Source organism: Caballeronia sp. LZ032 (genome assembly GCF_031451315.1).
Lineage (GTDB): Bacteria > Pseudomonadota > Gammaproteobacteria > Burkholderiales > Burkholderiaceae > Caballeronia.
This window is the reverse complement of record NZ_JARUXP010000002.1, coordinates 558,271-671,259: the sequence shown is the minus strand read 5'-3', so window position 1 is coordinate 671,259 and position 112,989 is coordinate 558,271. Positions and strand designations below refer to the sequence as shown.

Here is a 112,989-nt window from a genome sequence, read left to right as displayed (position 1 = left end):
CAACCGTCTCGTCGCGGACAAGGCCGCGAGCCTGCATGGCTACGACGCGATCATGCTCGCGCACTTCTCGACGGCACAGGCCCTCGATGCCGTCACCGCCGTTGCGGCGTGTCCGGTGTTTTCGGCGCCGCGCAGTGCGATCGCGCATCTGAAAAGACGGCTTGGCGTGTCCTGCTGATGAATCAGATCCCCGACTCTTCGTTTTCGCTGATGAGCACGCTGGCTGTGAAACGCGCGCTCGTCGATACGGTGATCCCTTCCTTCGAGGCTGAACACGGAATCGAAGTGCAGCCGCTCTTCGATCCCACCAACGTGCTGCAACAGCGCATCTCGGACGGCACACAGGCGGACGTGCTGATCGCGACACGCGCCTGCGTGCAGCGTCTCGCGGAAGACGGGATCGTTGCAGCGCCAAGCGTGCGTGCGCTGGTCAGGACCGGCGTCGGCGTGGCAGTTGCCGGAGATGTGGCCCTGCCGTTCCTGCACAACGTCGATGCATTGCGCACGCTGCTCCTCGACGCGCGCTCGGTCGCCTACTCGCAAACAGGCGCGAGCGGCGTGTATTTTTCGTCGCTGCTTCGGAGACTGGGCATCGCGGAACAGGTCGATGCGCGCGCAACCATCATCGAGAAAGGCCTGACGGGCGAATGCATCCTGCGCGGCGAGGCGGATGTCGCGATCCAGCAGATGAGCGAACTGGCGATGGTGAACGGCATCGCGCTCGCCGGTCCCTTGCCTGAAGAGGTACAGCACTACACCGATTTCGATGTCGCAATGTTCGACGCCAGCGCCGGCCTGGCCGCGAGCGCCGCGTTCGTCGAAGCCTTGTTCTCTGCCACGGCCCGTCACGCTTATGCGCGCTTCGGCCTCACTGTCTTCTGACTACTCATGGACCCCGACAAGCACACGCCCAGTTCACTCATCACGCCCGTCACCGTGTTCGGCAATCTCGCGTTCGTGAGCGGCCAGTTGCCGCGCCAGAATGGCGTCGTGATGTATTCGGGCAAGGTCGGCGCCGACCTGTCCGTGGACGATGCCCGCCACGCCGCCGCACTGTGCGCGCAGGCTTGTCTCGATGCCCTCGCCCAAGCGCTGAATGACGACGCGCGCGTTGCACGGATCGTGAAGATCACGGGATTCGTCGCCTCCGCGCCGGATTTCACGCAGCAAGGCGCGGTGATCGACGGCGCATCGCGTGTGCTGATCGACGCTCTCGGCGAGCGCGGCCGGCACGCGCGCAGTGCAATCGGCGTGCAGCAGTTGCCGCATGGAGCCGCGGTGGAAGTCGAGATGATCGTGGGGCTGACATGAAGCGCCGCTTCGCCGCGAATCTCAAATGGCTGTTCACCGAACTGCCGTTCATGGAACGCTTCGAAGCGGCTGCGCGGCAAGGCTTCGAAGCAGTCGAGTACGCCTCGCCCTATGAATATGCGCCGCCCGAACTTCGACGCGAACTCGAACGCTGGAACCTGACCCAGGTGCTCATCAACACGCCCGCGGCGCAGCCGGGCACGGCCGGCGCGAACGGCCATGCGTGCCTGCCGGGCCATGTCGATGTGTTCCGCGAAGGCATCGATCAGGCGCTCGATTACGCCGACGCCCTCGGCTGCGGTCTGATCCATCTGCTTGCCGGAAAGCGGCCGGATACGTGCCCACAAGAAGAAGCCGAAGCGCTCTTTCGCGACAACCTTGCATGGGCGGCTGAGCGGGCATCGGGAACGCACGTGACCTTCGTGCTCGAATGCCTGAATCAGCAGGACGTGCCTGGCTACTTTCTTCACAGCCTCGACCACGCGAGCACGTTTCTGCAACGCAATGTCAGGCTGCTGTTCGATTGCTATCACGCTGGCATGAGCGGCGTAGACGTGGCACGCGAGTTCACCACGCATCAGGAAAACATCGCGCATATCCAGATAGCCGATCTGCCGGGCCGCCATGAACCCGGATCAGGCCGTCTGCCGTGGCGCGCGATCCTGTGCGCCATCGACGACAGTGCCTATGCCGGATGGATCGGTTGCGAATACCGTCCGCGTACGACGACGCTCGCAGGCCTCGACTGGCGCAACGACTTCCCGGCTACAGCAAGCTGAGCCGCGCGGCGCTCAGAACATCGTCCGCAGGTGCGCGGTCTCGAGTGCCGCGCGCAACCACTTCTCGAACACGGCGGCCTCGGCCGAGTTGCGCAGGCTCGAAGACCGCAGCAGGTAGTACGAGATATTGTCGACGTGGTACTTCGGGTCCGGGAAGGGCTCGATCAGGCGTCCGTCGCGCAACTCCTCTTCCGCGAGAATCTCGCTCTCCAGCACCACGCCCAATCCCTCGACTGCGGCCTCGATCGCCATGGCCGAACGGTCGAGCCACAAGTCGTGCGCCGGCTTGACGACCAGATTGCCCACACGGCGAAAATAATCCACCCAGTTCAGCGGATTGTTGGAATGGATCAGCGTCGCCCTGGCGAGATCGCGCGGACTTTCCAGCGCGAGTTCGCGGGCCAATTGCGGACTGCACAGCGGTCTCAGCCGTTCGACCAGCAGCGGCTCGGCCAGCTTGAGACCGGGCGTTTGCGGACCGTGCGCGATGGCGATGTCGTAGCGGTTGGAATCGAGTTCGTGGGTATGCAGCGTGGCGAGGCGCACGCGGAACAGCGGATTGGCCTTCAGGAAGGTTTGCAGGCGCGGCTGCAGCCACTTGACCGAAAAGCTGTTGGGCACGGCAATCGCCAGATAGCCGCCCCAGGACTGCGGCGCCAGCGCATTGGTCGCGTTCGCGATCAGGCCGAACGCCTTCTCGAGTTCGCGCGCATACGAACGGCCGGCGACGGTCAGCACCGCGCGGCCCGCATGGCGCTGGAACAGCGGCACGCCGAGGAAGTCTTCGAGTTGCTGGATATGGTGGCTGACGGCGGAGGTCGTGATGCCGATCTCGTCCGCGCCCTGCGTGAAACTGCCATGACGCGCGGCGGCCTCGAAGGCAATCAGGGACTTGAGCGGCGGAAAGCGCACACGGCGCGCATCGGCTGCCGTATCCGCCGGTTCGCCGTTCTTCTTCCTCGACTCAGCCGTCATGAACCTGTCCTTCGTTTTTCGATGACGGCCAGCATAACGCAGTTCCAGTCAGCGACCCAGGCACAGACTGAAGAAGCGCATCAGCTCGTCGGCCAGCTTCTGAGGCTGCTCTTCGGGAATGTAATGACCGCACGCTTCGATCACGCCGCCGTCAAGCCGCTCGCACAACGGTTTCATCAGTTCGTGGATGGTCGGCGCGCTGCCGACGTCGCCGCCGAGCGCCAGCACCGGCGGCCGGATGCGTTTGGCGAACAGATCCCGGTTCTGCCGCATGTCTTCCTCGACGGCGCGGTAATAACCCAGCATGCCGCGCAGCCCGCCGGGCGACGCATAGGCTTTAACGTACTCGTCGACATCGGCGGCTTCGAAGGTCGTCATCGCATTCGCGGTCTTGCGATTGAAGAACCATTCGATCAGGATGCGCTCGCGCCCCGCAATCAACGCCTCGGGCAAGTCTTCCACGGCATTGAACAGGAAATGCCAGCTGCGCCAGTTCGACGGCGCCGTGACCGACACGTCCGGCTTGAGCGTGATGCCCGGAATATTGCCGTCGATGAACACGATGCCGTCGAGATCGTCCGCGTAGTGATGCGCATACGGGTACGCGATCCACGAGCCGATGTCGTGTCCCACATAGAAGTGCCGGCCCACGCCCAGCGTCTTCAGCAGGTCGTGGATGCGGGCCGCGGCGGTTCCGGTGTCGTAGCCGCTCATCGGCTTGTCCGTGTAGCCCTGACCCGGAAGGTCAATGGCGATGGTGCGGAACGAATCGGCCAGCAGCGGCTGGACCCGGCGCCACGCGTACGCCGTCTGCGGGAAGCCCGCGAGGAGCACGACCGTCGGCCCGGTTCCGCCATCCACCATGTGATACCGGATGTCGCCGCTGCGGACGAAGCGGCGCTTGAACGGCTTGCCGCCGAGATCGATCACGCCTTCCATGAGAGTCCTCTTCGAGAGTTGTCGGGGAGCGCCGCATGCCGATTGTATCGGCGCCTTGCCAACGTTTCAGACGATGGCTTCAGGCAAGTTCGCGCGACTGCCGCGGATAATTCGCCGCGACGAACTGCGCGCTGACGAGGCCCGCATCGAGGTCCGCCGCGATGCGCGCAACCGGCCGCCGCGCGGGATCGCCGAAACCGCCGCCGCCCGCATCGCGAATCTCGACGATGCCGCCGTCCGGAATCAGCACGCGCGCCTTCGGATCGGTCTCCACGCCATCCACGATTACCCGCCGGTGCGCGCCCGGCTGCGCGCCTGCAAAACCCTTCGCCGCGATGCGCGTGCGCGACGCCATGAACGACGCTTCCAGCGGCCGTCCGGTGTCGTTGCGGATCGCGAACACCTGGCCGTTGCCGCCCTGATACTCGCCGGGTCCGCCGGTGTCCTCCAGCACTTCCTTGCGCAGGAACGTGCAGCTGATCTGCTGCTCCCAGAACTCCACCGAACCGCCGATGATATTGGCCGGCGCCGGCAGTGCTGCGCGGCCGTCGTAGCCCAGCAGCGCGCCATAGCCGCCCGCCGAAAAGTAGATGGACGAATACGGCTTGCCCGCGCGCGTCTGGCCGCGCAGGTTCATCTGGAACACCATGCCCGAGTCGGCCTGCACGTCGTGCGGAAAAGCATCGGCGAGCGCATTGAAGATCAACGGCCCGACAAAATGCCCGAACACATGGCGCGCGCCGGTCGGGTTCGGACGCAGCGCGTTCAGGATGCAGTTGTCCGGGGCATCGATGGTGACGAAGTCCAGGATCGCCTGGTTGTTCGGGATGTTCGGCGCCACCAGCACCTTGGTGCAGAAGTAGCAGAACGCCCGCGTGTAGCACAGCGGCACATTCACGCCGCGCGCCACCACGGGGTCCGTGCCGGCGAAGTCATAGGCGAAGCCCGCGTCGCTCAGCGTCACCGCGACGGCCAGCGTAATGTCCGGGAAGTCGCTGCCGCCTTCGACCGGGATCGTGGCCGCATAGCGCCCCTTCGGCATCGCTTCGAGCTTCGCGAGGATCGACTTGCGCGTCAGGGCGAAGATGGCGTCGGCGGCCTCCGTCGTCGTGTCGAGCCCGTGCTCCGCGAGAATCCTGACGAGCCCCTGCGCGCCCACGTTGCAGGCCGCGATGTTGCAGTAGATGTCGCCGAGCACGTAATCGACGGTACGCACGTTGTTCCGGATGAACTCGATCACGAAGCGGTTCTCCACGCCCGCCTCGTACAACTTGACCGGCGGGAGCGAGAAGCCTTCCTCGTATACATCGCGTGCGACCGAACCCATCCCCACGCCGCCGACATCCGCCAGATGCGACACGGTCAGGCAATAGCCGACCAGCGCGCCCTCATGAAACACCGGCTTCATCACGTTGATGTCGAAGGTATGCCCGGTGCCGATCCACGGATCATTGGTTACGATGATGTCGCCGTCGCGCAGCGTGGCTGCATCGAACGCGTCGAGCATGTGGCCCAGCGTGCTCGGACCCGTGCCGGTGAACGACGGCACGCTGGTCGCGCCCTGCGCGATCAGACGGCCGCGTGCATCGAACAGCATGCAGGAGAAATCGCCGCTGGCCCGCACCATCGTCGAGAAGGCGGTGCGCTCCATGGCCGAGACCATTTCGTCGGCGACGGAAACGAAGCGCGACCAGATGATGCCGGCATCCACCGGGTCCATGTTGATTGGGGTTGTCACTGCATGATCTCCGCGATGAGGTCCAGCGTCGGCGCCACACGAGCGTGCGCGTAAGCGGGAATGTAGAGGGTCGTGTCGTTCTCCTCGATCAGCGCCGGACCCGTCCGCGCCCAGCCGACCGGCAATGCATAGCGGTTGAACACGGGCACGTCGGTCCAGGTGTCGCGTTCGCCGTCGCTGATGTAGCAGGCGCGCGGCGCCTTCTCCTGCTGCGCGGCGGGCGTCAGCGCGTCGTAGGTGAAGCGGCGCACGGACTTGAGCTGCTCCGGCATCGACACCTCGACCTCCCAGGTGCTGATCTCGATACCGTAGTCGGCGAAGTTCAGGCCGAAGATGTCCTTGTACGCGGCAAGAAAGCGCGTGCGGATCGCGGCCGCATCGAGATAACGTCCTTCAGCGGATATCTCGACCGTCACCTCGGAATCCTGCCCCTCGTAGCGCATGCCGAGCTTCACGCTGGTCTGCGCGCCGCCCGACACGAGTTGCCGCGCATACGGCTCGGCGGCGATGAGCGCATCGACGGCGCGGCGAATCACGTCATCGTCCACATCCGCGAGGTTCATCTTGCGCGTCTGTTGCAGCACGATGCCTTCGCTGCTCGCGAACTGACCCATCGCCGATGCCACGCCCGCGGCGAACGGAAAGATCACCCGGCGGATCGACAGCAGACGGGCAATGGGCAGCGCGTGTACCGGCGATGAACCGCCGGTGCAGACCAGCGTGGCCCGCCGGTAATCGACACCCCGTTCCGCCGCATGCACGCGAAACGCACGAGCCACGTTCTCGTTGATCGTGCGGTGGATGCCGAGCGCCGCGCGTTCCACGGCGATCCCGAGCGGCCGCGCAATCCGCTCTTCGATGACCCGCTGCGCTTCCATGCGCGTCGCCTCGATGCCGCTGTTGCGAAAGTTGGCTTCGCCCAGAAAGCCGAGTAACAGGTTCGCGTCCGTGACGGTGGCTTCGGTGCCGCCGCGCGCATAGCACGCCGGTCCCGGCGCCGCACCCGCGCTGCGTGGTCCGACCGAGAGCGCGCCGCGTTCGTCGATCTCCGCGATGCTGCCGCCGCCCGCGCCGATCTCGATCAGATCCAGCGCCGGGATCATCAGCGGGAAGCCGCTGCCCGCTTCGAACGCGCCTTCACGCGCCACTTCGAGCCCGGCCTGCACGTCCACCTTCCCGCCGATCAGGAACGCGCCCTTGGCGGTCGTGCCGCCCATGTCGTAGGCGAGCACGGTGTGCGCGTCCGGCGCGGCATCGTCGGGCGCGTTGCGCGCGGCGATCTCGCGCGCCGCCAGCACACCCGCCGCCGGCCCGGATTCGATCAGCCGCACCGGCGCGCGCACGCAGTGATCGATCGGCAAGGGCAGGCCCGAGGACGTCATCATCAGCAGACGGCCTTCGAAACCCTTCTCGCGCGCGCCGGCATCCAGACGCGTCACGTATTGCGCCAGCAACGGCTTGGTGAACGCGTTCACCGCGCAGGTCATCCAGCGTTCGTATTCGCCGGAGCGCGGCGCGAGCGCGCTGGACACCGAGACCACCGCATCCGGAAAAGTTTCGAGCAGCCAGGCTTCGACCAGCCGTTCGTTGGCGGGATTTTGAAACGCATGCAGGAAACAGATGGCGAAGTTGCGGATGCCGGTGTCCTGGGTCAGCCGCCGCACGTCCGCCAGCAACGCGTGCTTGTCCGGCTGCTGCACGACGTCGCCGTCATAGGCCACGCGCTCCCGCACCGGCACCTTCAGCCGATGCTTCGTCAACGGCTTCGGAAACGCGAGCCGCAGGTTGGACACGTTGTAGCGATGCTCACGGCCGGTCTCCAGCGTCGTGCCGAAGCCTTCGGTATGCAGCAGGATGAAGTCGTGACCGCGCCGCTCGATCACGGCATTGGTAATGACCGTGGTGGCGTGCAGGAACACGTCGCAAGCGGCGAGATCGAGGTGCGCGTCGTCGCGCAGATGATCGAAACCCGCGAAGATGGCCTCTTCCGGACGCGGCGGCGTGCTCAGCACCTTCGCGGTGGTCACGCGGTGTGTCTCGTGGTCGAGCACGACGAAGTCGGTGAAGGTGCCACCGATATCCACTGAAACAGCAAACCTGGACGTCATGGTGTTTTTCATTTGACGATGCAATGGGCGAAGGGTCGTGGCGTTCATTTCATGCCGAGGTGTTCGGGCAGCCACAGCGCGATCTGCGGAAACGCAATCAACGCGATGCCGAACAGGATGAGCAGCGCGAGGTACGGCAGCGTGGCTTTCGTGATGACGGACAGCTTCTCGCCGGTGATGCCCTGGATCACGAACAGGTTGAAGCCGATGGGCGGATGCACCTGCACGATCTCGACGGCGATCACGAGAAAGATGCCGAACCAGATCGCGTTGAAGCCGGCGGCGAGCACCATCGGCAGGACGATGGGCAAGGTGATGACGATGATGGAAAAGCCTTCCAGGAAGGAGCCGAGCAGGATGTAGCCGATGAACAGCACGAACAGCAGCGCGAACGGCGACAGATGCAGCTGGTGCACGAACGACGCCGCCGCCTGCCCGACGCCGAGGAACGCCGAGGCGCTGCCGAGGATCGACGCGCCCAGGATGATCAGCGCGATCATCGAGCAGGTCTTCACCGCGCCGAGGCCCACTTCCTTGAGCTTGGCGACGCTCAGGTCGCGCTGGAATCCGGCAATCGCCAGCGCGCCCACCACTCCGGCCGCCGCGGCCTCGGACGGCGTGACCAGCCCGCCGTACATGCTGCCGAGCACCGCCCCGATGAGCAGCGAGACCGGCGCGAGATGCCTGAGCGAAGCCCAGCGTTCGCTCCACGGCAATGTCGCCATGCTCTCTTCCTCGGGGATCAGTTTCTTGTTCCACGTCGTGTGAATCATGATCCACGCCATGAAGCAGGACGCCAGCAGGATCGCGGGCACGAGTCCGGCCGCGAACAGCTTCAGCACCGACACCTGCGCGAGCACGCCGTACACGATCATGATGTTCGAGGGCGGCACCAGGAAACCCAGCGTGCCTGCGCCCGCGAGACTGCCCATCGAGATGCGGCGGTCATAGTGACGGCGGTCGAGTTCGGCGAGCGTCACGCGTCCGACGATCTGCGTCGTCGCGGCCGAGGACCCGGAGATCGCCGCGAACAGGGAGCAGCCGATCACGTTCGAATGCAGCAGCTTGCCGGGCAACAGGCTGGCCCATGGCGCGAGTCCCTTGAACAGGGACGTGGAAATGCGCGTGCGGAACAGGATCTCGCCCATCACGATGAAGAGCGGTAGCGCCAGCAGTTCCTGCGTGGTCATCACGTTCCACGCATATTGCGCGACGAGGCGGTCGACCGGAATCGACTTGAAGATGAAGAGCGCGAGCGAGCCGGTGATCGCCAGCGTCAGTCCGACCCAGATACCGATGGACAGCCCGCCGAACAGCAGCACGCCCATCGTGGCCAGTACGGTTCCCATATGCGTTACCTCCGTGTGATCGACGCTGCGCTCAGCGGATCAGGTTCTTGTCTTCGACCGGCTCGCCAAGCAACAGCTGGCCGAGACGCGCGAGCAGTTGCAACGCGAGCAGCATCGCGCCGAAAGCGACCAGCGCTTCCGGTATCCACAGCGGCGTATTGCTGGCGAGCGAGCGTTCGTCGAGCGTGTAGGCCTGATACGAAAAGTGCGTCATCGCGATGGAGAAGAACGTGGCAAAGGCAAGGCCCGCCGCGCTCGAGATGCATTCGAGCGCCGTCACCACGGCGGGCGACGCGTTCGACAGCAACACCCGCACGCGAATGTGGCCGCCAGCCCGCAAGGTGAGCGCCGCGCCGAACGTGAAGGTCACGGCCATCAGGTACGAGCTGTATTCCCATGCAATCGGGATGTCCTTCGGCAGCCAGCTGACCACGCTCGACAGCGTCCGCACGACGATGCCCGCGATCATCAGCAGGCACAGCAGAAACAGGCACAGCGCGCCGAGCCAGCCGTCGAGCCGCGCGAGCGTGTCGATCGCGAGCAGCGCCTTCTGCGCGAACGCACGGCCCCGGGAGCCCGTGACGGGGGCGCCTGATTCGATGTTTTCCATGATTGATTCGCTCCGCTTCGGTCCGTGGCCGGTGCGAGAAACAAGATGCGGCGGCTTACTTGCCGGCCGCCTTCAGGTATTGATCCAGCAGCGGCCGGGCAGCGGGCACGGCTTGCTCGAAGGCGGTCCAGCTCGCCTTCCCCTTCGCCGCCATGGCATTGCGCACATCGGCGGGCGGCGTATAAATCGCCATGCCCTTGGCCTTGAGCATCGTGAAGTTGCGCGTGTCTTCTTCCCGCGCCGCTTCCCAGAACTCAGGCTCGAGCTTCGCGGCGACCTCTTCGATCGCTTTCTGGTCTTTCGGACTGAGCTTGTTCCATGCGTCGAGATTGACCGTGACGCCTTCGAAGTTCGATTGCCAGTTGACGACGTTGCAGAACTTCTGGAAGTCCCAGAACTGACCATCCACCGCCGACGAAGTGGACGTCGACACACTGTTGATCACGCCCGTCGACAGCGCCGGCACCACTTCGCCCCACGGAATCTGCGCGGGCGACGCCCCCAGGCTGCGGAAGAAGTCGCTGCCGTTGCGGTCGGTGGTGCGGATCTTCATCGAGCGGAAGGTGTCCGCATTCGCCAGTTCGGCCTTCGAGAAAATGTTCTGGCCGGGCCACGGAATCGTGAACAGCAGCTTCTGGTTGAACTTCTTGAATTCGGCGTCGTAGTAGGGCTTCGAGACGGTGCGGAAGGTCTTCATCTCGTCGAAGCCGGACACCAGATACGGCACGGAGGACGCGCCGAGAACGGGCGAGACGCCCACTTGCTGCGCGAACTGGAACGAGCCGATCGGCACGAGTCCGTCGCGGATCACGCCAAGCATTTCAGGGCCCTTGAAGCCCAGTTGTCCGCCGGCGTGAACGGAAATCTGCACGTCGTTCTGCGTGGCCGCGGCCACAGCAGCCGCAAATTTTTCGTCCAGTTTCGTCTGGTAATTGCCGGGCGCATTGGCGGTCGCGAAGTCCCAGTTCACGGCATGCGCGGGCATCGCCGCAAGCGATGCAACGACGCACGCGCATGCCGCGCCCAGCCTTTTCATTCCGTTCATGTCTCACCTGTTCGAAGGGGTTCATCGGCGAGATCGGGCTTCGCCTGACTCGACTTCGATCAGGTTAATCAGCCGGGTTGGGACCGGCCAGTTCAAAAAAGAAATGACTTGTTGAATGAAATTCAACGGCGCGGAGGGCGTGCTTCAAGCGGCTTCTGCCGCCCTCCATCAGGGCGGCTGGCGCTCAGGCCTTGCTCACCCGCACGCCGCGCGCACCCGGCGTACGCGCCGGCGCGGTCTTGTAGTGCGTGCTATAGAGCGTCGCGCCGACGAACGTCAAACCGCCGACCAGATTCCCGAGCACCGTGGGAATCTCGTTCCACAAGAGGTAGTCCATCAGCGTGAAGTGACCGCCGAGCATCAGGCCCGACGGAAACAGGAACATGTTGACGACCGAGTGCTCGAAGCCCATGTAGAAGAACACGAGAATGGGCATCCACATCGCGACGACCTTGCCGGTGACCGAAGTCGACAGCATCGCCGCCACCACGCCGGTGGACACCATCCAGTTGCACATCACGCCGCGAATGAAGAGCGTCAGCATGCCCGCCGCGCCGTGCGCCGCATAACCCAGCGTGCGGGCCTCGCCGATCCCGCCGATCTTGTGCCCGATGGCGTTCGGCGCTTCCGAGAAGCCGAACGTGAAGATGATGGCCATGAACAGGGCCACGGTGAGCGCGCCCGCGAAGTTGCCGATGAACACCAGCGACCAGTTGCGCATCACGCCGCCCCATGTCGCGCCGGGACGGCCATCGAGTACGGCGAGCGGCGCGAGCGTGAACACGCCGGTGAGCAGGTCGAAGCCCAGCAGATACAGCATGCAGAAGCCCACGGGAAACAGCAGCGAGCCGACCAGCGCATTGCCCGTGTTGATGGTGATGCTCACCGCGAACGCCGCCGCCAGCGCGAGAATGGCGCCGGCCATGTAGGCGCGGATCAGCGTGTCGCGGGTGGACATCAGGAGCTTCGACTCGCCGGCATCGATCATCTTCGGAACGAACTCGGCGGGAGACAGGTAGGCCATGGTTGTACTCGCTTTGAAAAGCCAAAAAAAAACCGCGCACGGGCAACGCATTCACATGCGTGACCTTGTGCGCGGACTTCGTTATCCACGGGTTGACGCGCAGCGTGTTGCCTGCGCGACGATCAAACCACCGTTAGCTTGATGGCCTCTAAAAGCACCTTCCATACCAGGCGACGTTCATGACGGTATGACAGGGCTTGCTTGCGGTGCGTGTGTTCGCGGTTGCACTGACGAAGTGCTTTGAGGCATCGCGCGGGACCAATCTAGTGCAGGCGTGCTCAGGAAGAGCGCTTGTCCGGCCGTGCATGACGCGGCGAGAAGCTCACCGTCTCCGGCGCGATCAGGAACTCTTCGGCAAGCTCCACGAGCGAACGGTTGCGGTCCATCGAGGTCTTCTGCAACAGCCTGAAGGCGACGTCCTCGCTGAGACCATGACGCACCATCAACGCATGCTTCGCCCGCTGCACGAGCTTGCGTTCATGCAGTGCGCGGCGTGCTTCGTCGAGTTCGACTTCCATGCGCGCCAGCCGTGCCGACTGCGCCTCCAGCACCGACTTCAGACTGCTGACCGTCGCGCGGTCCGCGCCGGTCAGCGTGTCCGACGAGACTGGCGCGCCGTCGCCGGCGAAGAAATGATCGAGCGCCTGCGCGTGCGTGGGCGGCGTGTCGCGCAACGCCTGCAACAGCGCTTCGGAGTCGCGCAGCGCCTGTTGTGCGAGCGCGATGGAGGCATCGCACGCCGCGCGGCCGAGCGCCGTCAGCGCGAGTTGCAGATGCCACAGGTCGGTGATGCGCGCACTGCTGGCATCGAACCAGGATTCGGTCAGCGATGCATCGAGCGTCTCGCCCGCCTGCGCGCCGCACAGGATGCGCCGCAACCGCATCAGCGCGCCGGCATGCGGCGTGAGTGCACGGCTTGTCCACCAGTCGGCCTGGGCGGCAGCGGCGAAATTCTCGAAGACTTCGAGACTGCGGTCCTGTGCGTGGATCAGATGAAGCAAGCGTTGCTGCTGGTCGGCCGGGAAGCCGCCCGACGCGAACATGTGCGCGCCCACCGCGCGTTCCTGCCCGGCTTCTTCCTTGCCCTGCACCACATGCACCAGCGCGACGAGCAGCCGCGAGATGGCCGGCTCGGGCGCGCCGTCGGCGAGCTGGAACACGAGCTCCATCAGGCCGCCGATGACCTTGCTGAAGGCCAGCACGGATGACGGCGCGGACAGGCTGCGACGATCGATCCGTCCGCGTAATGCATCGAGCGAGTCGAGATCGAGCAGCACCCACGCGATCAGCGCGAGCATGCGCGACGACGCAGCGCGCTCCGGCGCGAGCTGGAGTTCGAGATGCGTCTGCAATTGCGCGATGAGCGGCCCAAGCTCGCCGCGCGCCGTCATGCGTTCTTCGCTGAAGCGCTTGCCGCTGGACGCGAGAAAAATGCTCGTGATGCCGCGCTCGCGTTGCAGGACGTGAATGGTGCGGCCGATGAGATCGACGAGTTCGATACGGTCGGCCAGCAGCTGCAACGCGGCGATCTCTCGTTGCTTGGCGCGCAGCGCGAACTGCGAGGCGGGTGCGAACATCGTTCCGGAAAAAAACTGAATGCGGGTTGCACGGATTGTAAGCCGGACAATATTCGCCGCGGTTCAGCGTGGCTTCGAAACACGGACGCACGGATTTTTGAAGTGTTCAACTGTGCATCCCGCTGTTTGAATCGACCGGAGGAAACCTCATGCAATCGCAGATCTCGCAGTTGTCGCGCGCCACGCTGAGCGAGGCGCTCGTCGCGGCCAAGGCGCGTCTTGGCCTGACCTATGCCGAACTCGCGGAAGGCACCGGACTGAGCGTGCCCTACGTCACGGCGGCGATACTCGGCCAGCATCCGCTGCCGGAACAGGCCGCGCAGAGCGTCGCCGAAACGCTCGGCATGGACGGCGACGCCGCCGCGCTGCTGCAAACCATTCCCCTGCGCGGCAGCATTCCCGGCAACGTGCCGACCGACCCGACCATCTACCGTTTCTACGAAATGGTGCAGGTCTACGGCACGACGCTGAAGGCGCTCGTGCATGAACAGTTCGGCGACGGCATCATCAGCGCGATCAACTTCCGTATCGACGTCAAGAAGGTGGAGGATCCGGAAGGCGGATCACGCGCGGTGATCACGCTGGACGGCAAGTTCCTGCCGTACAAGCCGTTCTGAGCAGCCGCGCGCTGGCGGGACGGACGGGTCAGTCACGTGCGACGTGCGGCCCGTGGCATGATGTTCGTTCAGCTTCCACGCCACCTACGCGTCATGGTTCGTCCCACTTCATCTTCGCGGTCATCGTCATCGTCCAAGGACACGCCTCATTCCAGTCCGGGCAACCGCAAACGCAGCGGCTTGCTGCGCGGCTTCTTCGCGCTGCGCCATTCGCGTGACGGCATCGTCGCGACGTGGCGCGAGGAAAGCGCGTTCCGCCAGGAGGTATGCATCGCGGTGATCCTGCTGCCGATCGCGTTTCTCGTGCCGGTCACGAGCGCCGAGCGCATCTTGCTGGCTGCCTCGGTGCTGCTCGTGCTGCTGGTCGAGTTGATCAATTCGAGCATCGAGGCGGCCATCGACCGCATCTCGCTGGAGCGCCATGAACTGTCCGGCCGCGCGAAGGACTGCGGCAGCGCGGCGGTGACCGTGGCGCTTTTGATCGGCGTCATGACCTGGGGCGTGATCTGCGGACCGCTCGCGTGGCAGTGGCTGCGGGCGCATCTGTGACGCTGTGCCGTTTCATCGACTCGTGGAGCTTCCATGCCTGTTCGACTTCTCACCGCCGCCGACGCCTCCTCGTTCCAGGCACTGCGGCTCGCCGGACTCAGTGAATGTCCGGCATCGTTTGCATCCAGTCATGAGGAAGAAGCGGACCGCTCTGCTACGCAGGTCGAGCGCATGCTCACGACGAACGACGACCAGGGCGTGTTCGGCTGCTTTGAAGGAGCGCGTCTGATCGGCATTGCAGGCGTGAAGCGCGAGACTCTGCGGAAGTTGAGCCACAAGGCCTTCGTCTGGGGCGTATATGTCGCACAGGACATGCGAGGCAAAGGCGTCAGCCGAAGCCTGCTCCGCGAAGCCATCGCCTTTGCGCAACGCACGCCGGGCGTTACCCAGTTGAACCTGACCGTGAATGCGGACAATGCGGCTGCGATACGGCTCTATGCATCGCTCGGCTTCGAGCAGTTCGGCCTCGAACGCAATGCGATCTTCGCCGAGGGATGCTTGCACGACGAGATGCTGATGCAACTCCTCCTCGACTTGCAAAGCCGCTGAAGACACGAGCGCCCGGACGCAGTCGCGACTGCGCCCGCGAACTTTGGTGCGACCGCTTCATGAGCGGTCAAGTAAGCGCACGTTCCAATCTTTTCTATTCCGCAGTTCTTCCCTTCCCCAACGTTTCATTTTTCGAAACGCATTCCGCTATTTATCGGCGAAGAATATTCCGTTACACGAAAGCCCCGACGGACGCGACGGATCGCAAAGCACAGCCACGTTAAAGAGCCATTGCCGACGGAATTCCTGTCCGAGGTAATAAGCACGATTGGCTGATGTCATGTTTGCGCGCGGTTTTTTTAAGCGACTCACCACCGCTCCAGAAAACGCGTCGCCCGGAAATGTGATTGCGCAAATCAAGTCGAAGACGTCCTACGAGGTTCAACCGATCATGAAAGCCACCCTCACCCTTCTTGCGCTTGCAGGCGCTTTTTATTTTTCAAATGCCCAGGCGCAGGTCATCGTGGCGCCGCCGCCGGCTGTCGTGGTCGCGCCGCCACTTCCGGTAGTGGTCGCCCCGCCGCCGGCGGTCGCGCCGGCGGGCGTGGCCTATCTCGCGCCCGTGGGCGTGGCGCCGGCCCCCGGCTATCTGTGGCGCTATCACGTCGGTGCTGGCTGGGGATGGTGGCATCCGCATTACGGATGGCATGCGCCGGTCGTTTATCACCACTGGGGCTATCGCCGGTGGTAAGCGGGATCACGGTGCATCAACGGATCACATCATGGTTTGGGCCATTGGAACTCTAATGAACAAGCAATTCACCTTACTCGTCGTCTCGACTTTATTGGCTGGAATGCTCGGCGGATGTGTAGTGGAGCCCGTGCCTGCCGCGCAATGGGTGCCGGCGCATTACGGTCCTCACGGCGGCTGGATCCCGGGACACTGGAGATGATCCGGCCTGCCCGTTGCATTACGCGCGTGCATCCCGCGGGAGCGCTCGCGGCGCGTGGCTCGACTGTTTATCGCTGGACTGGCGAAATCTTGAAAACGCTTGTTGTAAACACCGCGCTGGGTCTGGGCGCGACACTGGGCGGGTGCGCCGTGTATGACACGCCCGGTGGCCAGCTGGTCGGCCCCATAACGGCGGCACCCGTGGCGGCATCCGCCGTTGTTGATACAACGGTGACGCCCGCGCAGACAGCACCTGTAGTGGCGCCGGCCACCGTCGTGACGGCGGCTCCGCCCGCGCCGGTCATGGTCGCTCCGCCCGCGCCCGTGGTTGTCGCACCGCCCGCGCCTGTGGTGGTTGCGCCAGCGGTCGTGGCGCGGCCCCCTTATGTATGGGTGCCTGCGCACTATGGGCCTTATGGCCGCTGGATACCAGGACACTGGCGTTACTACTGACGGGCATCATGCCGGAGGCGGTTCGCGTTCGCGCAAGACGATGCACCCGCGAACCGCCCCCCACCCGCAAAGCATCACACTCAGTCCGAATACTTCTTGATGAGCCGGTGCAGCTCGTGCATCGCCTGCGCGCCCTTCAACGCGCTTTGCCATAGCGTTCCAGTCAGATGATCGTGCTTGGCCAGCGCCTCCGGATCTTCCGTGATGGTGCCGACGCCATAGCGCAGGTTGGTCGGCTGGCCGATCCGGAACGGGCTGTTCACGAGATACCGCCGCCCTTCCGCATGAATGATCTGATAGCCGGAGGTAGGCAAGGGCTGCGTCGTCAGGCCGATCTGCACATGCATCGGCGGCGAAGCGATCAGGTCCGCCATGTGCCCGATCTCGCGCGCGGCCTCGCGTCGGAGTTCGGCGCGCTCGGCGTACGGCTTGTCGGCCGTCACCGCGAGTCCGTTGGCAAGATAGCGTTCGATGCTGCTCAACGGAACGATGTTGACCATCGCCGGCTGGCGAAAACGAAAGATCGCCTTGCGCCGCTCCAGGACCTGCAACAGCCGCTTGCCTTCGGCCGGCGTGAGCGGATCCAGGTCCTGTGGATCATGCAGGCTGCGCGCGAGCGAGCGGTCGTAACCCGCCGAACTCAGCACGTAGATCAGCGGCCCGAACACCACTGACACCCGGTCTGCCTTCTCTTCCAGGCTCGCGACGCGCTCAAAAAAGCGGAACCCGTCGGTCAGGTATTCGGCGCCGAGCCCGAGCAGCGTGCTCGGCGACATGCCATATACCCGCGCGAGCCTTTCGAGCGTCTCCAGCTTGACGATATTGCCCGCTTCATACCGGTGCAACAGCGCGCGCGAGACGCCGATGGCCTCGGCGACTTCATCGGCGGTCATTTTCATTTGCTGGCGATGCAGCTTCAGGCGCTCCCCGATAGCGCGAAAACTCTCCATGCGTTCCGTTTTTTAATGGTGGCCCGTGACTCAAAAAAGTTACATGCGCCATAAATATGCGTCAAATCATAAAAATGAGCGTTGGCCCGCTGGTTTTGCCGCCCGATACTCGCTCCATCCAACCAGGAGCACATCATGCCCATCATCCGACTCGACGGCGCCCGCGTTCACTACACCGACAGCGGTGGCGAAGGCCGCCCGGTCATCTTCCTGCACGGCGGTTTCGGCAGTTCGTCCGAACTCTGGCAACGCACCATCGACGCGCTGCCGCCCGGCTATCGCGGTCTCGCCATCGACAACTTCCTGCGCTCCGACGCACCGCCCGACGGCTTCACCATCGAAGCGCTCGCGCGCCGCGTGGCGGCATTCATCGACCGGCTCGAACTGGAGCGGCCGGTGGTAGTCGGTCATTCGATGGGCGGCGTCGTCACGCAGATGACGGCCGTGCGCTATCAGGAAAAGCTCGGCGGCATCGTGCTGGTCTGCACGGGTCCGTCGATGACCAATCACGCTTTGGGCCGCGCGCTGCTTGCGCAACTGGAGAACGACGGCATCGAAACGATGCGCGAGATCAGCGCGCACTGGTTCCGCGAATTGCCGCAGCCGTTCTTCGACGGCTACGTGGAGCGCGCCAAGGCCGCGCCGCTGACGGCGATGATCGACATCCAGTCTTCGCTGATCGAGACCGACATGCGCCCGCATCTGCCGGGCGTGCAGCTTCCCGCGCTGGTGGTCTGGGGTGCGCACGACAGCGGCCGCACGATGGAGCATGCGCAGCGCCTGCTGGATGGCCTGCCGAACAGCACGCTCACCGCCATGACCGACAGCGGCCATTCGCCGATGCTGGAAACCCCCGCTGTATTCGACGAAGCCTTCCACGCCTTCCTGAAGTCCATTCCGGAGTCTGCACAATGAGTTTCACCGCTACGTTCAAGCGCCGCCTGGGTGCGGCCATGTTGTCGGTTGCCGGCGCGATGGCGCTGCTGAGTCACGCCCCAGCCGCGCATGCCGACACGCTCGACACCGTGAAGAAGACCGGTTTGATCCGCGTCGCGGTGCCGCAGGATTACGCGCCGTTCGGCTCGGTGGGCAGCGACATGGAGCTGCACGGCTACGATGTCGAAGTGGCGAAGCTGACTGCCGCCGCGCTGCATGTGAAGCTGCAGATCGTGCCGGTGACGATGGCCAACAAGATTCCGTTCCTCGTGACCAACAAGGTCGATCTCGTACTCAATCTCGGCAAGAATCCGCAGCGCGCGGAAGTGATCGACTTCACCTCGCCGTACGCGCCGTACTACACGGCGGTGTTCGGTCCGCAAGCCGATGCTCTGACGGACGTCGCTGGCCTGAAGGACAAGAAGATCGGCGTGGTGACGGGCTCGCAGGAAGACCTCTTCATCACGAAGAACGCGCCCGCCGGCACGCTGTTCTCGCGCTATCAGGACAACAGTTCGGCAGTGGCCGCCTTCCTGTCCGGGCAGACGGAATATCTCGCGACGGGCAACATCGTCGGCGCGAAGCTGCTCGCCGACAATCCGCAGAAGCATTTCGCACAGAAGCTCCTGCTGATCGATTCGCCGGTGTGCGCCGCCGTGCGCAAGGGCGACAGCGCCATGCTAGCCGCCGTCAACAGCGTCTTCGCGGCACAGAAGGCCAGCGGCCAGCTCGACGCGTTGTCGCGTCAATGGCTCAAGCAGCCGCTCGACGCAAAACCCTGACGCACTCCGCTGCCTCATCCGCTTCCTTCGCGTGGCATGAGGCAGTGAAGCGCCCTTCCGCCGCATCCCGCTCCGGATAGCTTCAGACCATGTCCTATCAATTCGACTTCGGCGCCATTGCGCCGTATCTGCCCCTGCTCGTCCAGGGCGTGGCGATGACGCTCGCAGTCAGCATCGCCGGCGGCCTGGGCGGCTTTGCGCTGAGCATCGCCGGTGCGTGGATTCATGCGGAAGGCAAGCCGTGGGCGCGCGCCATCACGCTTGCCTATGTGGAAGTGTTCCGCAACACGCCGTTCCTGATTCAACTGTTCTTCATTTTCTTCGGCTTGCCGCAACTGCATGTCAGGCTCGATGCCGTCGAGGCCGCGCTGTTGGCCGTGACGATCAACTTCGGCGCATATGGAACGGAGATCCTGCGCAGCGCGATTGCAGCGACGCCGCGCGGCCAGCATGAAGCAGCCGCGAGTCTCGCGCTGACGCGCCTGCAAACCTTCCGTCACGTGCTGCTGCGGCCCGCATTGCAGAAGGTATGGCCCGCGCTCACGAGCCAGTTCATCATCATGATGCTGACGACTTCCGTCTGCTCGCAGATCGCGCTGATGGACCTCTCGCATGTGGCGGACTTCATCCAGGGCCGCACGTTCCGTTCTTTTGAAACCTACGCCGCCGCGACGTTCACGTATCTGCTGCTCGCCCTCGTGCTGCGCCATGCGCTGCGCACGCTCGGCAAGCGCTTCGTGACCGCGCGCCCCGCGAGATAAGCCACCATGGACTTCACCCTGTGGGACATCCTGCGCGTATTGCTCGCCTCGCTGCGCTGGACCGTGGCGCTCTCATTGGTCGCCTTCGTCTGCGGCGGCGCGCTGGCCTTCGCGATCATGTGGCTGCGCCTGACGCCCGCACGCCTGCCGCGCGGCGCGGCGGCCGCCTTCATCGAACTGTTCCAGGGCACGCCGCTGCTGATGCAGTTGTTCATCGTGTTCTTCGGCATCGCGCTGTTCGGCTTTGACGTGCCCGCGTGGCTCGCGGCAGGCTTGGCGGTGTCGCTGTGGTCGGCGGCGTTCCTCGCTGAAATCTGGCGCGGCTGCATTGAAGCGGTGCCGCGCGGACAGTGGGAGTCATCCGCTTCGCTGGCGATGACACGCATGCAGCAGTACCGCCATATCGTGCTGCCGCAGGCCTGCCGCCTCGCCGTGGCGCCGACGGTCGGCTTCTGCGTGCAGATCGTCAAGAACACCTCGGTCACGTCGATCATCGGCTTCGTCGAGCTCACGAAGGCGGGCACGATGATCAGCAACACGACCTTCCGGCCGCTCGAAACCTTCGGGCTCGTCGCGCTGATGTACTTCCTGCTGTGCTCGGCGCTGTCCGCGCTGAGCCGTCATCTGGAGAAGCATTTCAATGCCCCTTATCGCAATTGACCAGGTCACCAAGCGCTTCGGCGGTAACGAAGTGCTCAAGGGCATCGACCTGAACATCGGCGCCGGCGAAGTCATTTCGCTGATCGGCAGGAGCGGCTCGGGCAAGAGCACGCTTCTGCGCTGCATCAATGGACTGGAGGGCATCGACAGCGGCCGCATCGATGTGGCGGGCACGCGCCTGTCCGACGACGACGCCGCGCTCAAGCAGTTGCGGCTTCAGGTCGGCATGATCTTCCAGCAGTTCAACCTGTTTCCGCATCTGAGCATTGGCCGCAACGTGATGCTCGCACCGATGATCGTGCTCGGCATGAAGCCCGCCGAAGCACGCAGGCAAGCGGGCCTGCAACTGGAGCGCGTCGGCCTCAGCGACAAGTTCGACGCCTATCCCGACCAACTGTCCGGCGGACAGCAGCAGCGTGTGGCGATCGCGCGTGCGCTGTGCATGTCGCCCAAGGCGTTGCTGTGCGACGAGATCACGTCCGCGCTCGATCCGGAACTCGTGCAGGAAGTGCTCGCGGTGATGAAGGAACTCGCGGCGGGCGGCATGACGCTCGTGATGGTCACGCACGAGATGCGCTTCGCGCGCGAGGTCTGCGACCGCGTGGTGTTCCTGCATCAGGGGCGCATTCATGAAAGCGGCACGCCCGATGTGCTCTTCAACCAGCCGCGCACCGACGAACTGCGCCAGTTCCTTGCAGCGGCCCATGATGCATGAGCGCACTCGCATGACGGCATCGACTGATTACGCGCACATTGCACAGCAGCTCTTCGACACAGTGCGCGAGGCCACCGCTGAAGGTCGTGGCGTGACGCGCGCATCGTACGGCGCGGGCGAGAGCCGTGCGCTCGACTTGCTGACGGCGTTCGCACAGAAGCAAGGCTTCGCTGCACATGTCGATCGCGCGGGCAACGTCACCTTCTCGCATCCCGATGACGCACGCACACGCCCCATCCTGTGCGGCTCGCACATGGATTCCGTGCCGGAAGGCGGCAACTTCGACGGCCTCGCCGGCGTGATCGCGGGCCTGCTGTGTCTCATGCGGCAACGCGATGAAGGACAGCGAGGTATGCATCCGCTGCGCGTGCTGGCGCTGCGCGGCGAGGAGAGCGCGTGGTTCGGCAAGGCATATATCGGCTCCAGCGCGCTCTTCGGGCGCTTGCCGCCCACGACGCTGGACGCGCAGCAGCGCTCGACAGGCGAGACGCTCGCGGCCTGCATGCGCGAAGCAGGCGCCGATGTGGAGGCGATCGCGGCGGGCGAAGTGCTGCTCGACGCGAACGGCGTCGCGGGCTACATCGAGTTGCATATCGAACAGGGTGCGCTGCTCGATGATGCACAACGCGCGGTCGCCATCGTGCCGTCGATACGCGGCAACGTGCGTTACCGCAACGTGCGCTGTATCGGAGAGCCAGGTCATTCGGGTGCGGTGCCGCGTGAACGCCGTCACGATGCGGTGTTTGCGGCGGCCCACGTGGTCAGCGCGCTCGATACGTACTGGAAACGCGCGCTCGCCGAGGGCGCGGACCTCGTGATCACCTGCGGCGTGTTCGGCACGCGCGCGGAACAGCACGCGATCTCGCGCATTCCAGGCGAAGTCGATTTCAGTTTCGAGGCACGCAGCGCGGACCCCAACGTGCTGGCGCAGGTGCTCGACGTGTTCGAACACACGCTCGCGGACACGGCGGCATCCCATGGCGTGCGCTTCGAAACGGGCGCGCTGTTGCAGACCGCGCCCGCGCACATGGACGCGGGCTGGATCGGCTTGCTCGAACAGCATGCGCAGACACTGAACCTGCCCGCTCCGCACGTGCCGAGCGGAGCGGGTCACGACGCCGCCATGTTCGCCGCAGCCGGCATTCGCAGCGCGATGATTTTCGTGCGCAACCAGAACGGTTCGCACAATCCCGACGAGGCCATGCGTCTCGTCGATTTCATGGACGGCGTGGCGCTGCTGTATGAAACCATCAACGCCTTCGCCTGACTGGTCGCATAACGCGACGCCTCATCTTTGGAGAAGCAACTATGAATCTGGAACTGGCAGCGGCATCGCTTTCGCGACGAGGTCTGGGCCTGACCGATATCCGCGAGTTCGCGCTGCAATGCCGTGACAGCGCCCGTCAGCCCGGCGGCGAGGCGGCCGCGTTGATCCTGCTCGCGGAGAAGGCATCGGCGTTCTTCGAGCGGCACGAAGGCATCGCGATGAACAACGACGCGCTGCACGGCTTCGTCGAGTCCCTTGGTGCCGATGTCACGCGTCTGCGCGCGGCCGCCATGGCAGGCGATGCCGCGCTGATTGAAGCGTTGAATGCGTTCGCCTCGGCCTTCTCGAACGACGTGGTGATCTGAGCACGACCTTCAGCGCATCAGGACGATGTGAGTGGCGCGTTCGGTCGGAACATGTTCGACGGTCCTGTATCCCAATGCATGGAGATCCAGCCCGTCGAAGAGCGGTTCTCCGGCGCCCAGCACGACCGGCGCCATCGCGAGATGAATCTCGTCCACATGGCCCGCCTGAATGTACTGCTTCACCGTAGAAGCCCCGCCGCCGATCTTGACGTCCCGCGCACCCGCCGCTTCGCGGGCCCGCTGCAGCGCTTCGTCGATCCCGCCGGTGATGAAATGAAACGTGGTGCCGCCGCGCATCTCGATGGAAGGCCGCGCGTAATGCGTCAGCACGAACGTGGGCGCGTGATACGGCGGATCTTCGCCCCACCATCCTTTCCATTGATCGTCGGGCCATTCGCCACGCACCGGTCCGAACATGTTGCGGCCGAGAATGAAGGCGCCGAAGTTATCCATGGCGCGGTGGGCGAAGCTGTCGTCGGGGCCGGTTTCGCCATCGTCCTTGCCTTGCATCGCGCGGAAGGTGCGCGTCGGGAAGAACCACTGGAAGATTTCGTGGCCTCGCACGCCAAGCGGATGTTCCAGGCTCTGCGCGGGGCCCGCAGCATAGCCATCGATTGAAACGCCGAAGCCGGCAACTTTTACTTTGCTCATTCACGTCTCCGTGTCAGGTCGTGCATGTCGGTCACGAGAGCATGAGCACGAATCGACGCGGACGCAATAGAGGTTTGTCTCTTCAAGGCTGCCCTTCGAAAGCCTCTGCCGTGCCGAGATCCGGGAGCCAGCCGAAGCGCCGCCGGGTCCACGACTGCCGCTTCGGCACGCCGAGTTCGTAACGCTGCTTCAGCGCGCCTACTCGCAACGAATAAGAAGAAGGGTTCTCTTGCGCCGACGAATACACCGGCCCGCCGCATTCCGCACAGAACGCGTGGATGCGGCGCGCGCCGCTGTCGGCGGTCTTCAGATAGCGCTTGGGCTCGCCTCTGAGGATGCGAAAGCTCTCCGCCGGTGCGGCGATATTCACGCGAAACGCCGAGCCCGTCAGCGTCTGGCAGTCCGTGCAATGACAGATGGCGACGGTGCCAGGCGTGACGTCAGCTTCATAGGCGATCGCGCCGCAATGACATTGCCCTTCGACTTTCATGGACACCCCTTCGATCAGATCTTGAAGCTCTCCAGCGTCGCCGGATGAAACAGTTCTTCCGGTTGCAGCAGCCGGCTCGACAGCCCTTCATCATGATGCCGCTTCAGGAAGCGCGACAACACATGCCGGTTGGGCGCGAACCCATACGACCAGAAATCGTGGCCCATCAAGCGGCGCGCATTGCTCAACTGTTCCTCGACGAAAGGCAGCGTCACTTTCGTGGCCGACGTGTCGCTCAATTTTGCAAGTGCCACTGCCTTGCTCTTCTCGAACGCCTTGGCCACCGCGCCCGGCAGCCACGGATGCCGCTCGGCGAGGGTGCGCCGCACGCCCAGCAGGTGCATCACCGGGAACAGCTTCGTGCGCGTGTACCAGTCGGCGGCCGCTTTCTGCGGATCGTCGTAAAGATACTTCACGTTCGGATGACCGTTCGTGAAACATGACGGCGCACGCGGACCGATGACTGCATCGATTTCACCGGATGCCAGCATACCCGTGATGGTCGCGTTCGACGGTGCATTCTCCAGCCGTACATCGGCGGGAAGATTCAGCGTGATCTTTTCTTCACGGCCGGTCTCTTCATAACCGCCGCGCACCCACGTCACATCCGATGCCTTGACGCCATGATCCTCTTCGAGAAACAGACGCGCCCATACGTTGGCGGTCAACTGATACTCGGGCACGCCGATGCGCTTGCCCTTCAGATCCGCAGGCGTGTCGATGCCGCGATCGTTGCGCACGTAGATGGACGTATGACGGAACGCACGCGACGGAAACACCGGCACGCCGATATACGGACTCGTGCCCGCCGCCGTCTTCACGCTGTAACTGGAGAGCGACAGTTCGCAGATGTCGTAATCCGCGTGACGGAAGGCGCGAAAGAAGATTTCTTCCGGGTCTTGCAGCATGAACACCGGATCGACGCCGTCGATCTGTACTTCGCCATCCACCAGCGGTCGCATGCGGTCGTAGTTGCCCACTGCAACCGACAGATTCAGCTTGCTCATGTTCAATGTTCCTGTGTTGTAAGCGTCTCGCCGCCGATGAGTACGTCGCGCTGCTCAGCGCTCGAACGCAGCATCGCGAGGCAGATTTCCAGCGTGCCGCGTGCCCATACGCCGTCGTGCAGCGGTGCGATATCGCGCTGTACCGCGGCGATCAGTTCGTCGATGACTTCGGCGCGCGGGACCTGCGGCGCATCGAGCGCGACTCGTTCACACCGCTCGTCGCCATACACGACGATGGCGTCCGGCAAAGGTCTCAAGTCGCCCCGTTCGCACGAGACGATGAGCGGCCCGAAGTGCTGATGCCAGCGTGCTTCGGATCGAGTTGGGGAATAAGCCGCGCCCCCGTAAGTGCCCGCAGCCTTCAGGCGCGCCTCTTCATCCCGCGACTGCACACGAGCCAGCTTGCGCCGCGCGGCGCCATAGTCGGCGGCGTGCTTCGTCTGCCCCATCTCGCCGATCCATCCGGTCCATTCATCGGAATCGAAGTGCGCATAGCCGTTGTAGGAGAGCGTCGCGAACGCCCCGTTCTCGAACCACAAGGTCGCCGTGTATGCGCCTTCGGTCGGACGCGCGGCGTCCCAACGGCCCACAGCTGCACGGATGCGCGTCACGCGGCTTCCGGCCAGCATTCGCACGATATCGACCTGATGCGCCGCCTGACTGAACACCGCGCCGCCGCCCTCTTCCGTCTGCAATTCCTCGGGCCTGCGCGGCCGGTACAAATAATCCGTGAAGTTGAGCGCCTGGATCATCTTCACGTCACCGAATGCGCCCGACGCAACCAGCTCGCGCGTACGCAGATACGGCGTGTCGAAGCTATGGCAATGACCGACGATCAGATGCACGTGCGCATCACGGCATGCGTCGATCATCGCGTCGCATTCGGCGAGCGAGAGCGCCATCGGCTTCTCGACCAGCACGTGCTTGCCATGCCGCGCCGCCACCCGCGCATGCGCTGCATGAAACTGATGCGGACTCGCGATGTACAGCGCATCGATGTCCGGCTGGCTCGCGAGCGCTTCGATATCGGCGAAGGTGGGCGCATCGAAGTCGGCGGTGAACTGCGCACGCGCCGTCTCGCGCGGGTCGCATGCCGCGACCAGCCGCACGCGCGGGTCCGCGAGAAAGGTCGGCAGCATCAGCGAGAACGCGCGCCCGAGGCCCACGATGCCAAGCCGCAGCGGCTCCATCAGACCTGCACCTGATAGTTCGTCTCGAGCTCCGGCGCCGCTTCCGCAGCCGGTTCGACCCACACCGGATGCGCGGCATACTGCTTCCAGTCGGTGTCCTTCGGCACCATCGCCTGGAACGAGCAGACGTGGCGCGGAATCGCCTGCTCACCCGTACCGATACCAGCCTCGCCCGCCTGAAATTCCCGCAGCGCATCGAGCATGCGGCGGCGGAACTCGACCACGGCAACATCGCTGGCGCCGAGCCTTTCTTCGGTGCGATCGGCGATCGGACCCATCGTCACCCACATCGCGATGTCCTGATTCGGGAAGCCCTTGATGCCGGTGAAGTTGCCGTTCTTCATCGCCTCGCGATCCTGCCAGAAGCGATTGTCGTGATTGCGCAGCGGCCGATACGTCGCATCCAGATCGACGCCTACCTGCTGCCCGAGAAACTTGCGCCACGTCTCGGTTTCCGGCGTCTTGTCCGGGTGCCCCCACGCCATGAAATAAAAAGCAGTGCTGGTGTCGTCGCAGGGCACGTTGATGTTCGCGACGTTGTAGAGATTGTTCGGCGGAATCAGCGCGGTGGCCGGCGCGACGAACACCGTGGAGCGCACATAGTCATGCGTCGCGGCGTTCTGGATGGGACGGCGCAGCGCGGCATAGCGGAAGCCATAGCTCGTGCGATGCACTTGCAGGCGCGGCGCCTTGTCCGTCGACGGACGCAGCCAGTTCTTCGCCGTGGCTTCCGCGCCGCCGACGCGCGCGGGCACGAAATCCGACGAATGCAGACTCGAACTGTGCGCCGAATCGATCGCGCCTTCGAGAATCTGCGCCCAGTTGCACGGCACGATGACCTTGGCGATGCTCACGCGCGTGTCCTCGGTCGGCGCCCACGCGGGCGGCGCGAACGCGGGAATCGCGTCCTGCGGGCCCATGTAGGCCCAGACGAAGCCGCCCCATTCCTTCGTTTCATAAGCCTTGTGGCGGACCTTCTTCGTCATGTCGCTGCAGGAAGGCTCCGAGACCATTTCGATGACGTTGCCCTTCACGTCCATCTTCCAGCCGTGATAGAGGCAGCGCAGGCCGCAGTCCTCGTTGCGTCCGTATACGAGCGACACGCGGCGGTGCGGACAGTATTCATCCATCACGCCGACGTTGCCATCGGTATCGCGGAACACGACGAGATCTTCGCCGAACACACGCGCCTTCACCGGCGCGCCGTCCGGCTCGCTCACTTCCTCGATGAGACAGACCGGCGTCCAGTGACGACGCATCAACTGGCCCATGGGCGCGTCGCCTTCGACGCGGCACAGCAATTCGTTTTCTTCATGCGTAAGCATTTGCGCTTCTCCTGACCTGCTTATCTGAAATCAATGCAATGGGGATGAATTCAAAATTCAAAGATCCAGCACGAGTTCTTCGCTCCGGGCGCGCGACACGCAAATCATGATCTGATCGTGCTGCTCGTCTTCGCCGAGCACCATGTCGCGATGTTCCGCCACGCCCGCACACAGCTTCGTGCGGCACGATCCGCACGTGCCGCTCTCGCAGGAACTCGGCGCGCGGATGCCGTTGTCGCGCAGGATTTCGAGAATCGAGCGGTCGGCGGGGATGGCGAAACTGCGACCGGTCCGTTCCAGTTTTATGTTGAACGGCGTGTTCTCCGCCGCGCGCGACTGGTCCACGCCGAAGCTTTCGAAATGCACGCTGCCGGTCGGCCAGTGACCCGTCATGTCGCGCACGCCATCCATCAGCGCGCGCGGGCCGCAGCAGTAGACGTGTGCGCCGCTGCCGGGCTTTTCGAAGACCGGCCAGAAGTCGAAGGCCCGGGCGAGGTCGCCGTGATCGTGATGAACCACCACATGCGGCTGCCATTCCTCACTCGAGAGTTCATCGAGAAATGCCGTGGTTTCAGGGCTGCGCGACACGTAATACAGCTTGAAGCGCGGGCCGCCCGTGGCCTTGAGATGACGCATCATCGAGAGAATCGGCGTAATGCCGATGCCGCCCGCGACAAACACGAAGCTCCGCGCGCGCTCGCTCAGTCCGAACTCGTTGCGCGGCTCCGAGACCTCGATGCGTGCGCCTTCCTCCACCTCGTCCGCCATGCTCACCGAGCCGCCGCGGCCGGCTGCTTCGCGCTTCACGGCGATCACATAGCGGTCCGTTTCAGCAGGATCGCTGCACAGCGAATAGTTGCGGTTCGCTCCGCTCGGCACCCGCACGGTGAGGTGCGCGCCCGCCGTAAACGGCGCCAGCTCGCGCCCTGCTTCATCACGCAATTCGAAACGGAAGATGCCTTGCGCCACGCATTCCTTCTTCGTCACCACGAGCGTCCTGAATGACATTTCGTGGCTCGCCGACTCGTTCATTGCACCTGCTCCCTTGCTGATCTCCATGGGCTTTATGTTAGATATCTAATCATTTGTAGGCAAGGGGGTTTTCCCTGAACGCGTTGTTTTTTACTGTTGCGCCGTTGCAAAAAAAACGGCGCCTTCGATACGAAGGCGCCGTGCTGCCGCAAAAAACCGGAACGTCAGGAGAGCTTTTCCGCGTGCTCGCGCAGCGTGTTCGCCGGCACGCCGATCAGCACCGCCAGGCCGCCGAGCATCACGATCGCCGCGATGGCCGCAAGCCCGATCGCCAGGCTGCCCGTCATGGTCTTGATCCAGCCGAGCGCGATAGGTCCGCAGAACGCGCCGACCTGGCCCAGACAACTGATCGCGCCGATGCCCGCGGCGGCGCCTTCGTCGGAGAGATAGGCGGGCGGAATCGACCAGATGATGGCCGCCGCGCCGAAGTAGGAAATGGAGATCATGCCGAGACAGATGATCGCGGCCGCCGTGTTGCCCGACAGCACCGGCAACAGGAAGCCGCCCAATGCGCCGATGGCCGTGCAGGCAAAGAAGTGCCAGCGGCGTTCGAGCGTGACATCGGAACTGCGCGCCACCGCAAACATGCCGAGCGCGCCGATGATGTACGGCAACGCGGACAGCAGGCCCACGTTGAGCACGTCGGACACGCCGGCCTGACGAATGATGGTCGGCGTCCAGTAGTTGAGGATCGTGCCGCACAGCGGGACCGTGCCCCAGCCCGCCGCGAGGATGTACACGCGCGGATCCTTCAATGCGACCAGCAACTGGTGGCGCGTGTGTTTTTCCGTTTTTTTCTCGGCACGGTCGGCGGCGAGCGCATCGAGGATGATCCGTTTCTGTTCGTCGTCGAGCCAGCGCGCGTCCTGCGGACGATCGACAAGATAGAAGAACGCCACCACGCCCATCAGCAACGCCGGCAGGCCTTCGAGGAAGAACAGCCATTGCCAGTTGCGGAAGCCGAGCACGTCGACGAAGTTATGCAGGATCCAGCCCGACAGCGGCCCGCCGATGACGCCCGCCGCCGCAATCGCCAGCAGGAAGCGTGAGGTGATGCGTGCGCGCCGCGCGCCCGGATACCAGTAGGTCAGGTACAGGATGATGCCGGGCCAGAAACCCGCTTCCGCTGCACCGAGCAGAATGCGCGCGATGTAGAACTGCATCGGCGTGGTCATGAAGGCCATCGCGGTGGAGATGCCGCCCCACAGGATCATGATGCGTGAGATCGTCAGCCGCGCGCCGATCCGCTTGAGCCACAGCGTGCTCGGCACTTCCAGCAGGATATAGCCGATGAAGAACAGGCTGACGCCGAGGCCGTAGGCGGCATCGGACAGGCCGAGATCCTGCTTGAGATGCAGTTGCGCGAAGCTCACGTTCACGCGGTCCAGGTAGTTCAACACCCAGCAGACGAAGATGAACGACATCAGCCGCCAGGTGACCTTGTGATAAGTCGCCTCGACGCGTGCCGCTGCTGCGTCCGATTCCGACATGAATTGCGTGACTGTGGATTTGGCCACCAGACTCTCCGTTTCCCGCATCGATGAGGATGATGCGCGAACCGGCTCGATCGTCCGGCTCACGCTTTGGTTTTTATTCGATATCTAATCATAATGGTAAGGAGGCAGCGGTTCGCGAACAAGTTCGGGTTTGCACGGAGAGCGCCGCGCGCGCGGCCGGACGGCTGATTGAAGGGGCCAGCTGAGGGGGCCAGCGGCTATCATGTCGGGAGATACCCGCTTTCATGAAAGAAGACATCGCCATGACACGAAAGAAGACCGTTGAAGGCGCGCCGCGCGAAACCGTGGAAATGCTGCGCCACTGGCACGAGTCCGTGCCGAACGACCGTCTCGCGCACCTCGTCAAGGACGCCGCGCGCTCGATGGTCCGCGCGTTGCAGATGCGGCTCGCGGAACACGCGGTATCGTTCGGGCACTGGACCTTCCTGCGCATCCTGTGGGAGACGGACGGTCTCACGCAGCGCGAGCTGAGCGAACAGGCCGGCGTGATGGCGCCTACGACGTTCGCCGCCGTGACGGCGATGGAGAAGCTCGGACTGGTCGAGCGTCAGCAGCGTCCCGAGAACAAGAAGAACACGCATGTGTATCTCACGGCCGAGGGCCGTGCGCTGAAGGACAAGCTCGTGCCGCTCGCGGAGGAGGTGAACGACATCAGCGTGACCGGACTGAGCGAGCGCGAGATCAAGGTCGCGCGCAAGGTGCTGTTGACGATCATCGAGAATCTCGCGGATGACGAGTCGGGTTCCACCGATCCGCGACGGCGTGTGCTGTCCACGCGCGAACTCGGCAAGCTGATTGCCGAGCGCGGCGAGAGTCTGGAAGACGCCTGATTCGGCATATGCACAACTGGATCACCACGCCCATCGATGCCGCGCTGCTGCGTGGCGCCATCGAACTCGAACACACGCCGTATGGCGTGCGACCGCATCGCCTGCCGGCCTGGGCTCGCAAGCAGTGCCCCGATCCGCAACTGATGCTCGCGGAGGCCAAGCCTTCCGGCGTGCGGCTCGTGTTCGATACCGCCGCGACCGACATCGAACTCGACGTCCTGCCCACGCGCTATGTCCATGCCGGTGCGCCGGTGCGTCCTTCGGGCCTCTACGATCTCATCGTCGATGGCCAGCTCACGCAGCAACACCGCGCCAAAGGCGGCGACACCGTAACGGTCGATGCCGCGACCAACACCACCTCCGTGCAATCGGACGGCCCTGTCACGCTCGCGTTCCCGGGCCTGCTGGAAGGCCGCAAGCGTATCGAGATCTGGCTGCCGCACGACGAACTCAGCGTGCTCGCCGCGTTGCGCACGAACGGCCGCATCGAAGCAGTCGGCACGGAGGGCAGGAAGACGTGGATGCACCATGGCAGTTCGATCAGCCAGGGCTCGAATGGCGACAGCCCCACGTCGATATGGACCGCGCTCGCGGCCCGTCTCGCGGATGTCGAGCTGACGAACCTGGGCTTCAGCGGCAGCGCGTTGCTCGACCCGTTCACGGCGCGCGTCATGCGCGACACGCCGGCTGACTTCATCAGCGTCAAGATGGGCATCAACGTGGTCAACTTCGATCTGATGCGCATGCGCGCCTTCGGTCCGGCGATGCATGGGTTTATCGATACGATCCGCGACGGTCATCCGCACACGCCGCTGCTGATCGTTTCACCGCTCTATTGTCCGATCCACGAAGCCACGCCCGGTCCGGGTGCCTTCGATTTCGCCGCGCTGGCCGAAGGCAGGATAGCGTTTCGAGCGACCGGCAACCCGGACGATGTTCAGGCCGGCAAGCTGACCCTGCAGGTGATTCGCGAGGAACTGCGCCGCATTGTCGAACAGCGCGCCGCCGATGATCCGAACCTGCATTATCTCGACGGCACCCGTCTGTATGGTCCTGAAGATCAGGCCGCGTATCCGCTACCTGATGAACTGCATCCGGATGGAGCGACGCATCGTTTCATCGGCTTGCGGTTCGCGCAATTCGCTTTCGCTGACAATGGTCCCTTCGCGCGGCGTGACGCGCGCTGACGGTCACGCGCTACGCCCCTATTCCGGCATCTGCGCCCCGCGCCATATCCGGCACTGCTGACGCACGACCTCATGCAACGAATCATGCGCGTCATACACGCGGCGCAGCCACGCGGCGTCGCTAGCGCCTTGCGTCACGGCGCGCCGGATGTCCGCCAGTCCTTCTTCCGCGCCCAATGCCTGCGCATGGGGCGCCAGGACGTCCAGCGTGGCGAGGATGCGTTCGCGGATCGGCGCGCTTTGCCCGGTTTCGGGATCGACGCAAGCGCCGTCCAGACCGAAGCGGCAGGCCATGAACCGGTTGGTCCGATACACCTCGTAGTCGCGCTCGCTGAGACGTAACGGCCGGTCAACCAGCAGATAGCGCGAGAGCGCCTGGATATACGCGGCGATGCTGGCGGCCCATTCGACGCGCAACGGCGTATCCATCACACGCACCTCGACGGTGCCATAGCCCGGACTCGGGCGAATGTCCCAGTAGAAATCCTTGAGGCTATGCACCAACCCGGTATTCGTCATGCGTTCGAAGTAGGCTTCGAAGTCGGACCAGTTCGTCACGAACGGCGCCTGGCCCGACAGCGGAAACGGCGCAACCGAGTTCAGCCGTGCGCACTGGAACTGCGTGTCGCTGCCCTGCACGAAGGGTGAAGCGGCGGCCAGCGCGATGAAATGCGGCACATAGCGCGACAGCGAATGCAGCAGGACGAGCGCCGAATCCGCATCGGGACAGCCCACATGCACGTGCTGGCCGAAGATCGTGAATTGCTGATAAAGCGCGCCGTACAGACCCATCAAATATTCGGAACGCTCGCGGCCGTCAGAACGCTGGTCGTACCAGTTCTGGAAAAAATTGGTGCCGCCGCCGCACACGCCGACGTTCAGGAAATCCGCCGCGCGCACCAGCGTGTCGCGCAGCGTCTGCAACTCGCTGCGTGCCTGACCGAAGTTCCGGCAGACGCCGGTCGACAACTCGATCATGCCTTCGGTCGTCTCGGGATTGATTGCGCCCGCAAAGCGCTCTTCCCGCACGCGGGTCAGGAGCTCGGTGGTGGCCTTGGTCAGGTTGTAGTCGTGTGTGTTGACGACCTGGATTTCGAGTTCAACGCCGATCGTGAACGGATCTGATGACGCAAAGGCTTGCAGCATGGGAGGTCCTGTGCGGTCGGAGAGCGCGTGTTTTCATTCTACGCGCGCCGTCTCGACGCCATGGATATCCACGACGCACGTCCGTGCCATTCCGGTTTCTTGTGATGGTCAGGTTTGAAGCCAGGCATCCGCAAGCGTCGAATAGAACAGCATCGGTCCCTTGCGCAATCCCTTGAGCCGGCTCGAATAGAAGCCGAAGAACTTCAGTTCGAGCAGGTTGATCGAGGGCACCTCGGTCTGCACGAGCAACTGCATCTCGTCGATGAGCGCCTTGCGCTTCGCGACATCGCCTTCTTCCTGAATGCCTTCGATGATCCGGTCCATCTGCGGATTCGCATAACTGGATGCATTGCTGGACGGCACGCCCTGCTTGATGTTCTTGCTCCAGAAACGGCGCGTGACGCCGATCTGCGGATCCGGATAAGCGGAATACCACATCGAGGCCGTGTCGAAATCGCGTTCCGTGTACAGCTTGCGAATCACGCCCGGCAGGTCGAGATTGACCAGCGTCATCTCGACGCCCACGTTGCGCAACTGCTGGCGCATCAGCTCCGCCGCACGCAAATACACCTGTCCATACGCCACCTCGGTCACATGATCGATACGCAGGCGCACGCCGTCCGCGCCGCGTTTCAATCCCGCTTCATCGAGCAGACGCTCGGCTTCCTTGGGATTGAACGCGTGTTGCGGCAGTCCCGGTTTGAAGAACTGCTTTTGGTAGCTTGGCACGCAACTCTGCGCGACATCCGCCAGACCGAACCAGACGATGCGCGCCAGCGCGGCCCGGTCGATGGCATGCGCGAACGCCCGCCGCACGCGGATATCGTCGAAGGTCTTGCGGCGGTAGTTGAAGTCGAAGAAGAACATCGGCGCGGGCGCCTGCCAGCCGATCGTATCGAGCACGAGCTTCGGGTTCTTCTGCAAACGCGCGACATCCACTTCCGGCACCGGGTTGTTCGCCGCGAATGTCAGTTCGCCCGTCTCGAGCGCGACAGCACGCGCCGCCGCGTCCGGCACCATCTTGAAGATGATCTGCTCCAGATAGGGCTTGTTTTCCTTGCCCGAGGCGCCTTTGTCCCAATAGTCCGGATTGCGCTGCAAGATCACATGACTGCCGCGCACCCATTCCTTGAACATGAACGCGCCATTACCGATCGGCTTCACGTTCCAGGGATTCGTCAGCGGATCGGTGCCCTCGTAGAGATGCTTCGGGACGATCTGCGTTTCAGTGCCGAACAGCACGGCCCACAGTACCGGCGAAGGACCGCTGAGCCGGAACACGACAGTATGCGGGTCAGGTGTATCCACGCCGATCACCTTCGCCAGATTCGACGCGCCGCGCGGATGCGTCTTCTTGACCACGTTGAGGATCGAGTACTGGACATCGGCGGAAGTGAACGGCACGCCGTCGTGCCATTTGACGTTCTTGCGCAGCCGGAACGTGATTGACTTGCCATCCGGCGCGGTGTCCCACGATTCGGCCAGCTGCGGCTTCGGGCGATAGTCGCTGTCGTAGGTCAGGAGGCCGTCGAAGATGTTCGCCGAGATCACCACCGCCGGACTGGAGATGTTGATGCCCGCCACGAGACCGCCCGGCTCGGGCGTCACGTTCGCGAGCAGCGTTCCGCCTCGCACGACGGCGCCGGGCAGCGACGCGGCGAGCGCCTGCGCCGCGTGAGCGGAGGACACGAGGCCGGCTCCGGAGCTGGCCAGCAACAATTGCAGCATGCGGCGGCGTGTGATGAGGGGCGAATCCGGATTCATGGGCAAATTGGCAGGCAAGGTTATGCGCGGGTGGACGCCGTGCTTTGGAAGGACCGAAAGCGTAGGCCATGCGCGCCATCGCGCGAACCAATCTGATCTGCTATGCAAAGCTCGCGCGCTGGAAACGCGGTTTGCCCGCGTATAAGGTTGTGACGAATGCTTGGTTCGGAAAGCCGCGTGGCATTTCTAGAATGGGGCTCTCCGCGGAATGCGGAATGCGGAATGCATAACGCAACATGCAAAATGCAACCCCTCTCGAACACCGTGACAGGTAGCCCACCCATGCCCTTTGCCATCGACGCTTTCCGCTTCATCGACGCCGCCACCCTGCGCGCCTGGCTCAACGATGGCCGCGAACTCGCGCTGCTCGACGTGCGCGAGGCCGGACAGTTCGGCGAGGGCCACCCATTCTTTGCGATCCCGTTGCCGTTCAGCCGCCTCGAACTCGATGCGCCGCGCCTGCTGCCGCGCACCAGCGTGCGCATCGTGCTGATCGACGACGGCGCGACGGCCAGCGGCGCGGGCATCGACCATGCGCCGGTCGCGCAGCGGGCCGCCGCGCGTCTGCATGCCCTTGGCTACAGTAACGTCGCGGTGCTGGAAGGCGGCGCGCCGGCGTGGCAGCGCGCGGGCCGAACACTGTTTCGCGGCGTGAACGTACCATCCAAGACATTCGGCGAACTCGTCGAACATGCATACGGCACACCGCATGTCAGTGCATCGCAACTGGCGCGCTGGCGCGCCGAGCGCGGCGGATGTCCGCTCGCGCTGATCGACGGACGCACCCGCGAAGAGCATCGCAAGATGGCGGTTCCGGGTGCGGTATGCGTGCCGAACGGCGAACTGCCCGCGTGGGTCGACGCCTTTGCCGGACCGCCGGACACGACCATCGTCGTGCATTGCGCGGGCCGCACGCGCAGCATCATCGGCGCGCAGACGCTGCGCAATCTCGGCGTGCGCCGCGACGTGTTCGCGCTGGAAAACGGCACGCAGGGCTGGGCGCTGGCAGGTCTGACGCTCGAACACGGCAGCACGGGCAGTTACGCCGACCTGCCACCGTTGAGCGAAGCCGAACGTGATACCGCGCGGGAACGGGCCCGGGCGCTGGCGGAGCGCTTCGGCGTCAGCGCGGTGGACGCCGGCACGGTGCGGCAATGGCTCGGCGATCCCGCCCGCACCACGTATCTCTTCGATGTCCGCACCGCCGAAGAGTACCGCCGCGATGGCCTGCCGCTTGCGCGGCACGCGCCCGGCGGCCAGTTGATCCAGGCAACCGACCATAGCGTGGCCGTGCGGAATGCGCGCATCGTGCTGGTGGATCATGACGGCATCCGCGCGCCGGTAGTGGCGCACTGGCTGGTGCAACTGGGCTATGAGACGGCGATCGTGGAAGCGGGATCGCTGGCGTCGACGTCCGCTGAAGCCGAGCCATCTTCGACAGTGGACGAAGACGCGCCGGTCGATCCGGCCGCCCTCATACTCGATCTGCGCGCCAGCGAAGCGCATCAGATATCGCGGCCTGCCGGAAGCATCTGGACGAACCGCGTGCGTGTCTTCGACGCACTCCGCGCCCGCGACGTGCAGCGCGATGCGCCCCTGATCGTATTCGCCGATGCCCGTTCGCGCGACGCCGCGCGTCTCGTCGTACAGGATCTGCGCGATGCGGATTACACAGGCGTCACACTCGCGGCACATGGAATCAACGGATGGTCAAGCGCAGGCTGGCCCGTGGATGACACGCCGCTCCGTCTCGCGCCTGAAGACCGCATCGACTTTTTATATTTTGTACACGATCGGCACGACGGCAATCTCGATGCCGCGCGCGCCTATCTCGAATGGGAAACCGGTCTGATCGCCCAATGCGCGGAGGATGAACTCGCAGTGTTTCGCGTGGGCGAGGCGGCGCTGAGCGGGCGCTGATTCACGCCGCATCCGCCCCACGTTCGTACTGACTGCGCGGACGCGGCAAGCCCAGATGCTCGCGCAAGGTAGTGCCTTCGTACTCGCGTCGAAAGATGCCCTTGCGCTGCAACAGCGGCACGACATGATCGACGAACGCGGCCAGTCCGGACGGAAACACATCCGCGTTCAGATTGAAACCGTCCGCGCCGCGTTCATGAAACCAGCGCGCGATATCGTCGGCGATCTGCTCCGGCGTGCCGACGATCATCCTGTGCGCACCCGGATTGCGATCGAGCAGATCACGCACCGTGAGACCTTCGCTGCGCGCCAGCGCAACCGTCGAATCGATGAAACCGCGCGGCAGGTCCGAGCGCGATACCTTCGCGATCAGGTCATAGGGCAGCGGCGCATCGATGCGCAGATCGTCGGGTGCAAGCCCCAGCGCACCCGCGAGCCGCGCCACCTCACGCTCCGTATCGAGCAGCGCGTCGAGTTCGCCCTTGCGTTGCCGCGCTTCGGCTTCGGTGCCGCCGATCACCGGATACAGCCCCGGCAACAACAGGAAATGATCCGGATTGCGCCCGTGACGCCGCACGCGCTCCTTCATCTCCGTATAAAAAACCTGCGCGGTGGGCAGCGTGGTCTGGGCGGTGAACACGGCATCGGCGAAACGCGCGGCGAGCGCCCGCCCGCCTTCCGACGATCCCGCCTGCACCAGCACCGGCCTTCCCTGCGGACTGCGCGGTACAGTCAGCGGCCCGCGCACCGCGAAGTGAGCGCCGCGATGCGCGATCGCATGCACGCGCGCCGGATCGGTATAACGCCCGCTGTGCTGCTCGGCGATGAAGGCATCGTCTTCCCAGCTGTCCCACAGCTTCGTGACCACCTCCACGAATTCCTGCGCGCGCGCATAGCGTTCTTCGGTGGAGAGCGGCACGTCATGACTGAAGTTCGCCGCAGCGGACGCGTCATACGTGGTCACTGCATTGAAGGCCACGCGCCCGCCGCTCACGTGATCGACGGATGCGAAACGCCGCGCGAGATTGAACGGATCGTTGAACGTGGTCGATGCCGTGCCGATCAGCCCGACATGCGTCGTCGCGCCCGCGAGCGCCGTCAGCAACACGGTCGGCTCCAGCGCCTGCGACGGCCCTTCCGCGTGATTGCGCAGCGCCAGCAGGTCGGACAGGAAGATGGCATCGAGCTTGCCGCGTTCCGCCGTCCGCGCGATCTCCTTGTAGAAGTTCAGATCGACGATCGCGCGCGGATTCTCGAGCGTGCGCCATCCCGCCGGGTGACGTCCGACGCCCGTGACATTGGTGTTCAGGTGAAGCTGACGTGGCTGGCTCATGACGTTGCCTGAAGTGAAGAGCGAAGCGGCGCTGCGGGCACGCGCAAGCCCGCTTGCACGAGCAGCGGCAGCACGGCCTCGCCGAAATACTTGAGGTCCGGCTCGAAGTCGAAGAAGGTGAGCTGAACGCCGTCGCAGCCTGCGTGCTTCAGCGCGATCAGTTGCTCCACGACCTGTTCCGGCGAGCCGATCAGATGCAGGTTTCCGCCCAGCACGCGCTGCTCGCGCTTGTGCTTGGCCCACGCTTTCGCGTCGCTGCGGCCATGCATGCCGATGAAACCATCGAGCGCGCCTTCGTCCGGATGCGCGACGATGGCATCGTGATACGCGCGGGCTTCGCGTTCGGTCGGCCGGCAGACGATGGTCGGATTGATCAGCGTGCGTACGCGCCGCCGGACGCGCGCCGCGCCTTCGCGGATCTTCGCCGTATGCGCGGGCAGCGCGCCGATCGCATCCTTGAAGTCCGCGCCGGCCGGGCTCGTGATGAAGATCAGGTCGGAATGCCGCACGGCATAGTCGATGCCCGCCGCCGAGCCCGTCGCGTTCACCAGCACCGGCCGATGAAAGCACGGACGCGGACTGACGAAGGCATCGTCGAGTTGCCAGTGCGGCGTGCGGATGGTCAGGTTGGCATCGCTGCGCCACAGCGTGTCCAATACGCCGACGAACTCCGCCGCGCGCACATAGCGTTCGTCATGCTCGATCATCGGCTGGCCGAACATCGCCCATTCGCTCGCGACGTGACCCGTCACGAGATTGATGCCCCAGCGCCCGTTCGAGATGTGATCGAGCGTCGCGCCGAACTTCGCCAGATGCAGCGGATGCCACGGCCCATAGAGCGCGTGCACCGTCGAGATGAGCAGGATGCGTTCGGTGATGGCGGCGAGCGCGCTCGTCGCGATGAACGCATCGAGCGACTGCTCGCGATACTTCAGCGTGCCGCCATGTCCGTTCTTGCCGAGCCACTGCGCGAGGCCGAACACGAGATCGAAGCCGAGCGCCTCGGCCTGCTTCGTCAGGCGCGCGTTGTAGTCGAAGCGCCAGTCGGTCCCGCGCGGCAGCGTCGAGATCGACCAGCCGCCGTTCTGGATCGGCAGGAACAGGCCGAGCATCAACGGCTGCGCGAAGGCCGCCGCGAGCGGACTGCCGGGGATGTCGGCGGGGCTCGTGGCGCCGTCGAAGACGGGCGAGACGGCCGCGTTCATGCGGCGCGCGCCTGGTCAGCCTTCAGTTCGTCAAGCCGCGCATGACTGCGCTTCGCCGTTGCCGTGCCGAAATCGAGCACGTCGATGGACGCAATGTCGTCACGCTCCAGTTGCTCGACGAGTTGCAGTTCCCATGCGAGATACGCGTTCATCTGCTCGGCGACACGTTCTGGCGCGGCGTGATAGGGGCTGTACCAGGCGTCGTCGTCGCCGGTGAGATTGCCGGTATCGCCGGAAGCCTGCGGCAGGCCCAGGGACAACCAGCGCCGCGTGCCGCCCGCGAGTGCCGCAACATTCGCGCGCTGTTCCGCCAGTTCAGCCGCGACCAGCGCTGCCAGCGCGCCGTCTTCCGAGGTCAGCACCAGATCACGATCTGACGGGAAATCCGCGAGCTTCGACTGAAGTTCGCTCGCCGCGATGAAGCGCGCGCCCTCGATATGCGCGCGCCTGAACCCCAGACTGCTGTCGATATCGATGACCTGCGCCGTGCCCTGCTTCAGCGCATCGGCCAGCCGGTCCGCCTCGATCCAGCGCGTGCGCAAGCCGTGCGGCCGCACGTTCAGCGGCTCGGGGCCGGCCGCGTAGCGATCGTTGCTCAGCGCAGCGCTGGCCGTGTCATCGAGCACGCGGACATCGAGATAGCCGAGTTGCTTGAGCCACGACGCGGTCATGCGCGCGCGCACGCCATCGTCGTCGCGGAGGATCACGCGTGCATGCAAAGTACCGATGTACTCGTCCGTCGCCTGCAACAGTTGGCCGCCCGGCGCCGAACGCCAGCCTGCCGGATGCCCGGCTTCGTATTCCAGCGGATCGCGCACGTCGAAGCGGTACAGCGTGCGCGTGCCGCTCTCCTGTTCCAACGCGGCGAGCGCGGCGCCGTCGATGACCGCTACATCGGCCTTGCGTGCCGCCGCAGCGGCAAGCTCGCGCGCGGCTGCGAGCGTTGCGCCTTCAGGGCGCGGCGCAGTGCGCACTTCGCCATGTTGCAGTTCGAGGCCCTCAAGCAGCCACGCCATCGAGCCCCCCGTGAGCGCGGCAACCGGATTCGGCACGCCCGCGTTGATGAGCGACTGCGCGCCGAGAATGCTGCGCGTGCGGCCCGCGCAGTTCACCACGATCAGCGTGTCCGGCGAAGGCACCGCCGCCAGCGCGCGATACACCAGTTCCGCGCCCGCGCAGTCGATGCCGCCCGGAATGTTCATCGTGTGATATTCGCCGAAGGGACGCGAATCCAGCACGACCAGATCGTCGCCGGCATCCTGGCGCGCCTTGAGCGTGACAGCGTCGATGTTGGGCGTATGCAGGCGATGTTCGATCAGTTCGCCGAACGCCTTGCCCGGCACGTTGGTGCCGCTGAATACTTCGAAGCCCGCCTGCTCCCAGCCGTCGATGCCGCCCGCAAGCACCGCGACGTCCGTATAGCCCCAGCGCGCGAGCAACGCGGCGGCGCGCGGCGCGTGCTCTCCATGACTGTCGACGAGCACGACCGGCGTGCCGCGGCGCGGCACGAGCCGCTCGATCAGCAAGCCGAGCCGCCCCACCGGCGCAACCGACGAATAGAACAACCGCCTGCGGGCTGACACGCCTTCCTCGCGGACGTCGAGCACCGCGAGTTCGGAGCGTTGGGCGATGAGCGTGCGCAATTGCGCGGGAGACACGGAGCGGGACATGAGCGCGGGATCCTGGGTAATGAATATCAATGAAGGTTGGCCGGACACGGCGCGTCAGCGCGTTGCCACTGCCTGCGCGTCGAACACCGGGTTGAACTCGATGTCGACCTTGATGGGATGCTTGATGTCGCCCGACTTGTGCAGCGTGTCGGCGATCTTCTGCTCGCGTGCGACCAGCGCGCCATCGAGCGGATAGAACACGGAACGGCCGTTCTCCGCCGAGAACTTCGCGCGCGCCGGGCTCTGCTTCATTTTCTCCAGATAGATTTTCTCGACCGCCGGCACGTTCTGCGCCCACCAGGTCCACGAGTTCTTCAGACGGCCGAGAAAGTCGCCGAGCGCGCGGCTCTTTGCGGGATCGCGCAGCACGTCCGTGCGCGCGGCGAACACTGACAACGCGGGGATGTCCAGTTCGTCGCTCTTGATGATGACGCGCGCCTCGCCCTTGTCGACGGCTTCCTTCACCGGCGCATAGCCGCCCGAATACACCGCGACCTGACCGGCATTGAAGGCCGAAGCCGACACGTTGCCGTCGCCGAACTTCACGCCTTCGAAGTCCTTCGGCTTCAGATCGGCCTTGATGTACGAGAGCACGTATTGCAGATAGTTGAAGCCGCCGAAGTTATAGCCCCAGGTCTTGCCGCGCAGGTCCGCAATGGTCTTCACATTGGCGTTGTTGCGCACCACCGTGACGATGGGCGGATAGCTGCTGTCCGGGTTGCGCCATCCCGCGATGATCTGCAACGGCGCGGTGTCCGCGGTCCATGGCGCGCGCGCGTTGCCTTGCTCGATGATGAGCGAGGTATCGCCCATCAGGCCCACGTCGAGGCTCTTCGAATACAGCGCGGAGAGTTGCGCGGCGGGACCCGTGAGCACGGCCCACTTGATCTTGTAGGGCGCGCCATCGAGCACGCGCGACTGCTCGACGATCAGCGGCCACGCCGCATCCTGCGTGCCGATGGTGAGGGTGAGCGGTTCATCGGCGAACGCGGAAGAGGCGCCCGCAAGCAGGCTCGTGAAGAAGACAGCGGCAAGACGTGTTCTGATGCGCATGGTGCTTGAAGAGGAGTTGAGTGAGAGGTTCAGGCAGCGTCGGCATGCGTGACGCCAAGCTCGGCGAGCAGCCGTGCTCTGAGAGCGACGGCGGCGGCATCGCTACGCGAGCGCGGGCGCGGGGTGTCCACTTGCAGGTGCGCGCTGATCTCGCCCTCTGCCAGCACGACGATGCGGTCGGACAGCAGAATGGCTTCGTCGATATCGTGCGTGACGAGCACCACGGCCGGCGTATGTGAACGCCATAACCGCGCGACCAGTTCGTACATGCGGATGCGGGTCAGCGCGTCGAGCGCGGCGAAGGGCTCGTCGAGCAGCAGCAGCTTCGGCTCGCGCACCAGCGCACGCGCCAGCGCGACCCGCTGCGCCTCGCCGCCCGAGAGCGTCTTGGGCCAGCCATCGGCATGACGCGCGAGGCCGACTTCATCGAGCGCGGCGAGCGCCGCCGCCTTCGCGCTGCCCAGCCGCGCATGACCGATCACGACGTTCTCCCACACGCGTCGAGCCGGCACGAGGCGCGGTTCCTGAAACACCACGGAGCGCGCGCCCGCGACGCGCACGCGGCCGCTGTCGGCCTGATCGAGTCCGGCGAGGATGCGCAGCAGCGTGGTCTTGCCCGCCCCCGAGGCGCCGAGCATCGAGACGAACTGGCCGCGCCGCACGTTCAGCGAGACGTCCTTCAGCACGGCGCGGCCGTCGAAGACGCGGCTGACGGCTTCGAGCGCGAGCGCGTCGTGAGCATGGGCATTGGCATGCGTGCGTTCAGGCGAGTTCAAAGCGCGGCCTCCATGGCAAAGCGAGATGTTCGAGCGCACGCATGACGAGGTCCGTCACGATGCCGAGCGTCGCATAGACCAGGATGCCCGCGATGATGATGTCGGCGCGCTGGTTCTGGTTCGCATTGACGAGGATGTAGCCGATGCCGTTCTGCGCGTTGATCTGCTCGGCGACGACGAGCGCCAGCAGCGCCACCGCCGACGCATAGCGCACGCCGACGAGGATCGCGGGCAGCGCGGTCGGCAGGATGATGCGCCACGCGACCTGGCGGCCCGAGAGGCCGAACACGCTGGCCGCTTCGAGCAGTTTCGGATCGACGCCGCGCACGCCGGCATAGGTGTTGAGATACATCGGGAAGATGGTGGCCGCGAGGATCACCGCGACCTTCGCGCCCTCGCCGATGCCGAACCACGTGATGAACAGCGGAATCAGCGCGATGAACGGAATGGTGCGCAGCATCTGCAACGGCGCGTCGATGACTTCTTCGCCGATGCGCCAGAGTCCGGCCAGCAGCCCCGCAATCAAGCCAATGCCGCCGCCAATCGCGAGGCCCGTCGCCGCGCGCACCAGCGACACGCCGATGGCGCTCTGCAACTCCCCATCGGCGATCAGTTCCTTGAGCGCGGCGAAGATGACGGTGGGGGGCGGGAGCGTTTCAGGCGCGACGAGCTGCAAGGAAGAGGCAAGCTGCCACAACACGACGAGCGCCACCGGCACGCCGATGCGCAGCGAGCGCGAGCGCAACGCCGCGCGGCGTTGCGTGCCGCGGCGGGCGGCGGCACGCGTGGGGAGATCAATCAGCGAAGTGTTCGTGCCGCGCGCGCCCGGGCGTTCGAGCGGCGTGCCGGGATCGAGTCCGAGCGCGGCGGAGGGAAAGCGGGGGACGGTCATCGGTGTTCATCGGCGGATGGGTGAACAACCGATGGTACGTCTGCCCTATCCCGTGCCCAACCAACGAATTACCAGATGCTATGCGCATGAATCGTCATTTGGAATCCCGCGTGGGCGCAATGAGCGCGCGCGCCTATTCCACCGTCGATACCGCCTTCTCCGCAAGCGCCGGCTCGAACCCCCGCATGCGCATGCCGCCCAGCGCGAACAGCGCGAGCGCCGCGACGAAAGCCGGCACCGCGAGCAGCATGAACACCGCGCCGAACGGCAGGCCCATGCTCATCATCACGCCGCCGGTCATCGCGCCGGCCACCGCGCCCATGCGGCCGACGCCCAGCATCCATGCAACGCCGGTCGCACGGCCCTGCGTCGGATAGAAGGCGGCAGCGAGCGCCGACATCGACGTGACCGCGCTCGTCACCGCCGTCCCCGTGAGGAAGATCAGCACGGCCAGCCAGACGCGGTCCGATACCCCGCTGCCGATCACCAGCACCAGCGCCGCCGACACCACATAGGCACACGCATTGACCCGCCGCGGATTCGTGCGGTCCATCACCCAGCCGAGGCACAGATTGCCGAGAATGCCGCCAAGCGGAAACAGCGACGTGGTGAGCGCGGCGCCCTGTGCAGTGAAGCCCGCATCCTTGAAGAGCGTCGGCAGCCAGTTGGTCAGGAGGTAATAAATCATCAGGCCCGTGAAGTACGCGAGCCACAGCATCGCCGTGCCGAAGCGATACGGCCTGGACACGATCAGCGATACCGCCGAGGTCTTCTCCGTCGCCGCTTTTGTGTCGGCGGCCACGAAATGGATGCGGGCGCTGTCGTCGAGACGCGGGTCGCTGGAGATGCGCCGCAACACGCGCGCGATCCGCTCGGCGGGACGCTTGCGGACCACCATGAACTGCGCGGACTCGGGCAGCAACGCGACGAGCAGCGCCGCCAGCACGAGCGGCCCGACGCCGCCCGTCACCAGCACGCTTTGCCAGCCGAAATGCGGAATGAGCCACGCGGCGCTCAAGCCACCGATCGACAGTCCCACGGAAAAGCCGCAGAACATCGCATTGACCGCGACGCCGCGAATGCGCGCAGGCGCGTACTCGGACATCAACGTCACTGCGTTCGGCATGGCCGCGCCCAGCCCGAGCCCGGTCAGGAAGCGCCACGCCGTCAACGACTCGATGGAGGTTGCATGCGCCGACGCCAGACTCCACACGCCGAAGAAGAACACCGACAACACCAGCACCGCCTTGCGTCCGATACGGTCTGCCGCCGGCCCGGCCGCCAGCGCGCCGATGCCGAGACCGACGAGCGCCGCGCTCATCACCGGGCCGAGCGCGGCGCGTGTGATGCCCCACTCGCCGAGCAGCGAAGGCGCGATGAAACCGACCGCCGCCGTGTCGAAGCCATCGGCGGCCACGACCAGGAAGCAGAGAATCAGGATCCTCCATTGATACGGCGAGAAGCGTTGACTATCGATGAAACTCTGGACTTCCAGACTGTGCGTCTTCATGGCGGTTCGTCTCCGTTGATCTGCTGTCGTTGTCGTGGTTCATGCAAGCGCGGGTTCAGGCGTCATCGGCCGTCATGCCGAGCCCGACGCATGCCAGCCGCCGTCCACGCTCAGCACTGCGCCGGTGACATAGCTGGCGGCATCGGAGGCGAGGAAGAGAATGGCCTGCGCGATCTCGTCGGGTTGCGCGAGGCGGCCCATCGGCGTGCGGCGTTCGATGCGCGCCAGGTCGATCTGCCCGTTCTTCACGAGTCCCTGCGCGAGCTCGGTCGCGACATAGCCCGGCGCGACCGCATTGACGCGAAGGCCGTCGCGGGCCCATTCGCATGCCATCGAACGGGTCATCGCCGCGATGCCTGCCTTGGCCGCGCCGTAGGCATTGCGTTGCGGAATGCCTGCCAGCCCGGCGATCGAACACAGGTTCACGATGGCGCCCGAGCCTTGCGCGAGCATCGCTTTCGCGGCCTCGCGGCTGGTCAGAAAGGTGCCGCGCAAGTGAATGCCGATCAGCGCATCGAACGCGTCCACGCCTTGCTCGATGGTCGGCTTCGGCTGTTCGCCGATGCCCGCGTTGTTGACCAGCACGTCGAGCCGTCCGCAGGCTTCGAGCGTGCCTTGCAACAAGGCCGCGACCTCGGACTCCGACGACACATCCACGCCGATCGCCACATGCCCTTCGCCGTCGAGTTGCGCGATACGCTGTCGCGCCGCTTCGCGATGCAAGTCGGCGATAACCACGCGATATCCCTGCGAGGCAAACGCGCACACCGTCGCCCAACCAATCCCGTTCGCGCCGCCGGTGACCAGCGCCACGCGTTGCCGTCCTTCGTTCATCGTCTCCTCCTTGATGCTTCAGCGCACGGCCGCCGACAGGCTCCTGAACTCGACGCGCCTGATGATGCGGCTTTCCTGCGCGGTGATCAGATGCGCCGATGCCTGCAAATAAGCGGGCCAAGCGGGATCGTCGTCGCGCGCGGTGCGGCGCTGGTCGTAATCGGCGATGCTGTCGTAGCCCCACAGATGCACGACCTGGTTCAACGCGCCGATATCGCTCATGTAGAAGCCCACCGGCGCGCCGAGATACTTGAGCTGGATGGGCATGGCAAGACGATCAAACACGTCGATGAACTCGGCCATGCCGCGCGGCCTGATGGTGTAGATGCGGTGGTCGATGAAAGGCTTGTGGCTCATGCCGCGCTCCTCAATGGGCTGACGCTGCTGCGCTCGGCGATGCGTCCAGCGAGATGCAAACCGGTGAGATAGCCGAAGGTCATGATCGGTCCGAGCGTGATGCCCGCGCCCGGATAGTTGCCGCCCATGATGCTCGCGCGGTCGTTGCCGACGGCGTAGAGACCGGCAATCGGCTCCGTGCCCTTCAGCACCTGGCCATGCGTGTTGGTGGCGATGCCGTCGAAGGTGCCGAGATCGCCCATCACGAGCTTGAGCGCGTAGTACGGGCCAGCGCCGAGCGGCGCGACACACGGGTTCGGTGCATGAGCGGCATCGCCGAGATAGCGGTTGAAGGACGTCGTGCCGCGCCCGAAAGCCCGGTCCTGTCCCGTCGCCGCATCGCGGTTGTACTCGCGCACCGTGGCTTCGAGCGCGGGGCCGTCGATGCCCGCGCGCTGCGCGAGTTCGGCGAGCGTGCGTCCCTTCACGAGATAGCCGCTCGTCAGATGCGGCTTCAGCGAGAGCGGCGCGGGTTTCGCGAAACCGAGTCCGTAACGGCGGATCGTCGCGTGATCGCAGATGAGCCACATCGCGGTTTCATGCGCGCCGCGGCAGGCTTCGATCATCGCCGCGCCCACGTCGTGATACGAATTCGCTTCGTTGGTGAAACGCACGCCGCCGCGCGTCACGCCGATGACACCCGGCTTGTAGCGGTCGAGCAGATGCGGAAACACGCCGACGCTGCCGTCTTTCTGCGGCACGCGTGACACGGGCATCCATGCGGCGGCCTGCGGATAGCGCAGATCGACGCGTCCGCCCGCGCGTTCGGCCATGCGCGCGCCATCGCCGGTATTGCCCGTGGGCACCGGCGACACGTGTTCTCCGCCCCGTTGCACATGCGGATACGCCGCCGAGAGACGCGCGAGATCGTGCGAGAACCCGCCGCAGGCCAGCACCACGCCGCGCCGCGCCACGATGCGTTGCTCGCTGCCGTTCGCTTCGACTATCGCGCCGGTCACGCGGCCCTTTTCGGTGATGAGTTCCTTCGCGCCGGTGTGAGTGTGGATGGGAATGCCGAGATCGAGCGCGGACTTCGCGAGGCGTGCGGCCAGCGCGTTGCCGCTCGTCACCTGCACGCCGCGCCTGTAGCGCACAAGTTCCGTGATGTGGCTGCTCAACCGCTTCGCGACATACCACGCCGAAGCAAGCGATTTCGTCGCGTTGAAGAAGTGCTTGAGATCCGCGCTCGACGAATTGAACATCATGCCGATGAAGGTGATGGTCTTCAGCGGCGGACGCAGACGCGGCAGGTCCGCGCCGAGCGCACGCGCATCGAAAGGCTTCGCGACGATCGAGCGGCCGACATCCACACCGCCCGGCGCGTCGGGATGGTAGTCGGGATAGAGCGTGGGCAGAAATTCGACCGAGGTTTCGCGCTCGAAGAATTCAACCATGCGCGGACCGTGATCGAGAAACGCATCGATGGCGGCCTGATCGAACATCGGGCCGGTTTCATGACGCAGATACTCAATAGCAGCGGCGCGCGTGTCCTCGATCCCGGCACGTCGCGCATGCGGATTGCCGGGAATCCACAGCACGCCGCCCGAATACGCGGTGGTGCCGCCGAAATAGCCTTCCTTCTCGACGACGATTACGTCGAGCCCCTGTTTCCTGGCGGTGATGGCGGTCGCAAGACCGCCAGCGCCCGAGCCGATCACGAGCACGTCGCAAGCAAGATCGGACGACCGTGTCACGGTAGTCATCATCGTGTCCTTTATGAGTGAAGCGGGCGCGGCGATGCGCGCAAATGAATGCTCTATGCAGCCCGTCTGGCTTCGTAGCCGGGGCGCGGCACGAGGTCCATGAGCATGCATTCGAAGCCGCCGTCCACGGCGATCTCGGCGCCGTTCACATAGGCCGAGCGCGGACTGGCGAGGAAGGCCACGACTTCGGCGATGTCGGCCGGCTCGCCGATGCGCCGGCTCGCGGTCATCGCGCTGCGGCGCGCTTCGACATCGCCCTGTTCATAGAAGGCACGCGAGAGCGGCGTGCGGATCATGCCAGGGCACACGGTGTTGCTGCGGACGCCGCGCGGTCCCCACTCGGCGGCGATCTGCCGCGAAAGCATCGCGATGCCGGCCTTGCTCGCGCTATACGCGCCGCTCCAGGTTTGCGGATGATGCGCCGCCACCGAAGCAATCTGTACGATGCTGCCTCGGCCTTGCGCGAGCATGCCGCGTCCGAAGGCTTGGGCGCACAGCATGGTGCCCGTGAGATTGACGGCGAGCATCGCGTTCCATGCATCCAGCGCGATCTCTTCGATACCGCCCGCACGCAACAGGCCGGCATTGTTCACGAGCACGTCCGCCGTGCCCATTGCGCGTTCCACTTTTTCGCAAGCGCCTTGCACGCTTGCTGCATCGCCGATGTCGCAGGCCACGGCAAGCGCCTGGATGCCCCGTGCCTGCAATGCGCGCGCCGTTTCATGACAGGCTGCTTCGTCGCGGTCCAGCAGCGCGATGCGCGCGCCGGCATCGGCCAGCGTCGCGGCAATGGCGCGGCCGATGCCGCCCGCCGCGCCCGTCACCACGCACAAGCGCGCTTCGAGACCGAGCCAGTGCTGCGGGCCGTCGTTCGTCTCCTTCATCCTTCTCTCCTTTTGCACTTTTCGAGCCTTCAGGGAAGGGCTTTTCCGCGTTGCCGCGTGACGCTTCCCTGTGAGAAAAGTATATTCACGGCCTCGTTCCAGGAATTGGACAAAGGCAGCAGACCACAGGACAATTTGTGCAAAGGAGACGGGACGTGCTCAGGAGAATCCCTAACTACAATTTATACGGCGAATCGGCGCGGCCGCCGTGGTATGACGCGTTCAACTTCGAATGGATCGCCGAGCGCAGCGCGCCGAACGACTGGCATATCGATGCGCATCGGCATGACGCGCTCTTGCAGTTTTTGTACATTCGCGGCGGCGGCGGCGACGGCGACGTGCTCATCGAGAACACGCGCATTCCCATTCAGCCGCCCTGCGTCATCATGCTGCCCGCGCAAACAGTCCACGGCTTCAACTTCGCGCCGGATGTGGACGGGCTCGTGTTGACGGTAGCGCAACGTTCGCTCGAAGCGCTTGCCGCGATGGCGGCGCCGCCGCTCATTCCGCTGTTGCAGCGCGCGGGCGTGACGCGCGTGAATGCCCGCACGCACGCCGGTGCGCTGATGCCGCTGATCGAACTGCTGGAGAAGGAATATCGCGCAACGGACCGCGGACACATGGCGGCAGGGTTGCCGTTGCTGATCGCGCTCTTCGTGCATGTCGGGCGCCTGTGCGAAGCGGCGCCGGCCTCGCGCACGGCGGCCGGCACGAGCCTGTCCGCCACGCAACGGCGCGCCGGGCAGATCAGGCGCTTCAGGGAACTGGTGGTCAAGCATGCGCGCGAACATCGTCCTGTGGATTTCTATGCGCAGACGCTCGGCACGACCGTCGCGCAGCTAGGGCGCATCTGTCGTGAGGAGATTTCGAGTTCGCCGCTTGCGGTGATCAACGAGCATCTCGTGCGCGAGGCGCAACGGGATCTGGTCTACTCGCATATGTCGGTCAAGCAGATTGCGCATGAACTCGGGTTCGACGACATCGCCTATTTCAGCCGCTATTTCCGCAAGCAGACCGGCGTGACGCCGACGCAGTTCCAGAAGGAAGCGATACGCGCGCTGGCGATCGACCGGCGCGGAGCCTGACGCGCCGGTCCTGTTGTCAGCTTACGGAAATGACCGCTCAACGCACGCCCTGACTCATCGCCGCCGGCGGCGTGGCCTTCCGCTCCGACGCTTCACCGTTGACGTCGTTCACCTTCGGCGCCCATTTGCGCCGCATGAGCACGATGGTGCTCGTCGCGCCGACCAGCAGGAACACGAAGATCGCCATCATCGGCAGTGTGTAGCTATGTCCCACATGCAGCAGCCAGCCGGAGAGACTGGCGGACACGCCGCCCGCGAGGCTCGTCGCGACCTGCTGCAAGCCGGTGTTCAAGCCCACAGCCTGCTTCGGAATCAGTGTGAGCTTGACGAGCGCGAGGTTGTTCGTCGTGACGAGACCCACCAGCGTCAACGACAGCACGTTCCAGAACAGCGCCATCTGCACGCTCGGTGCGTAGGCCCCGAACAACACCGTCATGCCGCCGATGAAGCCGACCACCATGAACGACTTGCGCACCACGACGGCATCGTGACCGCGGGCAATCAGCCGGTCCGCCAGCCAGCCGCTGAGCGCGGCCGTGACCGCCACGCCGCAGAAGCTGAAGGCCGTGTACAGACCCGACTGCTGCAATGAGAGTCCACGCTGCTCCACCAGATACGCGGGCATCCACGTCATGCAGTAGAACGCGAAGTAGGCGTAGCAGAAGTTGGTCAGCAGGCCGCCCCACACCACTGGGCTCGCCAGCAGATTGCGCAACGGCACCGAGGCGGCGCGCTGCTTTCTCGATGCGAGTTCGGTCGCATCGGGGAAGTCGTTGCGCACCATCAGCAACCAGGGCAGGAGCCACACCAAACCCGCGAGACCCGTCACGATGAACATCATCTTCCACGACGTGCCCGCGATCAGCCACGCGGCAGCCGGCGCGCCGAGAGCCGGACCCATCTTGCCGCCGACCGAATAGATGCCGAGCGCCGTGCCCTTCTGCGTTTCCTCGAAGCGGTTGGCGATATAGCGATAGGTAGCGGGCACGACCACCGCTTCCGCCGCGCCGATCAGCACCCGCACGATGATGAGCGCCGACAGCGTGGTGACGATGCCGGTGACCGCTGCCGCGACACACCACAGCAGGAAGCAGATCGCGTAAGGCCATTTGACGCCGTAGCGGTCGACGAGCCAGCCCATCGGCAATTGCAGCAGCCCGTAGGCCCAGAACACCGATGAGCCGAGCCAGCCGCGCTGCACCGACGTGAGCGTGAAATGCTGGACGAAATGATGATCCGCGAGCGCGGCCGACATGCTCGTGCGGTCCATGAACGCGATCATCAGGCCAAAGGCGAGCAGGAATACGACGCCCCAACGGCTCTCGAGGCGTGCCGCTCTTCGAATAGTCTCCATCACTTCGTCTCCGTCTGATTTTTTGTTATCACTGCGCGCCCGTGCGCGGGTCTATCCGAGACTGCCGGTTACATCGTCGAACAGTTCGTCCACCGAGAAGCGGCGCGGAATGATCTTCTGGTCGAGCGCCCAGTCGATGGCAAGCTGGATACCCTTGCGGTTCGCTTCCAGACCGAACGGCGGGATCACGGCGGGCACGCCCTCGCCCAGTGCGCGGCTCTCCACGATCATCCGGTACAGCTCGCGCACGATGTCCGGCCGCTCCTTCGACAGCCCGGCATGCACGACGAACATATGGTTGATCGGCACCACGCCCTCGCGCGCGAACCAGTCCTTCGCGGCGGCCTGGGCATCAGGAACCAGCGTTTTCACGCGCGGGTCCTTCGGCATGTCTTCGCCCGCCAGCACCGCCGCGAGTTCGCCGTCCAGCATCATCTGCCCGACCGACGAACCCTTCGGCAGCCGCTGGCAATTGGCCGGGTCCGTGTATTCGGCGAGATGCCCCTCGCCTTGCGTCATCCACGTGACCTTGTCGAGATCGACGCCGTACTCGTGACGCAGGATGCCGCGAATCCACAGGCCAGTGGTCTGTGCATAGGTGCGCACGCCCACCCGCTTGCCCTCGATGTCCTTCGGGTCGAGATGACCCAGCTCACCGTTATAGCCTGCGCAATGATGCTGGAAGCGTCCTGAGATCGGCGCCGGAAGCAGCACATAAGGCTTGCCGTAAGCCTTCGCCTGCAGATACGTGACGATGGCCAGCTCGCCGGCATCGAACGCATTCTCGCGCAGCATCGGCTTGAAGCCGTCGTGCGCGCGTGCCGGGCCGCAGTAGTCGAGATTGACCACGTTCGACGACACGCGGCCGTCTCTCATCGCTTTCGTTGCCGCGTACTCGGCCAGGTTCACCCGCAGCGTCGGCAGGTCGGTTTGAATCGTCGCCATCTGGTTGTTCCTCATGCTTCGTTCACTGGAGATCCGTCGCCACGCCGCTCAGGCCAGCGCCGGATACAACTGTTGCGCCGTCTTGCCGAAGATCCACGCGCGGTCGCCTTCGTTCAGGCAACGAAGGCCCGCTTCGGCTGTCGCGAGAATCTCAGGCAGCGTGCCCTTCGAACTCGGGAAGTTCGAACCCCACGCCAGACGCTGCGCGCCAAACACGTCGATCAGGCGCGGGAAAAAGGTCCCGGCGTTCGCATCGCCCTTTTGCATGTCGTCGAAAATGCGCGGGGTCAGCTTCATGTAGATGTTCGTGAGCGGCGCAAGGTCGAACAGGGTCTGTGCCTTTGCGTAAGGCGCGCCGTCCGTCACATCGGGACGGCCGAGGTGATCGAGAATGATCTTCACGTTCGGAAAGCGCCGCGCCAGATCGGCGACCTGCGGCAGGCCCACCGGACCGGTCTGGATGCACATCGGCAGGTTCAGTTCCGCGCAGGTTTCCCAGGCAGGCCAGGCGCGCGGATCTTCGAGTTCGCCCGGATCGAAATCCTTCGTGCTGCCGCCCGTGAACATGCGCAGGCCCGCGAGGCCGCGCTCCACGCAGGCGCGAATGGTGCGCGGGGCATCGGGCAGCGTCACGTCGACGGAGCCCACCGCGACGAGACGGTCCGGATAAGCCGCGCACGCATCGAGCACGTAGCTGTTGTCGAAGCCATACGTGGTCGACGAATGCACGACGGCGGCCTTCGCCACACCGGCTTGGTCCATTGCGGCGATCAGCGACTCGACGGTGGACGGACGCTCCTTCGACCAGTCGGAACGCTTGCCGCCCAGCGGCGCGACGGGGTAGCGCGCGGTATCGTCGGAGATGATGTGCGGATGAATATCAACGATGGATGCCATGAGTTGCTCTGTGATTCGATTGAATGGTTATGCGGTGGTGGCTATGAACTAAGCAAGCGGATCGACGAACAGCTCGGCCATCGACATCCGGCGCGGCGTGAGCCGCTGCTCGAAGGCGGTGGCTTCCAGTGCCTCGATGGTCTTGCGATTGGCCGCGATCCCGTACGGCAACGGATCATGTCCAACGATCTTGCGCAGCGCGAGATACTTCTTGTCGCTGGCGTTGGTCGGGTCGTTGTGGTCGAGCGTGGCGAGCCATGCCTGCTTCGCCTGCTCTAATGCGTCGTAGAGCGACTTCGCGATCCACGGATGCTCGGCGAGCACCGCATCTTTCACGACGATGGTGCCGTGCATCGGATACACGCCCGTGCGGCGGTAATAGTCGGCTTCGAGTTCGGCCGCGTTCGGCAGCAGGTCGGGATAGTCGGCTTCGACTTCCTGCCAGCCGCCGTTCGGGTTGCCGGTGCGGCCGATGCCGGCATTTGCCGCAAAGCCCGCCGCGAGTTCGCCTGAGGCCATCAGGTCCGCAAGCGACTTGCCTTGCGGCGCGTGCATCACATTCGACGGAAGCTTGAGCTGCGTGACGTGTTCCTCGTCATCGACGACCCATGTGACCTTCGACGAATCGAGACCGAACTCGTCGATCAGCACTTGCCGCGTCCATACGCCGGTCGTGACGGAATACGCGCGCACGCCGACCTTCCTGCCTTCGAGATCCTTGGGTGTGGCAATGCCCGCATCCGGGCGCACGAGCAGGCCGCCATGATGAAAGCGCCGCATGACGAAGATCGGCAGCGCGACGAACGGTGCGCCATAGGCTCGCGCGATGATGTAGGTGGTCGGTGCGAGTTCGCACACGTCGAACTCGACATCGCGGACCATCCGGCGGAACGCGCCGATCTGCGGCTTGACGGTGACGATCTCGGCATCGACGCCTTCGATGAGAATCGAGCCGTTGCGAATGGCCGACGTATGCGGATACTCTGCAATGGCGATCTTGAGCGGGACTTTCCTGGTCAACGGGGTCTCCTGTTGGACTCGAATGATGTTCGGGGACCGTCGGGCGATCCGGTCAGAAGATCATCGGGTAGCGTGTGTTTCCCGTCTATTGAAATAAGCCGTGGGTGCGTTAACCAACTGGTAAATGCTTCGGGATCCGTATAGGTGAGTTTTGGTCAGCGCAACTGCGCCACGTAACGGGCCACGTCCCTCACGTTTTCATCGTTCAGGACGTGTGGATACAGGCGCGGCATGATGCCCGAGGGTTCGCGAATGCGCGCTTCGATGTCGCTCGTTCCATAACGGCTCGCGATGCCGCGCAACGCGGGGCCTGCACCGCCCTCGCCGCCCGCGCCATGACATGCCGCGCAATTCGCTGCGTAAATGGACGAGCCGTGTCCCGGTGACACCGATGCCTGCGCTGTGGGCGCCGCGCCGTCGTTCAGCAACGCGAGGCTCTCCGCGGGAGGATTCGGCGGCAAGGAGGCGAGATAAGCGTGAATGCGGGTGATCTCGTCATCGGAGAGAATCCGCTTGCTGTAGACCGGCATCTCGCTCTTGGGATCGTGCACATACGCTTGCATCGCCGATAGCGGGACCGGATGCGGCGCGAGCGCAGGCCCCGTCGATGCGCTGCCCTGCCCCAGCACGCCATGACATTCGTAGCAGCCCTTCTGCATGAAGAGCGCGCGGCCGGTTTCGATATCGGCGTTCGTGTCGGCATGTGCTCCCAACGACACCGCGAACGCGATGAACGCGATGAACGCCAGCGCCTTCATCGGCAAACGTGAATAGAGAGGCATTGCGGCGTCCGTCATCGAGGTTGGGTCAGCACGTCGAGCAGCGCGGGCTTGCCGCTTCTGACCTGCGCCATCGCGCGCGTCAGGGCCGGGCCGAGATCGGCGGGACTGGAGATCGGGCCTTCCGCCCAGACACCCATGCTCTTCGCCATCGATGCGTAATCGATCGGCGGATCCTGCAACACGGTGCCGATGCGCCCGCGCTCAGGATGACGATCACGCCGTCCCGCCATGCGCTGGATATGCATGGTCTCCTGATGCCACGCGCGGTTGTTGTGCATCACCATCAGCAAGGGCACTTGATGATGCGCCGCCGTCCACAGCACGCCGGGCAGCACCATCAGATCGCCGTCGGTCTGGATGCTGACGGCGATGCGCCCGGCATCGCGATGCGCGATCGCCGCGCCCACGGCGGCGGGCGCCGCATAGCCGACGCCGTATCCTCCGCCCGCGCCGATGAACTGATATGTCTTCGTGAAGTCCCACAGGCGGTTGGGCCACTGGCTGCACGCGCCGGGCGGTGAAACGAGCGCCCAGTCATCGTGGCGGATGACGTTCCATACTTCCTGCGCGAGACGTGCGGTGCTGATCGGCGTGCCGTCCCATCCGCGCGCGGCGGCTTCCCGCGCGGCGTGCTGCATGCTGTCGTGCGAGGCTCGCAGCGTTGCCGCACGCGCTTCAACGACCGTGCGTTGCGCAGCAGTCATCGTCGTGCGGATGGCCTGCGCCAGCGCCGGCATCGACGCCTGGGCATCCGCGCCGATGGGCAAGGTCGCAGCGTAATAACGCTCCGCATCCTGCATGTTCGACTTGCCGTAGAGATAGGACGTCGAGATGCTGATGACGCGCACGTCCGGCTTCGCGCGCCGCTTCGACGCGCGGCCGATCGTATCTGGAACGCTCTGCGTAAGGCCCCAGACATCGCCCACTTCGAGCGCAAGGATCACGTCGGCATCGGCCAGCAGGCGTGCCTGCATCGACGAATGATTGAGGGGGTGCCGCGTGGGGAAGTTCATGCGGCCCAGCAGGTCGATCACCGGCGCGTTGAGCGATTCAGCCAGCGCGACCAGCGACTCCAGGCCCGCCTGCGTGCACACCGCGCGATCCGCGACGATCACCGGCGTCTTCGCCGCGCACAGCATCGTGGCGGCGGCTTGCAAGGCATCGGCGCTTGCGGCGGGCGGCGACACTTCGCGCAGCGGCGGCACCGTGATGCCATGCGGGTCTGCGACCGGCTGTTCCTGCAACTCCGCATCCGCGACGATCAGCACGGGCGCCATCGGCGGCGTGACGGACATCGTGTAGGCGCGCATGAACGATTCGGCGTAATGCTGGAGCGACACCGGATAGTCGTCGTACTTGGTGTAGTCGCGTACCAGCGCGCCGAGGTCCTGCGCCGTGTGATACCACTCGACACCCGGACGGCGCTTGGTCGCGTCGGCGATATTGCCGGCGATGACCGTCATCGGCACGTGATCGCACCATGCGTTGTAGAGCGCCATCGACGCATGCTGCAAGCCCACCGTGCTGTGCACGAGACAGGCCATGGGCTTGCCCGCGACTTTTGCGTATCCGTGCGCAATCGCCGCCGACGCTTCCTCGTGGGTGCAGACGATCATCTGCGGATGCGTGTCGCCCGCATAGTTCACGATCGACTCGTGAAGGCCGCGAAAGGTCGAGCCGGGCATCGTCGCGACATAGTCGATACCCGCGATGCGCAGCAGATCCACCATGAAATCGGAGCTGGGATTGCCGATGTGCGCGGCATCCGTGGCAGGCGCTTCGTCGAGCGACGGCACCAGGGCATCGCTTTGAGATTCCGCTGCCACCAGCGCCGGCGATGGCCTGCTCACTGAAGGCCGCTGCGGCGCGGTGGACGTCGGCGTGGCCACCGCGGGCTTGACGAGCGCCGCCGCTGTGCCGGTGATGAGCGCTTCCTTCAGAAAGGTGCGTCGGCCTGTCATGCAGGATTTCCCCTTTATTTTTTATATCGCCGTTGTGTGTTGGCCGTGCGTGCAGGCGTACGGAGGCCGGCCGCGACTGCGCGCGGCGGAGATCGAACTCTGATTGACTGGAACGGGAAGCGCCTTCGGATAGCGAAGGCTAGCGTCGCGGCTGGCTCAGATCGTCCATGCCGAAGATGGGGATCAACACCGGGAATTGTCCCGGCCAGGCACGCGCGATTGCTTTCGTGGTGCGCGCCGCCGTGCCGCACCATGCGGCCGCGCGACGCCATGCTCTCATGATGTGGATGGCCATCCGTCTGTCTCCTTTACGGTGAACCGCCGGCGCGTCAACGCGCTCTTGATGCGGGTTCGATGAAGACATCATCGCGCCGCCTGCGTTTTCCGTCCATTGAATAAAAGGGCAGATGCCTTAACCTTTCGGTTAAGTCCCTTGACCGGATCCGGCGTGCTCCGCCATCGCGGCGAGGTCGGCTTCATCCTGCACGCCGCTCGGCGGACATTCACGTTCGAGGCATTGCAGAAGCAGCATGGCGCTGGGCGCGAGCGGCTTGTCGGCACGCCAGATCACGCCGAGCGGCCGGGTCGCGAGGTTCATGTCGAGCGGCAGCACATGGAACGGGCTGGCCTCCGAATCCGGATACAGCATGTCCACGGTATGCAGCGCAATGGCGTCGTTGATCTGGATGTAGGCGCGGATCAGATGCGTAGAAAGGGTCTCAATGGTGTTCGACGGCATCGGCAGGCCATGGCGCGCCAGCGTGTTTTCGATCGGCTCGCGCAGCAGCGAACCCGAAGGGGGCAGGATCCACGGATAGTCCTTCAGGTCCGACCATTGCACGGTGCTTCTGCTTGCGAGCGGATGCTGCACGCCCGTGACGAGCTTGATAGGCGTGTTGATGAGCGCGCGTTCATGCAGGCCCACGGTGTCCGCGCGGTTCGGCAGACGGCCCACGATCATGTCGAGGTCGCCGCGCCGCAGGTCCTGCAACAGCCCGTTCATGCGGCCTTCGAGGATCGAGACGTTGGTCTGCGGCGCTTCCTGCTTCAGGCGCGCGAGGGCGCGCGGCATGAGGGTGGAGATGAGCGTCGGCAGCGCGCCGACATGCACCTTGCCGGCGCTGCCGGTCTGCAGCGCCTTGATCTCTTCGGCCGTCTGGCTCAGGCTGCTCAGCACGGCGCGCGCGTGCCGCACCACGCATTCGCCATAGGCAGTGGGACGCAGGCCGTTGACGGTGCGCTCGAAGAGTTTCACGCCCAGCGCGCTTTCAATTTCGCCGAGCGCCTTCGATACCGCCGGAACCGTAATGTAAGAATTCGACGCCACTTGCCGCAAGTTGCGGAAGTCATAAATGGCGACGAGCAGGCGCAGATGACGCGCCTTCATGTTGACGCTCAAATACCAGTCCAGCTGACTCATAGTGTCTCCGATGCGCCTTGCGCATCGGACGATGACACGCTTCGACGCTAGTCGTTCTGCGTGCGGCTTTCCGCTCGCGCCGTCGCACGATTCTTATGCCGCACTTGTTCCTCTGCCTGCCGCGCGAAAACCGGCTGCGCGGCGATAAAGAATAACGCAGCAGGATAATGGAAACGACGGGGAGCGTGCAGAACCGGCATCGAAGATGCGCTGACCGACTTATCAGAAGCCATGGTTGATCCCCACGGTGAAAGCGAGTTGATGCGGCTGCTGGGTGGCGTTCAAGGTCTTGTTGGTGATGTAGGTTCCGGAGAACTTCGTGTAGTCGAACTCGGCGTAGAGCACCGTCTGCTTCGACAGCGAATAGGCGATGCTCGCCAGTCCCTGACTGCGCTTGCCGCCCGTATTTGGCAAGTCCGTGATGTAGTACGCAGCGCCCACGCGCGTGTACGGAGTCAACTGATACGTCAGGCCGCCCCAGTAGTTGAGCGTGCGCACGTCGCGGTTCGGCGCGGCCACGTCGACGTTATCGTTCATGTAGCCACCCGCGAAGCGCAAGTCGCCGAAGGTCAGCGCGGCACCGAGCGTGTAGTAGTTATCCGGCTGATAGGTCGTGCCTGACAGTACCGACCGGTGGATATAGACGCCGCCCACGTTCACCGGTCCCATTTTGTATTGCAAGCCCACGCCGCGTGCCGATCCCGCGTTGAAATCGCCCGCCACGCCGCCGAAGGAATTCTCCGCGCGAAAGCGGAACGGTCCATACGTGCGGCTGTACTTCACGTCGTTGTTGAAGCGCGTGCCCGCGGTCGCGGGCGTGAGCGGCGTGATGCCGGGATACTCGAAGTTGAAGGGATCGTAGTCGTAGACCACGTCATGCGCGATGGTGTACTGGCGGCCGAAGTCGAGCGAACCGAACCACCCGCCCAGGCCGACATACGCGCCCCGGTTGAACGCGACGTTGTTCGTGTTGTCGTACGCGCCATTGCCGAGATTGAAGCCGCTCTCGAGCCTGAAGTGCGCGTTGTAGCCGCCGCCGAGATCTTCCTTGCCGATGAAATCGAGCCGGTTCGAAGTGAAGAAGCCGTTCGAGTTCATCGAATACTGGTTGCCCAGTCCCGTGTGCGTATAACGAATGCCGCCGTCCACCACGCCTGCCAGCGTGACAAAGGATTGCGCGTGCGCCACACCCGCGAACTGACAGGCGGCGAGAACGATTGTTAGTTTCCTGATCATGAGATTTTTTCGGTGAGATGCGGTATCGCTTTCTCATGCCGTCCGCGCGACCCGGACGGCATGGGGCCGTCTGTCAGTCATTCGGCGTGCTGCTCCGCTCTCTTTCCGGATGATCCGATGTGTGTCTCGTTCGCTTGCTTGCATGCATGGCTGTCTCCAATATGGCGCCTTGTTTCAGGCTTCTTTTATTGCGGGCGTGAGTGCCCCTCACCGCCTTTTCGGGCAGTGATTCCTGCGTTGATGCGTGATGGGGGTACGAAGGCCGCGTGCCTTCGCAAAGCGCGTATCGGCCTTGAATGAAGGCGTCAGCCGCCCTGCGCGATCTCGCGATGCATGTGCTTGTCTCCTTGTGCCGCTGTATGCGCCACACCCTTATGCTTGTAGCTCAAGACATTGACTTGCAAGGTGGCTTGCAGCGAGTCGTCTGTGGCTTTCGATGCTTGCATCGTCTCATCGCGACCCGGCAGCGTCCATTGAATAAATTTCTCGACGCGTTAACCTGCGGGTAAAGGCGCCTGCCTGATTCAGTGCGGGAAGTGGACACCCATGCTCACGCGGGCAGTCCGCATTCTTCGCGCAAGCACTCGATGAAAGCCTGCTGCACGGCGGTGCCGAGCCAGTCGCTTCGCACCGTATAGCCGACCGCGCGATCCGCCTCCGGCGTCTTCAGTTCGAGCGCGACCATGTCGCTGCCAGGATAGGCCTCGCGTATCTGCGAGCGCGACAGCAAGGTGATGCAATCACTCTCGACGAGCATGGCGATCATCATCGCGAGCGAACTCGTTTCGACCACGAGCGGCGGCGTGGCGGGCAAGCGCGCGAAGAGGCGGTCGATTACCGCGCGGCGCGGCACGGTGCGCTGCGGCACGACCCAGTCGTAGTCGGCGAGATGGTTGGGCATGATCGACTTCTGCCGCGCAAGCTTATGCCCCTTGCGCACCGCGACCACATACGGGTCCGCGAACAGCTCGGTTTCCTGCACTGCGCCAGTGAGCCGGGGCTCGCGCAAGCCGCCGACGATGATGTCGATGCCGCCCGCGCGCAGATCGCGCAGCAGTGGCGCGTGCGAGCCTTCGTCCACCGTGATGCGGGCCGCCGGATAGCGTGCGCGCAGCCGTTGAATCACGCGCGCGACGAGCCGCGGCGGCAACAGCGGCAACACGCCAATGGCCACGCGCCCGGTGCGCTGGCCGCGCGCATAGGCGAGATCTTCACGGGCCTGCGCAATCTCATACAGCGCAAGACTGAGCCGCCGCGCAAATTCGACGCCCGCCGGATTCGCCGCGACGCTGTGCACGCGCCGTCGATACAGCGACACACCCACGCTCTGTTCGATCTGTCGCGCCGCGCGATGCACGGCCGGCTGCGAGATGCCGAGCTGCTGCGCCGCCTCCGCCGCCGACCCGGCCTGCGCGATGGCGATATGACAGCGCACCTGGGCATCGGTGAGGTGCCGGCAGATCGTCGCGCTGTGCGGGGAAGGCTCGTCATGGCCGGTCAAAGCCGCGACCGCGCGCTCCATCTGATCGAGCATGCGCCGCGTGCGCCGTTGCAGGATGCGCCCTTCCGCCGTCAGTTCGCTGCCGCCGTAGCCGCGCTCGAACAGTTGCCCGCCGAAGCTGGCCTCGAGTTTGGCGATGGCAAGGCTCACCGCCGGCTGGGTGCGTCCCGCGCGTGCGGCCGCCTGTCCGATACCACCCGATTCGCACACGGCGTCGAACAGGAACAGGCGCCGCAAGCGCGTCAGATCGTCATTCGACGGGTCGTCTTCGCGGTTCGCCATGGCGTTCAACCCCTATGTGAAAACCCTTAGCTTAACCAGAATTTATGCCCAAGCGCAAAGTTCATATTGAGGGATTCGCTCGCAACCGGCTTACAGTGACGTCCATTCCACTGCAAAGAAGACCCCCCTGGAGCCGCTTCATGTCCGTTGTCATCGATACTCACACTCACGCCATTTCCCCGGATAAACAGCGTTTTCCGCTTGCGCCGGTTGGCGGCCACCAGTCCGAATGGTCGGCCAAGCGTCCCGTCAGTTTCGAAGGCTTGCTGGCCTCGCTCGACGATGCCGGCATCGACCGTGCCGTGGTCGTGCAGGCGTCCACCGTGTACGGCAACGACAATAGTTATGTGGTGGAAGCGGTGCGCAGTCATCCGGACCGCTTCGCCGGCGTGTTCTCCATCGACGTGCTTGCGAACGACGCCGTCACGCAACTGCAACGCTGGCTCGACGCGGGCCTCTCCGGACTGCGCCTCTTCACGACGGGCAGCACGATGCCCGGGCAAGCGGGCTGGCTCGACGACGAGCGCTCCTTCCCGGTGTGGGAATACGCGGAACGTCATGGCGTATCGATCTGTCTGCAAATGACGGCGCAAGGCATTCCCGCGCTGCTGAACATGCTCGCGCGCTTTCCGAAGATCCGCGTGTTGCTCGATCACCTGGCGCGTCCCGACCTCGCGGGCGGAGCGCCGTATGAAGCGGCGGCACCGCTGTTCAGCCTGGCATCGCATGAAGGGGTGTATCTGAAGCTCACGAACCGCACGATCGCGGAAGCGTCGCGCGGCGCATCGACGCCGGAGGCTTTCTTTCCGCGCGTGCTCGACGCCTTCGGTGCGCACCGTATTGCGTGGGGCTCGAACTTCCCCGCGGCGGAAGGCGCGCTGCCGCAATTGCTCGCCGATGCACGCGCCAGCCTCGCGATGCTGCCCGCTGATGCACAGCAAGCCATCTTTGGCGGCACCGCGCTGACCGTCTATCCGGCGCTGGCCGTCTGAATACGCCTTCCGTGAGTCACGACATGCAACCGCTGCTGCTGAAAACCGCCCTGAAAACGTATCCGCACACGCGTGCGCTCAAGCGTGGCGAACTGACCGATCCCGCCGTGCAACTCGTGTTCGACGAAGTCGAGCCGATTCACAACGCGTTCGCGCCGATGGCACGTCGCCAGGCTTATGACGTAAGCGAACTCGCCATCGTCACGTACTTGCAGGCCAAGGCTTATGGCAAGCCGCTCATCTTGCTGCCCGCCGTCGTGGCCGCACGGTTCCAGCAGGGCTGCATTATTTATAATGCGCGGCGCGGCAAGCTCGATATCGATCAGTTGTCTGGCAAGAAGATCGGCGTGCGTACTTATACGCAAACCACCGGCATGTGGGTGCGCGCCATTCTGTCTGGCACGTACGGCGTGCCGGTCGAAGCGAACGAATGGATCACCATCGAAGGCGCGCATCTCGAAGAGTATGCGGACCCGTCGTTCGTGCAACGCGCCGCGCCCGGCAAGCAACTGTTGCCGATGCTGCGTGCCGGTGAACTCGATGCCGCCATCCTCGGCAACGACCTGCCCGACGAAGCGGGTCTCGAACCGCTGATTCCGGATGCCGCGACGGCCGATCTCGCGTGGTACGCCGCGCATCGCTACGTGCCGATCAACCATGTCGTCGTCGTGACGCAAGCGCTGGCCGATGCCCATCCGCAAGCGGTGCGCGCCGTGTATGACCTGCTGTGCCGCGGCAAGGCCTCGGTGGCCGCGGAGAATGCCGGCAAGCCCGACAAGCTGCTGTTCGGTTACGACGCATTGCGCGCGCCGCTCGAAGAAACCCTGGCGTTCTGCGAGGAACAGGGTCTGCTGCCACGCAAGCTGACCGTCGATGAAATCTTCGCGGACAGCGAACGCATTCTGGGCGACGCGGGCGTTGAGCCGCCTCGCACGCCGCCTTTTCACTTATTTCATTCTCAGAAGCGAATCTGAATTCGCCATCCGCACCGCAAGGAGACATCCATGAGCTTGCCCGGCAACGCCGCCACGCAACCCAGGAAACGCCGGCCATTCTATCGCGACCTGTCCTTCCAGGTCCTGGCCGGCATGGCGCTCGGCATCGCCACAGGCTATCTGTTCCCGAAGTTCGGCATCAATCTGCAACCGGTCGGCGACGCCTTCATCCGCATCATCCAGATGCTGATCGGCCCAATCATCTTCTGCACGGTATGCAGCGGCATCGCGGGCGTGAAGGACTTCAAGAAGGTGGGCCGCGTCGCGATCAAGGCGCTGTTCTACTTCGAAGTCGTCACGTCGCTCGCACTGGTGCTCGGGCTGGTCGTCATCAACGTGCTGAAGCCGGGCGTCGGCATGAACGTGGACATGCACAGCGTGCATTCCGCCGCCGTCGATGCGTATGTCGCGAAGGCTCATCATGTCGTCACGACGAGCGAATTTCTGCTCAATGTGATCCCGCACACCGCGTTCAGCGCGTTCTCGGGCGGCGACGTGCTGCAAGTGCTGTTCTTCTCGGTCCTGTTCGCGTTCGGTCTTGCGGCGATCGGCGACCGCGCGAAACCCGCACTCGATTTCATCGACTCGGTCTCGGGCGCGCTGTTCTGGGTAATCGGCCTGACGATGAAGATTGCGCCCATCGCGGCGTTCGGCGCCATCGCGTTCACGGTCAGCAAGTTCGGCTTCGGCACGCTGCTCTCGCTCGGCAAGCTGATCCTCGAGTTCTACCTGACCTGTGCGCTGTTCATCGTGCTGATCCTGTGGCCCATCGCTCGTGCGAATGGCTTCAGCCTGCTGCGGCTGATGCGCTATATCGGCGCGGAGTTGCTGCTCGTGATCGGCACGAGTTCCTCCGAAACTGTGTTCCCGCAATTGATCGACAAGCTCGAACGCCTGGGATGCGAACAGTCCGTCGTGGGTCTCGTGCTGCCGACGGCCTACACCTTCAATCACGACGGCACCTGCCTGTACTTCGCTGCTGCCGCCGTGTTCCTCGCCCAGGCCACCAACACGCCGATGGGCTGGCACGAACAGCTCGTCCTGCTCGCGGTGCTGCTGCTCACCTCGAAGGGCGCGGCTGGCGTATCCGGCGCGGCCATCGCGGTGCTCGCGGCCACGCTGGCTGCATCGAACACGATTCCTGTCGAGTCCATCGCGCTGATTCTCGGCATTCACAAGGCGATGTCGAGTGCGTTCGTCTTCACGAACATCATCGGCAATAGCGTGGCGACAATTGTCGTCGCGAACTGGGAGAAGGCCCTCGATCGCGTGGCCCTGACGCGCGAGCTGAAGTCCGGATTCCGTCCGTCCGACGTCCAGATCGGACCGATCAAACAGGCGAGCGGCAGCTCCGCCGGTCACTGACTGACCGCCGCCGGCATCGACTCGTTCCGGCGGCCTTATTTTCGGAAAGAAAAGTTCCGAAAATATTTAGTCATACCGATCGCAAAAAATTCTAATGAAGTTGGAGACACGTTGTGAAAAAGATAGCTTGGAAAAGGCTAGGACTGACCCTGTCCGCGGCCGCCGGAACGTTGTCGGCCTTCTCTGTACATGCGCAAACCAGCGTGACGCTGTACGGCACCGTGGATGGCGGCATCCGCCATCAGACCAGTGCGGCCAAGGGCGGCGGCACCGTAATCACGATGAACTCGAACGGTTACTACAGCTCGAACAAGCTCGGTTTTCGCTTGAAGGAAGATCTGGGCGATGGCTGGAACGCACACGCCCAGCTGGAAAGCGGCTTTAATCTCGGTAACGGCCAGTTCGACAACACGGCCAACCGCGAATTCAACCGGCAGTCGTTCGTCGGCATCGGGCATCGGACTTACGGCTCGATCGATCTTGGCCGGCAGTACACGATCGCGCACGACATCATCAGCATCTACGATCCGTTCAGTTTTCATTTCACGCCGATCCTGCCGCTCACCGCCGCCTCCGACGGCACGCGCAACGACAACGACGTGAAGTACAGAAACCGGATCGGTTCGTTGCTGTTCGAAGCGGACAACTCGTTCGGCGGTGTCGCGGGCAATTTCAGCAGTGGCGCAGCCCGTGCCGTGGGCATGAGCTACGCGGCGGGCCCCGTGGCCGTGGGCGGCGTGTATGGACACCGCAATGTGCTGAACGGCACGCGCTACCTGGGCGACAGCTACTACATGCTGGGCACCAGCTATGCGATCGGACCAGTCAAACTGTCCGGCGGCTTCATGGCCGAAGACCTGCAGGACCCCGCCGCGCCGCATACGGTGACGAACAATGCGTTCGGCGGGCTGGCATGGACGGTGACGCCGTTTATCGTGTTTCGTGGCGGCTATTACCAGACCAACGTCTCCACCGACAAGGCGGGACGCCGCAGCCTGTCAGTCCTGTCACTGGCCTATCTGCTGTCCAAGCGCACGACGCTCTATGCCGAAGCCGACTACACGTCCTATCGCCACGCTGTTGTCAGCACGCTGAACCCGGCCGGGGCGAACAGTCAGACCGCGTTCACCATCGGTATCGATCATCTGTTCTGAAGCGACATGCGCTGTTCACGCCGGATGCGGGACAGCGCATAGCCGCCGACCGATACGGCGGCGAACCCCGACAGCGCGCCAATCCCCAATGCCCAGCGCGGCCCCAGGTGGTTGGCGACCCAGCCGACCACGGGTGCGCCAATCGGCGTTCCGCCAAGCGCAATGGCCAGCCGCAGCGCCATGACGCGCCCTCGCATCGCGGGTTCGGTCGAGATCTGCATCAGACTGTTCGTGGTGTTCGTAAAAGTGAGCGCCGCCACGCCGATCACGGCCAGCGCACCTGCGAACAGCCAGTAGGTCGGCGCAACGGCCGCGAATGTGCAGCCCACGCCGAACATGCCGGCTCCGGCCAGGATGGCGCCGAAGCGCGGCCGGCCGCGTCCCGCCGCGAGCAAGGCGCCGGAAATCGTGCCGATCGCCATGAACGACGAAAGCAGGCCGTAGCCGCGCGCGTCGGTATGAAAAACGCCGACGGCCATCGTCGAAATGAAAATCGGAAAGTTGAGACCAAAAGTGCCGATCAGGAAAAGCATGACGAGAATCGCCTTGAGGTCGGGGCGTGACCACGCATAGCGGAACCCCTCGGACATGCCCTTCCGGGCGCGCCCGGCCCGCGCGCTCTCGCGCAGCTCGGACCTGCGGAACCACGACATCGAAACCAGCACGGCGACGAAGCTGACACCGTTGACGAGAAAGGCCCAGCCCGTGCCCACCGAGCCGATGACCAGCCCCGCCACCGCCGGTCCGATCATCCGTCCCGCGTTGAACGACGTGGAGTTGAGCGCGACCGCGTTGTGCAGGTCCGCGTCACCCACCAGCGAGCCGACGAAAGTCTGCCGCACCGGCCCGTCGAAAGCCGATGCACATCCGAACAGCAGCGCGAACACATACACATGCCACAGCACGACGACGCCGGTCACTGTCAGCACGCCCAGCGCCAGTGCCAGCGCGCCCATGGTCGCCTGGGTGAACATGAGGAGCTTGCGCTGGTCGTAGTGATCCGCCGCATAGCCCGTCCACGGCAGCAGGACGATCTGCGGCCCGAACTGGAGCGCCATCACCGTGCCGACCGCCGAGGCGTTGTGATGCGTCAACTGCGTCAATACGAGCCAGTCCTGCGCGGTGCGCTGCATCCAGGTGCCGACATTGGAGACGAGCGCACCGGCCGCCCACAGGCGATAGTTGAAAACCTTCAGGGAACGGAATGCCTGCACTGCCTGAATCCCTCACGTCCGCGTAGTCATCCGGCCACCATGGAAGCGGCCGAAGTGCCTGGCTAGAAACAGCCCGATGAACAGCATGCCGAGGCCGAATGCCAGGGCGTCAATGGTGTTGCGAAAATCGAAATGACCGACGTGACACACCAGCACATATCCGATGACGAGATTGAAGAAGCCCCACACCACGTTCACCGTGGATGAGGAGAGGCCCTGGCCGGGCGGCGTCGCAAAGGGGCTCTGGAACGGTTCGCCTCGTACGCCGCTGACCAGATGCGGCAATGCGTTGCAAAAAAAGACGCCGCCGAAGAACCAGGCGATGAGATCGAGCCATTCCATTTTTTTCAAACGCCTCGTGTGTCGAAATGGTCAAGGCGTCGCGCTTCCGGCGACGCATGAAGACAAGCAGGTTCACTCGTCCACCAGCCGCGCGAGCAATGCCACGGCCGCTGCGACTTGCGCCTGCTCGGTGGCAGACAGCCGCGCCCGGATGGTGCGGGACAACCAGTCCTGCCGCGCGCTGCGCCCTTTGCGGATCATCGAGAGACTGGTTTTGGTGAGGGACAGGATGGTGCGGCGTCCATCCTCCGGGTCCGGCTTGCCCACGACATGCCCGCCGGCCATGAGCGCCGCAACCGCCGTTCCCATGGATTGCGTGCGGATGCCTTCGGCCTGTGCGAGTTCCGATACCGAGGCCGGGCCCTCGCGCTCCAGACGCAGCAACACGGCAGTCTGCGTGCCGGTCAGATCGCCATAGGTCGACTGTGCGCGCATGTTGCGCTTGAGCCGGGAGACGACGGAACGAAGTGCGGAAGCGAGTTCGTCGGCGCTGTCGAGCTTTGAGGTTGCGGATTGATCTGCCATGGCGTCACTCTGACAGATGAAAAGAAAACTGCCAAGTTAACTTACTAATTCGCGCGAGGCAAAAATCCGTTCACCCTTAACCAAACCGTCAACTCTCACGCCGATAAATTCAATAGACTAGGTAATTACCCTAGGGTGAAATACGACCTGTCGCCGCTGAACAGTCACGCGGTTCTCATCACGCAGAAAGGTCAAGACATGAAACTCGCCATCCACGCCGTATTGGTCGCCGCCGCCATCCTCGTTCCCGCAGCAGCCTTCGCTCAGACGAGCGAGCCGCTCACGCGCGCTCAGGTCCGGGATGAACTCGTGCAGCTCGAGAAAGCCGGCTACAACCCGCTCAGCAACTGCGACGGAAATTGCCCGGACAGCCTCCAGCGCGCCGAAGCCACCCTCCTGCGCAGCCGGAACGAGGCGACCGCCGCGTACGGTCCCGCATTCGACGGCACGCAACAAGCCGGCCGATGAACCCTTGGCGAACCCTTGGCGCTGCGTTCAATGCAGCGCGTCGCGCGTGGCGAGCGGCTTGAAAAGGTGGCTCCATGCAAGGCTCACGAGAATCGTCGCAACGCCGCCCGCGACCACTGAGCCGATTACGCCGAGACCTGTCGCCGTGACGCCGGACTCGAATTCCCCGAGCTGATTGCTGGCCCCGATGAAGAGCGTATTCACCGCCGCCACGCGACCGCGCATGCGATCCGGTGTCTCCAACTGAATGAGCGTCTGCCTTACGACCACGCTGATGGTGTCCGCGCCGCCAGAGACGGCCAGCAGGATGAGCGACAAGGGAAACCATGTCGACAGCCCGAAACCGACGATGGCAACGCCATAAATGCCCACCGCAACGAGCAGCTTCTTGCCGACGCCGCTGGCAATCGACCGTCGCGACAGGAACACGCCGACACACAATGCACCAATGGCAGGCGCCGAGCGCAGCAGTCCAAGCCCTTGCGGTCCCACATGCAGGACTTGCCGCGCATAGACCGGCAGCAACGCCGTAGCGCCGCCGAACAGCACGGCGAAGAGATCGAGCGAAACGGCGCCGAGCAGAAGCGGATGGCTCCAGATGAAGCGCAGGCCGGCAAGGATCGAATCCGCGGTGACGGGTTCACGCGGCGGCGGCGTGAAGTCATAACGCACGAAGAAATACAGCAAGGCGCTGAAGCCGAACAGCGCCGCGCTGGTCAGATACACCGTGACCACGCTGATAGCAAACAGCACGCCGCCCAGCGCCGGCCCGGCGATGACGCAGGTCTGCTGGACCACGGTGCTCAGCGCCATTGAGCGCGCGAGGAGCCTGGGCGGCACGAGCATCGGCAAAAGCGCCTGCTGGCCAGCCATCTGGAACGGCCTGATGGCGCCGAGCACAAGCGACAACGCCAACAGCGCGTCGCGCGTGACATGATGCGTGGAGGTAGCCGCCGTCAGCAGCGCTGCCGCAACCGCTTGCAGCGCGAGACACGCGGCGACCATCCGCCCGCGATGCAGGCGGTCCGCGCAATGACCGGCAACGAGCGTCGTCGCGAGGCCCGGCGCGAACTGAAACAGACCGACGAGGCCAAGGTCCCACGCGCTCGATGTCAGGTCATACATGTGCCAGCTGATCGCCAGCATCAACATCTGCTGGGCCGTGATGGAACCGATGCGCGCGATCAGGAAGCGCGTGAGCGGTGCGTGGCGCAGCAACGACGTCACGTCATCGGAACGGGTCTGCATGGCGGGTGATGGAGTCATCTCTTGTATTGCGGAGCGCAGCCGCTCACGAGCCTCGTATCAACCGAGGCTGCCGGTCACATCGTCGAAGAGTTCGTCCACGGACAGGCGCCGCGGAATGATCTTCTGGTCGAGCGCCCAGTCCACCGCGAGTTGCAGACCCTTGCGGTTCGCTTCCAGCCCGAGCGGAGGAAACACGGCCGGAACGCTCTCCGCAGCCGCGCGGCTCTCGGCCACCATGCGATACAACTCGCGCACGATATCCGGCCGCTCCTGCGACAAGCGCTCGTGCACCACGAACATGTGATTGATCGGCACGACGCCCGTGCGCGCAAACCAGTCTTTTGCGGCGTTCTGCGCATCGGGCACGAGGGTGCGCACGCGCTCATCCTTGGGCATGTCCTCGCCCAGAAGGGCCGCCGTCAGCTCGCCGTCCATCATCATCTGCGGAATCGACGAACCGGCCGGCAGACGACGGCAGTTCGAAGGATCGCTGTATTCGGCGAGGTGGCCGTCACCGAGCGTCATCCACGTGACCTTGTCCAGATCGACACCGTACTCATGACGCAGGATGCCGCGAATCCACAGCGCAGTAGTCTGCGTGTAGGTGCGCACGCCGACCTGCTTGCCTTCGATGTCCTTCGGATCAAGATGACCGAAGTCGAGGTTATAGCCCGCGCAGTGATGCTGGAAGCGGCCCGAGATCGGCGCGGGCAGCAGGACATACGGCTTGCCATAAGCCTTCGCCTGCAGGAAGGTGACGATGGCGAGCTCGCCGGCATCGAACTGGTTCTCGCGCACCATCGCCTTGAAGCCGTTGTGCGCGGGCGTCGGTCCGCAGTAGTCGAGTGTGACGAGGTCGGACTTCACGCGGCCGTCGCGCATGGCCTTCGTCACGCCGTATTCGGCGAGATTGACGCGGAGCGTCGTTGTCATGATGTGTGCTCCTTCATTGCTTGTAGCGTGCTTGTGATGAGGTTCAGAGGCGCACTTCGATCAGGCAAGGTCCGTCCGCGTGCGTCGAATCGGTCAAGGCCTTGTGGAAGCCCTCGGCCGTCTCGACCGCCACTGCCGGCACGCCCATGCTCTTCGCCATCGCCAGCCAGTCGATGCGGGGCTTGTCGATGTCGATCATCGACAGCGCCCGCTCACCCGGCGCACCCGCGCCCATGTTCGCGTACTCCGCCTTGAGAATGGCGTAGCTGTTGTTGGCGAAGATGATCGTCGTGACGTTCAGGCTCTCGCGGGCCTGCGTCCACAGCGACTGGATGGTGTACATCGCGCTGCCGTCGCCGACCATGCAGAACACGCGGCGATCGGGACACGCGAGCGAAGCGCCGGTGGCTACCGGCGTCGCATAGCCGATCGACCCGCCCATGTTATTGATGAGATCGTGCGGACGCGCGCCCATCGTGAGATTCATCGACTCGCGCCCGGTTGTCAGCGATTCGTCGACGACGATGCAATGCTCCGGCAACGCCGCCGCCAGTGCATGCGCGATGCTGGCCGGATTGAGCGCGCCCGTGGGTACCGGCGTCTCGATGCGTGCTTGCAGCAACGGCGCCGTGCCGGATGCACCGAGCGCATCCAACAGCATGTCGAACGCGAGTTCGCTGTCTTCGTCGGCTTCGACGAGCGCATGCACCAGCGTGCCTTCGGGCTTCAGCAAGCTCGGCTTGTCCGGATACGCGAAGAACGCCACCGGCTCGCGCGTCTCCACTGTGATGATGTGCTTGAAGTCCTTGAGGAACGCTGTGGCCTGCGCGACCGCATACGGAATGCGCGCGAGCGGCACACGCCCGGCGCCCCGCTCGATGCGCGCCGTGAAGAACTGCGATCCCAGCACCGCGCCGGTCGCGGCGGCGACACGGCCGGCGTAGTCCAGCGCCACGCCGCGGGTCGCCTTGTTCGCAAGCACGATCAGCGCGGGTTCGCCCGAACGAAGCACGCGCGCAATGTGCTCGATGCGTTGCGCGGACGGCGCCTTGCGGCCCGTCGCGCGAGCGGGCCACGCTTGCGGCGCGGTACCGGCTTGCTGCCAGGACGTGTCGCCCGGAAGAATCAGCGTCGCGATCTGCCCCGGATGCTCGCTTGCCTTGGCGACTGCTTGCGCGGCATCCCAAGCGATGGTGTCCGCGGATTCGGCACGGCGTACCCAATGACTCAAGGGCCGCGCGAGGCCTTCGATATCCGAGGTCAGCGGTGGATCGTACTTGAGATGCGACACCGAATGCTCGCCGACGACATTGACCATGCCCGACGATGCGCGCTTCGCGTTGTGGATGTTGGCAAGACCGTTCGCCAGGCCCGGTCCGAGATGCAGCAGCGTGGACGCGGGCGTGTCCTTCATGCGGTACCAGCCGTCCGCGGCGCCCGTAGCGACGCCTTCGAACAGGCACAGCACGCTGCGCATGCGCGGGTTGTTGCCGAGCGCGGCAAGGAAGTGCATCTCCGAGGTGCCCGGATTCGCGAAGCAGATATCGACGCCCTGATCCACCAGCGTCGCGACGAGACTTTCGGCGCCGTTCATCAGTAGCCTGCCAGTTCGCGTGCGAGACCGACGACGCCATACGTACGCGCCGGCGCCGACATCAGGAAGCGATAACCTTCTTCCTGCAAGCGGCGATGATTCTTCGCGGTCACATGCGGGTTGCCGACGACCACGTTGTGCTTGTGACAGGTCTCGGCAATCTGCCGCATCGCGGCGACCACTTCAGGATGCTCGTACTGACGCGGCAGCCCCAGTTCCTGGCTCAGATCGCCCTCGCCGATCAGGATGAAGCCGATGCCCGGCACGTTGGCGAGGATGTCGTCGAGGTTCTCGATAGCCTGCGTGCTCTCGCACATCAGGCCCACGAGAATCTCGCCTTGCGGCGCGAGCGGCCAGACGTCGGCCTTCTCGTAGTACTGCTGCATCGACAAGCCCCAGTAGCGCGCGGCATTCGCGGGACCGTCGCCGCGCACGCCCTTCGGTTCGTACAGCGGCGCGTTCTTCGGGCGCGCATAGCGGCACGAGGCCACGGCGTTATAGGCCTGCTCCACGGTTGCCACGTGCGGCCAGATCACGCCGTATGCGCCGCGGTCCAGCACCTGCTTGGCGAAGCTCTGGTTCATCTCCACGCCGTTCGCCGGAATGCGCGCCAGCGGCGTCACCTTGGGCGCGACCGAGCCGGATTCGGCAATCTGCTTGCGGTTCAACATGTACTGGAAGGCATCGCCGAGCGCGGCCACGTCGTACGGGTTGTGCTCCATCTCGAAGACGATGCCGTCATACGGCGAATCGCTCATCTCGATGGCGGTCTGCTTGTCGAGCTTCGCGAATGCCGCGTGCGCGGCCTTGCCCGATTCGAAGGCGCGGATGATGCTGTTCAGGCGAGTGTCTGACATGATGGTCTCCGTTATTGGCTCAATGCCGGATAGAGCTTCTGCGCGGTCTTGCCGAAGATCCATGCGCGATCTTCTTCGCTGAGGCATGCAAGCCCTTGCTGGGCCGTCGCGAGGATCTCGCCGAGCTTGCCAGGCGACGTCGGGAAGTTCGAGCCCCATGCGAGACGTTGCGCGCCGAATGCCTCGACCACGCGCGGGAAGAACGTCTCCGCGCTGGCCTTCTCCTTCTTCACGTCGCCGAAGATGCGCGGCGTGAGTTTCATGTACACGTTGGACAGGTCGCGCAGTTCGAACAGTCCCGCAGCGTTCGCATACGGCGGGCCGTCGAGGACATCGGGACGCGCGAGGTGGTCGAGAATGATGTTCACGCCGGGAAACTTCTCTGCGAGCATGCGCACCTGCGGCAAACCGACCGGACCCGTCTGGATGCACATCGGCAGCTTGAGTTCGGCGAGCATCTCCCACGCCTTGAACGACTTCGGGTTATCGAGCTCGCTCGGGTCGAAGTCCTTCGTGGAACCGCCCGTGAAGATGCGCAGGCCCGCAAGACCCTTGTCGGCCCAGCCCTTGATGACGGTGGCCACGTCGTCGGCCAGCATGTCGACGGAGCCCACCGCGATGAGCCGGTCCTTGTACTGGTCGCAGCCGTCCACCACGTAGCTGTTGTCGAAACCATAGGTGGTCGACGAATGCACGACGGCGGCCTTCGCAACGCCTGCCTGATCCATCGCCGCGATCAGCGCCTCGACGGTGTTCGGGCGCTCCTGCGACCAGTCCGAGCGCTTGCCGAACAGCGGCGCCGGCGGATAGCGCGTCTCGTCGTCCGAGATGATGTGCGGATGAATGTCGATGATGTTCATGTCTGCCTTCCTCGTCCGGTCACAGGCCGCGCGCCTTGAGTTGCTGGTCCAGGCGCGGATAGACGCGGCGCGCGTTGCCTTCGAAGATCGCGTGGCGGTCCGCGTCGCTGAGCGCTTCGCAGGCGTCGATATAGCGCTTCGTATCGTCGAAGTACTCGCCGGTATTCGGATCACGCCCGCGCACCGCGCCGATCATCTCCGAACCGAACATCACGTTGCTCGTCGGCACGACCTTGGTCAGCAGTTCCACGCCCGGATGGTGATAGACGCAGGTGTCGAAGAAGATGTTGTTCAGCAGGCCTTCGAGCGGACGCTTGGCGATCTCCAGCGACATGCCGCGATAACGTCCCCAGTGATACGGCACCGCGCCGCCGCCGTGCGGAATGACCAGGCGCAGCGTCGGGAAGTCCTTGAACACATCGCCTTGCAGCAACTGCATGAACACCGAGGTATCGGCGTTCAGATAGTGCGCGCCGGTGCCGTGATGGCACGGATTGCAGGAGGCCGCGACGTGGATCATGGCGGGTACGTCGAGATCGCAGAGCGCTTCATAGACCGGATACCACTCGCGGTCCGTCATCGGCTTGCCGGTCCAGTAGCCGCCGCTCGGATCCGGATTCAGGTTGCAGCCGACGAAGCCCATTTCCTCGACACAGCGGCGCAACTCGGGCACCGAGTTCTTCGGCGGCGCTTTCGGCGATTGCGGCAGCTGGCACACCGGCGCGAAGTTCTCCGGGTACAGGTCGCATACGCGCCGCACCAGATTGTTCGATACCTCGGCCCATTCGAGGCTCGTACGCTCGTTGCCGAGGTGATGGCTCATGAGGCCGGCGATCGGCGAGAACAGCGTGAGGTCGCCGCCGCGTTCCTGTTGCAGACGCAGCTGACCATTGCCGACGCCTTCGCGGATCTCGTCGTCGGACACATGCGCGCCGGAGAGCGGCGGCGCGTTGGAGGGGTCGTCCGCGGCTGCGATCTGCTTGGCGCGCCAGTCGCGGAAAGAGGCGGGGACGGTCGTGAAGTGACCGTGACAGTCGATGATCATGTTCCTGGCCTTACGGGTGATTTAGACGCGGGGATCGACGAACAGCTCGTTCATGGACATGCGGCGCGGCGTCAGGCCTTGCTTGAACGCGGTCGCTTCGAGCGCTTCGATGGTCTTGCGGTTCTCTTCCACGCCATACGGCAGCGGATCGTTGCCGACGATCTTCTGCAACTCGATGTACTTCCTGTTCTTCTTGTCGGTCAGTTCGCCCGCGTTGAGCTTCGCGAGCCAGTCCTGCTTGGCCTTGTCGAAGGCGTCGTAGAGCGACTTCGCCACCCACGGATGCTCGGCCAGCACCGAGTCCTTGACGACGATGGTGCCGTGCATCGGATACACGCCGGTGCGGGCGTAGTACTCCGATTCGAGTTCAGCCGCATTCGGGAACATGTCCGGATAATCCGCTTCGACTTCCTTCCAGCCGCCCGTCGGGTCGCCGGTACGGCCGATGCCTGCGTTGCCGTGGAAGCCGGCAACGAGTTCCCCGTTGGCCATCATCTCGGCAAGCGAGGTGCCCTTCGGCGCATGGATCACGTTCGGCGGCAACTGCAGTTGCGTGACGTGCTCTTCGTCATCGACAACCCAGGTGACCTTCGAGGGATCGAGACCGAACTCGTCGATCAGTACCTGACGCGTCCATGCGCCGGTGGTCACCGAATACGCGCGCACGCCGACCTTCTTGCCTTCGAGATCCTTCGGCGTCTTGATGCCCGCATCCGGACGCACCAGCAGACCCGAATGATGGAAGCGGCGCACGACGAAGATCGGCAGCGCGACGAACGGCGCGCCATACGCACGGGCGATGATGTAAGTGGTCGGCGCCAGTTCGCAGACATCGAATTCGACGTCGCGCACCATGCGGCGGAACGCGCCGATCTGCGGCTGCACCGTGATGAATTCCGCGTCCACGCCTTCGATGGGAATGGAGCCGTCGCGGATGGCCGAGGTATGCGGATGCTCGGCGATCGCGAGCTTGAGATGGACTTTCTTGGTCACTGGAGTCTCCTGGGAAGATTGATCGTGCGAGTCGAACTCGTGTCGGTGCCGACATGATCTTTCGAGACGCCCTGCTCCGTCTATTGAATAAAGAAGCAAGGGGCTTAACCGTTTGGTAAAGAGTGGGTTGCACGTATCCGATACGGAACCCTAACTAACTGGACGATGCAAAACCGAAAACACGTCGCCGTGCTTTCGGCAGTCAGGCCTTGGCGCTTTGCAGCTGTTGCGCGGCCTCCTCCAGGCACGCGACCATGAGTTGCGCGCTCGGCGTCAGGCCGCGATTGCGGTTCCACAGCACGCCGGAGGGGCGCAACAGCCGCGGCAAGCTCAGGGGCAGCGCATACAGCGGTTGCGTCGGATCGTTGGCGGGTGTGCCCACCATGACGGCAATGAAGTCCGATATCTGCAGATGCGCCCGGGTCACATGCACGGACAGGGTCTCGATGTAGTTGTTGGTCAGCGGTACGTCATGCGCTCTCAGCGTGCGTTCGAGTGAATCCCGCAGGATCGAGTTCTGCGGTGGCAGGATCCAGGGATAAGGAAGAAGGTCGGACCACTTGATTGTCTTCGCCCGCGCCAGTGGATGATGCCGCCCGGTCATCAGCGTCACGGGTTCTTCCAGCAGCGGCTTTTCCTCGAAGCTGCCGAGCGTATCCGGCGCGGGCAGGCGCCCGACGATCAGGTCGAGACGGCCCTGCCACAACTCCGGCAGCAACGCGCCGCGCGTGCCTTCCACGACTCGCACGTTGGTGCCTGGCGACTTGTTCTTCAGCAGGTTGAGCGCGAGCGGCAGCAGCGCGGACGCCGAAGCCGGCAACATGCCGATATGCACCTTGCCCTCGGTGCCCGCGCTCAGTGCCTTCATTTCATCGCGCGCCTGATGCAGGATGGTCAGCATCTCGCGCGCATGACGGATGAGGCATTCGCCGTGCGGCGTGGGCACGAGCCCTTGCGCCGTGCGCGCGAACAGCGTGAGGCCGAGCCCGCGTTCCAGCTCGGCCAGCGACTTCGATACCGCCGGCATCGTGACGTGGGTGACTTCCGCCACCTGCGTCAGATTGCGATAGGTATCGATGGTCACGAGCAGGCGCAGATGTCTCGCCTTGAGATTCACTTGCAGATAACCGTCGAGTTCCGACACGATCTTTCTCCTACTGCCTCATAACCTGAGTCGTTCAGTCTTTGGGCTGCAATGCATGCAAGGTCATGCCGAGCGAGATCGACGTGAAATAGCCGATCGTGACGAGAAGTTCGGCGATCACCGCCCGGCCCAACTCAGCATCGTACTGGGCAAAGCGCGCATCGTCGACCGCGCCGCCTGCGAGCAGCGCGCTCACCGCGTCGCATACCAGCGCCAGACGCCCGTCGTCCGCCTCGGGCTTGCGCCGCTCCAGGATCGCGGCGACCACCGTTTCCGGAACGCCCGCCTTCAGCGCGTGCCGCCGATGATTGGCGATCACATACGGGGCATTCCAGAACACCGCGGTGGCCAGGATCGCGACCTCGGTTTCCGCTTCGCTCAGCACGGGCGAATGATCCACATGCGTGCCGATGATCTCCATGCCTTCAGCCAGACGCGGGTTGTGCAACCAGATGTTGAACGGCGTGGGAATCCGTCCGCGCCCTGCGCCCAGTTGCGCGATGACGCGCTGCTGATGGTCGGTGGCCTGCTGCGCGTCGATGCGCGCCAGTCGGTCTTGCGTCATGCTTCGCTTCCTTTCGATGATGAATCAGGCTCCGCCCAGTCCGGGCAACCACTGTCCGAGAAAGCTCTCCGGCCAAGGGATATGCAGGATCTGATCGAAGACGATGTACAGGAACACGGTCACGCACGCGGCGAGAATCAGGCTCAGCTTCCACGACTCACGGCCTTCGATGCGCATGTACGCAACGATCATCAGCGGCACCGTGGGCAGCATGCCGATCACCGACATGCAGGCGAGAAACGCGAGAAACCAGCTGAAAAAGCGGGCCGCACGCTTCAGCACGGTCCTGACGGGGAGCTGCTCGTCGTGGTCGCCGGATACGTCCATGTGAACGCCGCTGCTCGCCCGCGCCACGCCGTGCGCCGGAATCACGAAGACCTTGTACGCGAGGCTCAATGTTCCCGCGATGACGAGAATGCTCGCGACCACCGTCGGCCCGATGCGCGCCATCAGCAGCCAGTCCTGCGAGCTTGCCAGCATGTAAATCCCGACGATGATGAAGAACACATGCACCAGATCTTCGCGCTTGAAGTGCACCGAGCCGCTCGGCTTGAACTGCGCGAAGCCGCCGCTGCGCAAGGCCGTGAAGAGCGGCTTGAAGAACACCAGCGCGGCCAGCCCCAGCAACACGATGACGACAGGACGCGCGAGCCAGTCGGTCCCGTAGCGGACGAAGGAGATCGACATGTAGCGCTCCATCAGCACGCCGAGCACGAGGCCGAGGATCAGCGGCGGACGCGCCCACCTGAGCCGCTTCATGGTCCAGCCGATGACGCCCGCGATCAGCAACACGAACAGGTCGCCCCAGCTGCGCGAGCCCTGGAACGCGCCGACATAGATGACGGGCATGATGACCGGCAGAATGAGCGTATAGCGCAGCGTCGATACCTTCGCGAACTGGCCGCTCAACAGGAAGCACAGCCCCGCGCCGAAGATGTTGGCGAGCGCGATGGACCAGACCATCGAATAGGTGAAGTCGAGATGCTTGGTCAGCATGTCGGGGCCGGGGATGAAGCCGTGCACCATCATCGCGCCGAGCAGGATGGCCTGCGCCGCGCCGCCCGGCACGCCGAAGGACAGCATCGGCACGAGGCTGCCGCCCTCGCGCGCATTGTTGGCCGCTTCGGGCGCGATCACGCCGCGCACGTCGCCCTTGGTGAACGTCTCCTTCGCACCCTTCGCGGTCTGCAACGCATGGCCGTAGGCGATCCAGTCCGTCACCGCGCCGGTGATGCCCGGCACCGCGCCAAGGATCGCACCGAGACCGCCGCAACGCAGCACTAGGAACCAGTTGCGGAAGCTGTCGAGCACACCCTCGCGCATGCCTTGCCGCGACGTGAACTGCACGTTCTGCGCAATGGCCGCGCGGCGGATGGCCAGCTCGCACAACTCGGGCAACGCAAAGATGCCGAGGATGATCGGCACCAGCGGAATGCCGTCCTGCAGATAGAGAAGATTGCCGGTCCAGCGCATCTGTCCGGTCGCGACATTGGTGCCGATCATGCCGACCAGAATGCCGAAGCACGCGGCGACAACGCCACGAAGCGGCGCGTTGCCGGACAGCGCCGACACCATCGACACGCCGAACACGGTCAGCGACAACATCTCCGGCGTGCCGATGGACAACACGAACGGACGCACCAGCGGCAGCGACACCGCGAGAATGACCGCGCCGATCAGGCCGCCCATCAGCGAAGACATGTAGCAGGCGCTCAGCGCCCGCGAGGCTTCACCGCGCTTGGTCATCGGCAGGCCGTCGAGCACCGTGGCCTGCGACGCGGCATGGCCGGGCACGCCGAACAGCACGGCCGGAATCACGTCCGAGGTGGTGATGACGGACGCCATGCCGAGCAGCATCGCGAAGGCGGAATACGGGTCCATCGTGTAGGTGAACGGCACCAGCAGCGCGAAGCCCGTCAGCCCGCCGATACCCGGCAGCAAGCCGATCGCGAGACCGACCGCCACGCCGAACACGAGAAACATGATGCGGTGGAATTGCAGGAGCGTCGACAGCGCATGTCCGGCCGCCATCAACGTTGCATCGTTGAAGAACTCCATGTCTCATCCTGATGGAATGGCGAGCTGCACAGGCTCGCCTGTTATCGGTCGTGCAGGAACGGACTTAGCCGGCCAGCATCGGATACAGCTTTTTCGCGGTGCCGCCCCAGATCCAGGCGCGCTCGTCGTCGCTCAGGCCCGCGAAGCAGTCATTGCCTTGTGCAACGAGATCCTTCAACGGGCCGGCCGAAGCCGGATAGTTCGAGCCGAACGCGAGATGGTCTGCGCCGGACACCTCGACGAGCTTCGCGAAGAACGGCTGCGCACCGCCCGGCGCGGCCTGCGCGAGATCGAAGGTGCGCGGCGTGATCTTCATGTAGACATTGGGGAATGCGGCCAGCGCGAACAGGTCCGCGCAATTCGCATACGGCGGCCCGGCTTCGAGGTTGGGCCGGCCGCAGTGATCCAGCACGATGTTCACCGAAGGAAAGCGATGGGCCAGTTCCGCCACCATCGAAAGGCCTTCAGGCGTGGTCTGCACCGCCATCGTCATGCCGATCCCGGCGCAGCGTTCCCAGATCGGGAAGGTCGCGGGATTCACCAGCCAGCTGCCGTCGCTCTGATGCGTGGCGCCGCCGGTGAAGAGGCGAATGCCGCCCATGCCGCGAGCAAGCCAGTAGTCGAACGTCTGCAGTGCGTCGGGCGCGAGCAGGTCGAACGAATAGACGCCGGTGAAGCGGTCCGGATGTTGCGCGACGCTGTCGGCGACGTACGCGTTGTTGGTGCCGTAAGTCGTCGATGAATGCACGATCGCGGCCTTCGACACGCCCGCCTCATCCATCTCGGCGATCAGCTGCTCGAACGTGATGGGCCGCGTCGCCGACCACTTCGACCGGTGTCCGTGCTGAGGCGCGATCGGATACCGTGCCGTGTCGGTCGAGATGATGTGCGGATGAATGTCGATGATGTCGGGCGTCATGGGAAGCTACCGTAAGGGTGTTGATGTTCTCTCAGGTTCTTTCTCGCTGCGGCTGCTCAATGCGCGCTGAAGATGAGCTTGCGTGCATCGTCGAGCTGACGTTGGGGCGTCGCATACAGCTTCGCGATGATCTGTTCCACCGCATCGCCGCTGATGGGATCGATCGGATAGCCCGACTGCTTCATGGCGTCGATGAAATCCGGATCCGCGATGGTCTTCGCGAACGCCTCGCGCAGCGCATCGAGCCGGTCTTGCGGCACGTCCTTCGGCACGGCGATGGGACGCCCCGCCTGGAACGGCAGGATGAAGAGGTTGAACAGCGCCTTGACGTCCGGCTGCGTGATGTAGGAAGAGAGGTTCGGCACGTCGGTGTACCCGGCCGGGCTTTGCCAGCCCAGATGCAGCAGCACCTTCATCTTGCCGTCCTTGAGCAGCCGCACGGGTTCGCCCTGTTGCAGCCCGTCGATGGTGGAGGCCCAGCCGTCGACTTCACCGCGCTGCATCGCCAGATACACTTCGCCGCGGCCCGTATAGCCGGGCACGATGCTCATCTTCGCGCCCATGTATTCGTTCAGCAGCGCGGGCAGCGTGCGGTCCTCGTTGGCGAAGCCGGTCGCGCCGATATACATCTTCTTCTTGTTCAGGTCGTCCGCCGTGGAGACGCCGGAACGGGTCATCGAGACCAGGCAGTACTCCACCTTGTTGAGACTGCCGAGCCATCTCACCTTGCGCGGATCGAAGCGGTTCTGCCGCTCATCGAGCAGCGGGATGTACAGGTTGTTTCGTTGCAGGAAGCCGATCACGGTGCCGTCGCTCGGCTGCCGCGATTGCAGCGATGCCGCTGCCACCATGCCGCCCGCGCCCACCACGTTCATCACGATGGCCTTCGGATGACCCGGAACATACTTGACGAAGAAGCGTGAGAACTGGCGCGCGACGATGTCCGTCACCGTGCCCGCGTCCGCGCTGACCAGAAGCGTCAACGCCTTGCCGCGATAGAAGTCCGCGACCGACTGCGTGGATGCCGGGGCCGCGTAGGCATGTGCGGCGAAACCGAACAGCGTCGCGCAGGCGCAGAGCGCGGTCCTCAGATTCATCATCGTTCTCGTCTCCGTGTAGATGCGCGGAACTGTCCGTGGAATGGCCGGGAAAGCGTGCTTCCCGGTGGCAATTCGCGTCGTCGCCCGTGTCGTTGAGCGTGAATGAATTGTGCCAGCGCCTCGAATGGCCCGGTTTGAGAAAAACTGCGGGCCGGTTGAGGAAATGGTTAAGGGACTGACGGGAGGCGTCAGCCGCGCTTCTGGCCTTCCCGGGACAGGCGCTGTGCGGTTTCCTCGAGGCAGGAGATCATCAGTTGCGCGCTCGGCGTGAGCGTGCGGACGCGGTTCCAGAGCACGCCGGCGGGCCGCAGCAGGCGGGGAAGCGTGAGCGGCAGGGTATGGAGCGGCTGGGGCAGCGTGGCCTCGCGCGCGGAGGTGTCGGCCATGACGGCGATGCAGTCGGACACCTGCAAGTGCGCGCGGATCACATGCAGGGACAAGGTCTCGATGTAGTTGTTGGTCAGCGGCACGCCGTGGACTTCGAGCGCGCGCTCCAGCGGATCACGAAGAATGGAGCCCGCGGGCGGCAAGATCCACGGATAGGGCAACAGGTCCGCCCACTGCACGCTCTTCCTGCGCGCCAGCGGATGCTGCCGGCCCGTGACGAGCACGACGGGCTCCTCCAGCAGTTCCTTCTCGTCGAAGCTGCCCGGCGCATCCGGAGGCGGCAAACGGCCGACGACGAGATCGAGATGGCCTTGCCACAACTCCGGCAACAGCGACTCCGCGGACCCTTCGACGATCTTCACGTTGGTGCCCGGCGAGCGCTGCTTGAGCAGGTTCAACGCATGGGTCAGCAGACTGGACGCCGAGACGGGCAGCACGCCGATCTCGATCTTGCCTTCCGTGCCGGCGCTGAGGGCCTTCAGTTCGTCGATGGTCTGATGCAGCACATGCAGCATGGCCCGCGCGTGGCGCGTCAGGCATTCGCCGTAGGGCGTCGGCACCAGTCCCTGTGCCGTGCGCGTGAACAGCGTGAGGCCGAGTCCGCGCTCCAGTTCGGTCAGCGACTTCGAGACCGCGGCCAGCGTGACGTGCGAGACCTCCGCCACCTGGCTCAGATTGCGATAGGTATCGATGGTCACCAGCAAGCGCAAGTGCCGCGCCTTGAGGTTGATTTGCAGGTACCAGTCGAGTTCCGCCGACACGTTGCCTCCTCTCCCGGTATGAGTCATTCGTCAAGTCGTTGCCCATTTTACTCAATCGACCCGGCCGCGACGGTTCGGCACAATGCGCCCTCGTGCCAGCGCTTCCCGATTAATAACGACCGGCATCCGGAGACACTAAGATGACCTGTGATTTGAACCGTCGCGGCTTCTTGCGCAAGGCGGGCGCCCTCGGCGTGGGTCTCGCCGCGGGTCCGTTTGGCGCGCCTTATGTCGCACGCGCCGCCAACAGTGAAATCCGCATTGTCAGCAATCCGGGCCTGGAGAACGCGACGCTCAACGCGCTGATGGACGAACTGGGATACTTCAAGACCTATGACGTCGATGCGCGGATCATCCAGATCCCCGGCCCCACCGGTCCGTTCGACGCCATCGCGCGTGGCGCGGCCGACGTCTGCATGGTGTCGGGCTACAACCTCGTGCTCACGCGCATTGAACAGGGCGCGCCGGTGAAGATCGTCGGTGCGGGGATGAAGAAATGTGCGCTGACGGTGTACGCAAGGCCTGGCGGCGTGCGGACGCTTGAAGGGCTGGAGGGAAAGACCTTCGCGGTTGGCCCGCAGCATGGCCTGCTGCATACCCTGATGCTTCAGCTCTTGAAGGAGAAAGCCCTCGATGCTTCGCGCATCACCTTCGCCGATCATGGCAGCAACGAGCACTGTTTCGATGCGGTCGCAAGCGGCGCCGCCGATGCCTGCCTCGCCAGCATCTCGCATCTGAACGACGATAGAGGGCCGCAGGTCATCAGCGATGGCAACCTGTGGCAGGCGTTGCCGGATTGCGTGTTTCAAACGGCCTATGCGGCGGATGCGGCGCTCGGCGCGAAGCACGAAGGTCTGGTGGCCGTCATGGCCGCGTATGGCGCGCTCTATGACTATCTGATGTCGCCCGCCTCGCACGATGCTTTTATCGATGCTCGCAAACGGGCGCAGAAGCATTTCGACGCTGCATCGGCCGAGGCGATCTGGCGGTTCAACCAGAAGCAACGTCCGTACTCGCGCAACCTGGCGCTGAGCGAGCGCGAGATCGGTTATCTGCAGGACATGGATATCGGCGTCGGCAGCCTGAAGCGCAAGCAGCCGTTCAGTGCGGTGGCGGATATGTCGGTGGCGCGCGCGGCCGCAGCCCGTTTCGAGGCTTAGTCCTTCCTTGCCGAACGCTCCGCGATCCCGCGCATGATGGCCGCGAACGCGGCTGGATCTTCCGCACAGGACGTGTGGCCCGTATCGAGCACATGCAGCGTGGCGTGCGGCATCCCTGCCGCCAGTTCCTGCGCATGGGCCAGTGTGCGCGCGACGTCGGACTTCCCATGCACGATGGCAGCCGGCAAACCGCCAAGCCGGCCGAGCAAGGGCGTGAGATCCGTCTCCATCTGACTGCGGATGGCGGCGGCGACCGCTTCCTTGCGCACGCGCGAAGGGTAGTTGCGCACTTCCATCAGCAAGGGCTCTTCGGGAAGACGCAGGAAGCAGCGCGCCAGGAAAGCCTCCCAGAACTCGACGCCCCAGTCGGTTTCGATGCGCCTCACGATGGCATCGGCATCGCCATGACCACGCGTGTTGGCGCCGCTGTTCGACAGCACCAGCCCGCACACGCGCGGGCCGTCGCGTTGCATGTCCTGCAATGCGGCGAGCACTGCGAGCGGCGTGCCGAGCGAGTGGCCGACGAGCACGATGCGCGGTTCATCGGCGACGCATTGCAAAGCACGCCCGGCGATCGCTTCCAGCGAAAACGGGCCATCATCCTCGAGCCATGCGAGCGCCAGTGCGCGCAGGCCGGACAGACGCGCGGCCTCCGCGAACACGGCCGGACTGCACATGGCCCCGGGCAGGCAAACCAAGGTGGGCAGCGACCGGTCTCCGTCGCTGATAGGAAGGATGCGCATGCTGTTCGATGGAAGGTTGAGGCCGCAAGGGCGCCCGAAGGTGACCGACTTTATCAGATCGATCTGCGGCAGGCGTCCGCGCCGACACTAAAGCTCACCATGCCTCACGCATATCGCATGCAGAACACAAAATGCCATCCGGCATTTTGAACGCAAACGTAATGCGCCCGTTTCGACGGAGCGCAAGGCATCGGAAACCACGCTGAAAGCCTTGGCGGAACAGGATCCGGGCAGTGCGAGGGCCGGGCCACGTTCTTGCTGGCAGCGCCTCGGACGTCCTGTGATCCATCCATCTCTTCACTCGCCAAGGAGCCCTCTTGCGACGCTACACTTCCCTCCTCCTCATGTTCGTCACCCTGTTCTCCGGCTGTGCGGCTTACCGGACCCACGAGGCCCGCAAGGACTCGGGCGCGCTGATCGGCTCGAACGTACTCGACCTGGTGGCTGCTGTCGGCATTCCCGACAAGACCATGAAACTCGTGGACACGAACTCCCCGAATGACCGCATGGTCATGCAGTGGAATTTCTCCAATTCGGATGCCGCATTCGACCTGAACGTGATCCTGCTCGACCTCAAGATCGGCGGCGCGGGCAAGTGCAGCATGACCGCCACCGCCGACCGCTGGGGTGGCAAGGTCCTTTCGGTCAACTTTCCCCAGGCACACAGCGACAGCATGAATTCCGACTACAGCGCATGCGAACCGCTCGTGGAAGAAGCGCTTCAGCATCTGGCACATACACCCGTCGATCCGTCTTTCGACGCCTTCTCGCTGGTCGGCGCGGCGAAGTAACGATGGCATGACGGAGCATCGCAATGGTGCTCCACGCCCTGCTTTCCGATTCGAATAGCACGCGAGAGCCGGTCCGAAGCATGCGCTTTCTCGTGCTTCCTGCATGCAGCAAGTGTTGTTTTCTGCATGCAGCATCAAAAAAAATAAGCCCCGAAGTGGTTCCTCTCGGCCCTCGATCAGTGCATCGCGGGTGCATCATGCATCGCTTGCGGGCAAACACGACCATGCAAACGATCGCCCGCAATCCCTTATGGTGCATGGCTTTGCAGCCGGCCCTATGCATTCTTTCGACCGCATTCTTTTCCGGTTGACGCCAAAAAATCGACTTCATATCGTTCGTCGTCGCGTGCAGTTCTGCATGCAGAAAACAACGATGCAGGGGTGTTCCATCGCCCCGCCATGGAGCTTCGATGAACTTCGACGTCCGCGAGTGCAGGACCACGCTCGCGCAGCAATTGCCCGAGATGACGCACACGCTCGAGCGCCTCGTGAATATCGACAGCGGGTCGTATTGCGTCGAAGGCGTGAACCGGGTCGTCGACATCATGGAAGCCGGGCTGCGCACGCTCGGCTTCACGATCGACCGCCGGCCAATGTCCGCATGCGCGGATCAACTGGTTGCCACGCGCACGCTGTCCGGCAGGGGCCGCCTGCTGATCCTCGGTCACGCCGATACCGTATGGCCGGAAGGCACCGTCGCCGAGTGGCCCTTCAGCATCGACGGCGACCGCGCCACCGGCCCGGGCGTCGGCGACATGAAGGGCGGACTCGTGATGGCGCTCTCGTCGCTGCGCTATTTGTTCGCGCATGGCTTCGACGACCTCGCCTCCATCACCTTCTTCCTCGTGCCCGACGAAGAACTCGGCAGCGTGCACAGCCGCCCCGCCATCGAAGCGGCGGCGCAAGAAGCGGACTTCGTGCTGGTGCTCGAACCGGGACGCCCCGGCGGCGGGATCGTCACCGCACGCGGCGCGCTCGGCGCGTTCCAGCTCTGCGCTCACGGACGCAGCGCGCATTGCGCGGTGAACTACGCAAAAGGCGCGAGCGCGATCCGCGAACTCGCCGTCAAGGTCGAACCGCTCGAAGCGTTGAGCGATCCGGAGCACGGCGCAGTGGTCAACGTCGGCATGTTCCATGGCGGCGCGGCGCGTCAGGTGGTGCCGCCCGAAGCGCGGATGGATATCGACCTGCGGGCGCGCACGCAAGCGCAAGCCGACGCGATGATCGCGGAAATTCGCCGTATCGGCGCGGAACGGCGCAATGAAGGCGTCGCGCTCGATCTGCGCGGCGGCCTGACGCGCCCCGCCTTCACCGACGCCCACAACGGCCCGTTGCGCGACATCGCGCTCGACCTGGCCGCGCAACTCGACATTCCGCTGTTCGAAGTGCCGCCGACAGGCGGTGGCTCGGACGGCAATTTTTCGGCCGCACTCGGCATCCCGACGCTCGATGCGCTCGGCCCGGTCTGCGAGAACATCTGCGCGCGCGATGAATCCATTTCGCTCGCCAGTCTCGCCGAACGTGGCGCGCTCTTTTGCGGCCTCATCCTGCAACTCAATAACACCAGGAAGATTTGACCCATGGCACTGATGACGGGGGATCAATATCGCGCTTCGCTCCGCGATGGACGCGAGGTCTATATCTCGGGCGAGCGTGTCACCGACGTGACCACGCATCCGGCAAGCAAGCCGATGGTCGATGCAATGGCGCGCATGTACGACCTGCAGCACGACCCGCGCTATGCCGACGTCTTCGGCTATCGCACGGAAGACGGCGAGATGGCAAGCCGCGTGTACAAGCTGCCCGATACGCTCGACGACCTGCGCAACCGCCGCGAGATGACTGCTGCGGTGCTGAATGAAGTGAGTCCGGTGATCGACCGCTTCGGCGACGAAACCGTCACGCCGCTGTTCGTGATGAAGGACCGCAAGGACCTGCTCGACCGCTTCGACACGCGCTATGCGCAGAACGTGGAACGCTGGCTCTCGAAGCTGCAGCGCGAGAACCTCTTCATGACGAGCGGCAATACCGATCCGAAGGGCGACCGCAGCAAGCAGCCGTATCAGCAGGACGATCTCGACATGTACCTGCGCGTGGTAGAGGAACGCGACGACGGCATCGTAATTCGTGGCGCCAAGTATGAAACCGGCGCGTGCTATGCACACGTGGCGTTCTGCAAGCCGACCGTCGGCAACTGGATTCCCGAGAATCGCGACTACGCGGTGGCCTGCATCGTGCCGCTCAATTCGCCGAACGTGCGCCATATCTGCCGCGCGCCGCTGGAAGAGAAGCAGTCCGCCTTCGATCACCCGCTGTCCGCCCGCTTCGACGAACTGGACACGCTGATGGTGTTCGACAACGTGTTCGTGCCGTGGGAGAACGTGATCTTCTCGCGTCAGCCCGAACTCGCCAACCTGATTCGCCAGGATTTGCCGAAGTGGGCCGCGCAAGGTTTCTTGAACCGCTCGTATGCGAAGGCGGACCTGCTGGTCGGCACCGCGTTGCTGCTCGCCGAACAGACGCGCCTCATCAATGTGCCCGTGATCCGCGAAAAGATCGCGACGCTGATGGGGTTCCGCGAAGGCATCCGCTCGTTCATCCTCGCGTCCGAAGCCGCGTACGAAACCAGCCGCACCGGCATGATCATGCCGAACCAGTCCATCCAGAATGCGGGCCGCGTGTTCGCGTCGTCGAACTACTACACGATGACGCAGATCCTGCGCGACCTCGCGGGCGGCGCGGCCGTGATGGCGCCGGACGAAGCCACCTATAACAACCTGGACCTGCGCCGCGATCTCGAGAAGTACTACCGCATCGGCGAAGCAAGCGGCGCGGAACGTCTGCGCACGCTGAACCTCGCGGCCGAACTCACCGCGACGTCGTTCGGCGGCCGCATGCAGGCCTATCAGATGTTCGCCGAAAGCCCGCCGCCCGTGCAGGCGATGGCGCTCTTCAATTCGTTCGACAAGCAGGCCTCGGTGGCGCGTGCCCGCGCGCTGATCGGCGCCTGACGAGAAAGCAACGGCCTGGTCCGAAACCGCTTCCGGAGACACCTTCATGACCAACACCACCGACACGATCGACACACAAGCCGGTGATGCCGCGCTGCTGCTGCCGCCGAACGACGCCGCGCCCGAACGGGTCGCGGACCAGCTCTATCGCAAGCTGCGCCGCGCGATCATCGAAGGCCAGTTGCCCGCGCGCAGCCGGCTGATCGAAGTCGAACTGGCGCAAGCGCTCAACGCGAGCCGCACGCCGGTACGCGAGGCGATCTCGCGTCTCACGAGTGATCAGCTCGTGCGGCCGCTGAAGCATGGCGGCGTGGAAGTGGTGGATACGTCGAGCGAACTCGACGAGATCTACATGATCCGCGAAGCGCTCGAAGGCTGCGCGGCGCGGCTCGCGGCGGAGCGCATCACGGACGAGGAACTGAAGGTGCTCGATGGCCTGATCGACGAGACGCATGCGTCGATGCATGACATCGATGCACGCGTGCAGATCAACCAACGCTTCCACGAAGCGATCACCCGCGCCGCGCGCTCGGAACGGCTCGCGCGAATGGTCGAAAGCTTTCAGGAATTTTTCCTGAACGAAAAGATGCTCGCGAGCTACAGCCCGCGCGAAAGCCAGACGGCCATTGCGCAGCACAGCGAGATTGTCGCCGCGCTGCGGGCCCACGACAGCGCGCGTGCCGAGAAGCTGGTGCGCAAGCATCTCGAACAGGACAGGAAGCGTGCGCTGAAGGAAAAGGCCAAGGCCGCCTTGCGCTGAAACAGAACAGCTCGATTTTTTTATCAACGATTTCCACTACGGGGTAATGCAATGAACCTGAAGCTTGCAATTTCCCGCCGCGTCGCGCTTGCGACGGCGGCCGTACTGACCCTGCTGGGCGCGACCACCTCGCAGGCCGACGAAACCCGTTCCATCACGGTACTGTCCTGGGGTCTCACGTGGCAGACCGCGCTGCAGGCCGCGAGCGAGGCCTATACGAAGAAGACCGGCGTGAAGGTGAATCTCGTCACGCAGTCGTCGTCGGGCGAAGGACTCGTCAAGCTTCAGGCGATGAAGAGCGCGCCGAGCGTCGATGTGTGGCTCACCACCTCGTCCGTCGCGGAACGCGCGGTGACCGACCAGCAGTTGTTCACGCCGCTGCCCGCCGCGCAGATGCCGAACCTGAAGGACGTGATGCCCGGACTCGCGACGCCGAACTACGTCGCGCTGTATTCGTATCCGCTGTCGATCGTGTATCGCAACGACCTCGTGGACAAGCCCATCACGTCCTGGAAGGAACTGTGGGATCCGCGCTTCGCCGGCAAGATCGCCGTGCCCGCCATGGGCTTCTATCAGGGCCGCATGCTGATGATCGCCGCGAACGTCGGCGGCAAGCCGGGCTCGGCGGATACGGGCTTCGACATGCTGAAGAAGATCAAGCCGAACGCCGCCATGTTCTACAACTCGGACGCACAGGCACGCCAGGCGCTCGCGCAGGGTGAAGTGTCGGTGCTGATCGCGCCGCCGTCGCAGGCCAAGCGGGTCGCGGACGCGGGACGCCCGGTGAAGATCGTCAGCCCGAAGGGCACGCCGATGAACTCCGACGTCGCCGTGCTGGTGCGCACGCCCAACAGCGCGCTCGCCGCCGACTACCTCAACTTTTTGCTGAGCGCCGACATCAACGGCCAGATCGCTGAAAAGCTGAACATGAGCGCGATCAACCGCAAGTCGACGCAGCCCGCCGCGCTGGTGGACGCCCTGCCCAAGCCGGGCGACGAGATGGTGATCGACGAGAAGAACGTCAACGCCAACATCGGCGCATGGACCGACCGCTTCAATCAGGAAATCGCACGATGAGCACCCAACTGTCGGCCGCCGTGACGGCGCCGGATATCGCATCGCCCACACGCGGCGAGCCATTGTCGGTCATCGGCGTGCGCAAGCGCTACGGCGATTTCACCGCGATCGACAGTGTCTCGCTCGATGTTCCCGCCGGCGCGCTGCTCACGCTGCTCGGCCCGAGCGGCTGCGGCAAGTCCACGTTGCTGCGTCTGATAGCGGGCTTCGTCACCGCCGACGAAGGCCGCGTGACGCTCGGTCAGCGCGACGTGCTCGGTGTCGCGCCGCATCGCCGCGACACCGCCATGGTGTTCCAGAGCTACGCGCTGTTCCCGCACATGGACGTGCTGACCAACGTGATGTTCGGCCTGAAGATGCGCCGCGTGCCCGCTGCGGAAGCCCGCAAACGCGCGCTCGAAGCGCTCGAGATGGTGCGGCTCTCCGCACTGGCCGAACGCTATCCCGCGCAGCTGAGCGGCGGCCAGCAACAGCGCGCCGCACTGGCGCGCGCACTGGTCACGCAGCCGAAGGTCCTGTTGCTCGACGAACCCTTCGGCGCGCTCGACAAGAGCCTGCGCGACCAGATGCAGGTGGAACTGCGCAAGCTGCAACGCGCGGTGGGCGTCACGACCATCTGCGTCACGCACGACCAGCAGGAAGCGATGGCGATCTCGGACCGCATCGCGGTGATGAACGCGGGCCGCATCGAGCAGTGCGGCGCGCCCGCCGACATCTACGATCGCCCGGCCACGCGTTTCGTCGCGCAGTTCATCGGCACGTCGAATACCGTTACGGGCACACTGGCCGCCATGGAAGGCCAGCGCGGCGTGCTGAACCTGCCGGACGGCGGACGCCTGAGCGTGAGCGGGATCGCCGAGCGGCGCGTGGGCGACGCTGTGGACGTCACCATCCGTCCCGGCGCGATACGTCTCGCGGCAGCGGGCACGGCACGAACCGGCGTGCAGTCCGGCTCGCATCTCGTTGGACGCATCGCGCTCGCGATGAATCTCGGCGACAAGGTGACGTATGAAGTGGAATCGCATGGTCTGCGTTTGACCGTCGACGCACCGCGTCATGCCGGCGAGCCGGTCTTTCCCGAAGGCGCGCTGGTCGAACTCTCGATCGCTGTCGCGGACTGCATGGTGCTGCGCGCATGAAGAACCCGCCCATCATTGCTCCGGGCATTGCGCCCATCGTCGATTTCACGCCGCGCGTATCGCGCTGGAATCTCGCGCCGGCCGCCGTGGTGCTGATCGTGTTCTTCAGCGCCTATGCGATCTTTCTTTATACGAGCCTGCTGCATCGGGTGCCGGGACAGGCGGCCAGCGTCGGACCCATCAGTCTCGACAACTACGCCCGCTTCCTGCGCTCCGCCTCCGAGTGGCGCATTCTCGGCGCGACGCTTGGCATCTCCGCCGAACTGACCGTCGCCGCCGCGCTGGTGGGCTTTCCGATGGCGTATGTGATGGTGCGCTGCGCATCGAGCGGCTTGCGCCAGTTCCTGATGGTGTCGCTGGTCGTGACGTTCCTTTCCGGAACGGTCACGCGCGCTTATGCGTGGGTCATCATCCTCGGCAACAGCGGGCTCATCAATTCGGTGCTGCGCAAGCTCGGCGTGATCGATGCGCCGCTTCACCTGATCTACAACCAGGGCGGCGTCTTCGTGTCCCTGCTGCATTTCGTGATTCCCTTCTTCGTGCTCACGCTGCTCGGCCCGCTGAAGAACGTGCCGCGCGTGCTGGAGGAATCCGCCATCAATCTGGGCGCATCGAGGCTGTCCGCGTTCTGTCGCGTCACGCTGCCGCTCAGCGTGCCGGGCGTGATCGCGGCGAGTGCGTTGACCTTCGCGGTCTCGCTGAGCTCGTTCCTGTTTCCGCTCGTGCTGGGCGGCGGACACGTGCGCCTGCTGTCGAATGAGATCTACGAACTGATCTTCGTCGCGTTCGATCTGCCGTTTGCCGCCGCCACGGCGACTCTCTTTCTCGTTGTTTCGCTCGCGTTCGTGTGGCTGTTCTCGCTGTCGCAACGACTCGCCGGCGGTCATGTTGCCAGGAGCGCCACCCGATGAGCACCGCCCGTGAAGACTATCTCGCCTATGGCCCCGGCGTGCGTCTGTTCGCCGTCCTGGTCGGGCTGTTCATGCTGACGCCGGTGGTGTTCATCGTGTACTACGCGTTCAGCAACGACAGTTATTTTTCGTTGTCCCCTTCCGGCTTTTCCCTGAAGTGGTTTCAGCAATTTTTTTCCAGCGATTCGTTCCGCACGGCGTTCGGCACCAGCCTGCTGATGGGCGCCATCGTGACGCCGGTGAGCCTCATCATCGCGGTGCCGACAGCATGGGCGCTCGTGCGCGGCCGTTTCCGCGGCGTGGAGGCGATCAACGCGCTGCTGATGTCGCCGATCATCATTCCGGGCGTCGTGACCGGCATCGCGTTCCTGATCCTGCTGTATCACACCGGCATCGGCCCGGGATTCACCGGACTCGTGATCGCGATGATCTGCTTCACGCTGCCCTACTCCGTGCGCGCGCTCGTCGCGAACCTGCACGGCATGCGCACCGATCTCGAAGAGGCCGCGCGCAACCTCGGGGCGTCGAACTGGCAGGCCTTTCGCCTGGTCGTGCTGCCGCAACTGAGACCGGGACTGATCGCGGGCGGCACCTTCGTTTTCGTCGAGGCCATCGACAACTTCTCCGTCTCCACCTTCCTCGCCGCGCAGCACAGCACGACGCTGCCCGTCGCCGCCTATGCGTATATGCGCGACTTCGACGATCCCACTGTCGCGGCGATGTCGGCGGTGCTGATCCTGCTCTCCACGCTGCTCGTGCTCGTGGTGGGCCGGCTGATCGGGCTGGAGAAGATCTTCCGTGTCGAATGAGCGTGCCGCCCTCCACTGAACGCATACCGTCATGACCTTCTCTCTCGTTGCCCGTTGCGCCGAAACCGGCGCCTTCGGGATGATCGTCACTTCGTCGAGCATCTGCGTGGCCAGCCGTTGCGCATGGGTTCGCGCGGGCGTCGGCGCCGTCGCCACGCAGAACCTGACCAATCCGGCGCTCGGCAACATCGGCCTGGATTTGCTCGCGCAGGGCATTCCCGCCGCGAAGGTGCTCGACGCGCTGCAACGCATCGATCCACAACCGGACTATCGCCAGTTGAGCGTCATCGATGCGCGCGGCGAAACCGCCGTGTTCACCGGCGCTGCCGCGCTGCCAACTGTCGCGTCGGCGCGCGGGCTGAACTGCGCCGCGGCCGGCAACCTGCTCGCATCGAGCGACATTCCTGCTGCGATGGTCGCAGCCTTCGAGGCATCGAATGCGCCCTTCGCGGAGCGTCTGCTCGCTGCCGCCGATGCCGGGCTTGCCGCAGGCGGCGAAGTGCGCGCGCTGCGCTCGGCCGGCCTGCTGTGCGCGCATGCCGAGCCCTGGCCTGAAACCGATCTGCGCATCGATTGCGCGGAGACGCCCTTGCGCGCGCTGCGTGATCTATGGACCGTCCACGCACCGCTGCGCGACGGTTATGTGAGCCGCGCGCATGCGCCGCAGCTGACCGTCGTCTGAACCTGTTTCGCCACGAGGACAACTTCACATGCAACTGATGTACGCCGCAACATCGCCGTTCGTGCGCAAGGTGGTGATCGTCGCGCACGAACTCGGGCTCGATGCGCGCATCGAGAAAGTCGCCGCCACGGCCAGTCCGGTCAGGCGCAACGACACGCTCGGCGCGCTCAATCCCTTGTGCAAGCTGCCCACGCTCGTCACCGACGACGGCCTCGCGCTGTTCGATTCACGCGTGATCGCCGAGTACCTGTGCGCACAGGCAGCGCCCGAAGCGACCGTGCTGCTGCCCGAGGGCGCGGCGCACTGGACCGTGCGACGCGCCGAAGCGCTCGGCGACGGCCTGCTCGACGCGGCCTTGCTCATCCGCTACGAGACCGTGCGTCCCGAAGCCTTGCAGTGGGAACAATGGTCTTCCACGCAATTGCTGAAAGTGACCGCCGCGCTCGATGAAATTGAATGCATGTCGAATGCATTCAATGTGCCCGTCGATCTCGGCCAGATTGCCATTGCGTGCGCGCTGGGCTATCTCGACTTCCGCTTTGAATCACTGGACTGGCGCGCGGGCCGCCCTGCCGCGAGCGCATGGTTCGCGCGCTTCGCGCTTCGTCCGTCGTTCGCCGCGACTCGTCCTGCCTGACCTGCCCGACCAAGGAACCAGAACAATGCTCATCAAAGACCGCCCGCCGCTGCTCGTCCCGATCGAAACCGAAGCCGATGCGCGTCTGCATCTGTGCGCGCTGTATCGTCTGCTCGCTCACTACGGACTCGACGACACCATCTTCACGCACGCCTCGGCCAAGGTGCCGGGCGAAGAGGCCTTCCTCATCAACCCCTACGGCCTGCGCTTCGAGGAAGTGACGCCGGGTGGCCTGCTCAAGGTCGATTACGCCGGCTTCAGCGACGATCCGTCGAACCATCCCGCCAATGCCGCCGGCTACGTGATCCACAGCGCGCTGTTGTCGGCGCGGCCGGATATCGGTTGCGTGGTGCATACGCATACGCGCTCGGGCGTCGCGCTGTCGTGTCTCGAAGACGGTCTGCTGCCGATCAACCAGTTCGCGATCGAGTTCCATGACCGCATCGGCATGCATGAATACGAAGGTCTCGCCTTCAACCTCGACGAAGGCGAACGCCTGCGCCGCGATATCGCGGGCAAGGTGGGGCTGATCCTGCGCAACCATGGCTTGCTCGCCGTGGGTCCGAACATCCCCGCCGCGTTCTACCTGATGTACTACCTGGAGCAGTCCGCCCAGGTGCAGATGGACGTGCTCGCGTCCGGCCGGCCGTTCGTGACGCCGTCGCGGGCGCTGATCGAGAAGACCGTGAGCCAGTTCACCAGCAGCTTCAATCCCGCAGCGGCCGGTCACCGGATGTGGCCTTCGATGCTGCGCTTGCTCGATGAAAAATATCCCGGCTGGCGCGAAGACTGATCCACACACCGCTGAAGGCATGCACGCGGCTCGCCTCCGCTCAAATCACTCGCAGGAGCAGGAATTGCAGGTCACCGATCCGGTCATTGAGTTTCAGAAAGCGATGTCGCTGTTCGCCGCTGGCGTGACGGTCATCACCACGATGAGCGACGGCAAGCCGGCCGGTCTGGTCGCAACATCGGTATGCAGTCTTTCATCGACGCCGCCTTCCATCGTCGTGTGTGTCAACAAGAGCGCGGCCACGCACGACGTGTTGATCCAGGAAGGGAAGTTCGCCGTGAACCTGCTTTCGGTGGAGCATCGCGACGTGGTCGACCGGTTCCGCGACGTGCGCGGCGAAGCCCGCTTCGACACGCATCGGTGGCGCGTGAGCAAGACCGGTTCGCCGATGCTCGACGATGCCGTCGTCGTGCTCGATTGCGAAATCGCCGGGCGGCACGATGGTTTTTCGCATTCAATATTCATCGGCGTGATCCGGGATATTGCATTCACGCAACAGGACGATGCCCCGGCATGCCTGATGTGGCACGGCCGGACCTTCGCGCATTGCAGTCCATTGAGTGCGTGAAGCTCGCAGGCGGATCTGATCAGACCCACGCCGCGACGACGGACGCGCCCAGCATCGCACCCATCGCGAGATTGAGCACGCGCCATTGCAGCGGCGTGCGGAAGACCCGCGCCAGCACGGCGCCGAGCGCACACCACAGCGCAAGCGAGACGCACGCGGCCACGCCGAACGCCACCGCGAGCAGCATCGCAAGGCGGCCGGGACTACTCGCGAGCAACTCGAAGGACGCCGCCGCGCCGACGGTCATCGCCCAGCTCTTCGGATTGAGCCAGAGCAGCATCACGCCGTTGACGAGCGTGACCGGCCGCGCGGGGCCCGCTTGCGCGTTCAGCGGCCCGCTGCGCGCAATGCGCCACGCGAGCCACAACAGGTAGGCGGAGCCGATTGCCTTCACGGCGGTTTGCAACGTAGGCATGGCCAGCAGCATGCCGCCCAGGCCGAGCGCCGCCACCGCCGCAAGCGAAGCGAGGCCGGTCGCGATGCCGAGCATCAGCGGCAGCGAACGCGTGAAGCCAAAGCGTGCGCCCGATGCGGTGGCGAGCGTGGTGGCGCCGCCGGGCGTGACGGTCGCCACGGCGACAAAGAGGCAGAGCGGGAGGATCGAGGCAGTCATTAGCGCAAATCGGGTAATCGATATTTGCACTCTAGCGACCGCCTATGCATCATAAAAGCCAATAATATTGATGCCGTCCATTACCGCGCCTAATGCATCGATGATCCGCAATCTCGACCTCGACCTGATCCGCACGTTCGTGACCGTCGCCGACAGCGGCAGCATGACCGTGGCCGCACATCTCCTGCACATGACGCAGGGCGCCGTCAGTCAGCAGGTGAAGCGTCTGGAAGAGCAACTGGACTGCCCGTTGTTCGTGCGCAAGACGCGCAAGCTGGAGCTGTCGCGCCAGGCCGAACCGTTTCTCGTCAAGGCGCGTCAGCTGCTGAAGCTGAACGACGAGATCTGGGCCGACATGAACGCGCAGCCGTTGCGCGGCAGCGTGCGCGTCGGCGTGCCCTACGACCTCGTGACCCCGCTCGCTCCCGCAATGAAGGCATTCGCTGAAGCCCATCCGCATGTGGATGTGTCGCTGGTCTGCGCGGCCTCGTCCGAAGTCGGCGAGGCACTGGATGCGGGGCGCGTCGATGTGGCGCTGGTCGAAGCCGTCGCAGGCGAAGCCGAGGGCGACGTGATCCGTATCGAACCGCTCGTCTGGGTGACGGGGCGCGACAGCGTCGCGTGGCAGAAGCGGCCACTGCCTCTTTCGATGGTGGATGAACGCTGCGCCTTCCGGCCGCTGGTGCTCGGCGCGCTCGCGGACAAAGGCATCGCGTGGCGCACGGTCTTCGAGAGCGGCAACATCGAGGCGACCGCCGCCACGGTCAGGGCCGGCCTTGCGATTACCGCATGGCTCGCATCCACGGTGCCCGCCGACCTCGAAACGCTCGCGCCGCATCTCGCAGGCTTGCCTTCGCTTCCGCAGTTCGCCATTTGCCTGCGCTTGCCGGCATCGGCCCAGCCTTCAGCGCAGGCCTTCGCGCGCTGTGTGCGGGAAACGATGCCGCAGGAAGTTGCTTCATCAGGGCGGATCGCGAAGATCGCGTGAACATGAAGCCGCGGACGCACGCTGTCGCTCAATACCCCACATCCGCATCCAGCGGAAACACCGGACGCTTCAGATTGACGAACGGGAACAGCGCATAGTCCGAACTCGTCGGTCCGCGACTGTCGCACTCCACCAACCCTCCGGCGATAGGCACGAACACCGGGCGGCAATACATGCGCGACTTGAGAATCAGAAAACGGGCGCCGCGCGGATCGATGCCCACGCTTTCGAACACGCCCAGATCCCACGGTTCATGCGTGCGTTCGGTCAGGAGAATGCGCGCAGCAGGCGTTTCGATGACAGCCGCACGTCCCATGTAGGCGCGCTGTCCCGTGTAAGTCGGGCCGCTGATCACATACTCGCCATCCGTCAGCGCGCGAACGATACCCGTCACCTCGAAAGGCGGCTTGCCCCGCGAAGTCACACTCGCCAGCTTGTTGCCGATGCCGAGCGTGACCGTCGCGCCTTCGCCCGCCGCAAACAGCTGTGCCACCGCTTCCGGATCGCACAGCGGCCCGACGACGATGCCTTCGAGTCCCTGCCGCAACGCTTCCTCGAACGCATCGGTGGTGTCGCACGTGCCGCCTGACATGCAGTTGTCGCCATGATCGAGCAGCAGGATGGGCTTCGTGGCATCGCGCGCAAGCGACGCCCCTTCAGCGATGGATTCCGCAAGCGGCGCGCTGCGATACACGAAGTCTTCGCGCTCATCCCAGATCTGCCGTGCGATACGGTCCGCCACGTCCTGCGCCTTCGCCCGATCGCCGTCCGCCACCACCACCACGCTGATGCACGGCGATGCGATGTCCGCCAGCGAAAAACCCGACAACACCGAAACCGCCAGCACGCCGTCGCGTCCTTCGACGGCGCGCGCGGCATCGACGGCCCGCTTCATCGCCCCTGCGGCCGTCGAACTCCTGAGCGTGTGGGTCAGGAGCGGCGGCTGCGCCCATGCGATGACAGGCTTTGCCCGCGCATGAACCCGATCGAACACGAGCCGCGCCGCAAGCTCGCCGCTCTCGTACATGTCCACGTGCGGATAGGTCTTGAAGCTCGTGATGACATCGGCGTTGTCGATCATCTTCTGCGTGACGTTCGCATGCAGGTCCAGCGATACCGCAATCGGCGCATGCGGCAGCGCTCGCCGCACGCGTTCGAGCAGATCGCCTTCGCCGTCGGGCGAATTTTCGGCGACCATCGCGCCATGCAGATCGAGCATCACGAGGTCACAGCCTTCGGCGGCATCGACGATGGACTGGCAGATCGCATCGTAAGCCGCGGCATCCACGCGACCGCTCGGATTTGCCGAAGCGGAGATCGGCGTAACGATCTCCGCTTGCGCGCGTTCGGCGGCGTCGATGAACGCGGACATTGCCGTGCGCATGCCCGCGTTCTCGCGATAAGCCTCCGCGCCATAACAGGGACCATCGCGGCCGAAGGCTTCGAGCGGCGTCGGCACCGGCGAGAACGTGTTGGTCTCGTGGTTCATCCGGGCGATGAGGATCTTCATGCGCGCGCTCCTTCAACCGATGCATTCGCTGCGCGCAGCATCGCCTGAAGCAGCACGTTGCAGCCCGCTTCCAGATGGTCGGCGCGCGCATCCTCGATTTCGTTGTGGCTGATGCCGTCCTTGCACGGCACGAAGATCATCGCGGCAGGCGCGACGCGTGCGAGATACACGGCGTCATGTCCCGCGCCGCTTACCACGTCCATCGATGTCAGACCGAGCGCACCGGCGCCTTCGCGCACCGCCGCCACCAGCGATGCTTCGAAAGGCTGCGGCGCGAAGTAGACGACCTCGTCTACCGTCACCGGCAAGTCAGCCTGCGCACACAACTCGCGCAGCGCACGGTCCATCGCGTGCAGCGTCGCATCGTCGGGGGCGCGCAGATCGACGGTCAGTTTCACGCGCCCGGGAATCACGTTGCGCGAGTTCGGATGCACACCCACCCAGCCGACCGTGCCGCGCGCATGCGGCGTATGCGTCAGCGCAATACCGTTGACCGCGCGAATCAGGTCCGCCGCGACGAGCAGCGCATCGCGGCGCAGTTCCATCGGCGTCGGGCCGGCGTGCGCTTCCATGCCTTCGATCGTCACGTCGTACCAGCGCTGCCCGAGCGCGCCCTGCACCACGCCGATCACCTTGTCATTCGCCTCGAGCACCGGACCTTGTTCGATATGCGCCTCGAAATACGCGCCCACCGCATGCGCCGCAATGCGCTCGCCCGCGTAACCGATCGCCGCGAGCGCGTCCTTCACCGTCACGCCTTCGCGATCGGCCTGCGCCAGCGCATGTTCCAGCGTGAACGCGCCGGCGAACACACCCGAGCCCATCATCACCGGCACGAAGCGCGAGCCTTCCTCGTTGGTCCAGACCGCGACTTCGAGCGGCGCCTGCGTGCGCACGTCGTTGTCGTTCAGCGTGCGCAGCACTTCGAGGCCCGCGAGCACGCCATAGTTGCCGTCGAACTTGCCGCCGGTCGGTTGCGTATCGATATGACTGCCGGTCATCACGGGCGGAAGATCATGGCGCAAGCCCGCGCGGCGCGCGAAGATGTTGCCGATCGCATCCACACGCACCGTGCAGCCCATGTCCTTCGCCCAGGACACGAACAGATCGCGGCCCTGACGGTCCAGGTCCGTGAGCGCCAGACGGCACACGCCGCCCTTCTCCGTCGCGCCGATTTGCGCGAGTTCCATCAGGCTGTTCCAAAGACGCGCACCATCGATGCGCAAGCCGGCGTGCGCCGGCAGATCGTGAGCTTGCATGCCAGGTTTCCTTCGCTGTGTGCTATGTAGGCGGCGCTCAGACGACGCCGACACCGAGATAACGGTCCTTGACGGATTCATCCGCGATGAAATCCGCATTCGTGCCTTCGTAGACGATGCGCCCTTGCTCGATGATGGTGTGCCGATCAGCAAGCTGCGTGCAGACTTCGAGGTTCTGTTCGACCAGCAGAATGGTCACGCCTGCCTGCCGAATCAGCTTCAGTTGCGCGACGATCTCCTCGACGATCACCGGTGCAAGACCTTCCACCGGTTCATCGAGCATCAACAGACGCGGATGATTCATCAGCGCCCGGCCGATGGCGAGCATCTGCTGCTCGCCGCCCGAGAGCTGGCCGCCGCCGTTCGTCCTGCGCTCTTTCAGGCGCGGAAAGATGCGATAGATATCGGCGAGTTGCCACGGCGAATCCTTGCGCGCGCCGAGCCTCAGGTTCTCTTCCACCGACAGCAGCTTGAAGATGCCGCGATGCTCCGGCACGAAACACACGCCGCGCGCCGCGATCTTGTGCGGCGGCAGTTTCTCGAGCTGCGTGCCGTTGAAACTCACGCTGCCTTGCTTCGGCGTCACGACGCCCGCGATGCTCTTGAGCGTCGTCGATTTGCCCGCGCCGTTGCGGCCCAGCAGCGTGACCGTCTCGCCCTCGGCAATCTTCAGCGTCACGCCTTGCAGGATATGGCTCTTGCCGTAGTAGCCATGAAGGTTCTGGACCTCGAGCATCATGCGCGGCCTCCGGTGATCATGTTGCCGAGATAGGCGCTGCGCACGCGCGGGTCGCCGCGAATCTCGGCGGGCTTGCCTTCCACCAGCACGCGGCCCTGCTGCATCACCGTAATCGTGTCCGAGATGTCCATCACGATGTCCATGTTGTGCTCGATCAGCACCACCGTGTAGTCGTCGCGCAGGCTGCGGATCAGGTGCTTCATGTCGTCGAGATCGTCGATACCCATGCCTGACGTCGGCTCGTCGAGGAAGATGGCCTTCGGGCGCGCGGCCAGCGCCATGCCCACTTCCAGACGGCGCTGCTGGCCATGCGACAGCACACCGGCCTGCGTCTGCGCGAACCGTTGCAGCGCCAGACGTTCGAGAATGCCGTCCACCGTGTCGCGATGTTCGAGCGCGCCGCGCGGCGGCGTCCAGGCGTTGAGCGCGCGCTTCGAATCGACGCCCTGTGCGGCGAGCCGCAAGTTCTCGCGCACCGGCAGATTCGTGAACAGGCTCGTCACCTGGAACGAGCGCGCGATGCCGCGCTTCACGCGCCGGTGATCCGGCTCGCGCGTCACGTCATGTCCGTCGAACACGATCTGCCCCGCGCTGCTCGGCACGGTGCCGGTGAGCACGTGGAACAGCGTGGTCTTGCCCGCGCCGTTCGGACCGATCACCGAATGCACGGTGTTCTTGGCGATGCTCAGGTTCACATCGGTAAGCGCCGCGAACTTGCCATAGCGCTTGCCTAAGTCTTTTGCCTCCAGTAACACGCTCATGCTGGCTCTCCCCCTTCACGCTTCACCGCGCGCCAGATGCGCTCGCCCAAGCCCCACAGGCCGCGCTGCATGAACAGGCTCACGGCGATCAGCACGAGGCCCAGCAACAGCAGCCAGCGCGGCCATAGCGTGGCGAGCCAGTCGGCGAACAACACATAGAAGGCTGCGCCCAGCACCGAAGAAAACAGATTGCCCGTCCCGCCGATCACCGTCATCACGAGGATCATCTCGCTCGTGTGATAGTCGATGTTGGACAGCGGCGCAATGCCGGTCATCAACGCGTGCAGCGCGCCGGCCAGCCCCGTGACCGCACCCGACACGACGAACGCCGCGAGCTTGAAGCGCTTCACGTCGTAGCCCACGGCGGCGGCGCGCGCTTCGTTGTCGCGGATCGCGAGCAGCGTGCGGCCGAACACCGAGTGCGACACGCGCAGCATGACCCAGAACGCGATCAGGAACAGCACCGCGACGAACGCGTAGTACTGCCACGGCGACGCGATGGACACGAGCGGATGCCCGAGAACCGACAGCGCGGGACGCGGAATGTCGAGCAGGCCGTTGTCGCCGCCGGTGAGATCGGGCGTCGTGTAGGCGAGGAAGTAGAACATCTGCCCGAACGCCAGCGTGAGCATCACGAAGTACGCGCCGCGCTGACGAATGGAGAACCATCCGACCACCGCCGCCGCCACGGCGCCCACCACGATGGCGCCAAGCAGCGCAGCGGGAACCTGGAGTCCGGCTTTCGTCAGGATCAGCCCGGCGCTATAGCTGCCGAGGCCGAAGAAGATGCCCTGCCCGAACGAGAGCAACCCGGTATGTCCCAGCAGCAGGTTGCAGCCAAGCGCCGCGAGCGCGAAGACCAGTACTTCCGTCGCGAGCGATCCGGAGCGGACGGTCAGCGGCAGGATGCAGACGACCACGGCCGCGAGCAGAAGAAAGCGATAGCGGTGCAGCGCATGCCGCGGGGAAGGTCGTGACTCGCTCACGTTCAGCGCCTCCGATGTCGGTTTGGAATTCACGCGGCCCTCCCGAGCAATCCGTTCGGACGCAGCAACAGAACCGCCGCCATGGCGACATAGATCATGAGACGCGCGCCTTCGGGCCACAGCGTGCTCATCACGCTCTGCACGATGCCCACCAGCAGTCCGCCGACGAGCGCCCCCAGAAAATTGCCCATGCCGCCCACCACCACGACGACGAAGGCCACGCCGAGCGCTTCGATGCCCATGAAGGGATCGACACCGCGAATCGGCGCCGCCAGCACGCCGGCGAGCGCCGCGGTGCCCGCGCCCAGGGCGAACACGAGACTGAAGATGCGCGTCACGTTGATGCCGAGCAGCGACACCATCTCGCTCGATTCACTGCCCGCGCGCACCGCGCTGCCGAGCCGCGTGCCTTCGAGCACCCACCAGAGCAGCGCCGCGAGCACGGCCGTGAACGCGATCACGAAGAGCCGGTACTTCGGGTAGATGAAGCTGCCCCAGATCACCACGCCGTTGAGGATGTCCGGCACGGCCACGTTGTCGCCGATCGGCCCCCACGCGATGATCGAACACTCCTGGATCACGAGCGCGAGTCCGACCGTCGCGAGAATATGAAACTCATGCTGCTGCGCGTAGACGTGCCGCAGCACGGCCTTCTCGACGACCCACGCCAGCGCGCCCACGATCACGGGCACGATGACGAGCGCGGTCCAGAAGTTCATCGACCATTGCATGGCCTGATAACAGAAATACGCGCCCAGCAGATAGAACGCGCCGTGGGCGAAGTTCACGAAGCGCAACAGCCCGAACACGATCGACAAGCCGACCGCGAGCAGAAAGTACAGCATGCCCACGCCGATGCCGTTCACGACCTGCAACAGATAAACGTTCATGGCCTTGCGTCAGAAGAGTGACGGAGCGAATGCGGGCCGCGCCTGCATTCGCCTGGAAGACACACACGCCACGCGCCTTACGCGAGCTTGCACTGCGTCTTGTCGAGCGGCAGGAACGACTGGCCGGAGCTGACGATATCCGCGTAATCGTCCTTGTCCTTCATCTTGCCCTTGGCCTTGCCCTTCAGAAGATAGTAGTTCTTCAACACCTGATGGTCGCCCGCGCGGATCTCTTCGGGACCCGTCAGCCCGGCGTACTTCATCCCTTCGAGCGCCGCGATCACCTTCTTCGGATCCGCACTGCCCGCCTTCACGATGCCGTCCAGCAGGATCTTCGTGCAGATATACGAGCCGGCGAGGCTGTAGTTCGGGTTCGACTTGTAAGCCGCGTTCACGCGCTTGACGAGGTCATGATTCAGCGGCGAGTCGATCGCATGCCAGTACTGTGCGCCGAAGTACACGCCTTCGCAGATGTCCGGGCCGAGCGCTTCGAACTGTTCGAGGCCCGATGCCCACGCCATCAGGATCGTGCAGTTGTTCTTCATGCCGAAGCTCACGGCCTGCCGCAGCGTATCCGACGATTGCGAGCCGAAGTTCAGGATCAGCAGCACATCGGGCTTGGCCGCTACGGCGTTCGTCAGATAGCCGCTGAACTCCTTTTCGTTGAGCGAGTGATAGCTGTTGCCCACGTGCTCGATGCCCTTTTCCTTGAAGATGTTCTTCGCGGCGGACAAGAGGCCGTCGCCGAACACGTATTGCGGCGTGATCGTGTACCAGCGCTTCGCGTTGGGCATCGTCTGGATCAGCGGCCGCACGGTCTGTTCGATGGCGCCGAAGGTCGGCACGGACCAGCGGAAGGTGGCGCTGTTGCAGTCCTTGCCGGTGAGTTCGTCCGCGCCCGCCGTCGTGATGAAGATGCCGCCGGCCTTCTCGGCTTCCTTGCCCATGGCGAGCGCCTCGGACGAGAGAATGCCGCCCGCGAAGAAATGCGCGTTCTTCTGCTGCGCGATTTCCTGAACGCGCCGCACCGCGGTTGCGGGTTTTCCCTCGGTATCGAGCGTCGTGTAGGCGAGCGGCTGGCCGAGCACCTTGCCATATTGTTCGATGGCGAGCTTCATGCCGAGGTCGGCGTACTTGCCGTTGGCCGCGAAGGGGCCGGACATCGGCACCGGACAGGCGAACTGGAGCGGCGACCCCTGCGCCAGCGCGCTTCTTGATACGAGCGCTTCGAACGATCCAGGAATGGCCGTCAGCGCGGCCAGCTTCAACATGTTTCGGCGATTCAAAATTGACGCTCCTTGAGAGATGACCTTCGCGACCGCCGCGCTTTTTTTCGTGATACGTTCAGGCATCGGCTGGCTTCATCCTATTTATCATGATAAATAGGATGAAGCTGATGCTAGGAACAATAAATTCGGGTGTCAATAAGGCAATATTCCGGTCTGCGCGAAAGCGCATGCGAATGAAGGTGCCCTGGACAGGTTGAACGGCCGGCGAGTCGAGAGGAGCAAGGAATGGTGATGGAGCGTGCCAAGCGCGCCGGCGCGGGAATCGAGCTCGCGCGGCAATCGATCAAGCAGCCCAAGCGCGCGGACCTGGTCGCCGAGGAAATCAAGCGGCTGATCACGGAGAAGGACCTGAAGCCCGGCGACAAGCTGCCGCGCGAAGTGGAATTGCAGCAGCTCTTCACGGTGAGCAAGAGCACGATTCGCGAGGCGCTCAAGTCGCTCGAAGTGCAAGGGCTCATCAAGGTGACGACGGGGCCGTCGGGCGGCGGGACCATCGTCGAGGTGCCGCTCGACCGCACCTTGCAGTTGCTGCAGAACTATCTGTTCTTCAAGGACGTGACCATCGACGACATCTACACCGTGCGCCAGTTGCTCGAACCCGAACTGGCGGCCGGTGCGGTGCCGCATCTCACCGAAGAAGACTTCGCGGCGCTCGAAAGCAATATCGCCTGTTGCGACGAGCCGTCGTCGGCGTTGGCGGGCAAGGATATCGTCAGGCAGCGTCAGGAAGACGTGAACTTCCACGACATCCTCGCCGCCGCGAATCCGAACCCGTTCCTGCGCTTCAGTTGCGAGCTGATCAACGAAATGATCCGCCAGTTGATCGAATATCGGAACGATACGCCGCAGGCCGAACATGAACGCTTCGGGCGCGCCAACGTGAAGATTCATAAGGCGATCACCGAAGCGGCGCGCGCGCGGGACGCCGAAAAGGTCCGCGAGCTGATGGTGATTCACATGACGGAAGCGCCGCGATACGTGAAGCGCATGAAGGGCAAGCTGCGCGGGCGGCTGATTCTCGATTCCGAAATCCGCAAGCGCATGCGTGCGCGCAGCGAGTGATCCAGGAGCGACATGCCGTGCCTGGCGAACTGACTTCCTTCTTCTGGAGCGGCGACACGTTGCGCAGCCGCTCGGTCAGCCGCATCGTGCTGTCGGATACGCTCGACGTGCCCGCGCCTTCGGCGCGCGTGCTCGCGGACTGGCAACGGGAGATAACGTCCCAACTGGATCTGGAAGCCGGCGACGTCGAACCGATGTCCCTCGCGCGCACCCAGGCGCGCTGGCCGGATTATCGCCACTGCGTGCAGGCCATGGTTGCGTGGACGGATGCGCTCGGATTGCCCGGTGCGCTGGCTTCGAGCGACGTGGCGCTGATGGCATGCCGTGGCGCACGCTATCACCATGACGGCGCGCAGTACGGCGGCGCGGCGTTCTGCAATCTGTTCCTGAGCGAGGACAAGGGACTGGATGTGCATTTCCCGCTCACGGGCCAGCGCATTCCATTGGTGCGCGGAACCGCCATGATCTTCGATACGGGGCAGCCGCATGCGGTCATCCCGCGTGGCAGCAGCGGCTTCTGCGAAGCGGACTTCGCGCCGGATCAGGACCTCACCCAAGTGTTCCTGACCTGGGAGCTTCCCGTCGAAGATGCACGTATCGCGCAAGCCCTGAACGTGGCCTTCGATACAGCCCCCGCCACCGCCCTCCAACTCGATGACGAACAAGTGTGGGTGGATGGTGCGCCTGCCAGCTTGTGTCCGGAGACAGGGAGTTGGAAGCCAGTCGGCCAGCCCGGCTAACGCGTCACCGCCTTCGGCCGCATCCCAAGCGTCTCGCGCATGCACACGTCATCGCGCTGACGCTCCCAGTGCGCGACCGCCACCGTCGCCACTGCATTGCCGATCATGTTGGTCGTCGCGCGAATCTCCGCGATGAAGCGATCGACGCCCAGCACGATCGCCGCGCCTTCAATCGGAATGTGCTTGAACGCGGCAAGCGTCGCGAGCAGGCAGATGAAGCTCGCGCCGGCCACGCCCGCCATGCCGCGCGAGGTCAGCATCGAGATGCCCACCAGCACCGCCTGTTCCGCCACGGATAATTGAATGCCGAATGCCTGTGCAATGAATACCGCGCAGATCACCTGCGCGACGCAGGTTCCGGCGAGATTGAAGGTGTAGCCCATCGGCATGACGATGCCGACCACGCCAGTCGGACAGCCCAGCGCTTCGAGCTTCTTCACGAGCTGCGGGAACGCGGCTTCCGATGACACCGTCGCGATCACCAGCAGGATCTCGCCGCGAATGTATTTGAGCAGACGCCAGAGACTCACGTCGCACATCAGGCAGATGCCGCCGAGAATCAGCACGATATACGCGAGCGTCGCGACATACACGGTGACGAGCAGCATCAGCAGCGAGTTCATCGTGCCGAAGCCGAACTTGCCCACCGCATACGCCATCGCGCCGAACGCACCGATGGGCGCAAGCCGCATCACGATGCGCACGATGCCGAACAGCGCACTGCCGACGCCTTCGAAGAACTTGTAGGCCGTCTCGCCGGTCTTGCCCGCATGCGACAGGCCGATCGCGAAGAGCGTCGAGAACAGCACGACCTGGAGCATGTCGGCGTTTGCGAATGCCGATACCGCACTGTCCGGAATGATGCCCAGCAGGAAGCCCATGATGCCGCCCGATGCATGCATCGAGTGTTCATAGCCGTTGAGCACGCTCGCGTCGATGGAACTGGGCGTCAGGTTCAGGCCTGCACCCGGCTGGATCGTATTGACTGCCCAGAGCCCGAACAGCAGCGCAAGGGTCGTCGTGAGTTCGAACAGGATGATCGACTTCCCGCCGATCCGCCCGAGCGCGCCCGCACCGCCCATCTCCTTCGCGCCGAGCACGATGGTCACGAAGATCAGCGGCGCGGTCACCATCTTCACCAGCTTGATGAACGCCGTGCTCAGCGGCGCCACGCTCTGCCCCGCATGCGGGAAGTAATGGCCGAGCAACGCGCCGGCGACGATTGCGATGAGAACCTGCACGTAAATCTGACGAAAGATCTTGCGCATGCTTGTCTCCGGGGCGTCTTGAAGGCGCCTGTTCGGGTATCGCGAGGGAAGGTGTTCGTGCGGTGTGTTGCCTTTTACTGATAAGAATTTTTTATGCGGAGCGGATATCAGAGCGCGTCAGCGTTATCGTTCGCCAGTGCGCTGAGTTGCTCGAACAGCTTGCGGTTCAGCACGATGCCCGAGCGCTCGCTGGCCGCCGCAATCTCATGCCGCCGATAACCCGGCAGACGCACGTCGTCATCCGCGAGCATCAGTTCGATCAGCGTCTCGATGCGCTCCTGATAGACCCGCGAGCCCGCCAGCGCATCCGGATCGAGCAGCCAGAACAGATGGCCCACGCCCGAGCGCGGACCCTCTTCGGTCAGGAACGATCCCGCCTCCGAACCGAACTGCGCGCCCGACAACGCCGCCGCCAGCAGTTCCACCATCAGCGCCAGCACGGCGCCCTTCGCGCCGCCGAAGGGCAGCATCATGCCGCCGAGCGCGGCGTGAGCGTCGGTGGTCGGCGCGCCATCGGCGGTGGTGGCCCAGCCTTCCGGAATGGGCTTGCCGTCGCGGGCCGCGACCATGATCTTGCCGCGCGCCACCTGCGACAGCGAAAGGTCGATCATCAACGGCTCGGCCTGTGCACGCGGAAACACGGCGGCAATCGGATTGGTGCCGAGCAGCGCGCGCTTGCCGCCCCATACAGGCATGGAACCCGGCGCATTGCTGAACGCGAGACCGACGAGTCCCGCCTGCCCCACCGCTTCGAGGTGATACGCGCCCGCGCCGAAGTGATGACTGCGCGTGACGCTTGCCGTCGCCGTGCCGAAAGTGCGGGCGCGTTCGATGCCGGTCGCGATGGCAAGTGCGCAGGCATCGAAGGCGAGGCCATCGGCGGCGTCGACGAGAAACGCCGCGCCCCGGTCGCGCACGATGGACGGCACCGCCGCCGCATCCACGCGGCCGTTGCGCAGTTGCGCGAGGTACATCGGCAGGCGTGCGACGCCATGTGAGGACAGACCGCGCGCATCGGCATAGACGAGCGCCTTTGCCGTGGCTTCCGCAGCCGATGCGGTGGCGCCCGCCGCCAGCAAGGCGCGGCGCGCGAGTGCGTGCAGTGTGTCGGGAGCGAGCGTGATGTCTTCTGATGCGGTCATTTCTGCAGATCCTGCGCGGGTTCGATCAACATGCGCGTGTCCTCCTGGAGGGCCGCGCGCGGGTCCGCGAGTATCGCACGCGCGGTTTCGACATCGAACACGCCTTCCCAGCGCGCGACCACCAGCGTCGCCACCGCATTGCCGATCATGTTGACGAGCGCGCGGATCTCGTTGAGCACGCGATCGATCCCGATGATCAGCGTAATGCCCGCCACCGGAATGATGTTGTGCGAGGAGAGCGTAGCGGTCAGCGCGACCAGCGCCGCGCCCGCCACGCCCGCGCCGCCCTTCGACGTCAGCAGCAGGATCGCCAGCAAGCCGAGTTGCTGCATCAGCGAGAGATGCGTGTTGGTGGCCTGCGCGATGAACAGCGAGGTCATCGTCAGATAGATGGCGGCGCCGTCGAGGTTAAACGAATAGCCCGTGGGCAGCACGAGACCCACCACCGACTTCGGACAGCCGAGCCGTTCGAGCTTCTCCATCAGCCGCGGCAGCACGGATTCCGTCGTGGAGGTGCCCAGCACGATCAGCAATTCCTCGCGCAGATAGCGCAGCAGCGGCCACAGGCTCACGCCCGCCCAGCGGCACGCGGTGCCCAGCACGAGCACGACGAACAGGATGCTCGTCACGTAGAAGCACAGGATCAGCAGGCCGAGTTGCTGCAAGGTGCCGATGCCGTACTTGCCCACCGTGAACGCGATGGCGCCGAACGCGCCAAGCGGCGCCAGACGCATGATCATCTCGACGATGCGCATCAACGCATCGCCCAGTTGCTCGATCGCCTGCGCCAGGAACTTGCTGCGTTCGGCCATCAGCGAGAGCGCCACGCCGAACAGCACCGAAAACAGCAGCACCTGCAACAGATCGCCGCGCGCGAACGCGCCGACCACCGAGTTCGGCACGAGTTCTTCGAGCAGGCTCTTGTGCTCGGCGGTGTGCACTTCGGTGACGAAGTGCGAGACCGCGCCGGGATCGAGCGTCTTCGGATCGATGTCGAGACCCGCGCCCGGATGCACCACGTTCGCGACCACGAGACCGATGACCAGTGCGATGGTCGTGACCACTTCGAAGTACAGGATGGTCTTGAAGCCGACGCGTCCCACCTGCTTGAGGCTCTCCATGCGCGCGATACCCACGGACACCGTGCAGAAGATCAGCAGCGTGATGAGCATCTTGATGAGGCGGATGAAGGTGTCGCCCAGCGGCTTGAACTGCACGCCGAGCGTCGGCGCGAAATAGCCGACGAGAATGCCGGCTGCCAGGCCGATCAGGACCTGGACATAGAGATGCTTGAGCACGCGCAAGATGGTGTCTCCTCCACTTGCTGTCAGATGACTTGCGATGCGCGCCGCCGCGGTCCGGGCCGTTTCTGTGACGGCTTGCCGGACCGCCGGGCGCATCGGGCGGGGACTTCTGTATGCCTCTGCAATCCTTGCTTCTGAAACTACCGCAACGTCATGCGCTTTCGAACAGACGCGTCAGCACGAACTCGCGATGACCGAGCGTCTCCGCAGCGGTCCAGCGGCCGTTCGCGGTGGCAAGCATGCATTCGAGGAGCTTGTCGCCGGTCTGGTCGAGGTTCTGCTCGCGTTGCAGGATCCCGGAGACATCCACGTCGATGTGTTCACCCATCGTGCGTACCGTGCGGGGGTTCGCGCAGATCTTGATGACGGGCACGATGGCATTGCCGATCACGTTGCCTTGCCCCGTCGGGAAGAAATGCACCGCGAAGCCCGATGCCGCGCACAGCGTCACCATCTCCGCCGCCGCCGACGACGAATCCATGAACCACAGGCCCGAATGCGTCGGCTCTTCGGCCTTGTCGAGCACGCCGTCCACCATGCACTTCTTGCCGATCTTCTGGATGTTGCCGAGCGCCTTTTCTTCGATGGTCGTCAGGCCACCCGCGATGTTGCCCTTGGTCGGCTGCGACTCGGAGAGGTCGTCGGTCTTCCAGCGGTTGATCATGTCCTGATAGCGGTCGAACATGAACTGGAAGCGCTCGCGCACGCCGTCATTCGCGCAGCGCGCCGCGACGATCTGCTCGCCGCCCGTCAGTTCCGAGGTCTCGCCGAACACCAGCGTATTGCCGAGGCCGTAGAGCTTGTCGAACGCATTGCCGACCGTGGGATTCGCGCCGCAGCCCGACGTCGTGTCGGATTCGCCGCACTTCGTGGAGACCCACAGTTCGCTGATCGGGCATTCCTCGCGTTCGAGCGCGGTGGCGTACTGGACCATTTCTTTCGCGGCCTTCGAGGCACGCATGATGGTGTCGTGATCGCCATGCAGTTCGATGCCGAAGCCCATCACCGGCTTGCCCGACTTCGCAATGCCGTCCACGACGCGCTTGGTCCAGCCCTCCTCGATGCCGATCACCACCACCGCCGCGACATTCGGATTGGAGCCCGCGCCGATCAGCGTGCGGAAGTGCAGGTCGAGGTCGGCGCCGAACTGGAGGCGGCCGTAGGGATGCGGAATGGCCATGGTGCCCTTGATGGCCGCTTCGACCGCCTGGGCGGCGGCATTGGACAGGTCGTCCACGGGCAGGATGATGACGTGGTTGCGCACGCCGACGCGGCCGTTGTCCCGGCGATAGCCGCGGAAAGTGGTATCCAGTTGAATCGCGCTCATGGTGTCTCTCTCTCGATGTGGGGTGAAGGGTCCGATGCAGCGCGACGGCTTACCAGCGCTTCGTCTTGATGTTGTGCACGTGCGCGTGCTCGCCCGCCGAGATGGGCGCGACCACCTTGCCGATGTCCACGCCGTACTTGAACACCGTGTCGCCCACTTTCATGTCCTTCAGCGCGACCTTGTGACCGATGGGAATGTCCTGCTTCGCGGGCACTGTGACGATCTCGTCCTCGTCCATCATCCACGCGTTCAACTGCGATCCGGCCTTGATGCCTTCGACCACCGCGACGCCCACCGTGTCCTTGGCTTCGTGCAGCACGATATGAATGGTCCTGCGCTCACCCGCTTCCGCCTGGGTTGCACTGCTTGCTCCCGCTGCTGCGTGACTCATGTGCTCCTCCTGTTGGTGATGTTCCGATGGCCTGCCCGGGATGCCCCGCGCCGTTCGTTGAGATGCATGGTAGGCGTCGATGTCATCCATGTCAACTAGGTCATCTATATGTGTTACATGTTTCTGGAGACGCGGGTTACAATACGCGGACAGTTCAGGAGAAGGTCGAGGGAGGCGCGATGAGCACGGTCATGGGCATGCCGGTCGGTCCGGGCGGTACGCGGTACAAGGAAGTCAAGGAAGCAATGCTGGCCGCGCTCACCGCACAGGAATGGAAAGGCGGCGAGGTGATTCCATCCGAGAAGAAGCTGGCGGAGCGCTTCGGCGTGTCGATCGGCACCTTGCGCAAGGCAATCGACGAGCTATGCGCC

General features: G+C 64.4%; 113 protein-coding genes (2 of these 113 cut by a window edge). 42 read left to right on the top strand and 71 right to left on the bottom strand.

Annotated elements, in window-relative coordinates; genetic code table 11:
• The 4 genes in view from QCE69_RS18560 to QCE69_RS18545 are tightly spaced (at most 6 nt apart) and all read left to right on the top strand, a layout consistent with a single transcriptional unit that may run on beyond the window.
• A protein-coding gene (locus tag QCE69_RS18560; RefSeq protein ID WP_309932192.1) for an arylsulfatase crosses the window boundary here: on the top strand, positions 1–178 show its 3' end. Its footprint begins 491 nt before the window's first position; the window shows 178 of its 669 coding nt (coding positions 492–669); its start codon lies off the left edge, out of view; its stop codon occupies positions 176–178.
• The gene (locus tag QCE69_RS18555) at positions 178–882 is read left to right on the top strand and encodes a substrate-binding domain-containing protein (protein ID WP_309932191.1); all 705 of its coding nucleotides are present in this window, start codon (positions 178–180) and stop codon (positions 880–882) included. The genes QCE69_RS18560 and QCE69_RS18555 overlap by 1 nt, the downstream gene beginning before the upstream one ends.
• 6 nt (positions 883–888) lie before the next feature.
• A complete protein-coding gene (locus QCE69_RS18550) occupies positions 889–1,311 on the top strand; it encodes a RidA family protein (RefSeq protein WP_309921357.1) in 423 nt (140 codons plus the stop codon).
• The gene (locus QCE69_RS18545; protein WP_309932190.1) at positions 1,308–2,090 is read left to right on the top strand and encodes a TIM barrel protein; all 783 of its coding nucleotides are present in this window, start codon (positions 1,308–1,310) and stop codon (positions 2,088–2,090) included. The genes QCE69_RS18550 and QCE69_RS18545 overlap by 4 nt, the downstream gene beginning before the upstream one ends.
• Before the next feature lie 12 nt (positions 2,091–2,102).
• On the opposite strand, the gene QCE69_RS18540 is transcribed toward QCE69_RS18545, so the two are convergent.
• From QCE69_RS18540 to QCE69_RS18500, 9 genes are all read right to left on the bottom strand, one after another.
• A complete protein-coding gene (locus tag QCE69_RS18540; RefSeq protein ID WP_309921351.1) occupies positions 2,103–3,065 on the bottom strand; it encodes a LysR substrate-binding domain-containing protein in 963 nt (320 codons plus the stop codon).
• Positions 3,066–3,113: 48 nt separating this feature from the next.
• Positions 3,114–4,004 (bottom strand): alpha/beta hydrolase, encoded by an 891-nt coding sequence (locus tag QCE69_RS18535; protein WP_309932189.1) that lies wholly within the window; start codon positions 4,002–4,004, stop codon positions 3,114–3,116.
• Positions 4,005–4,083: 79 nt separating this feature from the next.
• Positions 4,084–5,742, bottom strand: a complete 1,659-nt coding sequence (locus tag QCE69_RS18530) for a hydantoinase B/oxoprolinase family protein (RefSeq protein ID WP_309932188.1) — start codon at positions 5,740–5,742, stop codon at positions 4,084–4,086.
• A complete protein-coding gene (locus tag QCE69_RS18525) occupies positions 5,739–7,850 on the bottom strand; it encodes a hydantoinase/oxoprolinase family protein (RefSeq protein ID WP_309932187.1) in 2,112 nt (703 codons plus the stop codon). Before QCE69_RS18525 ends, QCE69_RS18530 begins: the two co-directional genes overlap by 4 nt.
• A gap of 44 nt (positions 7,851–7,894) precedes the next feature.
• Complete coding sequence (locus QCE69_RS18520) at positions 7,895–9,199, bottom strand: TRAP transporter large permease subunit (RefSeq protein WP_309921340.1); 1,305 nt, start codon at positions 9,197–9,199, stop codon at positions 7,895–7,897.
• Between the two features lie 31 nt (positions 9,200–9,230).
• Entirely contained in the window at positions 9,231–9,809 is a 579-nt protein-coding gene (locus tag QCE69_RS18515; RefSeq protein ID WP_309932186.1) for a TRAP transporter small permease, read from the bottom strand.
• A 55-nt stretch (positions 9,810–9,864) separates the two neighbouring features.
• Positions 9,865–10,854 (bottom strand): TRAP transporter substrate-binding protein, encoded by a 990-nt coding sequence (locus QCE69_RS18510; RefSeq protein WP_309932185.1) that lies wholly within the window; start codon positions 10,852–10,854, stop codon positions 9,865–9,867.
• Between the two features lie 184 nt (positions 10,855–11,038).
• Positions 11,039–11,878 (bottom strand): formate/nitrite transporter family protein, encoded by an 840-nt coding sequence (locus QCE69_RS18505; RefSeq protein ID WP_309814169.1) that lies wholly within the window; start codon positions 11,876–11,878, stop codon positions 11,039–11,041.
• Positions 11,879–12,156: 278 nt separating this feature from the next.
• Positions 12,157–13,455, bottom strand: a complete 1,299-nt coding sequence (locus tag QCE69_RS18500; protein WP_309921331.1) for a nitrate- and nitrite sensing domain-containing protein — start codon at positions 13,453–13,455, stop codon at positions 12,157–12,159.
• A 149-nt stretch (positions 13,456–13,604) separates the two neighbouring features.
• On the opposite strand from QCE69_RS18500, the gene cynS reads away from it, so the two are divergent.
• From cynS to QCE69_RS18475, 5 genes are all read left to right on the top strand, one after another.
• Positions 13,605–14,072 carry a cyanase gene (gene cynS / locus QCE69_RS18495; protein ID WP_309932184.1) on the top strand — a complete coding sequence of 156 codons (468 nt, stop codon included), beginning with the start codon at positions 13,605–13,607 and terminating at the stop codon, positions 14,070–14,072.
• A 93-nt stretch (positions 14,073–14,165) separates the two neighbouring features.
• Positions 14,166–14,621 (top strand): diacylglycerol kinase, encoded by a 456-nt coding sequence (locus QCE69_RS18490; RefSeq protein ID WP_309932183.1) that lies wholly within the window; start codon positions 14,166–14,168, stop codon positions 14,619–14,621.
• 33 nt (positions 14,622–14,654) lie between these two features.
• Entirely contained in the window at positions 14,655–15,170 is a 516-nt protein-coding gene (locus tag QCE69_RS18485; protein WP_309921323.1) for a GNAT family N-acetyltransferase, read from the top strand.
• A 391-nt stretch (positions 15,171–15,561) separates the two neighbouring features.
• Positions 15,562–15,861 (top strand): hypothetical protein, encoded by a 300-nt coding sequence (locus QCE69_RS18480; RefSeq protein WP_309921320.1) that lies wholly within the window; start codon positions 15,562–15,564, stop codon positions 15,859–15,861.
• A gap of 291 nt (positions 15,862–16,152) precedes the next feature.
• Positions 16,153–16,515 carry a hypothetical protein gene (locus QCE69_RS18475; protein ID WP_309932182.1) on the top strand — a complete coding sequence of 121 codons (363 nt, stop codon included), beginning with the start codon at positions 16,153–16,155 and terminating at the stop codon, positions 16,513–16,515.
• 80 nt (positions 16,516–16,595) lie between these two features.
• Here QCE69_RS18475 and QCE69_RS18470 read toward each other — a convergent pair whose 3' ends face one another.
• Positions 16,596–17,465: a helix-turn-helix transcriptional regulator gene (locus tag QCE69_RS18470; RefSeq protein ID WP_309932181.1), complete on the bottom strand. Its 870-nt coding sequence runs from the start codon at positions 17,463–17,465 to the stop codon at positions 16,596–16,598.
• A 135-nt stretch (positions 17,466–17,600) separates the two neighbouring features.
• Here QCE69_RS18470 and QCE69_RS18465 point away from each other — a divergent pair, with 135 nt between their 5' ends.
• The 7 genes from QCE69_RS18465 (at position 17,601) to QCE69_RS18435 (ending at position 22,951) form a co-directional block, all read left to right on the top strand.
• Positions 17,601–18,380 (top strand): alpha/beta hydrolase, encoded by a 780-nt coding sequence (locus QCE69_RS18465; protein ID WP_309932180.1) that lies wholly within the window; start codon positions 17,601–17,603, stop codon positions 18,378–18,380.
• A complete protein-coding gene (locus tag QCE69_RS18460) occupies positions 18,377–19,183 on the top strand; it encodes a transporter substrate-binding domain-containing protein (protein ID WP_309932179.1) in 807 nt (268 codons plus the stop codon). The genes QCE69_RS18465 and QCE69_RS18460 overlap by 4 nt, the downstream gene beginning before the upstream one ends.
• An 89-nt stretch (positions 19,184–19,272) precedes the next feature.
• Complete coding sequence (locus tag QCE69_RS18455; protein WP_309932178.1) at positions 19,273–19,944, top strand: amino acid ABC transporter permease; 672 nt, start codon at positions 19,273–19,275, stop codon at positions 19,942–19,944.
• A gap of 6 nt (positions 19,945–19,950) precedes the next feature.
• Positions 19,951–20,604, top strand: coding sequence for an amino acid ABC transporter permease (locus QCE69_RS18450; RefSeq protein ID WP_309921305.1), 654 nt, complete (start codon positions 19,951–19,953; stop codon positions 20,602–20,604).
• A complete protein-coding gene (locus QCE69_RS18445) occupies positions 20,585–21,319 on the top strand; it encodes an amino acid ABC transporter ATP-binding protein (protein WP_309932177.1) in 735 nt (244 codons plus the stop codon). The genes QCE69_RS18450 and QCE69_RS18445 overlap by 20 nt, the downstream gene beginning before the upstream one ends.
• Positions 21,320–21,329: 10 nt before the next feature.
• Positions 21,330–22,586 (top strand): hydantoinase/carbamoylase family amidase, encoded by a 1,257-nt coding sequence (locus tag QCE69_RS18440; protein ID WP_309932176.1) that lies wholly within the window; start codon positions 21,330–21,332, stop codon positions 22,584–22,586.
• Positions 22,587–22,627: 41 nt separating this feature from the next.
• Positions 22,628–22,951, top strand: a complete 324-nt coding sequence (locus tag QCE69_RS18435; RefSeq protein WP_309932175.1) for a hypothetical protein — start codon at positions 22,628–22,630, stop codon at positions 22,949–22,951.
• A 9-nt stretch (positions 22,952–22,960) separates the two neighbouring features.
• Here QCE69_RS18435 and QCE69_RS18430 read toward each other — a convergent pair whose 3' ends face one another.
• The 7 genes from QCE69_RS18430 to QCE69_RS18400 all read right to left on the bottom strand — a co-directional run bounded on the left by QCE69_RS18430 (position 22,961) and on the right by QCE69_RS18400 (position 30,136).
• Positions 22,961–23,602: a dihydrofolate reductase family protein gene (locus QCE69_RS18430; protein ID WP_309932174.1), complete on the bottom strand. Its 642-nt coding sequence runs from the start codon at positions 23,600–23,602 to the stop codon at positions 22,961–22,963.
• A gap of 82 nt (positions 23,603–23,684) precedes the next feature.
• Positions 23,685–24,092 (bottom strand): GFA family protein, encoded by a 408-nt coding sequence (locus QCE69_RS18425; protein WP_309932173.1) that lies wholly within the window; start codon positions 24,090–24,092, stop codon positions 23,685–23,687.
• A gap of 14 nt (positions 24,093–24,106) precedes the next feature.
• Positions 24,107–25,099 carry an ABC transporter substrate-binding protein gene (locus QCE69_RS18420; RefSeq protein ID WP_309840177.1) on the bottom strand — a complete coding sequence of 331 codons (993 nt, stop codon included), beginning with the start codon at positions 25,097–25,099 and terminating at the stop codon, positions 24,107–24,109.
• Positions 25,100–25,101: 2 nt separating this feature from the next.
• Complete coding sequence (locus tag QCE69_RS18415) at positions 25,102–26,289, bottom strand: Gfo/Idh/MocA family oxidoreductase (protein WP_309932172.1); 1,188 nt, start codon at positions 26,287–26,289, stop codon at positions 25,102–25,104.
• The gene (locus QCE69_RS18410; protein ID WP_309921280.1) at positions 26,289–27,614 is read right to left on the bottom strand and encodes a Rieske 2Fe-2S domain-containing protein; all 1,326 of its coding nucleotides are present in this window, start codon (positions 27,612–27,614) and stop codon (positions 26,289–26,291) included. Before QCE69_RS18410 ends, QCE69_RS18415 begins: the two co-directional genes overlap by 1 nt.
• 57 nt (positions 27,615–27,671) lie before the next feature.
• The gene (locus tag QCE69_RS18405; protein WP_309932171.1) at positions 27,672–28,646 is read right to left on the bottom strand and encodes a PDR/VanB family oxidoreductase; all 975 of its coding nucleotides are present in this window, start codon (positions 28,644–28,646) and stop codon (positions 27,672–27,674) included.
• 164 nt (positions 28,647–28,810) lie between these two features.
• Positions 28,811–30,136, bottom strand: a complete 1,326-nt coding sequence (locus QCE69_RS18400; protein WP_309922891.1) for an MFS transporter — start codon at positions 30,134–30,136, stop codon at positions 28,811–28,813.
• Between the two features lie 269 nt (positions 30,137–30,405).
• On the opposite strand from QCE69_RS18400, the gene QCE69_RS18395 reads away from it, so the two are divergent.
• Both QCE69_RS18395 and QCE69_RS18390 read left to right on the top strand, forming a co-directional pair.
• Positions 30,406–30,993 carry a MarR family transcriptional regulator gene (locus QCE69_RS18395; protein ID WP_309814242.1) on the top strand — a complete coding sequence of 196 codons (588 nt, stop codon included), beginning with the start codon at positions 30,406–30,408 and terminating at the stop codon, positions 30,991–30,993.
• Between the two features lie 8 nt (positions 30,994–31,001).
• Positions 31,002–32,180, top strand: a complete 1,179-nt coding sequence (locus QCE69_RS18390; protein WP_309932170.1) for an SGNH/GDSL hydrolase family protein — start codon at positions 31,002–31,004, stop codon at positions 32,178–32,180.
• An 18-nt stretch (positions 32,181–32,198) separates the two neighbouring features.
• Here the strand turns inward: QCE69_RS18390 and QCE69_RS18385 are convergent, their stop codons facing one another.
• A complete protein-coding gene (locus QCE69_RS18385) occupies positions 32,199–33,326 on the bottom strand; it encodes a YbdK family carboxylate-amine ligase (RefSeq protein WP_309921272.1) in 1,128 nt (375 codons plus the stop codon).
• 108 nt (positions 33,327–33,434) lie between these two features.
• A complete protein-coding gene (locus tag QCE69_RS18380) occupies positions 33,435–35,015 on the bottom strand; it encodes an ABC transporter substrate-binding protein (RefSeq protein WP_309932169.1) in 1,581 nt (526 codons plus the stop codon).
• Positions 35,016–35,372: 357 nt separating this feature from the next.
• On the opposite strand from QCE69_RS18380, the gene QCE69_RS18375 reads away from it, so the two are divergent.
• The gene (locus QCE69_RS18375; protein WP_309932168.1) at positions 35,373–37,010 is read left to right on the top strand and encodes a rhodanese-like domain-containing protein; all 1,638 of its coding nucleotides are present in this window, start codon (positions 35,373–35,375) and stop codon (positions 37,008–37,010) included.
• Position 37,011: 1 nt separating this feature from the next.
• Here the strand turns inward: QCE69_RS18375 and QCE69_RS18370 are convergent, their stop codons facing one another.
• The 11 genes from QCE69_RS18370 to QCE69_RS18320 all read right to left on the bottom strand — a co-directional run bounded on the left by QCE69_RS18370 (position 37,012) and on the right by QCE69_RS18320 (position 49,266).
• Positions 37,012–38,343 (bottom strand): LLM class flavin-dependent oxidoreductase, encoded by a 1,332-nt coding sequence (locus QCE69_RS18370; RefSeq protein WP_309932167.1) that lies wholly within the window; start codon positions 38,341–38,343, stop codon positions 37,012–37,014.
• The gene (locus tag QCE69_RS18365) at positions 38,340–39,548 is read right to left on the bottom strand and encodes an LLM class flavin-dependent oxidoreductase (protein ID WP_309932166.1); all 1,209 of its coding nucleotides are present in this window, start codon (positions 39,546–39,548) and stop codon (positions 38,340–38,342) included. Before QCE69_RS18365 ends, QCE69_RS18370 begins: the two co-directional genes overlap by 4 nt.
• Positions 39,545–41,218, bottom strand: coding sequence for a rhodanese-like domain-containing protein (locus QCE69_RS18360; protein ID WP_309932165.1), 1,674 nt, complete (start codon positions 41,216–41,218; stop codon positions 39,545–39,547). The genes QCE69_RS18365 and QCE69_RS18360 overlap by 4 nt, the downstream gene beginning before the upstream one ends.
• Positions 41,219–41,272: 54 nt before the next feature.
• Positions 41,273–42,271 carry an ABC transporter substrate-binding protein gene (locus tag QCE69_RS18355; RefSeq protein WP_309932164.1) on the bottom strand — a complete coding sequence of 333 codons (999 nt, stop codon included), beginning with the start codon at positions 42,269–42,271 and terminating at the stop codon, positions 41,273–41,275.
• Between the two features lie 29 nt (positions 42,272–42,300).
• On the bottom strand, positions 42,301–43,047 hold the full coding sequence (locus QCE69_RS18350) for an ABC transporter ATP-binding protein (RefSeq protein WP_309921253.1): 747 nt from the start codon (positions 43,045–43,047) through the stop codon (positions 42,301–42,303).
• The gene (locus QCE69_RS18345; protein WP_309921250.1) at positions 43,034–43,939 is read right to left on the bottom strand and encodes an ABC transporter permease; all 906 of its coding nucleotides are present in this window, start codon (positions 43,937–43,939) and stop codon (positions 43,034–43,036) included. The genes QCE69_RS18350 and QCE69_RS18345 overlap by 14 nt, the downstream gene beginning before the upstream one ends.
• A 133-nt stretch (positions 43,940–44,072) precedes the next feature.
• The gene (locus QCE69_RS18340; protein WP_309932163.1) at positions 44,073–45,449 is read right to left on the bottom strand and encodes an aromatic acid/H+ symport family MFS transporter; all 1,377 of its coding nucleotides are present in this window, start codon (positions 45,447–45,449) and stop codon (positions 44,073–44,075) included.
• Between the two features lie 72 nt (positions 45,450–45,521).
• Positions 45,522–46,283 carry a glucose 1-dehydrogenase gene (locus QCE69_RS18335; protein ID WP_309932162.1) on the bottom strand — a complete coding sequence of 254 codons (762 nt, stop codon included), beginning with the start codon at positions 46,281–46,283 and terminating at the stop codon, positions 45,522–45,524.
• 18 nt (positions 46,284–46,301) lie between these two features.
• Positions 46,302–46,640, bottom strand: a complete 339-nt coding sequence (locus QCE69_RS18330; protein WP_309932161.1) for an NIPSNAP family protein — start codon at positions 46,638–46,640, stop codon at positions 46,302–46,304.
• Complete coding sequence (locus QCE69_RS18325; protein WP_309921239.1) at positions 46,637–48,382, bottom strand: FAD-dependent oxidoreductase; 1,746 nt, start codon at positions 48,380–48,382, stop codon at positions 46,637–46,639. The genes QCE69_RS18330 and QCE69_RS18325 overlap by 4 nt, the downstream gene beginning before the upstream one ends.
• Before the next feature lie 53 nt (positions 48,383–48,435).
• Entirely contained in the window at positions 48,436–49,266 is an 831-nt protein-coding gene (locus QCE69_RS18320; protein ID WP_309932160.1) for an SDR family oxidoreductase, read from the bottom strand.
• A 155-nt stretch (positions 49,267–49,421) separates the two neighbouring features.
• On the opposite strand from QCE69_RS18320, the gene QCE69_RS18315 reads away from it, so the two are divergent.
• Complete coding sequence (locus QCE69_RS18315; protein WP_309932159.1) at positions 49,422–50,351, top strand: helix-turn-helix domain-containing protein; 930 nt, start codon at positions 49,422–49,424, stop codon at positions 50,349–50,351.
• A gap of 37 nt (positions 50,352–50,388) precedes the next feature.
• Here QCE69_RS18315 and QCE69_RS18310 read toward each other — a convergent pair whose 3' ends face one another.
• From QCE69_RS18310 to QCE69_RS18260, 11 genes are all read right to left on the bottom strand, one after another.
• A complete protein-coding gene (locus QCE69_RS18310; protein WP_309932158.1) occupies positions 50,389–51,705 on the bottom strand; it encodes an MFS transporter in 1,317 nt (438 codons plus the stop codon).
• A 51-nt stretch (positions 51,706–51,756) separates the two neighbouring features.
• Complete coding sequence (locus QCE69_RS18305; RefSeq protein WP_309921229.1) at positions 51,757–52,650, bottom strand: phosphate ABC transporter substrate-binding protein; 894 nt, start codon at positions 52,648–52,650, stop codon at positions 51,757–51,759.
• A gap of 48 nt (positions 52,651–52,698) precedes the next feature.
• Positions 52,699–53,547, bottom strand: coding sequence for an amidohydrolase family protein (locus tag QCE69_RS18300; protein WP_309932157.1), 849 nt, complete (start codon positions 53,545–53,547; stop codon positions 52,699–52,701).
• A gap of 48 nt (positions 53,548–53,595) precedes the next feature.
• A complete protein-coding gene (locus QCE69_RS18295; RefSeq protein ID WP_309932156.1) occupies positions 53,596–54,567 on the bottom strand; it encodes an ABC transporter substrate-binding protein in 972 nt (323 codons plus the stop codon).
• Positions 54,568–54,722: 155 nt separating this feature from the next.
• Positions 54,723–55,349 carry a cytochrome c gene (locus QCE69_RS18290; protein ID WP_309932155.1) on the bottom strand — a complete coding sequence of 209 codons (627 nt, stop codon included), beginning with the start codon at positions 55,347–55,349 and terminating at the stop codon, positions 54,723–54,725.
• Between the two features lie 11 nt (positions 55,350–55,360).
• Positions 55,361–57,310 carry a thiamine pyrophosphate-dependent enzyme gene (locus QCE69_RS18285; RefSeq protein WP_309932154.1) on the bottom strand — a complete coding sequence of 650 codons (1,950 nt, stop codon included), beginning with the start codon at positions 57,308–57,310 and terminating at the stop codon, positions 55,361–55,363.
• Positions 57,311–57,449: 139 nt separating this feature from the next.
• A complete protein-coding gene (locus QCE69_RS18280; RefSeq protein WP_309932153.1) occupies positions 57,450–57,605 on the bottom strand; it encodes a hypothetical protein in 156 nt (51 codons plus the stop codon).
• Between the two features lie 129 nt (positions 57,606–57,734).
• Positions 57,735–58,730, bottom strand: coding sequence for a LysR substrate-binding domain-containing protein (locus QCE69_RS18275; RefSeq protein ID WP_309921212.1), 996 nt, complete (start codon positions 58,728–58,730; stop codon positions 57,735–57,737).
• Between the two features lie 222 nt (positions 58,731–58,952).
• Complete coding sequence (locus tag QCE69_RS18270) at positions 58,953–59,966, bottom strand: porin (protein ID WP_309921209.1); 1,014 nt, start codon at positions 59,964–59,966, stop codon at positions 58,953–58,955.
• A 305-nt stretch (positions 59,967–60,271) separates the two neighbouring features.
• On the bottom strand, positions 60,272–60,412 hold the full coding sequence (locus tag QCE69_RS18265) for a hypothetical protein (protein ID WP_309921206.1): 141 nt from the start codon (positions 60,410–60,412) through the stop codon (positions 60,272–60,274).
• A gap of 104 nt (positions 60,413–60,516) precedes the next feature.
• A complete protein-coding gene (locus tag QCE69_RS18260; protein ID WP_309932152.1) occupies positions 60,517–61,749 on the bottom strand; it encodes a LysR substrate-binding domain-containing protein in 1,233 nt (410 codons plus the stop codon).
• Positions 61,750–61,889: 140 nt separating this feature from the next.
• Between QCE69_RS18260 and QCE69_RS18255 the strand changes: the two genes are divergently transcribed.
• From QCE69_RS18255 to QCE69_RS18240, 4 genes are all read left to right on the top strand, one after another.
• Positions 61,890–62,741, top strand: coding sequence for an amidohydrolase family protein (locus tag QCE69_RS18255; RefSeq protein ID WP_309932151.1), 852 nt, complete (start codon positions 61,890–61,892; stop codon positions 62,739–62,741).
• Between the two features lie 23 nt (positions 62,742–62,764).
• On the top strand, positions 62,765–63,715 hold the full coding sequence (locus QCE69_RS18250; protein WP_309932150.1) for a hypothetical protein: 951 nt from the start codon (positions 62,765–62,767) through the stop codon (positions 63,713–63,715).
• A 30-nt stretch (positions 63,716–63,745) separates the two neighbouring features.
• Positions 63,746–65,101, top strand: a complete 1,356-nt coding sequence (dctA, locus tag QCE69_RS18245; protein ID WP_309921193.1) for a C4-dicarboxylate transporter DctA — start codon at positions 63,746–63,748, stop codon at positions 65,099–65,101.
• A gap of 113 nt (positions 65,102–65,214) precedes the next feature.
• Positions 65,215–66,255 carry a porin gene (locus tag QCE69_RS18240; protein ID WP_309932149.1) on the top strand — a complete coding sequence of 347 codons (1,041 nt, stop codon included), beginning with the start codon at positions 65,215–65,217 and terminating at the stop codon, positions 66,253–66,255.
• Here QCE69_RS18240 and QCE69_RS18235 read toward each other — a convergent pair.
• The 3 genes from QCE69_RS18235 to QCE69_RS18225 form a co-directional block, all read right to left on the bottom strand.
• Positions 66,243–67,478 (bottom strand): MFS transporter, encoded by a 1,236-nt coding sequence (locus tag QCE69_RS18235; RefSeq protein WP_309922889.1) that lies wholly within the window; start codon positions 67,476–67,478, stop codon positions 66,243–66,245. The two genes, QCE69_RS18240 and QCE69_RS18235, sit on opposite strands and share 13 nt — an antisense overlap.
• 3 nt (positions 67,479–67,481) lie before the next feature.
• Complete coding sequence (locus QCE69_RS18230) at positions 67,482–67,811, bottom strand: hypothetical protein (RefSeq protein WP_309921188.1); 330 nt, start codon at positions 67,809–67,811, stop codon at positions 67,482–67,484.
• Positions 67,812–67,883: 72 nt separating this feature from the next.
• Complete coding sequence (locus tag QCE69_RS18225) at positions 67,884–68,336, bottom strand: MarR family transcriptional regulator (protein ID WP_309932148.1); 453 nt, start codon at positions 68,334–68,336, stop codon at positions 67,884–67,886.
• A gap of 198 nt (positions 68,337–68,534) precedes the next feature.
• On the opposite strand from QCE69_RS18225, the gene QCE69_RS18220 reads away from it, so the two are divergent.
• Positions 68,535–68,804: a DUF4148 domain-containing protein gene (locus QCE69_RS18220; protein WP_309932147.1), complete on the top strand. Its 270-nt coding sequence runs from the start codon at positions 68,535–68,537 to the stop codon at positions 68,802–68,804.
• A 27-nt stretch (positions 68,805–68,831) separates the two neighbouring features.
• Here QCE69_RS18220 and QCE69_RS18215 read toward each other — a convergent pair whose 3' ends face one another.
• The 13 genes from QCE69_RS18215 to QCE69_RS18155 form a co-directional block, all read right to left on the bottom strand.
• A complete protein-coding gene (locus QCE69_RS18215; protein ID WP_309932818.1) occupies positions 68,832–70,052 on the bottom strand; it encodes an MFS transporter in 1,221 nt (406 codons plus the stop codon).
• 57 nt (positions 70,053–70,109) lie between these two features.
• The gene (locus QCE69_RS18210; RefSeq protein ID WP_309921179.1) at positions 70,110–70,985 is read right to left on the bottom strand and encodes a phosphate ABC transporter substrate-binding protein; all 876 of its coding nucleotides are present in this window, start codon (positions 70,983–70,985) and stop codon (positions 70,110–70,112) included.
• A gap of 43 nt (positions 70,986–71,028) precedes the next feature.
• Positions 71,029–72,579 (bottom strand): acetolactate synthase large subunit, encoded by a 1,551-nt coding sequence (locus QCE69_RS18205; RefSeq protein ID WP_309932146.1) that lies wholly within the window; start codon positions 72,577–72,579, stop codon positions 71,029–71,031.
• Positions 72,579–73,436 (bottom strand): aldolase/citrate lyase family protein, encoded by an 858-nt coding sequence (locus QCE69_RS18200; RefSeq protein ID WP_309814329.1) that lies wholly within the window; start codon positions 73,434–73,436, stop codon positions 72,579–72,581. The genes QCE69_RS18205 and QCE69_RS18200 overlap by 1 nt, the downstream gene beginning before the upstream one ends.
• An 11-nt stretch (positions 73,437–73,447) precedes the next feature.
• Positions 73,448–74,296 (bottom strand): amidohydrolase family protein, encoded by an 849-nt coding sequence (locus tag QCE69_RS18195; protein WP_309932145.1) that lies wholly within the window; start codon positions 74,294–74,296, stop codon positions 73,448–73,450.
• A 19-nt stretch (positions 74,297–74,315) separates the two neighbouring features.
• Positions 74,316–75,341, bottom strand: a complete 1,026-nt coding sequence (locus QCE69_RS18190) for an amidohydrolase family protein (protein ID WP_309814335.1) — start codon at positions 75,339–75,341, stop codon at positions 74,316–74,318.
• A 21-nt stretch (positions 75,342–75,362) separates the two neighbouring features.
• Positions 75,363–76,334: an ABC transporter substrate-binding protein gene (locus QCE69_RS18185; RefSeq protein ID WP_309921167.1), complete on the bottom strand. Its 972-nt coding sequence runs from the start codon at positions 76,332–76,334 to the stop codon at positions 75,363–75,365.
• 202 nt (positions 76,335–76,536) lie between these two features.
• Positions 76,537–77,478 carry a LysR substrate-binding domain-containing protein gene (locus QCE69_RS18180; protein ID WP_309814340.1) on the bottom strand — a complete coding sequence of 314 codons (942 nt, stop codon included), beginning with the start codon at positions 77,476–77,478 and terminating at the stop codon, positions 76,537–76,539.
• Between the two features lie 34 nt (positions 77,479–77,512).
• Positions 77,513–78,043 (bottom strand): carboxymuconolactone decarboxylase family protein, encoded by a 531-nt coding sequence (locus QCE69_RS18175; RefSeq protein WP_309921164.1) that lies wholly within the window; start codon positions 78,041–78,043, stop codon positions 77,513–77,515.
• Positions 78,044–78,067: 24 nt separating this feature from the next.
• Positions 78,068–80,101 (bottom strand): tripartite tricarboxylate transporter permease, encoded by a 2,034-nt coding sequence (locus QCE69_RS18170; RefSeq protein WP_309921161.1) that lies wholly within the window; start codon positions 80,099–80,101, stop codon positions 78,068–78,070.
• 64 nt (positions 80,102–80,165) lie between these two features.
• Positions 80,166–81,020: an amidohydrolase family protein gene (locus tag QCE69_RS18165; RefSeq protein ID WP_309921159.1), complete on the bottom strand. Its 855-nt coding sequence runs from the start codon at positions 81,018–81,020 to the stop codon at positions 80,166–80,168.
• A 56-nt stretch (positions 81,021–81,076) separates the two neighbouring features.
• A complete protein-coding gene (locus QCE69_RS18160) occupies positions 81,077–82,120 on the bottom strand; it encodes a tripartite tricarboxylate transporter substrate-binding protein (protein WP_309932144.1) in 1,044 nt (347 codons plus the stop codon).
• Positions 82,121–82,308: 188 nt separating this feature from the next.
• Entirely contained in the window at positions 82,309–83,295 is a 987-nt protein-coding gene (locus tag QCE69_RS18155) for a LysR substrate-binding domain-containing protein (RefSeq protein WP_309921154.1), read from the bottom strand.
• A 113-nt stretch (positions 83,296–83,408) separates the two neighbouring features.
• On the opposite strand from QCE69_RS18155, the gene QCE69_RS18150 reads away from it, so the two are divergent.
• Positions 83,409–84,428, top strand: a complete 1,020-nt coding sequence (locus QCE69_RS18150) for an ABC transporter substrate-binding protein (protein WP_309921151.1) — start codon at positions 83,409–83,411, stop codon at positions 84,426–84,428.
• On the opposite strand, the gene QCE69_RS18145 is transcribed toward QCE69_RS18150, so the two are convergent.
• Positions 84,425–85,171, bottom strand: a complete 747-nt coding sequence (locus QCE69_RS18145) for an alpha/beta hydrolase (protein WP_309932143.1) — start codon at positions 85,169–85,171, stop codon at positions 84,425–84,427. The two genes, QCE69_RS18150 and QCE69_RS18145, sit on opposite strands and share 4 nt — an antisense overlap.
• A 317-nt stretch (positions 85,172–85,488) precedes the next feature.
• On the opposite strand from QCE69_RS18145, the gene QCE69_RS18140 reads away from it, so the two are divergent.
• From QCE69_RS18140 to QCE69_RS18085, 12 genes are all read left to right on the top strand, one after another.
• A complete protein-coding gene (locus QCE69_RS18140) occupies positions 85,489–85,962 on the top strand; it encodes a hypothetical protein (RefSeq protein WP_309921144.1) in 474 nt (157 codons plus the stop codon).
• A gap of 410 nt (positions 85,963–86,372) precedes the next feature.
• On the top strand, positions 86,373–87,539 hold the full coding sequence (locus tag QCE69_RS18135; protein WP_309921142.1) for a M20 family metallopeptidase: 1,167 nt from the start codon (positions 86,373–86,375) through the stop codon (positions 87,537–87,539).
• A gap of 3 nt (positions 87,540–87,542) precedes the next feature.
• Complete coding sequence (locus QCE69_RS18130) at positions 87,543–88,973, top strand: 4-hydroxyphenylacetate 3-hydroxylase N-terminal domain-containing protein (RefSeq protein ID WP_309932142.1); 1,431 nt, start codon at positions 87,543–87,545, stop codon at positions 88,971–88,973.
• A gap of 46 nt (positions 88,974–89,019) precedes the next feature.
• The gene (locus QCE69_RS18125; protein ID WP_309921137.1) at positions 89,020–89,733 is read left to right on the top strand and encodes a GntR family transcriptional regulator; all 714 of its coding nucleotides are present in this window, start codon (positions 89,020–89,022) and stop codon (positions 89,731–89,733) included.
• Positions 89,734–89,784: 51 nt separating this feature from the next.
• Positions 89,785–90,810 (top strand): extracellular solute-binding protein, encoded by a 1,026-nt coding sequence (locus QCE69_RS18120; RefSeq protein ID WP_309921134.1) that lies wholly within the window; start codon positions 89,785–89,787, stop codon positions 90,808–90,810.
• Positions 90,807–91,949, top strand: a complete 1,143-nt coding sequence (locus QCE69_RS18115; protein ID WP_309921131.1) for an ABC transporter ATP-binding protein — start codon at positions 90,807–90,809, stop codon at positions 91,947–91,949. Before QCE69_RS18120 ends, QCE69_RS18115 begins: the two co-directional genes overlap by 4 nt.
• Entirely contained in the window at positions 91,946–92,860 is a 915-nt protein-coding gene (locus QCE69_RS18110) for an ABC transporter permease (RefSeq protein ID WP_309932141.1), read from the top strand. The genes QCE69_RS18115 and QCE69_RS18110 overlap by 4 nt, the downstream gene beginning before the upstream one ends.
• Positions 92,857–93,669 carry an ABC transporter permease gene (locus tag QCE69_RS18105; RefSeq protein WP_309814383.1) on the top strand — a complete coding sequence of 271 codons (813 nt, stop codon included), beginning with the start codon at positions 92,857–92,859 and terminating at the stop codon, positions 93,667–93,669. Before QCE69_RS18110 ends, QCE69_RS18105 begins: the two co-directional genes overlap by 4 nt.
• 31 nt (positions 93,670–93,700) lie before the next feature.
• Positions 93,701–94,351 (top strand): DUF1028 domain-containing protein, encoded by a 651-nt coding sequence (locus QCE69_RS18100; RefSeq protein ID WP_309932140.1) that lies wholly within the window; start codon positions 93,701–93,703, stop codon positions 94,349–94,351.
• A gap of 28 nt (positions 94,352–94,379) precedes the next feature.
• Entirely contained in the window at positions 94,380–94,988 is a 609-nt protein-coding gene (locus tag QCE69_RS18095; RefSeq protein WP_309932139.1) for a glutathione S-transferase N-terminal domain-containing protein, read from the top strand.
• A gap of 25 nt (positions 94,989–95,013) precedes the next feature.
• Complete coding sequence (locus QCE69_RS18090) at positions 95,014–95,781, top strand: class II aldolase/adducin family protein (RefSeq protein ID WP_309932138.1); 768 nt, start codon at positions 95,014–95,016, stop codon at positions 95,779–95,781.
• Between the two features lie 64 nt (positions 95,782–95,845).
• Positions 95,846–96,349, top strand: a complete 504-nt coding sequence (locus tag QCE69_RS18085) for a flavin reductase family protein (RefSeq protein WP_309921117.1) — start codon at positions 95,846–95,848, stop codon at positions 96,347–96,349.
• A gap of 19 nt (positions 96,350–96,368) precedes the next feature.
• On the opposite strand, the gene QCE69_RS18080 is transcribed toward QCE69_RS18085, so the two are convergent.
• Positions 96,369–96,962 carry a LysE family translocator gene (locus QCE69_RS18080; protein ID WP_309921114.1) on the bottom strand — a complete coding sequence of 198 codons (594 nt, stop codon included), beginning with the start codon at positions 96,960–96,962 and terminating at the stop codon, positions 96,369–96,371.
• A 100-nt stretch (positions 96,963–97,062) separates the two neighbouring features.
• On the opposite strand from QCE69_RS18080, the gene QCE69_RS18075 reads away from it, so the two are divergent.
• The gene (locus QCE69_RS18075; protein ID WP_309932816.1) at positions 97,063–97,950 is read left to right on the top strand and encodes a LysR substrate-binding domain-containing protein; all 888 of its coding nucleotides are present in this window, start codon (positions 97,063–97,065) and stop codon (positions 97,948–97,950) included.
• A gap of 28 nt (positions 97,951–97,978) precedes the next feature.
• Here QCE69_RS18075 and QCE69_RS18070 read toward each other — a convergent pair whose 3' ends face one another.
• From QCE69_RS18070 to QCE69_RS18040, 7 genes are all read right to left on the bottom strand, one after another.
• The gene (locus QCE69_RS18070) at positions 97,979–99,460 is read right to left on the bottom strand and encodes a M81 family metallopeptidase (RefSeq protein ID WP_309932137.1); all 1,482 of its coding nucleotides are present in this window, start codon (positions 99,458–99,460) and stop codon (positions 97,979–97,981) included.
• The gene (locus tag QCE69_RS18065) at positions 99,457–100,719 is read right to left on the bottom strand and encodes a Zn-dependent hydrolase (protein ID WP_309932136.1); all 1,263 of its coding nucleotides are present in this window, start codon (positions 100,717–100,719) and stop codon (positions 99,457–99,459) included. The genes QCE69_RS18070 and QCE69_RS18065 overlap by 4 nt, the downstream gene beginning before the upstream one ends.
• Positions 100,720–100,756: 37 nt before the next feature.
• On the bottom strand, positions 100,757–101,458 hold the full coding sequence (locus QCE69_RS18060; RefSeq protein ID WP_309814406.1) for an ABC transporter ATP-binding protein: 702 nt from the start codon (positions 101,456–101,458) through the stop codon (positions 100,757–100,759).
• On the bottom strand, positions 101,455–102,219 hold the full coding sequence (locus QCE69_RS18055; protein WP_309814409.1) for an ABC transporter ATP-binding protein: 765 nt from the start codon (positions 102,217–102,219) through the stop codon (positions 101,455–101,457). Before QCE69_RS18055 ends, QCE69_RS18060 begins: the two co-directional genes overlap by 4 nt.
• On the bottom strand, positions 102,216–103,211 hold the full coding sequence (locus QCE69_RS18050) for a branched-chain amino acid ABC transporter permease (RefSeq protein WP_409017886.1): 996 nt from the start codon (positions 103,209–103,211) through the stop codon (positions 102,216–102,218). Before QCE69_RS18050 ends, QCE69_RS18055 begins: the two co-directional genes overlap by 4 nt.
• Before the next feature lie 23 nt (positions 103,212–103,234).
• The gene (locus QCE69_RS18045) at positions 103,235–104,095 is read right to left on the bottom strand and encodes a branched-chain amino acid ABC transporter permease (RefSeq protein ID WP_309932135.1); all 861 of its coding nucleotides are present in this window, start codon (positions 104,093–104,095) and stop codon (positions 103,235–103,237) included.
• Positions 104,096–104,172: 77 nt separating this feature from the next.
• Entirely contained in the window at positions 104,173–105,381 is a 1,209-nt protein-coding gene (locus QCE69_RS18040) for an ABC transporter substrate-binding protein (RefSeq protein ID WP_309921102.1), read from the bottom strand.
• Between the two features lie 228 nt (positions 105,382–105,609).
• On the opposite strand from QCE69_RS18040, the gene QCE69_RS18035 reads away from it, so the two are divergent.
• Together QCE69_RS18035 and QCE69_RS18030 are read left to right on the top strand one after the other, a co-directional pair.
• Positions 105,610–106,446: an FCD domain-containing protein gene (locus tag QCE69_RS18035; protein ID WP_309814420.1), complete on the top strand. Its 837-nt coding sequence runs from the start codon at positions 105,610–105,612 to the stop codon at positions 106,444–106,446.
• Positions 106,447–106,463: 17 nt separating this feature from the next.
• Positions 106,464–107,186, top strand: coding sequence for a hypothetical protein (locus QCE69_RS18030; RefSeq protein WP_309921098.1), 723 nt, complete (start codon positions 106,464–106,466; stop codon positions 107,184–107,186).
• Here the strand turns inward: QCE69_RS18030 and QCE69_RS18025 are convergent.
• The 5 genes from QCE69_RS18025 to QCE69_RS18005 all read right to left on the bottom strand — a co-directional run bounded on the left by QCE69_RS18025 (position 107,183) and on the right by QCE69_RS18005 (position 112,546).
• A complete protein-coding gene (locus QCE69_RS18025) occupies positions 107,183–108,454 on the bottom strand; it encodes a cation:dicarboxylate symporter family transporter (protein ID WP_309921095.1) in 1,272 nt (423 codons plus the stop codon). The two genes, QCE69_RS18030 and QCE69_RS18025, sit on opposite strands and share 4 nt — an antisense overlap.
• A 107-nt stretch (positions 108,455–108,561) precedes the next feature.
• Positions 108,562–109,596, bottom strand: coding sequence for an Ldh family oxidoreductase (locus tag QCE69_RS18020; RefSeq protein ID WP_309921092.1), 1,035 nt, complete (start codon positions 109,594–109,596; stop codon positions 108,562–108,564).
• On the bottom strand, positions 109,593–110,900 hold the full coding sequence (gene dctA / locus QCE69_RS18015; RefSeq protein WP_404987384.1) for a C4-dicarboxylate transporter DctA: 1,308 nt from the start codon (positions 110,898–110,900) through the stop codon (positions 109,593–109,595). Before dctA (QCE69_RS18015) ends, QCE69_RS18020 begins: the two co-directional genes overlap by 4 nt.
• Before the next feature lie 151 nt (positions 110,901–111,051).
• Positions 111,052–112,227 (bottom strand): UxaA family hydrolase, encoded by a 1,176-nt coding sequence (locus QCE69_RS18010; RefSeq protein ID WP_309921090.1) that lies wholly within the window; start codon positions 112,225–112,227, stop codon positions 111,052–111,054.
• 49 nt (positions 112,228–112,276) lie between these two features.
• A complete protein-coding gene (locus QCE69_RS18005; protein ID WP_309922880.1) occupies positions 112,277–112,546 on the bottom strand; it encodes a UxaA family hydrolase in 270 nt (89 codons plus the stop codon).
• Between the two features lie 251 nt (positions 112,547–112,797).
• Here QCE69_RS18005 and QCE69_RS18000 point away from each other — a divergent pair, with 251 nt between their 5' ends.
• Positions 112,798–112,989 carry the start of a GntR family transcriptional regulator gene (locus QCE69_RS18000; protein ID WP_309921086.1) on the top strand. The gene runs 564 nt beyond the window's last position, so the window shows 192 of its 756 coding nt (coding positions 1–192); it begins with the start codon at positions 112,798–112,800; its stop codon lies off the right edge, out of view.

Bases quoted from the DNA above. Each gene is read 5' to 3' on its own strand.
- QCE69_RS18195 (WP_309932145.1), bottom strand. From the start codon at position 74,296: ATGAACATCATCGACATTCATCCGCACATCATCTCGGACGACGAGACG.
- QCE69_RS18035 (WP_309814420.1), top strand. From the start codon at position 105,610: ATGGTGATGGAGCGTGCCAAGCGCGCCGGCGCGGGAATCGAGCTCGCG.
- QCE69_RS18260 (WP_309932152.1), bottom strand. From the start codon at position 61,749: ATGGCGAACCGCGAAGACGACCCGTCGAATGACGATCTGACGCGCTTG.
- QCE69_RS18545 (WP_309932190.1), top strand. From the start codon at position 1,308: ATGAAGCGCCGCTTCGCCGCGAATCTCAAATGGCTGTTCACCGAACTG.
- QCE69_RS18455 (WP_309932178.1), top strand. From the start codon at position 19,273: ATGTCCTATCAATTCGACTTCGGCGCCATTGCGCCGTATCTGCCCCTG.
- QCE69_RS18485 (WP_309921323.1), top strand. From the start codon at position 14,655: ATGCCTGTTCGACTTCTCACCGCCGCCGACGCCTCCTCGTTCCAGGCA.
- QCE69_RS18145 (WP_309932143.1), bottom strand. From the start codon at position 85,171: ATGCGCATCCTTCCTATCAGCGACGGAGACCGGTCGCTGCCCACCTTG.
- QCE69_RS18055 (WP_309814409.1), bottom strand. From the start codon at position 102,219: ATGAGCGTGTTACTGGAGGCAAAAGACTTAGGCAAGCGCTATGGCAAG.
- QCE69_RS18155 (WP_309921154.1), bottom strand. From the start codon at position 83,295: ATGACTCATACCGGGAGAGGAGGCAACGTGTCGGCGGAACTCGACTGG.
- QCE69_RS18025 (WP_309921095.1), bottom strand. From the start codon at position 108,454: ATGCGCAAGATCTTTCGTCAGATTTACGTGCAGGTTCTCATCGCAATC.
- QCE69_RS18160 (WP_309932144.1), bottom strand. From the start codon at position 82,120: ATGATGAATCTGAGGACCGCGCTCTGCGCCTGCGCGACGCTGTTCGGT.
- QCE69_RS18125 (WP_309921137.1), top strand. From the start codon at position 89,020: ATGACCAACACCACCGACACGATCGACACACAAGCCGGTGATGCCGCG.
- QCE69_RS18275 (WP_309921212.1), bottom strand. From the start codon at position 58,730: ATGAGTCAGCTGGACTGGTATTTGAGCGTCAACATGAAGGCGCGTCAT.
- QCE69_RS18225 (WP_309932148.1), bottom strand. From the start codon at position 68,336: ATGGCAGATCAATCCGCAACCTCAAAGCTCGACAGCGCCGACGAACTC.
- QCE69_RS18385 (WP_309921272.1), bottom strand. From the start codon at position 33,326: ATGCTGCAAGCCTTTGCGTCATCAGATCCGTTCACGATCGGCGTTGAA.
- QCE69_RS18420 (WP_309840177.1), bottom strand. From the start codon at position 25,099: ATGAGCAAGCTGAATCTGTCGGTTGCAGTGGGCAACTACGACCGCATG.
- QCE69_RS18075 (WP_309932816.1), top strand. From the start codon at position 97,063: ATGATCCGCAATCTCGACCTCGACCTGATCCGCACGTTCGTGACCGTC.
- QCE69_RS18045 (WP_309932135.1), bottom strand. From the start codon at position 104,095: ATGAACGTTTATCTGTTGCAGGTCGTGAACGGCATCGGCGTGGGCATG.
- QCE69_RS18070 (WP_309932137.1), bottom strand. From the start codon at position 99,460: ATGAAGATCCTCATCGCCCGGATGAACCACGAGACCAACACGTTCTCG.
- QCE69_RS18325 (WP_309921239.1), bottom strand. From the start codon at position 48,382: ATGACTACCGTGACACGGTCGTCCGATCTTGCTTGCGACGTGCTCGTG.
- QCE69_RS18550 (WP_309921357.1), top strand. From the start codon at position 889: ATGGACCCCGACAAGCACACGCCCAGTTCACTCATCACGCCCGTCACC.
- QCE69_RS18450 (WP_309921305.1), top strand. From the start codon at position 19,951: ATGGACTTCACCCTGTGGGACATCCTGCGCGTATTGCTCGCCTCGCTG.
- QCE69_RS18150 (WP_309921151.1), top strand. From the start codon at position 83,409: ATGACCTGTGATTTGAACCGTCGCGGCTTCTTGCGCAAGGCGGGCGCC.
- QCE69_RS18095 (WP_309932139.1), top strand. From the start codon at position 94,380: ATGCAACTGATGTACGCCGCAACATCGCCGTTCGTGCGCAAGGTGGTG.
- QCE69_RS18465 (WP_309932180.1), top strand. From the start codon at position 17,601: ATGCCCATCATCCGACTCGACGGCGCCCGCGTTCACTACACCGACAGC.
- QCE69_RS18360 (WP_309932165.1), bottom strand. From the start codon at position 41,218: ATGTCCCGCTCCGTGTCTCCCGCGCAATTGCGCACGCTCATCGCCCAA.
- QCE69_RS18370 (WP_309932167.1), bottom strand. From the start codon at position 38,343: ATGAGCCAGCCACGTCAGCTTCACCTGAACACCAATGTCACGGGCGTC.
- QCE69_RS18060 (WP_309814406.1), bottom strand. From the start codon at position 101,458: ATGATGCTCGAGGTCCAGAACCTTCATGGCTACTACGGCAAGAGCCAT.
- QCE69_RS18410 (WP_309921280.1), bottom strand. From the start codon at position 27,614: ATGCTTACGCATGAAGAAAACGAATTGCTGTGCCGCGTCGAAGGCGAC.
- QCE69_RS18390 (WP_309932170.1), top strand. From the start codon at position 31,002: ATGCACAACTGGATCACCACGCCCATCGATGCCGCGCTGCTGCGTGGC.
- QCE69_RS18305 (WP_309921229.1), bottom strand. From the start codon at position 52,650: ATGGCGACGATTCAAACCGACCTGCCGACGCTGCGGGTGAACCTGGCC.
- QCE69_RS18020 (WP_309921092.1), bottom strand. From the start codon at position 109,596: ATGACCGCATCAGAAGACATCACGCTCGCTCCCGACACACTGCACGCA.
- QCE69_RS18500 (WP_309921331.1), bottom strand. From the start codon at position 13,455: ATGTTCGCACCCGCCTCGCAGTTCGCGCTGCGCGCCAAGCAACGAGAG.
- QCE69_RS18265 (WP_309921206.1), bottom strand. From the start codon at position 60,412: ATGCAAGCATCGAAAGCCACAGACGACTCGCTGCAAGCCACCTTGCAA.
- QCE69_RS18400 (WP_309922891.1), bottom strand. From the start codon at position 30,136: ATGTCGGAATCGGACGCAGCAGCGGCACGCGTCGAGGCGACTTATCAC.
- QCE69_RS18135 (WP_309921142.1), top strand. From the start codon at position 86,373: ATGAACTTCGACGTCCGCGAGTGCAGGACCACGCTCGCGCAGCAATTG.
- dctA (WP_309921193.1), top strand. From the start codon at position 63,746: ATGAGCTTGCCCGGCAACGCCGCCACGCAACCCAGGAAACGCCGGCCA.
- QCE69_RS18130 (WP_309932142.1), top strand. From the start codon at position 87,543: ATGGCACTGATGACGGGGGATCAATATCGCGCTTCGCTCCGCGATGGA.
- QCE69_RS18080 (WP_309921114.1), bottom strand. From the start codon at position 96,962: ATGACTGCCTCGATCCTCCCGCTCTGCCTCTTTGTCGCCGTGGCGACC.
- QCE69_RS18100 (WP_309932140.1), top strand. From the start codon at position 93,701: ATGACCTTCTCTCTCGTTGCCCGTTGCGCCGAAACCGGCGCCTTCGGG.
- QCE69_RS18515 (WP_309932186.1), bottom strand. From the start codon at position 9,809: ATGGAAAACATCGAATCAGGCGCCCCCGTCACGGGCTCCCGGGGCCGT.
- QCE69_RS18345 (WP_309921250.1), bottom strand. From the start codon at position 43,939: ATGACCGTCCCCCGCTTTCCCTCCGCCGCGCTCGGACTCGATCCCGGC.
- QCE69_RS18285 (WP_309932154.1), bottom strand. From the start codon at position 57,310: ATGACAGGCCGACGCACCTTTCTGAAGGAAGCGCTCATCACCGGCACA.
- QCE69_RS18290 (WP_309932155.1), bottom strand. From the start codon at position 55,349: ATGCCTCTCTATTCACGTTTGCCGATGAAGGCGCTGGCGTTCATCGCG.
- QCE69_RS18165 (WP_309921159.1), bottom strand. From the start codon at position 81,020: ATGACGCCCGACATCATCGACATTCATCCGCACATCATCTCGACCGAC.
- QCE69_RS18250 (WP_309932150.1), top strand. From the start codon at position 62,765: ATGCAACCGCTGCTGCTGAAAACCGCCCTGAAAACGTATCCGCACACG.
- QCE69_RS18110 (WP_309932141.1), top strand. From the start codon at position 91,946: ATGAAGAACCCGCCCATCATTGCTCCGGGCATTGCGCCCATCGTCGAT.
- QCE69_RS18310 (WP_309932158.1), bottom strand. From the start codon at position 51,705: ATGGAGACTATTCGAAGAGCGGCACGCCTCGAGAGCCGTTGGGGCGTC.
- QCE69_RS18010 (WP_309921090.1), bottom strand. From the start codon at position 112,227: ATGAGCGCGATTCAACTGGATACCACTTTCCGCGGCTATCGCCGGGAC.
- QCE69_RS18215 (WP_309932818.1), bottom strand. From the start codon at position 70,052: ATGCAGACCCGTTCCGATGACGTGACGTCGTTGCTGCGCCACGCACCG.
- QCE69_RS18445 (WP_309932177.1), top strand. From the start codon at position 20,585: ATGCCCCTTATCGCAATTGACCAGGTCACCAAGCGCTTCGGCGGTAAC.
- QCE69_RS18540 (WP_309921351.1), bottom strand. From the start codon at position 3,065: ATGACGGCTGAGTCGAGGAAGAAGAACGGCGAACCGGCGGATACGGCA.
- QCE69_RS18430 (WP_309932174.1), bottom strand. From the start codon at position 23,602: ATGAGCAAAGTAAAAGTTGCCGGCTTCGGCGTTTCAATCGATGGCTAT.
- QCE69_RS18270 (WP_309921209.1), bottom strand. From the start codon at position 59,966: ATGATCAGGAAACTAACAATCGTTCTCGCCGCCTGTCAGTTCGCGGGT.
- QCE69_RS18435 (WP_309932175.1), top strand. From the start codon at position 22,628: ATGAATCTGGAACTGGCAGCGGCATCGCTTTCGCGACGAGGTCTGGGC.
- QCE69_RS18190 (WP_309814335.1), bottom strand. From the start codon at position 75,341: ATGATCATCGACTGTCACGGTCACTTCACGACCGTCCCCGCCTCTTTC.
- QCE69_RS18175 (WP_309921164.1), bottom strand. From the start codon at position 78,043: ATGACGCAAGACCGACTGGCGCGCATCGACGCGCAGCAGGCCACCGAC.
- QCE69_RS18340 (WP_309932163.1), bottom strand. From the start codon at position 45,449: ATGAAGACGCACAGTCTGGAAGTCCAGAGTTTCATCGATAGTCAACGC.
- QCE69_RS18365 (WP_309932166.1), bottom strand. From the start codon at position 39,548: ATGAACGCGGCCGTCTCGCCCGTCTTCGACGGCGCCACGAGCCCCGCC.
- QCE69_RS18405 (WP_309932171.1), bottom strand. From the start codon at position 28,646: ATGAACGAGTCGGCGAGCCACGAAATGTCATTCAGGACGCTCGTGGTG.
- QCE69_RS18490 (WP_309932183.1), top strand. From the start codon at position 14,166: ATGGTTCGTCCCACTTCATCTTCGCGGTCATCGTCATCGTCCAAGGAC.
- QCE69_RS18470 (WP_309932181.1), bottom strand. From the start codon at position 17,465: ATGGAGAGTTTTCGCGCTATCGGGGAGCGCCTGAAGCTGCATCGCCAG.
- QCE69_RS18230 (WP_309921188.1), bottom strand. From the start codon at position 67,811: ATGGAATGGCTCGATCTCATCGCCTGGTTCTTCGGCGGCGTCTTTTTT.
- QCE69_RS18425 (WP_309932173.1), bottom strand. From the start codon at position 24,092: ATGAAAGTCGAAGGGCAATGTCATTGCGGCGCGATCGCCTATGAAGCT.
- QCE69_RS18510 (WP_309932185.1), bottom strand. From the start codon at position 10,854: ATGAACGGAATGAAAAGGCTGGGCGCGGCATGCGCGTGCGTCGTTGCA.
- QCE69_RS18105 (WP_309814383.1), top strand. From the start codon at position 92,857: ATGAGCACCGCCCGTGAAGACTATCTCGCCTATGGCCCCGGCGTGCGT.
- QCE69_RS18415 (WP_309932172.1), bottom strand. From the start codon at position 26,289: ATGGAGCCGCTGCGGCTTGGCATCGTGGGCCTCGGGCGCGCGTTCTCG.
- QCE69_RS18460 (WP_309932179.1), top strand. From the start codon at position 18,377: ATGAGTTTCACCGCTACGTTCAAGCGCCGCCTGGGTGCGGCCATGTTG.
- cynS (WP_309932184.1), top strand. From the start codon at position 13,605: ATGCAATCGCAGATCTCGCAGTTGTCGCGCGCCACGCTGAGCGAGGCG.
- QCE69_RS18200 (WP_309814329.1), bottom strand. From the start codon at position 73,436: ATGTCAGACACTCGCCTGAACAGCATCATCCGCGCCTTCGAATCGGGC.
- QCE69_RS18255 (WP_309932151.1), top strand. From the start codon at position 61,890: ATGTCCGTTGTCATCGATACTCACACTCACGCCATTTCCCCGGATAAA.
- QCE69_RS18220 (WP_309932147.1), top strand. From the start codon at position 68,535: ATGAAACTCGCCATCCACGCCGTATTGGTCGCCGCCGCCATCCTCGTT.
- QCE69_RS18355 (WP_309932164.1), bottom strand. From the start codon at position 42,271: ATGCGCATCAGAACACGTCTTGCCGCTGTCTTCTTCACGAGCCTGCTT.
- QCE69_RS18505 (WP_309814169.1), bottom strand. From the start codon at position 11,878: ATGGCCTACCTGTCTCCCGCCGAGTTCGTTCCGAAGATGATCGATGCC.
- QCE69_RS18535 (WP_309932189.1), bottom strand. From the start codon at position 4,004: ATGGAAGGCGTGATCGATCTCGGCGGCAAGCCGTTCAAGCGCCGCTTC.
- QCE69_RS18395 (WP_309814242.1), top strand. From the start codon at position 30,406: ATGACACGAAAGAAGACCGTTGAAGGCGCGCCGCGCGAAACCGTGGAA.
- QCE69_RS18320 (WP_309932160.1), bottom strand. From the start codon at position 49,266: ATGAAGGAGACGAACGACGGCCCGCAGCACTGGCTCGGTCTCGAAGCG.
- QCE69_RS18205 (WP_309932146.1), bottom strand. From the start codon at position 72,579: ATGAACGGCGCCGAAAGTCTCGTCGCGACGCTGGTGGATCAGGGCGTC.
- QCE69_RS18170 (WP_309921161.1), bottom strand. From the start codon at position 80,101: ATGGAGTTCTTCAACGATGCAACGTTGATGGCGGCCGGACATGCGCTG.
- QCE69_RS18280 (WP_309932153.1), bottom strand. From the start codon at position 57,605: ATGGCCATCCACATCATGAGAGCATGGCGTCGCGCGGCCGCATGGTGC.
- QCE69_RS18210 (WP_309921179.1), bottom strand. From the start codon at position 70,985: ATGACAACGACGCTCCGCGTCAATCTCGCCGAATACGGCGTGACGAAG.
- QCE69_RS18090 (WP_309932138.1), top strand. From the start codon at position 95,014: ATGCTCATCAAAGACCGCCCGCCGCTGCTCGTCCCGATCGAAACCGAA.
- QCE69_RS18375 (WP_309932168.1), top strand. From the start codon at position 35,373: ATGCCCTTTGCCATCGACGCTTTCCGCTTCATCGACGCCGCCACCCTG.
- QCE69_RS18065 (WP_309932136.1), bottom strand. From the start codon at position 100,719: ATGCAAGCTCACGATCTGCCGGCGCACGCCGGCTTGCGCATCGATGGT.
- QCE69_RS18120 (WP_309921134.1), top strand. From the start codon at position 89,785: ATGAACCTGAAGCTTGCAATTTCCCGCCGCGTCGCGCTTGCGACGGCG.
- QCE69_RS18440 (WP_309932176.1), top strand. From the start codon at position 21,330: ATGACGGCATCGACTGATTACGCGCACATTGCACAGCAGCTCTTCGAC.
- QCE69_RS18335 (WP_309932162.1), bottom strand. From the start codon at position 46,283: ATGAACGAAGGACGGCAACGCGTGGCGCTGGTCACCGGCGGCGCGAAC.
- QCE69_RS18480 (WP_309921320.1), top strand. From the start codon at position 15,562: ATGAAAGCCACCCTCACCCTTCTTGCGCTTGCAGGCGCTTTTTATTTT.
- QCE69_RS18555 (WP_309932191.1), top strand. From the start codon at position 178: ATGAATCAGATCCCCGACTCTTCGTTTTCGCTGATGAGCACGCTGGCT.
- QCE69_RS18330 (WP_309932161.1), bottom strand. From the start codon at position 46,640: ATGAGCCACAAGCCTTTCATCGACCACCGCATCTACACCATCAGGCCG.
- QCE69_RS18115 (WP_309921131.1), top strand. From the start codon at position 90,807: ATGAGCACCCAACTGTCGGCCGCCGTGACGGCGCCGGATATCGCATCG.
- QCE69_RS18525 (WP_309932187.1), bottom strand. From the start codon at position 7,850: ATGACGTCCAGGTTTGCTGTTTCAGTGGATATCGGTGGCACCTTCACC.
- QCE69_RS18520 (WP_309921340.1), bottom strand. From the start codon at position 9,199: ATGGGAACCGTACTGGCCACGATGGGCGTGCTGCTGTTCGGCGGGCTG.
- QCE69_RS18300 (WP_309932157.1), bottom strand. From the start codon at position 53,547: ATGGCATCCATCGTTGATATTCATCCGCACATCATCTCCGACGATACC.